We start from the raw sequence: 112,683 nt of genomic DNA, 5'->3' as shown, positions 1-112,683 counted from the left end.
CCAGTTCCACTCCAGCGGCAGGGCGCCGACCTGGTCCTCGCCTTCCAGCCAGTGGAACTGGTGGAGCTGGAGCCCCGAGGCCTCGTTGACGTACTGCGGCGTCAGCGCCCGGCAGCGGGCGTTGTTCAGCAGCATGACGCTGGACCAGTTCTTCTTGGCGTAGCGGGTCTGGACGTGATCCAGGAACTTCACCGTGTCGCGGGGCGCATAGTCGTGCTGGGCGACCATGACGGCGTAGCGGTCGTCGGCCAGGGCGAACAGTTCGGCGATGTCGGCGCGGGCCAGCATGTCGCAGTCCATGAACAGCGACCAGCCAGCGTAGCCGGACAGGTAGGGCGTCAGGAACCGCGAGAACGAGAATTCGGTGGACTGGGTCGCGGCCGCCTCGCGCGCGAAGACCCCCTTCAGGTTCGCCAGGTTGACGGGCGTGAACCGGACCGGCCGCGAGCTGCGCTCCAGGATGCTCTGGACCAGGACATGATAGGCCACGACCTCCTGGCGGTCGTAGCCGATGTAGACGTCGAGCACGCCGCCTTGCATGGGCTCAGGTGGCGCAGGCCGCGACGATCTCGGCGCGGAGTTCGGGGATGCCGTCGCCCTTCTCGGCCGAGGTGGCCAGCACCCGCGGAAAGGCCGCCGGGCGCTTGGCGATCTTGCGGAGCGTCTCGGCGGCGGTTTGGGCCACGTCGCGCGGCTTCAGCTTGTCGGCCTTGGTCAGCACGATCTGGTAGGAGACGGCGGCCAGGTCGAAGGCCTCCATGGCCTCGAGGTCCACGTCCTTCAGGCCGTGCCGGCTGTCGATCAGCAGATAGGCGCGCTTCAGGTTCGGCCGGCCACGAAGGTACGCACGGCCCAGGTTCTGGAACTTGTTCTTCTCGCCCCGGCTGACCTTGGCGAAGCCGTAGCCCGGCAGGTCGACCAGCCGCAGCGTCTCGTCGGCCACGAAGAAGTTGATCTCGCGCGTGCGGCCGGGCGCGGTGGAGGCGCGCGCCAGGTGGTTGCGACCGGTGACCGCGTTGATCAGCGACGACTTGCCCACATTGGACCGGCCGGCGAAGGCCACCTCCGGCAGGTCGGCCGGCGGCAGGCCCTCCATGGCCACGGCGCCCATCATGAAGGTGACCGGATGGGCGAAGAAGACCCGGGCCGCCTCCAGCGCTTCGGCGTCGAAGGGGCTGGAGGAGGGCTCGCTCATCCCGCCGCCTTGGCCTTGCCGGTGATCTTGCCGATCAGCTTGTCGATCGGGTTGTCCACCTTGAAACGCCGCATGATCACGTACTGCTGGATGGCCGTCAGGATGTTCGACCACGTGTAGTAGACCAGCAGGCCGATCGCGAACTGCGCCATGATGAAGGTGAACAGCAGCGGCATGAGCTGGAAGATCCGCTGCTGCATCGGGTCGGGCGCCGGGGGGCTCATGGAGGTGGTGAGCCAGGTGGTCGCGCCGTAGAGGATCGGCAGGATGCCGATGTGCAGGCTGGTGGCCAGGATGGCGCCGATGAAGGGCGCCGAGCCCGGATCCCACGGGATCGCCCCGAACAGGTTCCAGATCGTGGTCGGGTCGCGCGCCGACAGGTCCTTGATGTAGCCCACGAACGGCGCGTGGCGCATGTCGATGGCCAGCTGCAGCACCTTGAACAGGGCGAAGAACACCGGGATCTGCAGGAAGATCGGCAGGCAGCCCGCCAGCGGGTTGACCTTCTCGCGCTGGTAGAGGGCCAGAAGCTCCTGCTGCTGCTTGGCGGGGTCGTCCTTGTACTTCTTGCGCAGCTCCTCCATCGCCGGCTGCACCTTCTTCATCTTCGTCATCGACTCGTACTGCTTGTTGGCGAGCGGGAAGAAGATGAGGCGCACGACGACGGTGAGCATCAGGATGGCGACGCCGAAGTTGCCGACGTGCTTGTAGATGTAGGCCAGGAAGTCCGAGACCGGCCGGGTCAGGAACCACAGCATGCCCCAGTCGATGGCCTCGTCCAGGTGGGCGATGCCCAGCTTGGTCTCGTAGTCTTTCAGCATCGGCGCCTGCTTGGCGCCGGCGAAGACGTGCATGGTGTGGGTGATCTGCCGGCCGGCCCCGATGGATTTGGCCTGGCCCACGTAGTTGGCGTCCAGCAGGTTCAGGCCGGGCGCCTTGGTCAGGCGGTACTGGCCCTGGATCTGCTCGTTCTGGGCCGGGATGACCGCGGCCAGCCAGTAGTGGTCGGTGATGCCGATCCAGCCGCCCGTGGCGGTGTAGGTCGGGCTGGTGCCGTCCTTCTGCCACTTGGCGTACTTCAGCGGCCGGCGCTTCTCGATCCAGCCCATGCCGCCTTCATGCACCACGCCGTTCTTGCCCAGCGTCGGGGGAACACCCTGGCGCTGGATCGAGCCGAAGGGGGCCAGCGTCACCGGCTGACCGCCGGTGTTGGCGACGGTGTCGACCACCGTGAACATGTACTTGTCGTCGACCGAGATCACCCGGGTGAAGGTGAGGCCCTGGCCGCTGGCGTAGGTCAGGGTCACCGGCTGGCCGGGCGCGAGGACGGAGCCCTGGGCCAGGGTCCAGACGGTCTGCGGGCCGGGCAGTCCGGCGATGTTCGCGCCGGTCCAGCCCACGTCGGCGAACCAGGCGTACTGGGTGCCCTCGGGGCGCAGCAGTTCGACGGCGGGCGAGTTCTTGTCCAGCGTCTCGCGGTACTTCACGAGATAGAGGTCGTCGATCCGGGCGCCCTTCAGCGACAGCGAACCCTTCAGCGCCGGCGTGGCGATCGGCACCCGTGGCGTGGCGGCCACCGCGGCGTCGCGGGTCACGGCCTGCGGCACGGAGGGCGCGGCGGGGCCATTGACCGTGGCGGTCGCAGCGGCGGGCGCCTGGCGGGCGCGCTCCTCCGCCTGGCGCTTGGCCTGCGGGTCGATCACGAACACCTGGTAGACCAGGAGCAGGAGGGCCGCGCACACGAAGAAGATGATCGTGTTGCGGGTGTTGTCGTCTCTCATGAGCGGGACGCGGGTTTCCGTCGAGGAGGAGAAGGGGCGGGGCCGTCTAGACTTGGGGGGCCGCGCCGTCGGCGGCGAGCCTTATCAGCGCGCTTTTCACATCGTCAAGCAAACGGGCCCAGGGGCGCTTTAGCACGCCCCCGCGGGCGATGATCACATAGTCGACGCCGGGGCTGGCGAATTCGGGCAGGATCGCCCGGGCGGCCTCGCGCATCCGGCGCTTGGCCCGGTTGCGCTGCACGGCGCCGCCGATGCGCTTGGTGGCGGTGAAGCCGACGCGCACCAAGGGCGTCTCGTCGCCGCGGGGCCTGGCCTGAACGACGACGGCCCCCTTCGCGCACGAGGGGGCCTGGGCGCAGGCGAGGAACTCGCTGCGCTTGGTCAATTTCTGGATGAGCGGGGCGGCGTCCGTCACGCGGACACCTCGGGCTAGCCTGAGGCTAGGCGCTCAGGCGCTTGCGGCCCTTGGCGCGGCGGCGCGCCAGGATCTTCTGACCGTTCTTCGTGGACATGCGAAGGCGGAAGCCGTGACGGCGCGCGCGCACGAGGCGGGACGGTTGGAAAGTGCGCTTCACGACGAAAGCTCCGGGGTCGAAAATCGAGCGGCGGTGGATAGTGGATGGGCGGCGGGCTGTCAACCACCGGTCCCAAAAGGGATTTCAGGCGAGAGCCTCCGGCGCCAGGCCAGCCAACCGGCGGGCGTGCATGCGCCGATAGAGGTCCTCCACGGCTCGGGCAAGTTTGGGCGTGTCGAAAAGGGGCGCCGTGTCGCGGGCCTCGGCCGTGCGGGCGCGCAAGCCGGCGAGCCGGTCCGGGTCGTGGGCGAGAGCGATGGCCAGGGCCTCGAACCGGGCCGGGCTGGTGGTGACCAGTTCGGCGAGGCCGCAGGCGAGGAGCAGGCTGGCGGCGACCCGCGCGGCGAAGGTCTCGCCGGCCAGGGTGACCAGCGGCAGGCCGGCCCACAGGGCGTCGCTGGCGGTGGTGTGGGCGTTGTAGGGCCAGCTGTCGAGGAAGAGGTCGGCGTGGGTCAGGCGCTCCAGATGCTGGGCCTGGCCCACCTTGCCGGCGAAGATCAACCGCGCGGCGTCGACGCCCCGCGCGGCGGCCGCGGCGCGCAGGTTGGCGGCGGCGGCCGGCTCGTCCTCAAGCAGCCAGAGCACCGCGCCGGGGACGGCGTCAAGGATACGCATCCAGGTCGAGAACGCGGCCGGCGTGACCTTGTAGAGGGCGTTGAAGCTGCAGAAGACGAAGCGGTCGTCCGGCAGGCCGTGGTCGGCGCGGCTCGTGGTGGGGCCGAGCTCTCGCGTGCGGTCGTTGGGCTGGTAGCTGTGGGGCAGCCAGGCGACGGCCTCGGAGAAATCGCCCCGGCGGTCCGGCGGGATCACCGTCCGGTCGGCGATCACATAGTCCATGAACGGCGCCCCAGTGGTCATCGGGAAGCCCAGCCAGCTCACCTGCACCGGCGCGGGGCGCTCGGCGAAAATCTCGGGGCGGGAATCGGTGGTGAAGCCCTTCAGGTCGACGGCGATGTCGATGCCGAGGCCGCGCGCGAGGTCGCGGACCTGGGACGGTGCCATCCGGCTGACGTCGTAGAACCGCTCGAACGCGCCCTTCAGGCGCCGGCGCATGGGGCCGTCGCTGGCCGGGCCATAGGAGAAGGCGGTGACCTCGAAGGCCCTGCGGTCGTGCAGTTCGAAGAACTCCGCCATCAGGTAGGCGGTGGCGTGCTCGTGGAGGTCGGCGGAGAAGTAGCCGACCCGAAGGCGAGGTCCGGGCGCCGGAGCCGGCGGGGGCAAAGGCGCGGCGGGCGCGAGGCCCGCGGCGTAGAGTTCGGCGCAGCGGCGCTGGCGGGCGGCGGAGATCGGCAGGGCGGCGAGCGGGAAGGGCGCGGCGGCGAGCTGACCCGCGTCGATCCGCGTCTCCAGGTCGGCGACTGCGTCGTCGAAGCCGTCCCAGGCGCAGACCTTCATCTTGGCGTGCAGGCGATAGCCGGCCAGCAGGGGATAGCCTGGGGCGAACGAGAAGGCCACGTCGTAGGCTGTGGCTGCCTCGGCCCACCGGCCGACGCTGGCCAGGGCGTGGCCGAGCCCGGCGCGGGCGTCGGGTGAAGCGGGGTCGAGGGCTGTGGCCGTTTCGTAGGCGGAGAGCGCCTCGCGTCGACGGCCGAGGTAGAGCAGGCTGCGGGCGCGGTTGAAGGCGGCGGGGAAATAGCCGGGCGCGACAGCCAGCGCCTGCTCGTAGATGGCCAGGGCCTCGCCCAGCCGTCCCTGCTTGGAGAGCGCATTCCCTCGCGCGTTGAGCGCGGCGAGGTCCTCGTCGGTCACGGAGGCTCAGTCCGCCAGCGTCATCACCACCGGGCCGTTCCGCGTGGCGACCAGGGTATGCTCGTATTGCACCGTGGGCTCGCCGCCCGGCGGCCGCAGGGTCCAGCCGTCGCCGATCTCCTCGACCCAGTCCGCGCCCAGGGACAGAAACGGCTCCAGGGTGAAGACCAGACCCTCGGTGATCCGGCGGCGCTCTCGCGGTTCGTGCCACGTCGGGATTTCGGTGGGGTCCTCGTGCAGGGAGGCGCCGACGCCGTGGCTGGCGAGGTTCTGGACGAGGCTGTAGCCGTTCCGGCGCGCGAAGGCCTCGATCTGGCGGCCGGGCTCGCCCAGCCCGACGCCGGGGCGCACGGCCCGGATGCCGGTCCACAGCGCCCGGCGGCCGTCGCGGCACAGGCGCTCGACCCGCTTGGTCACCGGCGGCACCGCGAAGCTCGCGCCCGTGTCGCCGAAGAAGCCGTCCAGCTCGGCCGAGACGTCGATGTTGATCAGGTCGCCGGCCTTCACCTGGCGGTCGTCCGGGATGCCGTGGGCCACGTCGGGGCCGACCGAGATGCAGGTGGCGCCCGGGAAGTTGTAGGTCAGCTCCGGCGCGGACTTGGCGCCCTCGGTCTCCAGGACCCGGCGGCCGATCTGGTCCAGCTCGCGGGTGGTGATCCCCGGCTCCAGCGCCTCGCCCATGATCTTCAGCGTCCGCGCCACCAGGCGGCCGGCGGCCCTGAGCTTTTCGAGTTCTTCTTCGCTGCCGATGGTCATGCGGGCTCCTACAAATCCGGCCGGATGATGGTCTTGCCCACCACCTTGCGCTGGGCCAGCGTCTCGAAGGCGTCGCGCCAGGCCTCCAGGGGGTATTCGGCGTCGACGCGGGGCTTCACCAGGCCGTCCTCGGCCAGCTTCCAGATCGCCTCGTTGTTCTCGCGGCCCTTCTCGGGGAACTGGCGGCCGTACTCTCCGGCGCGGACGCCGTGGACGGAGAACCCCTTGATGAGGGCGATGTTCACCGGCAGCACGGGCAGGCGGCCCGAGGTGAAGCCGATGGAGAGGATGCGGCCGCCGAAGGCGATGCAGCGGATCGACTCGTCGAAGACGTCGCCGCCCACGGGGTCGTAGATCACGTCGGCGCCCCGGCCGCCGGTCAGTTCCTTCACCCGTTCGCGGAAGCCCTGGGTGACGTTGACGACGGCGTCGACGTCATACTCACGCTGGATCACCGCCAGCTTCTCGTCGGAGGCCGAGGCGGCGATGACCTTGCAGCCCAGGATCTTGGCGTAGTCGACGGCGGCCAGGCCCACTCCACCCGCCGCGCCATGCACCAGCACCCACTCGCCGGGCTGGGCGTCGGCGGCGCGCTTCAGGGCGACGTAGGCGGTGAGGTAGGCCACCGGATAGCCCGCGGCCTGGGCGAAGCTCAGCCGGTCGGGCTTCCTGCGCAGGGCAGAGGCCGGCAGGATGGCGTACTCCGCGAAGCCGCCCCGGCCGCCGGAGACCACGGGGTCGCCGACCGCGAAGCCGGTGACGCCGCCGCCCAGCTTGTCGACTTCGCCGGCCAGTTCCAGCCCGCCCACGAAGGGCAGGGCCGGCTTGTGCTGGTGCTCGCCGCGGGTCTGCATCAGGTCGGGGAAGTTGACGGCGGCGGCGCGGACCTTGATCCGCACCTCGCCCGGGCCAGGCTCCGGCGTCGGGAGGTCCTTGACGACGCAGCCTGCGTAGTCCGGGAGCAGTTGCTCCACCACCAGGGCTCTCATCAGGCGACGCGCTCCTCGTAGAGCCCCCGCACCAGGCCGGCGATCTCCCGGCAGGCGGCGTCGGCCTGGGGAATCGCGCCGGTGAAGGCCGCGAAGGCGTGGGAGAGGCTATCGTAGCAACGGTACCGCACGGTCACGCCAGCGGCGTTGAGCGCCCGGGCGTAGGCCTCGCCCTGGTCCACCAGTGGGTCGAAGCCGGCGGTGGCGATGACGGCGGGCGCCAGGCCGGCGACATCCTTCTCCCGCAGCGGCGACAGGCGCGCGCCGGCCGGGTCGTCGTCGGGGCCCAGGTAGTGGCCCATGAACCAGTCCATCATCCCGCGGGTGAGGGGGAACGCGTCGGCGTAGGTGGTCATGGACGCGGTCTCGGAGGCCACGTCCGTGCAGGGGTAGACGAGCAGTTGCAGCGCCGGCTGGGGCTCGCCCGACCGCTTCAGGTCCTGGCAGAGGACGGCCGCGAAATTGCCGCCCATGGAATCGCCGCCGATGGCGACGCCGCTGGCGCCGTAGCCGGCGGCACGGTCGCGGGCCCATCGATAGGCGGCCAGCATGTCGTCCAAGCCGGCGGGGAACCGGTGCTCGGGCGCCAGCCTGTAGTCCACGGACAGCACCGGCGCGCGGGTGATGCGCGCCAGCAGGGCGCAGAAGCAGTGGCTGGTCTCCAGCCCGCCGATCACGCCGCCGCCCATGTGGGCCCAGACCATCAGCGGCGCGGCCGCATCCTGGCCGTCGGGACGGTACAGCCGCGCCGGGACCTCGCCGGCCGCGCCGGGGACGCTGATCGGTTCCCAGCGGACGCCAGGCTCCAGGTCGCCGCTGAGGGCGCGCAGAGCCTCGGTCTCGCCGCGACGGGCCTCTTCGGGCGTCAGGCTCTCCATGGCCGGACCCTTGCGGGCCTGGACGGCCAGGAACTGCAGGCGGGGATCGAGGGTCCGGCCGCCCTTGTAGACCACGCCGCCGCCGGCCATCAGGCGCAGGATCGGCGCAGGCAGGGACAGGAGCGTGCGGGCGATGAGGCGCTGCGCGGCGGCAGACGCCATCAGCAGGTCGCCCCGGGCAGCCCCTTCAGACCGTTCAGGATCATCTCGGAGGCGAAATCGGCGGCCTTCGCCGTGTCGATCGGCCGGCGCATCAGCATCTTGTCGCAGACCTCGCGGGCGATGCCGATGCAGGCGGCGGCCATGTATTCAGTGTCGGAGACCGGGCCGCGGCCCTCGTTGATGGCGCTCTCGATGGCGTCCTTCACCTCCGCGAACACGGCGGCCATCTCAGGGGTCTCGCCATGCACGTGGGGCTGCATCTCGCCGGCCGGCCGGCGGGCGGCCCACGAGATGTGCTCGTCGGCCATGAATTCGAAATAGGCCCGGATCGCGTCGCGCACGAAGCTGTCGAGCGGACCGCCGCTGCCGCGCAGGCTCTTCAGGATCGGGGCGAAACGGCGCGCGCCATCGTCGGCGAGGGCGGCGAACACCTCCTCCTTCGAGCGGTAGTAGTTGTAGAAGGTGCCGGCCGCGAGGCCGGTGCGGCGGATGATGTCGCGCACCGTGGCCGCCTCGTAGCCCAGCTCGCCGAACACCTCGCGCGCCGCGTCCAGGATCGCCTGGCGGTTCTGGACCTTGGTCTGCTCCCGCTTGCCGACGGGAAGATAAGCGACCTGCGACATGCGAACCCCAACGCCCCCGGAAAACTTGACGGGTGTCATATTAGAGTCGCCGGGCGTTTACGCAAACGGAAAGGGCCGGCGCAGGTATGGTCCCCTGCGCCGGCCCCGCTACCGAGGCGGGTATGGTCCCCCGCCGCGATCTCGTCGAGCGGTCAGAACTCGGTCCAGTCGTCCGCGGCCTCCGCCATTTCGGGCGCAACAGCCAGCGCCGTAGCGCCGGCGGTGCGGAAGGTCCTGGCGCGGGTTTCGGCGCGCGGAGCCGGGGCCGGGGCGTAGGCGGCGGGGGCCTGGGCTGCGCCCTGGTCGACCTTGAACCGCGACACCAGGCCGAACAGCTCTTCGGTCTGGTCGGCCAGCATCCGGCTGGCGGCGGTGGTCTCTTCCACCATCGCCGCGTTCTGCTGGGTCACCTGGTCCATCTGGTTCACCGCGGTGTTCACCTCGGCGATGCCTGTGGCCTCTTCCTTGGCCGACATGGCGATCTCGCCGACCAGCTTCGAGATCTCGTCGACGTGGGCGACGATGCGGTGCAGGGCCTGACCGGTCTCGCCGACCAGGCTGACGCCCTCCGCCACCTGGCTGGTGGAGGTGGAGATCAGGCTCTTGATCTGCTTGGCCGATTCCGCGGAGCGCTGGGCCAGCGCCCGAACTTCGGAGGCCACCACGGCGAAGCCCTTGCCCGCGTCGCCGGCCCGGGCCGCCTCGACGCCGGCGTTCAGCGCCAGCAGGTTGGTCTGGAAGGCGATCTCGTCGACCACGCCGATGATCTGGCTGATCTCGCGGGCTGAGCGTTCGATCTCGGTCATCGAGGCCACGGCCTTGCTGACCACCTCGCCGGAGCGCTCGGCCTCGGTCTTGGCGGCGGCCACGGCCTCGCGGCTTTGGGCTGCGCCCTCGGCCGAACGCTGCACGGTGGCGGTGATCTCATCCAGCGCCGCGGCGGTCTCTTCCAGGGTCGCGGCCTGGCGCTCGGTGCGTTGCGACAGGTTGTCGGCGCCCTGGGCGATCTCGCCGCCGCCGGAGCGGATGGCGGAGGTCGAGACGGCGATGGCCGACAGGGCCTTCTCCAGCTTGACCACGGCGTCGTTGAAGTCGTTTCGGAGCTTCTCGTAGGCGCCCGGGAAGCCTTGGTTCAGGCGGACCGTCAGGTCGCCCGCGGCCAGGCGCTCGAGCCCGCCGGCCAGCGAGTCCACCACGCGGCCCTGTTCCTCGGCCTCGGCCTCGGCGGCGGCGGCGGTCTCGCGGCGGTTGGCCTCGGTGGCGGCGCGTTCGTCCTCCTGTTCCTTGCGCAGGCGGTCGAGGTTGAGCTGGTTGTCGCGGAAGACCGTGAGCGAGTTCACGATGGCGCCCAGCTCGTCCTTGCGTTGCAGCTTGTCGAGGTCGACCTCGTTGTCGCCGCGTGACAGCCGCTCGGTGGCGCCGGCGATGCGTTGCACGGCCCGGCGCATGTTCAGCACGAGGAAGACCGCGACCGCGCCGGTGATCAGCAGGGTGGCCAGCGAGGCGGCGATCGTCACGGTCTGGGCGGCCTTGGCCCGGTCGGCCGAAGCGGCGGCCTGGCGGTTGGTCTCGGCCTGGGTGGCCTCGACGATGGCCTCCAGGTTGGAGCTCATCTTCGCGTACTGATCCTCGAAGGGCGCGGCGAAGCCGGCGGCGGAGGCGAAGTCGGCGGAGGTCATCGCGATGATGATGTCCAGCGCCTCGCGGGTTTCCTTCAGGTCCTTGAGCAGCTTGTCGTACTGCGGGCGCCGGGCGGCCGGGGCCTTGGCCCGCACGGCGGCGACGTCCTTGGAGATCGCGTCGACCTTCGCCAACAGGGCCTTGCCCTGGTCGCCGATCTTCTCGGGCTCGATCTGGGCGGCCTGGTGGGTGAGCAGGAGGTAGAGGTCGCCGTGAACCCCCGTGATCTGCTCCGAGATGTCCTGCATGCGCAGGGTGTTGGGCATGTCGGTGTGGACCACGCGGTCCAACTCGCCCATTTGGTTCCGTTGCAGCGCGACGGCGCCTGCGGCCAGCATGGCCAGCATCACCAGAGCGAGCGCGGGCGCGAAGCCCACCTTTACCATCAACGGCAGATCATCGAGCCGAAAGCGCTTCATGGGTGTTCTCCCCGCGTGTCCACTTCGCCTTGGGGCACACCCCGCCAGCCTGGCTATGCTGAACGGAACTCCCTAACCGATTCTCACTTTTCCCATTTTGTTGAGAAATTTAGGGTTCGTTCACCGCCGGCGGGTATTCCCCTCAACATCGTTTCTCAACAGGAGGTGGGGATGCAGAAGGCTGTCTCTCTTTTCGGTGGTATTGCTCTGAGCTTTGCTCTGGTTGGCGCGTCTAGTGCTGCGTCTTTCCAGGAAAGCATGGCCAAGTGCCTGACCAAGAACGCCAACACGCGCGACGCCGCGACGGTGATGCTTCAGTGCACGGCCAATGGCGGCAAGCTGGCGGGCTGCTCCGTCCTGTCGGACAGCGCTCCCGGCAAGGGCTTCGACAAGGCCGCCCTGTGCGTGGCCGAGGCCATGCCCATGGGTGACAAGTCGGGCGACGTGAAGATCCCGATGCGCTTCCCCGGCGGCGCGTAAGCAACGCGTCTAGCGAAGACTACGGAACACCCAAAGACGCCCCTCCCCCGGGGCGTCTTTTTCATGGGGGCTTCAGACCGTGCGCTGGGCGCGGTCCTTCTCGTTCGAAGCCTTGATCGAGTTGCGCGCCGCCTCCCACTCGGCGTCGCCCCAGGCCGCCAGCCGCGAGAAGCCGCCGCCGCCCTGCAGGTGGGACCCGCCGTCGATGGCGATGGTCTGGCCGTTCACATAGGCCGACCCCGGATCCAGCAGATAGACGGCCAGGTTGGCCAGTTCCCGCATCTCGCCGTTGCGGCCGAGCGGGATGGTCGGGTCGGCCTTCTCGCCGCCGCCCACGGCGCTGGACGGATTGAGCCGCGCCCAGGCGCCCTCGGTCGGGAAGGGGCCGGGCGCGATGGCGTTCAGGCGGATGCCGCGCCCGCCCCATTCCACCGCCAGCGACTGGGTCATCACGTTCAGGCCGGCCTTGGACATGGCCGACGGCACCGTGAACGGCCCGCCGTGCCAGACCCAGGTGGTCAGGATCGAGACCACCGAGGCGTGCTTGCCCTCGGCCAGCCAGCGCTTGCCCGCGTCCAAGGTCACGAAAAACGAGCCCCGGAACACGATGTTGGCGATGGCGTCGAAGCCCTTGGGCGACAGGTCCTCCGTGCGGCTGATGAAATTGCCGGCCGCATTGTTGACCAGGCCGGTCAGGGCCCCGCCGGCCCACACCTCGTCCATGGCGTCGTGGATCGCCTCGGGGACCCGGATGTCGCAGGCCATGCCGACGCAGCGGCCGCCAGCGACGTGCCCCTGGCCGTCGGTCAGTTCCTTGGCCGTGGCTTCGATCACGCTGCCGCGCCGGCCCCAGATATAGACCTCGGCCCCCAGCATCACGCAGGCCTCGGCCATCACCTTGCCCAGTCCCGTGCCGCCGCCGGTGATCAGGATCCGCTGGCCCTTCATCAGGCCGGGCCGGAACATCAGGTCGTCCATCGCGAGATCGCTCATCGGGGTCCCTTTCCTCTTCGACGCCATCTGCGGTTTCGTGACGCAGGGCCAGTCAAGCCCCGGCCGCCCGCCGAGGGGAATCGCCGACCGGCCGGCCGCGCCTCTCGGAATGCCGGAAAACCTTAACCTAATCGAAGGGCTGGGCTCGTGAACTGCCCAACTGAAGATTGGCCATGGTGAAGATGAAGGATTCCGGGTTGTGACCGCCGTCGCCTGCCTCCGCGTGGACATCTCCGCCCATAGCGGGATCATGCCGCAGGCTGCGCTGGAACAACTCGTCCACAAGTTCGCCAGCGCCTACCTGGAAACCCGCTGGAGCTGGCCGCGCCGGTTCGCGCCGCTCACCGAGGTCAGTTTCCTGCTCACCGACCCGAGGTCCGACGAACTGGACCTGGCCGAGCTGCGCCGGCTGTCCGACGAACTGCAGCGGCACCTGTTCGGAACGGCCGACGACGGCGAGGTCGCGCTGCTGGTCTTCGAAGGCTCCCATTCGGCGGTGACGGCGTTCGCCTCCTTGGACGCCCGGCAGATCGTCGAGGCGGTCGCCGACCCGTCGAGACTTCCCCCCGGCGGCCGGTTGACCCGCATCCTGCCGGAAAGCCGCGGCGGGGGTGAGCCGCAGGCCCCGGAGCCCGTCGCCAAGGACGGACCCGACTGGACCTCCGCGCCGCCATCCCTGAAGCGGCAGCTCCTGGAGCCGCCGCCACCGCCGCCGCCCGCCTGGGAAGGCGTGCAGGGCGTCTATTTCATCCCCCGCGGCGTCTTCTACGGCGACGTGGTGATGTACATCCCCCAGAACGCCAAGACCCATGTCTGCGTGGTCGACGGGGTCGATCACATGCCCAAGGAGGCCAGCGGCTTCGACGCGGGCTGCGTCGGCATCGCCGCGCGGCTGCTCTCCGAGCGGCCGAAGGGTTCGCTGATCTTCGTGCCGATCTGTTTCACCAGCCTCGCGCGGCCCTCGCAGCGGGACGCCTACATGGCCCTGCTGGCGGACCTGCCCACCGATCGGCGAAGCGAACTGGCCGCCACCATCTACGACGTGCCGCGCGATCCCGCCTACACGGGACTACGCCAGGCGAAAGCGCTGCTCGAGCCGCATTTCGGGGCGATCGATCTTCGGGTCACCGACCCTGGCTTCGAGATCGAGAAGCTGGCGCTGGAGGCCGTGAACAGCGTGACGCTGGTGCTTCCGGAAGGCGACAACCTGATGCGGCTGTCGGCCTTGCGCCGCTTCGCCGAGCGCCTCGTCCACTACAAGCAGCGGCGCATCTGGCCGGGCGTCACCAACGTCCGCCGCCGCGCGGAGGTGGAAGCGGCCACGCGGCTGCGGATTCCCTTCATCACCGGCCCCGGGGTCTGCACGCCGGTGCCCTCGCCGGTCGGCGGGCGGAGCCTGCCTCCGGAGAAGCTGCCGATGTCCCTGTCCGACTGGATGGACGTCCGCGACCGGTCGCTGGCGTCTTAGAGCGCTTTCCGGCGAAGTGGATACCGGTTCGCCGCCAGAAAACGCGCCAAATCAAAGACCTGGATCGCAGCTCCGATTCAATCGGAGCTGCGATCCAGAGCCCGCTCAGGCGGGGATCTCGAAGTCCGGATCCACCCGCTTGATGAACTCCATCGCCGCCGCCGGCGCGCGGACCTTCCCCTCGTGGATGACGAAGGCGTAGACGTCGCGCGGGGTCTCGGGCAGGCCGGTGCGGTCGACGGGCTTGAAGTCGCCGGGGATGTCGCCCGCCGCATAGTCCTTGAACCGGCCGGCCCAGAGATCCAGGTCCTTGGGCGCATAGCCGGTCTCGATCCGGTCGTCCGCCGAGATCAGCCGCAGGTAGACCAGGTCCGCGGTCACGTCCGGGATCAGCGGATAGTTCTCGTTCTCCGAGACGCAGATGGCGACGCCCCGGTCGCGGCAGAGGCCCACGAACTTCGGGTCCGCGAAGGTGCCATTGCGCACCTCGATGACGTGCTGGAGCTTCCCGCCGTTCAGCCTGTCCGGCAGCAGGTCGAAGAAGCCCGCGAAATCGTCGTAGTCGAACTTCTTGGTGGCCATGAACTGCCACAGGATCGGTCCCAGGCGGTCGCCCAGCTCGTCCATGCCCTGGCCCATGAACATCTCGATCGAGGGCTTGGCGTCGGTCAGCTTCTTGCGGTTCACGCAGAACCGCGAAGCCTTCACCGCGAACTTGAACCCTTCGGGAGTCGACTCCCGCCACTTGGCCCAGCTGTCCGGCTTGAAGCTGGAGTAGTAGGTGCCGTTGATCTCGATCGCCGTGAGGCGGCGGCTGGCGTACTCCAGCTCCTTCTTCTGCGAGAGGCCCGCCGGGTAGAACACGCCCCGCCAGGGCTCGAACGTCCAGCCGCCGATGCCGCAGCGGATCTTTCCGGATTGGGCCATGCGGGCCTCCCTCGTCGTGCCGCGCCTTAGGTAGCGGCGTGCGCTGAAGTTCTCAAGATGTTCCGCGCGGGCGAGGCGCGGGCCCAGCGCCGCGCCCGCCGCCTACTTCCTTTTCGCCTTGGTCTTGTCGCGCTCGGCCTTGAACTCCGCGCCCGTCTTCCACTCCGGCCAGTTGCGGCTGTTCGCCAGGTGCTGGCCCAGTTCGAACAGCAGGGTTCCGTCGGCCTGGAAGCCCTTCGGGTCCCAGTTCGGGTCGAACTCGTCGGCGGGCTGGTGGTACTGGTTGGCGGTGTAGGCCGTGCGCTTGGCGATCCCCGCCGCCTTGCCGCCTTCGACCAGGTCCTGGCCGCCGCCGAAGCTGATGGCCGGCACGCCGACCTTGGCGAAGGGGAAGTGGTCCGAGCGGAAGAAGCTGCCCGCCTCCGGCCGCGGGTCGGGGCTGTAGTAGCGGTCGTGCGCCTTGCCCACCGTGATCAACTCGTCCTGCAGGGTCAGCGGGGCGTCGCCCGAGGTGGTGAAGTCCTTGGCCAGGCCGTTCGGGCCCACGCCGTCCATGTTGATCACGCCCACCGTGGTGGCCAGCGGGTAGAGCGGCGCCGAGGCGTAGTACTCCGAGCCCAGCAGGCCCTTCTCCTCGGCCGTCACGGACATGAAGACCACCGTGCGGTCCGGCCTCGGCCCCTTGGCGAAGGTGCGGCCCAGTTCGAGCAGCATCGCCGTGCCCGAGGCGTTGTCGAGCGCGCCATTGTAGATCTTGTCGCCCTTGGCGTCGGGCAGGCCCACGCCCAGGTGGTCCCAGTGGGCGGTGTAGAAGACACGCTCGTCGGGGTGCTTCGCGCCCGGGATCGCGCCGACGACATTGTGCGAGACCACCTTCTCGGCGTCGACCGCGTAGTCGGTCGAGAAGGTCACGCCCTTCAGCTCCACCGGCTTGAACGCCCGGGTCTGGGCCTGCTTCTTGAGTGCGTCGAAGTCGAGGCCGGCGGCCTTCAGCATCGCCACGGCGCTGTCCTTCTGGACCCAGCCTTCCAGCGGTGCGTGGTCGGTCCTGGGATCCTTGCGGATCACGTCGAAGATCTCGTTGGTGTTGGAGTTCTTGACCGTGGCCCAGCCGTAGGAGGCCGGTGCGGTCTCGTGGATCACCAGGAAGCCGATCGCGCCCTGGCGGGCCGCCTCCTCGAACTTGTAGGTCCAGCGGCCGTAGTAGGTCATCGCCTTGCCGCCGAAGTCGCCCTCGCCCGTTTCGAAGTCGGGGTCGTTGACCAGGACCAGGGCCACCTTGCCCTTCAGGTCCACGCCCTTGAAGTCGTCCCACCTGCGCTCCGGCGCCTTGACGCCATAGCCGACGAACACGACCGGGGCGTCCTTCACGGTCAGGTGGTCGCCGATCATGGTGGCGCGGATGGCGATGTCCTCGCCCTGCGTCCAGGTCTTGGTCTCGCCGCCCAGGGTGACGCTGACGTTGACCGGGCCCTTGGTGGCCGAACGGACCAGCGGCACGTCCTGGGTCCAGGCGCGCGCGCCGTCCTTCTGCAGGTCCCCGGCCGGTCGCAGGCCGGCGTTCTGCATCTGCTCGATCAGGTAGGCGACGGTCTTCTTCTCGCCCTCGCTGGCCGGCGCGCGGCCCTCGTATTCGTCGGACGACAGCACCTTGATGTCGGTCATGATCCGGCCGACGTCGAGTGTCGGGGAGGCGGCCATGGCCGCGCTGGAGAACAGGGCCGAAAGGGCCACGCTGAGGAGAAGCTTTTGCATCAACGCACTCGACTGGGGGCGAAAAGTTGCGCGACCCTAGAGTGCTGCCGGGCGATCGGCTAGGCCCCGCCGGCGCGGGCCTGAATCAGAGCTCCGATTCCGTCCAGCACCACGCCCAGGCCGAACTTGAACCGCCACATGGGGTCGGCGACGAGCGCCTTGTCGGCCCTGCGCCACGCGTCGCCCAGGCGCAGGACGTGCGGGAACTTCGCAGCGTCGAGTTGGGCGGTGAGGGCGGGTTCGGCCATGGCGAACCACTGCTCGTCGGTCATGCCGCTGACCCGCTCGGCCTCCCGCGCCTCGCGGGCCTCCAGGAGGGCGCCGACCAGGAAGCTGTGCAGGACGTCGATCACCAGGTCCTTGGTCAGGTCGTCGAGGCCGGTCGCGTCCAGGTTCCGGAGCGCCACCTCGTGCCGCGCGATCAGGTTCGGCCCCAGCGGCGGGCGATGCAGCGCCAGGTCCAGCATCCAGGGATGGCGTTCGGTCAGCCGCCAGCGTTCGCAGGCGATGTGGGTGAGCGCCTCGCGCCAGCCGCGGCCCTCCGGCGGGGCATCGCCGACCTCGCCCAGAATCCGATCGAACATCAGCCCGACCAGCTCGGCCTTGGAGGGTACATAGGTGTAGATCGACATCGGCGAGACGCCGAGCTCCTGGGCGATGCGGCGCACGGAAATGGCCTGCAGCCCCTCGGCGTCGGCCACGGCGACGGCGGCCTCCACGACCTGACCGGCGGAATAGCGCGGCTTGGGGCCCCGTCGGCCGGGCTCGGTGACGCCCCACAGCAGGTCGATGCTGCGCTGTGGGTCTCCCCCGCCTGCGAATTCCCGCGTCATTGTCCCAGCCACATTACAGATAAAACACTTTACATCATACAGAGTTTAAGTCAGACGGCTTTCCGCACGGTGGCCGCAAGAGTCGCTGGCGGAGGCGATGTCGGGAAATATGGGGCCCTGCGCAGCGATTGCGCCGGGGATGCAAGTCCTGTTCAACAACGCCGGTTCCAAGAGCCTGACGACGATGTTCCGCCGCACCGGCCCTTACGCTGTCCTGTCCGCGATCGCGGTCGCGCTCACGGCCTGCGCCACGCCGCGCAAGGCGGACGTGAGCCTGCCCGCCGCCTACGAGGCGCCCGCCGGCGTCCCGGCCGGCGCGATCGCGCTCGACACCTGGTGGACCGCCTATGGCGATCCCGAACTGTCGTCGCTGATCGAACAGGCGCTGCTCCGAAATCCTGACGTTCGCACGGCCCGTTCCCGCCTCGACGAGGTGAAGGCTCAGCGGACCGGCGCGATCCTGCAATACCTTCCGCAGGGCGATGCAACGGCCCAGGGCCGGCGCACCGACACCGAGCAGATCGGCGGCTCGGCCGCCAGCATTCCGGGCTTTTCCACCAGCGGCGTGTCGCGCCAGTACACCGCCGGCTTCGACGTGAGCTGGGAACTGGACCCATGGGGCCGCGCCCTGTTCGCCTACCGGTCCGCCAACGCCGAGGTCGACCGGGTCCGCTACGCCTACGAGACCGCCCGCGCCCAGATCGCGGCGGACACCGCCGACGCCTGGTTCCAGGCCCGCGGCCTGGCGATCCAGCTCGCCGACGCCCGCGAGACCGCGCGGATCCAGCAGGACCTCTACGACGTCGCCGCCAAGCGCGCCGCCAACGGCCTGGCCGCCACCACCGAGCCCGACCGCATCGCCGGCGACCTGGCCCAGGCCCAGGCCCAGATCGCCGGGCTGGAGGCCCAGCTCCAGGTCCAGAAGCGCGCGATCCTGATCCTCGCCGGCCGGATGGTGGAGCCGACCGCCAACATCGACACCCCGCCGGAAGTGGGCCAGGCGCCGGCCGTGCCCGCCGCCCTGCCCAGCGACCTGCTGCAGCGCCGGCCCGACGTGCGCGGCGCCCAGGCGGCGGTCCGCTCGGCCGCCGGGCAGCAGCGGCTGGCGCAGCTCGCCTTCTTCCCGACCTTCACCTTCAGTCCCGGCCTCGGCTGGTCGCGCATCGAGCAGCCGGGCTTCTCGACCGAGACCTCGAACTGGTCGATCGGCGGTTCGATCATGCAGCCGGTGCTGTCGATCCCGCGGCTGCTGTCCGAGCTGAAGGTCCAGAACGCCCGCACCGAACAGGCCGTCACCGCCTATGAGAAGACCGTCCAGACGGCCTTCCAGGAAGCCGAGGGCGCGCTGGTGAACCTGGAGGCCGACCGCAAGCGGGTGGCCCTGCTGGCCGACGGCGAGGCCCGCGCGGCCAAGGCCTACCAGGCCGCCCGCACGGGATACGCCCGCGGCCTCACCGACCTTTCCTCCACCCTCTCGGCCGAACAGTCCTGGCGCGCCGTCCGCACCCAGCTGACGTCGGCCCAGGTCCAGGCGCTCCGCCGCTCCGTCCAGGCCTACAAGGCCGTGGGCGGCGGCTGGCCTGTCCAGGCCTACGCCGCCAAATGAGACGACGCATGAAGCTCGCGAAAGTCCTCCTGCCCCTGGCCGCCGTGCTGGCCCTCGCCGCGTGCAAGAAGCCGCCGGAGAAGGTCTCCGAGAAGGACCAGGCCCGCGCCGTGCGCGTGGTCCGCGTGGAGTCGCGCCCCATCGTCGGCGCGCTCGCCGCCTCCGGGAACCTGCTGCCGCGCGAAGAGGCTGCGGTCCTGCCCGAAGTGACCGGCTACCGGGTTTCCCGCGTGCTGGCGGACGTGGGCGACTATGTCCGCGCCGGCCAAGTCCTGGTCCAGCTCGACCCCGCCCTGCTCGAGGCGCAGATCGCCGCGTCCCAGGCCCAGGCCGCCCAGGCCAACGACCAGGCCCAGCGCGTGGCCGATCTCGACGGCCAGGGCGTGCTGAGCCAGGAACAGATCGCCCAGCGGCGGTTCCAGGCCCAGGCGGCCAACGCCAACCTGCGCAACCTGCAGACCCAGCGCCGCAAGCTGTCGGTCACCGCCCCGGTGTCGGGCCTGATCCTCGAAAAGACCGTGCGGCCCGGCGACCTGTCGGCCGGCGGAACCACGCCCTGGTTCCGCATGGCGCGCGACGGCCAGGTCGAGCTCTCCGCCGAGCTGGGCGAAGCCGACCTGGCGCGGGTCCGGATCGGCCAGACCGCGACGGTCGTCCTGCCGGGCGGCGGCGTGGCGCAGGGCCGGGTCCGCCTGATCAGCCCGCAGATCGACCCCAATACGAAGCTGGGCCAGGTGCGCGTCCTGTTGCCGGTGCGCTCCGACATCCGCGCCGGCGGCTTCGCCCGCGCCATGTTCTCCGACGCGGCCGGCCAGGCGCTGGCGGTCCCCGAGACCGCGATCCGCTACGACGCCGACGGCGCCAGCGTCATGACCGTCGCCGACAACAACCGCGTGAAGCGCGTGGCGGTGCAGACCGGCCCGCGCGGCGGCGGCTATGTCCAGCTCGTCCGCGGCCCGGCCCCGGGCACGCGCGTCGTCCAGAACGCCGCGGCCTTCCTGCTCGACAACGACCTGGTCCGCCCGACCGAAGGCGCCGCGCCGGCGCCGGCGGCGGCCCCGGCGAAGAAGCAGTAGGATCATGAGCCAGCCCCACGATTCCCACGGCGGGCTCAGGATCTCGGCCTGGGCGATCAAGAACCCGGTGCCGGTCAGCGTGCTGTTCATCGGCCTCGTGCTGGCGGGCGTGATCGCCTACTTCGGCCTGGCGGTGAAGAACTTCCCGGACGTGACGTTTCCGGCCGTGTCGATCACGGTGACGCAGAGCGGCGCGGCCCCCGGCGAGATCGAGACCCAGATCACCCGCCAGGTGGAGGACGCCGTGTCCTCCATCCCCAATGTCCGCAACATCCAGTCGACCGTCACCCAGGGCGTCTCGAGCACGATGATCGAGCTGGAGATCGGCGAGGATCTCCAGAAGAAGACCGACGAGGTCCAGACCCGGATCGATCAGATCCGGCCGAACCTGCCGCGCGAGATCGACGAGCCGTTGGTCCAGCGGGTGGACTTCGACAGCCTGCCGATCACCACCTTCGCGGTGGAGGCGCCGGCGATGTCCGACGTCGAGCTGTCCTGGTTCATCGACGACACCATGTCGCGCGCGCTGCAGGCGGTGAAGGGCGTGGCCCAGATCCGCCGCGTCGGCGGCGTGACCCGCGAGATCAACGTCGTGGTCGATCCCGACAAGCTGGCCGCCCGCGGCCTGACGGCCTCGCAGATCAACAACGCCCTGCGCGCCGCCGACCTGGACGTGCCGGGCGGCCGGGTCGAAGTGGGGGGGCGCGAGCAGACCGTGCGGGTCCTGGGCGCCGCCACCACCCTGGCGCAGCTCCGCGAGATGACCATCCCCACCGGCGCCGGCGGCTACGTGAAGCTGACCGACGTGGCCGAGGTGGGCGACGGCGCCGGCGAGGTCCGCGGCTTCGCCCGCCTGAACGGCCGCCCGGTGGTGGGCTTCCAGGTCATGAAGACCCGCGCCGCCTCGGACATCGCCGTCGAGGACGCCGTCCTGGCCAAGCTGGCCGCCGTCGAGAAGGAACGGCCGGGGGTGAAGTTCACCCGGATCTTCACCACGGTGCAGGAGACCCGCGACAGCTTCCGCGCCACCCAGCACGTGCTGCTGGAAGGGATGCTGCTGGCCGCCTTCGTGGTCTGGCTGTTCCTGCGCGACTGGCGGGCGACCATGGTCACCGCCTTCGCCATGCCCGTGTCGCTGATCCCGACCTTCTTCGTCATCAACATGCTCGGCTTCTCGCTGAACGTGGTGACGCTGCTGGGCCTGACCCTGGTCATCGGCATCCTGGTCGACGACGCCATCGTCGAGATCGAGAATATCGAAAAGCGGGTGAAGGCCGGGATGCGGCCCTACGAGGCGGCCATGCAGGGCGCGGACGCCATCGGCTTGGCCGTGGTCGCCACCACGGCGGCCATCGTGGTGGTGTTCGCCCCGGTCTCGTTCATGACCGGCATGGTCGGCCAGTTCTTCCGCGAGTTCGGCCTGACCGTCTGCGTGGCGGTGCTGTTCTCGCTGCTGGTGGCGCGCCTGCTGACGCCGTTGATGGCGGCCTATCTGCTGAAGCCCAGCAGCCACCCCGAAGTCCGCAAGCCGATGCCCGGCTTCTACCGCCGGGCGCTGCAATGGGCGCTGGACCATCGCATCGTCGCCTCCTTCGCGGGCCTGGTGGCCTTCATCGCCTCCTGCACGATCGTCTTCTTCCTGCCGTCCGGCTTCCAGCCGGCCGGCGATCCGGACTACCTGTTCATCAGCGTCCAGGGCCCGCCCGGCGCCACGGCCAAGGACATGGAGGACACGGTCCAGCGGGTGACGCGGGCGGTGAAGACCGACCCCTCGGTCACCGACGTCTTCGTCGAGGTCGGCTCGTCCGGCCCCTCCAATCCGTTCGCCGGCGGCGGTGGGGGCAGCGACCTGCGCTCGGCCAGCCTGAACGTCCTGCTCGATCCCAAGCGCCACTCCAGCGGCGATGAGATCCGCGCGGCGCTGCGGCCCAAGCTGCGCGAGATCCCCGACGCCCGGGTCAACTTCCTCGATTTCCAGGGGTCCGCCGGCTACCAGCAGATCCTGACCAGCGAGGACCCGGCCAAGCTGCTGGCCGCCTCGACCGAGCTGGAACGCCAGATGCGCACGCTGGACGTCCTGGCCGAGCCGCGCCCCTCGGTGCCGCCCACCGGGCCCGAACTGGTGATCCGGCCGCGCTACGCCGAAGCCGCGCGGCTGGGCGTCTCCGCCGACGTCATCGCCCAGGCGGCCCGCGTGGCCACGGTCGGGGACATCGACGCCAACGTCGCCAAGCTGACCGCCGGCGAGCGCCGCATTCCGATCCGCATCCGCCTGCCGGCCGATGCGCGCGCCGACCTCGAGCGGATCAAGTCGCTTCGCCTGCCCACGGCCAGCGGCGGGACCACGACCCTCGAGACCGTGGCCGACGTGGCGTTCCAGGCCGGCCCCGCGCGGATCGAACGTCTCAACCGCCAGCGCCAGCAGACGGTTCAGGCCGAACTGAACGGCGTGGAACTCGGCCAGGCGGGGGAGGCGGTGAAGAAGCTGCCGATCATGCAGAAGCTGCCCGAGGGCGTGAGGCCGGCCGAGACCGGCCAGCAGGAAGCCTTCACTGAGATGATGCAGTCGTTCGCGGTCGCGCTGTTCGCGGGCATCGCGCTGATCTTCGGCGTGCTGGTGCTGCTGTTCCGCTCGTTCTTCAAGCCGATCGTCATCCTGGCGGCGCTGCCGCTGGCGATCGGCGGCGCGTTCCTGGGGCTCCTGGTCTTCAATCTGTCCCTCTCGATCCCCTCGCTCATCGGCCTGCTGATGCTGATGGGCCTGGCGGCGAAGAACTCGATCCTGCTGGTCGAGTACGCCATCGAGCGCGAGCGCGAGGGCATGACCCAGCGCGAGGCGCTGATCGAAGCCTGCCGCGAGCGGGCGCGGCCCATCATCATGACCAGCGTGGCCATGGCGGCGGGAATGCTGCCCACTGCCTTCGCCCTGGAGAAGGGCTCGGAGTTCCGACAGCCGATGGCCGTGGCGGTGATCGGCGGCCTGATCACCTCGACGATCCTGTCGCTGGTGCTGGTCCCGGTGGTCTACGAGTTCGTGGATGACTTCGAGAACTGGCTGAAGCCCCGGCTGGCCCGCCTCGTCACGCCCCGTGAAGCGCCTCGCCAGCCCCTGCCGGAAGATCGTCTCTAGCCCGTCTTGGGACTCGCCGGCGGCTGCGCCGACGCCCGCAGGATGAAGGCGATGATCACCGCGACGGCTTCGTAGAGCTGCGCCGGGATGTGCTCGTCCAGTTCGATGGTCGACAGAGCCTCGGCGAGCGCAGGGTTCTCCTGCACCGGTACGCCATGCGCGCGGGCGGTGTCGACGATGCGTTGGCCCAGCTCGCCGCGGCCGACCGCGACCACCTTCGGCGCGCTGGGGGCGTCGTAGCGCAGGGCGACGGCCAGCCTGGGCTTCGCGGCCTTCGGGGTTTCGGGCGCGCTCACGACCTGCGGTCCACGAGCCGGCCCGGCGGCGGTTCGGACGGCCGCGGCGATCCCGTGCGGAAGACCACGTCGCCGGCCAGGACGCCGGCCAGTTCGCCGCCGCGGCTGCGCAGCCGCTCCAGGCTCCCAGGCTCTTCGGCCCACAGCGTCACCGCGGTCCGCTCGCCGTCCATCCGCAGGCTGACGTGGACCGGGCCCAGCGGCGGGATGTCGAGGGAGAAGCGGGCCTGCCAGGCGGCCGGGCCGTCGGGGTCCGCGCCTCGTGTGTCCTCGCGGTCGATGGCGAACTGGGCGACCGCCGGCCCCTGCGGCGTGGCCAGGGGAAGCTCGAACATCCAGTGGGCGCCGGGGCCGTCCGGCAGGGACGCGAGCTGGTGCAGGGTCTGGCGGGCCAGGGCCTGCTCCACATCGCCGCGAAGGTGATGGACGAGGACGGCGGGCTCGGCGTCGGCGTCGAGGGTCGCGGCGGCGGGGGCCTGGCCCGAGAGCGCGCCGCCGGGGGTGGGCGGCGGCGGGCCGGGCCGTTGCGGCCGGTTCGCGGCGCGCGGCGTGGTGGGGGCCAGGACCTGCTGCAGGGTCAGCAGGGCGGCCTTCAGGTCCATGGGCGCCGGCTCGCCGCTGGCCAGGCGCGCCTCCCGGAACAGGCCTGAACGCGAGACGGCCTGTTTCAGGGTCTCGGCGGTAATGGGCGCGTCGGTCGGCGTCTGCAACGCCAGCACCTGGCCGATCGCCGCCTTCACGGCGGCGGGCACGGCTGGCGAGCCCAGCGCCCGTTCCAGGTTGGCGAGGACGGGCGCGAGGCTGGCCTGCCGACCGGCGGCCTCCGACCGCGCCGCGACGACGGCGGCGGCAGGGGCCGGCGCCTCCAGGCCCTGGGCCTCCGCCAGGACCGCGGCCACGGCCGCCGCCAGGCCCGGGCGCGTCTCGACGGCCGGGGCGCCGGGCGGGAGGCTGGCGCGGATAGGGTCCATCCCGCCCTCTTAAGCCGGGCGGGTGAAGTCGGGCTTAAGCCCTAGAGCTCGCCCCGCAGCACCTTGGCGAACTGCTCGGGGTCGACGTTGCCGCCCGAGAGCACCAGGCCGATGGCGCCGGCCCCGTAGGTCTTGACCTTGCCGGCTAGCAGGGCGGCCAGCCCAGCCGAGCCGCCCGGCTCGACCACCAGTTTCAGGACCGAGAAGGCGTAGCGCATCGCCTCGGCCACCTCGGCGTCGCTGACCACGGCCATGTCGGCCACCGTCTTCTGAAGGATCGGGAAGGTCAGCTCGCCCGGGCAGGGTGACTCCAGGGCGTCGCAGAGGGTGCGGTGCGTCGGCGTCATCGGCCGCCGCTCGCCGGCCTGCAGCGACCTCAGTGTGTCGTCGTAGCCATCGGGTTCGACCCCGACCATGGCGGTGGTCGGCGACAGCGCCTTCACGGCGGTGGCGACCCCGGCCAGCAGACCGCCACCGCTGCACGGCACGACCACCGCGCCCAGCTCCGCGCCGCGGGCTCGCGCCTGCTGCATCAGCTCCAGGCCGGCGGTGCCCTGGCCGGCGATGATGTGCGGATCGTCGAAGGCTGGGACCACGATCGAACCGCGCTCGGCCGCGATGGCGGCGGCGATCTTCTCACGGCTCTCGGTCAGGCGGTCGTAGAACCTCACCTCCGCGCCATAGCCGGCGGTGGCTTCGGCCTTCACCTTGGGCGCATCGGCCGGCATCACGATCAGGGCCGGGATGCCCAGCAGCTTGGCCGCCAGCGCCACGCCCTGGGCGTGGTTGCCGGACGAGAAGGCGACGACTCCGCGCGTCTTCTCGTCGTCGCTGAGCTGGACCAGGCGGTTGTAGGCGCCGCGGAACTTGAAGGCGCCCACCCGCTGCAGGGTCTCGGGCTTGATCAGCACGCGCAGGCCCAGGCGCTCGTTCAGCGCAGGGCTTTCGATCAGCGGGGTCTCGACGGCGACGCCCTTGATGCGGGCGGCGGCGGCCTCGATGTCGGCCAGGGACACGGCCAGGTCGGAACTCATTTCGCGAACACCATGCTGTCGTCGGCGAAGGCCTTGAATTCGAGCGCGTTGCCCGAGGGGTCGAGGAAGAACATCGTCGCCTGCTCGCCAGGCTGGCCCTTGAAACGGATGTTGGGCTCGATGACGAACTTGACGCCGGCCGCCTTGAGCCGCTCCGCCAGAGCCTCCCACTGCGGCAGGGTGAGGATGGCGCCGAAATGGCGGACCGGCACGTCGTGGCCGTCGACCGGATTGGTCGCGCCGCGGGACGTCTCACCCGGCGACAGGTGGGTCACGATCTGGTGGCCATAGAAATCGAAGTCGACCCATTCGGGGCTCGACCGTCCCTCCGGGCAGCCCAACAACTCCCCATAGAACGCACGGGCCTCCGCCAGGTCGCGGACCGGGAAGGCGAGATGGAAGCGCGGAATGTCCATGTTTCGGCTGATAGCGCGCAGGCCCCTTGAGGGCGAGGGCCAGTTCGTCTAGACCGGCGCCGCAAATTGATCTCGCGTCCCCGCCGAGCACCTGTCGAAGGGCCGGGACGTTTCTCCGGGCAGGTCGGGAGATCGTATCCAGATGGCCAATGTCACCGTGATCGGCGCCCAGTGGGGCGACGAGGGCAAGGGCAAGCTTGTGGACTGGCTGTCCAACCGCGCCGACGTGGTGGTGCGCTTCCAGGGCGGCCACAACGCGGGCCACACGCTGGTCGTCGGCGACCAGACCTACAAGCTGTCGCTGCTCCCCTCGGGCGTGGTCCAGGGCAAGCTGTCGATCATCGGCAACGGCGTCGTCGTCGATCCCTGGCATCTGCTGAAGGAGATCGAGACCCTGGGCGGCCAGGGGGTGGCGATCACGCCGGACCTGCTGGTCCTGGCCGACAACGCCTGCCTGATCCTGCCCATCCACCGCGACCTGGACCAGGCGCGCGAGGCCGCCGCGACCAACAAGATCGGCACCACCGGCCGCGGCATCGGCCCGGCCTACGAGGACAAGGTGGGCCGTAGAGCCATCCGCGTCGCCGACCTGGCCGACCGCGAGGCGCTGGAGGCCAAGATCGACCGGCTGCTGGCCCACCACGGCCCGCTGCGCCGCGGCCTGGGCCTGCCCGACGTGGACCCCGCCGCCCTCCTGGCGGAGCTGGAAGGCATGGCGCCCAAGATCCTGCCCTTCGCCCAGCCGGCCTGGCTGCTGTTGGACGGCCTCGTGAAGTCGGGCAAGCGGGTGTTGTTCGAAGGGGCCCAGGGAGCCCTGCTCGACGTGGACCACGGCACCTATCCCTATGTGACCTCGTCCAACACGGTGGCCGGCCAGGCGGCCGCGGGCTCGGGCCTCGGCCCCAAGGGCCCGGGCTATGTGCTGGGCATCGTCAAGGCCTACACCACCCGCGTCGGCGGCGGCCCGTTCCCCACCGAGCTCAGCGACGAGGTGGGCCAGCACCTGGGCACGGTGGGCCGCGAGTTCGGCACCGTCACCGGCCGGTCGCGCCGCTGCGGCTGGTTTGACGCCGCCCTGGTGCGCCAGTCCGTGGCCCTGAGCGGCATCAGCGGCATCGCGCTCACTAAGCTGGACGTGCTGGACAGCCTGCCGACCTTGAAGATCTGCACCGGCTATCGGCTGAACGGCGTCGACGTCGGCTACCTGCCGGCCGGCCTCAAGGCGCAGAGCCAGCTCGAGCCGGTCTACGAGGAGATGGAAGGCTGGAGCGAGACCACCCAGGGCGCCCGCTCCTGGAAGGACCTGCCCGCCAGCGCGGTGAAGTATGTCCGCCGCATCGAGGAACTGATCGGCGCGCCCGTGGCCCTGCTGTCGACCAGCCCGCAGCGCGACGACACCATCCTGATGCGCGACCCCTTCCACGATTGACGCTTCGACGATTCGCGCACCATCGCATCAAGCGATCCTTTACCGGTGCCCGATATGTTGGCCGTCGAAGTGCGTGGGAGCTAACCCTTGTTCGACGGCGATAAGCGCATCATCGACAAGATGCAGCCGAAACTGAAGCGGATCCTGATCGCGGATCCGCAGCCGGCCAGCGCGCGCCTGTTCAGCGAGCTGATGCGCGACATCGCGCACAGCCACGTCTGGGTGGCCGGCAACACCGAGCGCGCCCTGAGGATCGCGGAGACCTGCGACCCGCAGATTATCGTGGTCGAGCTGGGCGACGAGCGCGTCGACGGCCTGGGGTTCACCCGCAAGCTTCGCCGCTCCACCTGGACCTGCCGCAAGGCGCCGGTCATCACCATCACCGGCTCGGCCACCGCCGGCATGATCCTGGCCGCCCGCGACGCCGGGGTGCATGAGTTCCTGCGCAAGCCCTACAGCATGAAGGACCTGCTGCGCCGGCTGGAGGCCGTGACGCTCAGGGACCGCGATTGGGTGGAGGGCGTGGGCTACATCGGCCCCGACCGCCGCCGTTTCAACTCGGGCGACTACGCCGGCCCGCTCAAACGCCGCACAGACGGCTCGGAAACGCCCTACCAACAGAAGATCAACCAGGCGCTGAAGATCGTCCGCGCCGCCGTGGCCGCCTCGGAGACCGACCCCCAGCAGGCCATGCGCGCCATGCTGGCCCAGGCGACGACACTGCAGTCGGTCGCGACGGACTTCAAGATGACGCTGGCCGCCTCGGAGTTCTACCGCCACCTGACCAAGTCGGTGAACGCCGCCGGCGGGTTCACACGAGAGGACGCCGAACGCTGGGCCGCGCCCATGCTGGCCTTCCTGCCCAAGGACGCCGACGACGACCGCAAGTCCGAGGCCGCCTAGGGTTTTCGGGGCTTCAGGATGTCCAGCGGTGTGCCGGCCGCCGGATCGAACGCCCGCCAGTCCACCCCCAGCGCGGCGAGCCCCGTGGCCGCGATCTGGCTGGACGAGGCGCAGCCTTCCGGCTGTGCGCCCTTCGCCACGTCCGGTCCCAGCGCGCCGATCCACACCTGATCCGACTCCGCGAAGGGCTTGCCGTGGTGGCGCCAGGCCTGCTTGCCGTTGGTCCCGCGGCCATGGTCGGTGGTGACGATGAGCGTGGTCCGGCCCGCATAGGCCGGATCGGCCTGCAGCGCCTTCCAGAGTTCGCCCACGAACCGGTCCGCCCGCTGCGCGGCCCACAGCACCTGGTCGTAGCGACCCTCGTGGGCGAAGTCGTCGGTCTCGCCATAGGCCACGTACAGCACCCTGGGCTTGCGGCGCTTCAGCAGCTCCAGGGCATAGGCCTGGGTGAAGGTGTCCAGCCGCACCTCCGGCCAGATCCGCGCCGAGCCCGCCTGCAATCGGGCGATCGCCGCCTCGGCCGGGGTCCGCGTCGGCGCGTCCTCCCACCCGGCGTTCACCGGCAGGCCGCTCCCGGGCGCGCCCAGGATGTCGCGGAACGTCCGCCAGGACCCCACGGCCTCCACCCGCCCCGCGAATCCCGGCTGGCGGTTCAGCCACGCCAGGAAGCTCACGTTCGCGTTCGGGCCATGGGTGTTCGACTTGATCGCCGGATCCGGCTTGCCGGTCAGGATCTCGTTGTAGCCGGGGTACGAGAACCACATGGCGTTGCCGACCGCCGCGCACGACCCGTGGTCGCGGTCCCCGATCAGCACGCCCTCTCTCGCCACGACCTCGTTCAGGAACGGCATGAGCGCCCGCGCCCGGTCGGCCGGCTCGACGAACGCCCTGCGGATCGCCTGGCGCTGGTCGGCGGCGACGGCGGCGGGGTCCGCGGCCCGCTCCGGATCGGCGCCCCGGAACAGCTCGGTCCAGTGCAGGCCGTCCAGGGTGACCAGCACCAGCCGGCGGCCCCTGTCGGCGGCCTGGGCGGGCGCCGTCAGCAGCACGGCCAGGAGCAGGGCGGTGAGGAATCTCGCGATCATCGCCCCACCGTGGACCGTTCACGGCCTAGGTGGAAGTCGCGCCTAGTTGGCGGTCCAGTTCGGCTGGCCGATGGCGTCGGTGCGGCAGGGGCGGCCATGCAGGCAGACCTCGCGGAACTGGTAGAGCCAGGCCGCCGTGGGCGGGTTGATCCAGCCGCCGCGTGCGTACATCCGCAGGATCGGCGGGCCGCCGTCCGGGTGTGGTTCGGCCCGCGGGGCTTTCGGGTGATCCAGGTCGGCCAGCGGCACGAACCAGGCGGCATGCACCTCCTGGGGATCGGGCGTGAGCCTCAGCGGCTCGGGCGTCCAGAACACCACCGGCGTCACCACATGGCCGCCCAGGGTGACGAAGTCGTCCAGCAGCCCCAGGGCGGCCTCGCGGTCCAGCGCCACCCCCAGCTCCTCGTGCGTCTCGCGCCGCGCGGCGTCGACGGCGTCCTCGCCGGGCTCAAGGTTGCCGCCGGGCAGGGCGTAGTTGCCGGCGCCCCGGCGCATGTGCAGGGCGCGCCGCGTCAGCAGGTAGGCGGGGCCCTTCTTCGTCGGCGAGAGCACGATGGCCACTGCGGCGCGGCGGCGCTCGCCCGTCTCCAGGGCGACGCGCTCGAACCCCGCGAGATGGCCTTCGATCCTGGCGCGGAGGGCTTCCATGCGGCCAGTGTAGCGCGGCGCCCCCGCGTCAAGGCCAGCGCCGCTAGGGGGCCGCCAGGACCGAGCACTGGCGGGTTGCGAAGGCCTTCGGCGCCTGGGTCTCGCCCTCGGGCACGTGGCGCCGGAAGGTGAAGGACGCCAGCAGCGGCGTCTCCTCGTCCGAGAAAATGTCCCTGGGCTTGGCGCGCAGCTCGATCACGACGTCGATGTCGCCGGGCGGGCTGAGGGTGGAGCCGAAGCCCCAGGGCTTGTCGGGCGTCTTCGGCCGCAGGAAGAAGGTCCCGCTGCTGGGGGAATGGGCCTTCATGCCCTCGCTGCTCAGCCCCTCGCCCTTGATCTTGTAGTAGAATTCGATCTCGTCGTCGGCCTCGAGCCACAGCGCCAGCTCGTGGTAGTCGTCCTCGCCCACGGTCTCGTCCATCCAGGCGCAGACCTGCGCCGCGTGCGTCGGCGCCGCCGTCACGAAGAGCGCGAGGCTGGCCAGCCCGCCTTGCAACCACCGGATCATCGCGCGTCCCTCCCGCCCCGCAGCCTATGATGTTTGGCGTTCGGCGGCGATCGGAGTCATCCTGAACGCCGATAAGGGACCCGCGCGGCGGCAGACGCGGGCCTGCCTCGGGAGGAACGAAGATGGCGGACGGCGCGGCCAACCTGCGAAGCCTGGCGTATTCCACGCCGCTGGAAGACCTCAATCCGGGCGATCCGGACCTGTTCCTGAACGACGCCTTCTGGCCCTACTTCGAGCGGTTGCGGCGCGAGGCGCCGGTGCATTGGTGCAGGGACAGCGAGTTCGGTCCGTACTGGTCCGTCACCCGCTACCAGGACATCATGGCGGTGGACACCAACCACGCCGTCTTCTCGTCCGAGGCGGCCCTGGGCGGCATCACCATCCGCGACGCGCGGCCCGACCTGCGCCGCCCCAGTTTCATCGCCATGGACCCGCCCAGGCACGACGTGCAGCGCAAGACGGTCAGTCCGATCGTGGCGCCGCAGAACCTGGCCCTGATGGAGCCGATCATCCGCGAGCGCGCGGGACGGATCCTGGACGAGCTTCCGCGCGGCGAGACCTTCGACTGGGTCGACCGGGTCTCCATCGAGCTGACGACGCAGATGCTCGCCACCCTGTTCGACTTTCCGTTCGAGGAGCGGCGGCGGCTGACGCGCTGGTCGGACGTCGCCACCACCCTGCCGATGGCGGGCGGGCTCTGCGAGACCGAGGAGGCGCGCCAAGCCGAGTTGATGGAGTGCCTGGCCTATTTCACTCGGCTCTGGAACGAACGGGTCAACGAACCCCCGCGCGGCGACCTGGTCTCCATGCTCGCCCACGGCGAGGCCACGCGCGACATGACCCCCGACGAATACCTGGGGAACATCATCCTGCTGATCGTCGGCGGCAACGACACGACCCGCAACTCGATCAGCGGCGGCCTCTACGCGCTCAACAAGTTCCCGGACCAGTACGACAAGCTGCGCGCCAACCCCGCCCTGATCGCCAGCATGGTCCCCGAGATCATCCGCTGGCAGACCCCGCTGGCCCACATGCGCCGCACCGCGCTGGAAGACACCGAGATCGCCGGCCAGCCTATCGCCAAGGGCGACAAGGTGGTCATGTGGTACGTCAGCGGCAACCGCGACGAGACGGCCATCGAGGACCCCGAGGCCTTCATCATCGACCGCGAGCGGCCTCGCCAGCACCTGTCCTTCGGCTTCGGCATCCACCGCTGCGTCGGCAACCGCCTGGCCGAGCTCCAGCTCAAGATCGTCTGGGAGGAGATCCTGAAGCGCTTCCGGCACATCAAGGTGGTAGCCGAGCCGAGGCGGGTCAGGTCCAGCTTCGTGAAGGGGTACGAGACCTTGCCGGTGCGGATCGTAGACTAGGGCGCGCTCATAATCTCAGCCAGAATCCGCCTTTGGGGCGGGAGCCAATACCTGGATTCGCCCCTCGTCGGACGTCGCCAGGGTCCGACTAGGTCCGCGGGCTGGTTCTGCCACCAATCCAGGAAAGGCGTGTTGCGATGAGTGAACTGATCATCTGGACCTACGACTGGGTGCCTGAAGGCCCTCGTGGTTTTGTGCGCGATTTAAGGTTGAGATGGGCGTGCGAGGAAGCTGATCTCGACTACGAAGTTCGGACGATCCCATTCGATGGTCGCGAGACCAATCATCTTGAGCGCCAGCCATTTGGCCAGGTTCCGTTCCTGAACGACGGGGAGTTGGAGATATTCGAAAGCGGTGCGGGGCTGCTGCACCTGGCCCGCAAAAGCGACAAGCTGATGCCGCGCGATCCGGTCGGAGAAGCGGAAACGCTCCAGTGGACCATAGCGGCGCTCAACTCCATGGAGATGGTCACCGTCCCGTGGTGGTTCCTCAACATCTGTGGCGATGAGAACAATGGCCTTACCGGATGGATGGGCCAGCGCCTCGACCACATCGAACAGATACTGAGCGAGCGGGAATGGCTCGCGGCCGAGCGCTTCACCGTCGCAGACCTGCTGATGGCGGATGTGCTGCGGGTTCCGAAGGTCCGCGCTTTCGGCGACAGGCCGGTGACCGAGGCTTATGTCGCCCGCGCCACCGATCGCCCCTCATTCAAGAAGGCCCAAGCCGGCCAGATCGCTCTCTTCGAGGCGGCCGACGTGAAGCGAACAGGATAAGGGCCAGACGAGCGAACATCTTAGTCCGGCGCCTGCGCATTCGCCTTCACTTCCCCGCCCGGTTCGGAAATGCTGCCGGCCGCTAACGAGTCGAGGGACGAGCAATGAAGACGCGGGCCGCCGTGGCGTTCGAGGCCAAGAAGCCGCTGGAGATCGTGGAGCTGGACCTGGAGGGGCCGCGCGCCGGCGAGGTGCTGGTGGAGATCAAGGCGACAGGGATCTGCCACACCGACGCCTACACCCTGGACGGCCTGGACTCGGAGGGCCTGTTTCCCTCGATCCTGGGTCACGAGGGCGCGGGCGTGGTGGTCGAGGTGGGGCCGGGCGTGACCTCGGTGGCCGTCGGCGACCACGTGATCCCGCTCTACACGCCGGAATGCCGGCAGTGCAAAAGCTGCCTCAGCCGCAAGACCAACCTCTGCACGGCGATCCGCGCCACGCAGGGCAAGGGCCTGATGCCGGACGGCACCAGCCGGTTCTCCTACAAGGGCCAGACGGTCTTCCACTACATGGGCTGCTCGACCTTCTCGAACTACACGGTGCTGCCCGAGATCGCGGTGGCGAAGATCCGCAAGGACGCGCCGTTTGAGAGCGCCTGCTACGTGGGCTGCGGTGTCACCACCGGCGTCGGCGCGGTGGTCAACACCGCCGACGTGGAGGCCGGCGCCAACTGCGTGGTCTTCGGCCTGGGCGGCATCGGCCTCAACGTCATCCAGGGCCTGAAGATGGTGGGGGCCGGCATGATCGTCGGCGTGGACCTCAATCCCGCCCGCGAGGAATGGGGACGCCGCTTCGGGATGACCCATTTCGTCAATCCGACGACGGTCTCCGGCGATCTGGTGGCCCACCTCGTTGATCTGACGGATGGCGGGGCCGACTACACCTTCGACGCCACGGGCAACACCACCGTCATGCGCCAGGCCCTGGAGGCCTGCCACCGCGGCTGGGGCGAGAGCATCATCATCGGCGTGGCCGAGGCCGGCAAGGAGATCGCAACCCGGCCGTTCCAGCTGGTCACCGGCCGCGTCTGGAAGGGTACGGCCTTCGGCGGCGCACGCGGCCGCACCGACACGCCAAGGATCGTGGACTGGTACATGGACGGCAAGATCGAGATCGACCCCATGATCACCCACAAACTGCCGCTGGACCGCATCAACGAAGCCTTCGACCTCATGCATGCGGGGACAAGCATTCGGACCGTGGTCGTGTACTGAGACTTATCCTGCCCGCGCAGCGGGCGCCGTCCTTGCGGGTCAATCTTGGATTGTCACATCGGGCGGTGCGGGTATGGTTGAGGTCGTTGTGCGTGTGGGGGGCGCAAGCCCGTGCGAGTTCCAGCCTGGATTCCGTCCGCGGCCTGGCGGGCGCAGTTGTGGACCTTCCTGTCGGCCGTCGGGCTGGGCGGGCTGGTCGTCCTGTCGAGGCTGACGCTGCAGGAGACCCTCGGCGCCAACGCCCCGTTCCTGCTGGCCTGGCCGGGAATCATCCTGGCGGCGTTCGTGGGAGGCTTCTGGCCGGCCGTCGTCGTCACGACGCTCAGCATCGCCGTCGCGCAGTGGGTCCTCCTCGACGGCGGCGCCGGGACGCTGGGACCGGGCGCGATCGCCATCTTTGCCGCCTTCGGCCTGGTGTTCGCCTTCGCCGGCGGCATGCGCAAGCGGGGGATCCGGCGGGCGAGGGCCTATGCCGAGCGGCTGGCCGAACTCCAGGCCCAGATGGTCCAGGTGTCGCGCCTCAACGCCATGGGAGAGATGGCGGGCTCGCTGGCGCACGAGCTGAACCAGCCCCTTACCGCCATCGCCAATTACCTGAACGCCGCCGAGCAGTTGCTGGCCCGCGAGGAGGTCCCGGCGGTTCGGGTAGGCGAACTGGTGCGCAAGGCCGGCGACCAGGCCGTCCGCGCCGGCCAGATCGTGGGCCGCGTGCGCGCCAGCGTCGACCGGGGCGAGATCGCGATCGCCCAGGAGTCGGCGTCCGGAATGGTGCAGGAGGCCGTCGAGGTCGCGCTCGGCGGCCAGGGGCGCGACGGCGTCGTCGTGCGCTACGACTTCGACCGGGGCGCCGACCGGGTCATGGCCGATCGGATCCAGGTGCAGCAGGTGGTCCTGAACCTGGTGCGCAACGCCGTGGAAGCGATGGCCGGCCGTCCGCGCCGCGAGCTGCGCCTCGGCAGCCGGGCGATCGAGCCGGGCGTCCTGCAGGTCCATGTCGCCGACACCGGCCCGGGGATCTCGCCCCAGGTCGCCGACCGCCTCTTCCAGCCCTTCGTGAGCGGCAAGCCCGACGGAATGGGGGTGGGTCTGTCGATTTCGCGCAATATCATCGAGGCGCACGGGGGACGGATGTGGGCGGAAGCCAACGATGACGGCGGCGCCACCTTCCACTTCACCCTGAAGCGCAGCGGGGGAGGAGAACTGCAAGGATGAGCCTGGGGGGGAATGTCCATGTCATCGACGATGACGACGCGGTGCGGGATTCGCTGGCGACGCTGCTCGACGCGTCCGGCTTCTCGGTGATCACCTACGCCTCGGCGACAGCGTTCCTGGAAGGCCTGGACAAGGCCCCCAGCGGATGCGTCGTCACCGACGTGCAGATGCCGGTGATCACCGGCCTGGAGCTTTTGCGCCGGCTGAGCGACCGGTTGCCCCAGTTCCCGGTCATCGTGCTCACCGGCGAGGCCGACGTGCCGATGGCGGTTGAGGCGCTGAAGAACGGGGCTCTCGACCTGATCGAGAAGCCCTATTCGGCCGCGACCATCGTGGCGGCCGTGCGCCAGGCCCTGACCCAGCTCGAGGCCCACAGCAGCCGGAACAGCCAGCGCAGCGAGAACGCCGAGCGCATCGCCGCGCTTTCGGCCCGCGAACGCGAGGTGCTGGAGGGCGTGCTCAAGGGCGAGTCCAACAAGGAGATCGCCCGCGACCTGGGCATTAGCCCGCGCACGGTGGAAGCCTACCGGGCCAACCTGATGATGAAGATGGGCGCCGAGAGCTTGTCGGAACTGGTGCGCATGGCCATCGAGGCCCGTCGGGAGGACTAGGTTGGCGGTCGGTCCGCGAGGGTGGTCCGGATGGTCTCCACGAAGGCGTCGGGATCGAAGGGCTTCTCGATCAGCGCGCGCGCGCCCTGGGCCATCGCCTCCTCGGCCAGCGTCCGGCCGCTGCGCGCCGTCACCACCAGCACCGGCACGTCCAGGTGCCGCGCCTTGAACGCCCGCAGCAACTGCAGGCCGTTCATTTCCGGCATCTGCACGTCGGTGATGACGCAGCCTTCGATCCCGCCCTCGGCGTGGTCGAGGAACGCCTGCGCGGTCGCATAGGTCGCGACGTCGAAGCCCCGCGTTTCCAGCAGGATCGCCAGGGAATCGCGGACGGCGTCGTCGTCGTCGATGATATGCACGAGCAGGGGGGGCGCCATGGGCGTCGCAGTACTGGCTTTGGGCTGAGTGAACGCCGATCAGGCGAGAGCCGGATAGTGGCCAGAAACCGCGAACGCCGAAATCCCGGACAGTCACCTACGGTAAAATACGGTAGTGGGCGGCGGACGCGCCGCTAGACGTCCTCGACGATCATCCGCGCGGCCTTTTCGGCAATCATCATCGTGGGCGAATTGGTGTTGCCCGAGGTGATCGTGGGCATCACCGAGGCGTCGGCGATCCAAAGGCCCGCCACGCCGCGCACCCGCAGGCGCGCATCGACCACGGCCGTCGGGTCCGAGGCCACGCCCATCTTCGCGGTGCCGGCCGGGTGGAAGATGGTCGTGCCGAGCTTGCGGGCCGAGGCCAGGATCTCGTCGTCCGACGTGGCTGCCGCGCTGGGCGCCCGCTCCCGCGCGCCATAGCGTTGCAGCGGCGCCTGCGCCGCGATCCGCCGCACCAGCCGAAGTGAATCGACGGCCACCCGCTGGTCGTCCGCCGTGTCGAGGTAGTTGGGCTGGATCGACGGGGCCTGGCGCGAGTCGGGGCTCTTCGCGTGGACGCCGCCCCGGCTGGTCGGGCGAAGGTTGCAGACGCTGATGGTGATCGCCGGGAAGCCGTGCAGCGGGTCGCCGAACTTCTCCAGCGACAGCGGCTGGACGTGGAACTGCAGGTTCGGCGTCGCATAGTCCGGCGACGACCGGGCGAAGGCGCCCATCTGCGACGGCGCCATCGACATCGGGCCCTTGCGGAACGCGGCGTACTCCAGGGCCATCAGCGGCCGGCGCCACCAGGATTTGTACATCGCGTTCATGGTCGGGACGCCGGCGACCTCGTAGATCGGCCGGATCTGCAGGTGGTCCTGCAGGTTTTCGCCGACGCCCGGCAGGTGGCGCACGGTCTCAAGCCCCAGCGCCGACAGCCGCGCGCCGTCGCCCACGCCGGACAGCTCCAGCAGCTGCGGCGTGCCCACGGCGCCCGCGGCCAGCACCACGCCGCCGGCGGTGCGCGTCTCGAACACCTCGCCGCCCCGGCTCCAGCGCACGCCCACCGCCCGGCCGTCCTCGATCAGGATCCGCTCCACGTGGGCGGCGGTCTCTAGGCGCAGGTTGGCGCGGCGAAGCGCCGGCTTCAGGAAGCCCGCGGCCGCGCTCCACCGGCGGCCGGCCTTCTGGTTCACCTGGAAGTAGCCGCTGCCGGCGTTGTCGCCGGTGTTGAAGTCCACGACCCGGGCCACCCCGGCGATCTCGGCGGCCTCGGCGAAGGCGTCCAGGACCCGCCAGCGCATGCGCGGATGCTCCACCCGCCAGGCGCCGCCCTGGCGGTGCAGGTCGTTGGGCGGGGCGATGTGGTCTTCCTGGTCCAGGAACAGGGGCAGCACGTCGTCCCAGCCCCAGCCGGCCAGCCCCATCTGGCGCCAGCCGTCGTAGTCCGCCGCCTGGCCGCGCATGTAGATCATGGCGTTGATCGCCGAGCTGCCCCCGATCACCTTGCCGCGCGGGTAGCGCAGGCTGCGGCCGTCCAGGCCCGGGATCGGATCGGTCTCGAACATCCAGTCGGCGCGCGGATTGCCGATCGAGAACAGGTAGCCGACGGGGATATGGAACCAGATCCAGTCGTCCTTGCCGCCCGCCTCCAGCAGCAGCACCCGCCGGGCCGGGTCCGCCGACAGCCGGTCCGCCAGCACGCAGCCGGCCGATCCGGCGCCCACGACGATGATATCCGCGTCAGGGGAGGAAACGGGGCTGGCCAGGGTTCGGGTCCTCGGAACTGGCGCGATCGGCGCGCGTGGAGGCTTCTAACCGAGCCTGTGGCCGGCGCGCCACTGGCGGAGCGGCGTCGCGACCCCATCTAGGGCCTCCGGAGAGTTCTCTAAGTGTCTGCCGCCGAAGTCATTCCCTTTGCCCGGTCGGCGTCTGCGTTGCGCGACGCCCAGGGCGACAACCCCATCCTCACCGTCCGCGCCGGATCCGTCCGTGTCAGGCATCAGGCCGCCGTGTCGTTCGACCTGTCGTACGCCGGCGACCGGCCGATGCTGCTCTACGTCTTCCAGGCCCCGCGCTCGGTCGCCGAGCAAGGCTGCCGGCCGGGCGCGTTCGCGCTGCTGAAGCCAGGCGCCTCGCTGGAGATCCATCATCCGGAGCCCATGGAGGTGCTTGCCGTCGCCTATGATGGCGACCGCGACGTGATGCTGAGGGACCTGGAGGACGTTCCGCGCGGCGCCACGGATCCCGGCGTGCGCCTGCTGGCCCAGGAAATCCGCCGTGTCCTGCGCGACGAGGACGCGGCCGATCCTCGCTACGTCGAGGCCTTGGCGGAGAGCCTGCTGGTGCGCGCCGCCACCGTCGCCGCCTCGCCGCAGCTCGCCGCCGCGACGACCGCGCTGACGCCGCACAAGCTGCGCCGCCTCACCGCATTCATCGACGCCAACCTCGACCGGCCGCTGCAGGTGGCCGAACTGGCGGCCGAGGTCGGCCTGAGCCGCGCCCATTTCACCCGGGCGTTCCAGAGCGCGGTGGGCCTGTCCCCACACCGCTTCGTCCTTTCCCGCCGATTGGAAGAGGTGCGCGCGGCGCTGGAGCGGACCAGCCACGACCTCTCGACGCTGGCCGCCCGCTACGGCTTTTCCAGCCATGCGCATATGTCGTCCGCGTTCCGCGCCGCCTTCGGAGCGACCCCCTCGAGCTACCGCCGGGCGCTGGCCTCCTGAACGAAAACACGCCCGAGGCCGTGGGCCGCGGGCGTGTCCTCATGGAAGGTCCGGCGCCTCGCCCCAGGTGGGGGAGCGGGGCAAGGCGCCGGAGTGGGCCTCCAGCAGGGGGAGTGCTAGAGGCCGAGCTTGTAGCGGAAGCCGACCGTCACCGCGTTGGTGTGGTAGTCGCCGTCGAAGCGGCTCGGGCCCGCGCCTGCCTTCACGTCGGTAACGGCCAGGTAGCGATAGGCGACTTCGCCGGTCAGGCGGTCGTTGAACGGGTGGGCCACGCCCGCCTTGAACTGGTAGGCGAAGCCGGTGTCGTCGTCGCCGCGCGACTTGACCTGGGCCAGGCCCACGCCGGCCCCGACGAAGGGCTGGAACTGCCCGCCGCGGTTGAAGTCATAATAGCCGTTGACGAAGCCGCCGAGGGCCGAGGTCTTGCCGGGCGTAGCGCCCTTGTTGTCGGCCGACAGGTAGGCCAGCTCGGTTTCGGCGCGGAAGTTGTTGCCGAACTCGCGGCCGACCGCACCGCTCACGGCCCAGCCGGTGTCGCCCTTGCGGTCGGGAGTGGCGTCGAGGCGGCTTTCAAAAGACGCGCCGGCGTTCCCCTGGACGTACCAGTTGGCGTCCTGAGCGGACGCCGCGCCGGCGGCGAAGGTGGTCGCGGCGGCCACAGCCGCCAGAGTGAGAGACTTCATCTAGTTTTCTCCTTCCCCGGTTTGCCCGGGCTTCAATGAGAAGGAGTTGGGGCCGCACCCGGCCGTTCGCTTCCACCTGTGGCGCGGACTTTCAAAGCTGTGCGGAAAACCACCGCGGCGAGACGACCGGTCGCGTGAACCCAAACCCGGGTGAAAGCGCTTGGCTAATTCCCCATCTTTCGCCATGCCGCAGGGAACGAGCGCGCGCGCAGCGCGCGACAGCAGGAGGAGGGAGAGGTTGGCGCCGTCTGGGCCGTCGAAGAAACCCGCGGAAGACGGCCCGCTGATCCGCGCGTTCTTCGAGAAGCGCGAGAACCTGCTGTTGTTCCTGGCTGCCAGGACACGTTGCATGGCGACCGCCGAGGACCTGGTCCAGGACCTCTACCTCAAGCTTGCGGCCCTGAACGACGGGGCGGTCGACGTGCGGGCGCCCAGCGCCCTTCTCTATCGAATGGCTGCGAACCTGCTGGTCGATCACGTCCGGAGCACCCAGCGCTCCTCGCAGCGCAACAACCAGTGGCGGCGCGAGACCCGCTCGGCGATCGGCGGAGAGGATATCGTCGACGAACCGGCCGCCGACGAGGTGGTCGTCGCCAAGCAGCGGGTTCGCCAGCTGGCCGAGGCCGTGGCGGCGCTCCCGCCACAGATGGGCCGGGCGTTCCGGCTCCACAAGCTGGAAGGCCTCAGCCAGGCCCAGACCGCCCAGGCCATGGGGGTCTCCGTCAAGATGGTCGAGCAGCACATCCAGGCCGCCATCCGGAACCTGTCGCAAAGGTTGCGGGCATGACCGGATCGGAATTTTTCGCCCCACCTAGGGGTTCGGCTCCGCGGCGCCGTCTCATGAGCTGTCCAGCGCGGCCCGCGCGGACCGGGCAGGCGAGCCGATGACCAGCATGGCGACGGACGAGGATGGGGTGATGGCCGCCGCCAGCGCCTGGCTCGCGCGCCTCCAGCGCGACGACGTCACCGAGCGTGACGGCCTCGACTTCGAGGCGTGGCTTGCCGCCGCGCCCGCGAACCGGAGCGCCTATCAGCGGACGCTCGCCCTCTGGCATGAATTCGAAACCTGCGCCGACGGCGTGCTGGCGGAACTGGCGGTCGATGCGCGTCGCCCGGCGTCTCGGCGCGCGCCGACGCGGCGTTGGCTGGTGGCGGGCGGAGCTTCGGCCATGGCGGCGGGGCTCGCGGTCGCGGTCCTGCCTTCGCTTCTCGCCCCGCCCGAGCCGGCGACCTACGCCACGGGCAAGGGGCAGCATCGGAAGGTGACGCTGCCGGACGGGTCCGTCGTCGACCTCAACGCCGAGACGCGGCTGAGCGTGAGCTTCAGCCGGTCGGCGCGCCGGGTCGAGCTGGCCGACGGCCAAGCCATTTTCGACGTCACGCACGATGAGCGCCGCCCGTTCACCGTCGAGGCGTCCGGCCGAATCGTTCGCGTCGTCGGCACCCAGTTCGACGTCCGCAGCCGGCAGGGGGATCTCCGGGTCACCGTCGCCCATGGCAAGGTCCAGGTGCGGCCCTCCGCCACAGCCGCCTCCGGCCGGACTTTCCTTCTGACCCCGGGCCAGCGGCTGGAGATCGGCCGCACGGGCGTCGAGACGTTGCAGACCGTCGACCCGCAGGAAGCGCTCGACTGGCGGACCGGCCGCCTGGTCTATCGCGCCGAGCCGCTCGCCAACGTCGTCGCCGACCTGAACCGCCAGTTCGTCGAACAGATCGAGATCTCCGACCCCGCCTTGGGCGAGATGCCGATCACCGGCGTGATCGTTCTCGACGATCAGGCCGCAGTCATGGCGCGCCTGAGCTTGATGCTGCCTATAAGATCGGTACCTTCGCAGCGGGGGCTGCTGCTTCTCCGGAAGTAAGGTCGAAGTCTAAGGCGGAGCTGACTATCCTCGGACGTTGGGAACTGGCGATCGCTCTCACATCCGTGATGGCGGCGATCGGGATTGGCGACTCCGCCGAGGCTGCGTCCGCACGGATCCGGTTCCAGGTCGAGCCCCAGCCCTATCCCGAGGCCCTGCTCGACCTTGCCCAGCAGGCCAATGTCACCCTGATCGGCGCGGCGGCCTGCAGCGGATATGCGCACAAGGGGTTCAAGGGGACCGCGGCGCTGGAGCAGGCGTTGGGTCAGCTGCTCGCCGACGCGCCTTGCACGTGGCGGGTGATCGCGCCGGGCGCGGTCGAGGTGTCGCCACGGGCGCGCGTCGAGACGCCGCGGCCTCCGCCGCCGGTGACCGTCTCGGAGCTGCTGGTCACCGCCACGAAGCGGGTGCGCAATCCGCGGGAGCTGGCGGTCGCGGTCACGTCGATCCCGCGGGGCAGCATCGAGGCCACCGGGGCGACGGACGGGGGCGAGGCCGCGGGCCAGTTCGCCGGCGTCCTGGCCACGAACCTGGGGCCCGGCCGCAACAAGCTGCTGCTGCGGGGACTGTCGGACGGCGCCTATTCCGGCCGGACCCGCTCGACGGTCGCCACCTACCTCGACGACATCCCGGTCAACTACAACGCGCCGGACCCCGACCTGAGGCTCGTCGACGTGGAGCGGGTGGAAGTCGCGCGCGGGCCCCAGGGGGCGCTCTTCGGCGCGGGTTCGCTCAGCGGCGTCTATCGTATCGTCACGCGCAAGCCGGACCTGGAGCAGTTCTCGGCCGAGATCCGCGCTTCGGGCGCGATCACCAAGGGCGGCGCCCCCAGCGGCGCGGTCGAGGGCCATGTGAACGTCCCGCTGCTGCCCTACGAACTGGGCTTGCGACTGTCGGGCTACGAAGAGGTCCAGGGCGGCTACCTCGACGACATCGTCCAGGACCGCAGCAACGTCGACCGGACGGAGCGGCGCGGCGGGCGGCTGATCCTCACCTACGAACCCAGCGAGGCCTGGTCGGTCAACCTGACGCTGGCGGGCCAGCACCTGCGGTCCGACGACACCCACTACACGGCGCCCGGCCTCGGCCTGAAGCGGGCGGTCCGCATCGCCGAGCCGCATGTGAACGACATCGAGCTGGCCACGGCCACGATCCGGCGGTCCTGGGGATGGGGCGAGCTCACCTCGTCCACCGGCTATGTCCGGCACCGCTACGGCAGCGTCTACGACTCGACCGACGAGGTTTACCGCTACACCGCCTTCGCCGAGCGGGCGGCCTACGCCGAGCGCACCCGCACGAACCTGATCGTCCAGGATCTGTTCCTGACCTCGCGGGGCGCCGGGCCCATCGAATGGCTGGCCGGCCTCTACGGGTCATACACGACGGTGAAGTCGCCGACCGAGTTCCTGGCGCAGGTGCCGTTCGCCGCGCCCCTCGTCCACGTCTATGGCGACGACCGGCGGGACTATGTGCGCGAGGCCGCCGCCTACGGCGAGGCGTCGTACGAGTTCGCGCCCGGCTGGACCGTGGCCGCGGGCGGCCGGGTCTTCACGATCCATACCCGGACGAAGTCCGACGTCGTCTCGGAGAATTTCAAGCCCCGCAGCCTGGACCGCACCACCCGCTTCACCGGCTTCTCGCCCAAGCTGTCCGTGCAGTGGGAGTTCGCCCCGGGCGACCTGCTCTATGCCGTGGTCTCGGAAGGCTATCGCTCCGGGGGCGTCAACACCGGCGGCGCCATAGAGTTGTCCGCGATCCGCCAGACCTTTTCGCCGGATCGCCTGGTCAATTACGAGCTCGGCCTGAAGATGGCGCGGCTGTCGAACCGGCTGTCGCTGAATTCGGCGCTATTCTACGACGTCTGGGACGACATCCAGACCGACCAGTTCCGCCCGTCCGGCATCGCCTACACCACCAACGCCGGCGACGCCCGGGTGCTGGGGCTCGAGACCGAGCTGGCGTTCCGCGCGGGGAACGGGCTGTCGGCCCAGTTGAACGGGCGCCTGTCCCAGACGAGGACCTCGGGCGTGAATCCGGACTTCAGGCCCAACCTGGTGGACGGCCTGCCGGGCGCGCCGGCGATCTCGGGCGGCGGGGTGCTCAGCTACGAGCGCGAGATCTTCCAGGACTGGACGCTGCGGCTGGTCGGCCAGGCGACCTACGTCGGCAAGTCCCGGGTCACCTTCGACGCCGCCCAGCCCAAGATGGGCGGATACGCACGCACCAAGCTCTCCGCGGAGCTGGTCGGGACCGCGGGGGGCTTGCCCGTCGGACTGCAGGTCTATGTGTTGAACCCGCTGGACTCTTTCAGCGACACCTTCGCGTTCGGGAATCCGTTCAGTCGGAGCAAGGGACGTCAGATCACGCCGCAGCGACCGGTGACGGTCGGGATGACGCTGTCCGCCGCATTATAATTTTCCGCCCGACCTAGGGATGGCGCCGACCCGTGACGTCTCCCCCGCGACCCTCAGGTTTCTGGAGAAGCCCGGGTCGGAAAATCGCGCCCTTGACCCGGCGCAGGTCAGAAGCAGCGCGCGTTCCGAGCCCACGGTCGCGCTGCGGACGGCTGAGCGCGGCCCCGGCGAAGGAGAGCGTCCGGGGTCGCGCCTCTCCGTGTTTTCGCAGGTGCGAAAACGCGATTTGGCCGAAATCCCTGAAGATGTTAACCTGCTGGGGTCGATCGCGGCCGGCTCGGGCTGCGCGAGGCGCGCGGCGGTTCTCCAGTTCCCGTCGCGAGCACGAGACAACGCCCCGGCCTGAGGACGTCACACCTCGGTCGGGGCTTCTTGTTTCCGCCTCAGGCCCTCACGAATTCCAGCATCAGGTTGTTCGCGGCCTAAGCGAGGACCCGGCTGAGGAACGCCCCGCCGAGTCGAAGGCCCGGCTCGTCGATGCTGTGCCCAAGACCCGGCGAGACATGCGCGGCGACCTCGAAGCCCAGCGGTTCCAGGGCCGCCCTGGCTTGGCCCAGCGCGGCGACCGGCACGGTGGGATCGGCGTCCCCGTGGACCAGCAGCACCGGCGGCCTGGAGCGCAGTTCGGTGGCCAGGGCCTGCGGGTCCGCCAGCATCCCGGAATAGCCGACGATGCCCGCAAGCCGCTCGCGCCGGGGGCCGACGTGCAGCGCCACCATGGTCCCCTGGCTGAAGCCGACCAGGGCGAGCCGGTCCTCGGCCAGGCCATGGGCCGCGAGCTGGGCGTCGATATAGGCGTTCAGCGCGGCCGCCGGTTCGCGGACGCCCGCCGCCCGGGCCTCCGGGCTGAAGCTGGTCAGCGGCCACCATTGCCGCCCGCCAGGTACGCCGGGGCAGGGCTGTGGGGCGTCGGGCGACAGGAAGATCGTCTCGGGCAGGGCGTCGCGCCAATAGGGGACCAGGCCGATCAGGTCGTCGCCGTTCGAACCATAGCCGTGCAGCAGGATCACCATCGACCGCGGCGCGCGGCCCGAGGCGGGCGGCGCGTGGGGGCCGTGGAGCATTGGGGTTTCCATCCCGCCGGAGGTGGCCGCGGGGGCGCGCGCGGTCAAGCCGCGATCTGCGTTGTCTCCGGCGGGCGGGATGACCTCAGGCTCGCGCCGCTTGCAGCGGGCCAATTGACAAGCATGACGGGTTGCGCGGCTAATGCGGTCAAGTTGCCGGGTGATCGAACGACCACCAAGAGCGGCTGGCGGAGGAACCCCATGAGCAGGATTCGCCTCTTTCTCGCGGCCGCGACGATCACCGGCCTCGCGGCCACAGGCGCCCATGGCCAGGCCGTGACGGTTCTCGGCGGGGGCATGGCGCGGCTCTGCTCGTACGCCGCCCTGGCCGGTGATTTCGACGTCTCGGCCGAGGGCAACTGCACCTCGGCCCTGACCACCGAAGTCCTGAGCCCGCTCGACCGGGCCGGCACGTTCGTGAACCGCGGGGTCATGAAGTTGCGGCGCAAGGACTTCGCAGGCGCCAGGGCCGACTTCGACAGCGCGCTGCAGGCGAAGCCGGACATGGGCGAGGCCTTCCTGAACCGGGGCGCGGCGGCCCTGGGCGCCCGCCGCTTCGCCGACAGCCTTTCCGATCTCAGCCGCGCCATCGAGCTTGGCGTCCAGGAGCCCGAGAAGGCCTTCTACAACCGCGCCTTGGCCTACGAGAAGCTGGGCCAGCGGCAGGCGGCGTTCCTGGACTACACCAAGGCCATCGAGCTCAAGCCCGAGTGGGAGCAGCCCCGCACCGAACTCGCCCGACTGACCCAGCATACGCCCTAGCGAGGCGCCAGTGTGCGGCCGGTGGAGCCTGTGGCCGCCCATGAACTCAAGGCGCGAGGTGCGCGGACGATGAGCTTCGCCCTCCGGCGGGTCACCGAAGGTCCGGTTCGTGCGCTGATCCAACGCCCGGGATCGACCCGTCCGAGACCTTCAGCGAGTCCGCCTTCGGCCTCCGGTCGCCAAAGGGGCGTCGCTAGGCCGCCGCCTTCTTCCGCTTCGGTACCAGGTGCAGGATCCCCACGATCACGCCGCCCAGGATCAGGCCCACGACCGCCGAGCCCACCGCGAAGGCGAGCCAGCCGGTCACAGGGCCAACCCCCGGGAAGGCGCCGGCCCAATGGGAGAAGCCTTCGACGAGGCCGGGAACGACGGGCACGTGGTAGTGCTCCATGCCGTGGACGATGATGCCGCCGCCGACCCATAGCATGGCGGCCGTGCCGACCTTGGTGAGCAGGTCCAGGATGACCGGCATGGCCTTGACCAGGCCGCGGCCCAGGGCCTGGGCGCCGGGGTTGCGGCGCTGGGACAGGTGCAGGCCGATGTCGTCCATCTTCACGATCAGGGCGACGACGCCGTAGACGCCGGCGGTGATGCCCAGGCTGACGACCGCGAGGGCCGCGGCCTGTAGCGCCAGGGGCTGGTTGGTGACGTCGTTGAGGGCGATGGCCATGATCTCGGCCGAGAGGATCATGTCGGTGCGGATGGCTCCGCCGACCTTCTGCTTCTCCAGCTCCTCGGAGCTGAGCGCCAGCTCGTCGATCTCGTCGGCGGTGTCGTGGTGGGCGAGCGCCTCGATGATCTTCTCGGCGGCCTCGTAGCAGAGGAAGCAGGCCCCCAGCATCAGCAGCGGCGTCACCGCCCAGGGGGCGAAGGCGCTGAGCAGCAGGGCGCCCGGCAGCAGGAACAGGAACTTGTTGCGCAGCGACCCCAGCGCGATCTTGAAGACGATCGGCAGTTCGCGGTCCGGCGTGAAGCCCACCGCGTAGCCGGGCGTCACCGCCGCGTCGTCGATCACCACGCCGGCCGCCTTCACCCCCGCCTTGCTGGCCGCCGCGCCGACGTCGTCCAGCGAGGTCGCTGCGATCTTGGCGATGGCCGCGACATCGTCCAGCAGCGCGACTAGGCCGGAAGCCATGGGCAGGGGTCCTTCGGTGACGGGTCCGGGATGGGTAGGGGCTGGCGCGGGCCGCGTAAAGCGCGAGGCGCTGTGCAGCGGCCACGAAGTTGGCTAGGCCTCGTGACCGCAACCTGGAGTGAACGCATGCGTCTGTCCCGTCGTGACTTTGGCCTGGGCCTGGCCGGCGCCGCCGTGGCCTCGAGCGCCCTTGGGGCCACCCTCGACGCCGGCCTCACCGCCTATCTCGACGCCCAGTTCGAGGAAGAGCTGAAGATGAACCCCGAGCGGCTGACCCGTCTGGGCCGCAAGGAGCTCTACGACCAGCTCGCCGACCGCAGCGAGGCCGCCGCCACCCGCGCCATCGAATGGCGCCGCCGGAGCGTGGCGGGGATGAAGGCGAAGTTCGATCCCGCCGGGCTGGGCGAGGACGCCCGCACCTCCTACGACATGTGGGCGCTGGAGCTGGAGCGGGCCGAGGCCGCCTACAAATGGCGCGGCCACGAATATGTCTTCGCCCGCGGCGGCCCGCACACCGGCCTGCCCAACTTCCTGATCAACCAGCACCGCGTCGATACGCCCGAGGACATGGAAGCCTACATCGCCCGGGTCGCCGCCATCGGCCCGGCCCTGGACCAGACGCTGGAGCGCGCCAAGGCCTCGGCCGCCGCCGGGGTGCGCATGCCGCGCTTCGCCTATGACCAGTCGCTGGAGGAGGTGCGGCGCATCACCACCGGCGCGCCGTTCGACGGAGGCGACAAGGACTCGGCCCTGTTCGCCGACGCCACGGCCAAGCTCCGCAAGCTGCGCGGCGCGGAGGCGATCGACCAGGCCGAGGAGGGCCGGATGCTGGGCGCCGTCTCGGCCGCCATGACCGGCCAGATGAAGCCGGCCTACGACCGGCTGACGGCCTGGCTGACCGCCGACCGCGCCAACGTCGCGGCCGATCCGAAGGGGGGCGGGTCGCTGCCGGACGGGCAAGCCTATTACGCGGCCATGCTGCGCGACGAGACAACCACCGACATGACCGCCGACCAGATCCACGAGCTGGGCCTGAGCGAGGTGAAGCGGATCCGCGGCGAGATGGAGACGCTCAAGGCCAAGATCGGCTTCGCCGGCTCGCTGGAAGAGTTCTTCGTCTTCATGCGCACCGACAAGCGGTTCTTCCTGCCCAACGACGATGCGGGCCGAGCGGAGTACCTGAAGCTGGCCGAGGGCTACCTGGCCGGCATGAAGGCCAGGCTGCCCACCGTGTTCGGCCGCCTGCCGAAATCGGACCTGGTCGTGAAGCGGGTGGAGAGCTTCCGCGAGGAGCCGGGCGGCGCGGCGCACTATTCTTCCGGCGCCCCTGACGGCTCCCGGCCGGGCGTCTTCTACGTCCACCTGGCCGACACGGCGGCGACGCCGACCTTCGAGCTGGAGGGCACCGCCTACCACGAGGGCTGGCCGGGGCATCACATGCAGATCTCGCTGGCCCAGGAGATGACCGGCCTGCCGAAGTTCCGCGGCCAGTACAACTATGGGGCCTATGTCGAGGGCTGGGGGCTCTATTCCGAGCTGCTGGCCAAGGAGATGGGCTTCTACGTCGACCCCTACAGCGACTTCGGCCGGCTGGGCCGGGAGATCTGGCGCGGCATCCGGCTGGTGGTCGACTCCGGCATCCACGCCAAGGGCTGGAGCGAGGCCCAGGCGCTGGACTACTACCGCGCCAACTCCCCGCAGCCCGAGGGCAAGATCCGCTCCGAGATCCGCCGCTACTTCGTCACCCCCGGCCAGGCCACGTCCTACAAGGTCGGCATGGTCAAGATCCTGGCGCTCAGGGCCCAGGCGAAGACGGCGCTGGGGCCGCGCTTCGACATCCGCGCCTTCAACGACCTGGTCGTGGGGGCCGGGGCCCTGCCGCTGCCCGTGCTGGAGACCCGCGTGACCCGCTGGATCGCGGCGCGGCGGAAGGCCTGAGGGCGGTCGAGGCGCACTCTGCGGTCCGCTATCGGCTCGGCGCGCGCCGCAGGCGCCGCGGTGAAGCTGTCGGCGCTGGCGGGCCATCTCGCGGCGGCTGCCAGCATCTCCGTCAGGGCAGGGCGCGGTAGGTGAGGTTGCGGAAGCGGGCGTCGCCGCGCCCGGCCGCGAACAGGCCGGGGCGGAGCGCCATGAAGCCGCCGCGGACGTTGTGGTGATAGCCGGAGACTTCCATCTGCCGGTCGAACTTGGTCCAGGTCCGGCCGTCGGGGCTGGTGTGGAAGGTGACGATGTGCCGGTCGTTGCGCAGGCGGACGCGCATCTTCCGCCCGTTCGGATTGGCGGGCCGGCCGCGCTCCATGCCGTACTGGTGGGTGACGAAGCGCTCGCCGTCGAACGAGAGCCCGCAGTAGAGCTGCTTGTCGTAGAACAGCAGGATCCCGGCCGAGCCGTCGGCGGGCGCCTCGATGTCCACCTCGATCTCATAGGCCTGGTCGCCGGCGATGAAGGTCAGGGGCGGGGAGTCCTTCGGCGCGGTTCCACGTGCGGCGAGCACCAAGCCGCTGTCGTAGCGGAGGCGGTCGGCCTCGCCGGCGGCCGGGTCGGCGAAGGCCCATTGCACGCCCATCTTCGACGCCGAGAAGTCGTCGGAGAGCGCCAGGCCGTGGGGGCCGGCCTGGCCGCCGCGCGGCTTGCGCAGGGGCCGCGAGAGGTCGCCGCCCGTGGCCTTGAACCAGCCGTCGGCCGTCCAGGCGATCGGGTCCAGCAGGCACTGCCGGCCCAGGGTCCAGAAGCCGTTCTCGTAGCCGTGGTACATCATCCACCAGTCGCCAGCCGGGCCCTCGACCAGGGTGGCGTGGCCGCGCGACCACCACTTCTCGTCGCGCGAGGTGGTCCGGACGACGGGGTTGGCGGGGCAGTGCTCCCAGGGCCCGTGGATCGAGCGGGAGCGGGCAACAATGACCATGTGGCCGGTGGGCGGCCCCGCCGTGCCGCCGACGGCGGTGATCAGGTAGAACCAGTCGCCGCGGCGGGTGATCTTCGGGCCCTCGGGCGCGAAGCCCTCCACGTCCCACTCTACCGGATAGCGCCAGGGATCGTAGACGTGCTCCACCGGCCCGTCGGTGGCCATGCCGTCGTCGGTGAGCCGCACGCGGTCGCCGCCCGACAGGAACAGGTAGCGCTTGCCGTCCTCGCCCACCGCATGGCCTGGGTCGATGTGGTCGGGCAGCTTCAGGTCGACGGGCTCGCTCCACGGCCCGCGGATGTCGTCGGCCCAGATCACATAGGTCGACCGGCGGTCCGGGAAGCGGGCGGGGATGTAGATGTAGTAGCGGCCGGCGTGCTTGATCAGCTCGCAGGCCCAGACCGAGCCGATCGGCGTCTTGAGCGCGGCGGTGATCGGCGCCCAGTTCACCAGGTCGCGCGAGTGCCAGATCACCACGCCGGGATAGGCCTCGAACGACGAGAAGGTCATGTAGTAGTCCGCCCCGTCCTTCAGGATGGTCGGGTCGGGATGGTCGCCGGCCAGGATGGGATTCAGGAACGTCCCGTCACCGCGGTCCGCCTTGCGCTGGCCCTCGAGGCCGGGCTTCCAGGACAAGGAAGCGGCGACCGCGGGTGTCGCCGCGGCCGCCGAAAGTGCGCCGATCGTCCATCGGCGGGTGGGGACTCGCATGTTCGGAACTCTCGGAGTTGGAGCGGCGATCCGGCCGGGCGGTCGATGAGGGCGCCGACAGCCGGGGATCGACGGTCAGCGGCCCAACATTCATTTCGTCCTCCCGGTTGCGGGCTCTTATGGGCCCGCTTCGCCCCTGAGGAGCGTTTGCTAGCGCTACCATTTTCCGCAATGACACCGGTGTCAAGAGGCGGCGCCCTCGTGGCGCGGCCGGACCATGGAGCCCTCGTCACGTGGAACCGAGCGCCCGAGGGGGTCGAACGAAAAAGGCGGCCGGGTCGCCCCGGCCGCCTCGTTGGTTTCAGTCCGGTCCGGCGCGGATCAGGCGTCGACCAGGTTCCGTTCCATCGCCGCGGCCCGCATGGACTTCTGCAGCTTCTCGAAGGCGCGGACCTCGATCTGGCGGACCCGCTCGCGGCTGACGCCGTATTCCGAGGCGAGCTCTTCCAGGGTGGTTGGTTCATCCTTCAGCCGGCGCTGGGTCAGGATGTGGCGCTCGCGGTCGGTGAGCTCGGTCATCGCCGCCTCGAGCAGGCTCATGCGCAGGTTCATCTCCTGGCTGTCGGCCACGACCGTTTCCTGGGAGGGCGTGTCGTTGTCGACCAGCCAGTCCTGCCACTCGCTCTCCGAGTCGGCGCGCATCGGCGAGTTCAGCGAGGCGTCGCCGCCGCTGAGGCGCCGGTTCATCGACACCACTTCCTCGTCCAGCACGCCCAGCTTGGTGGCGATCTGGCTGACCTGGTCCGGACGCAGGTCGCCTTCCTGCAGCGCGGCGATCTCGGACTTGGCCTTGCGCAGGTTGAAGAACAGCTTCTTCTGCGCGGCGGTCGTGCCCATCTTCACCAGCGACCAGGACCGCAGGATGTATTCCTGGATCGAGGCCCGGATCCACCACATGGCGTACGTCGCCAGGCGGAAGCCCTTGTCCGGGTCGAACTTCTTGACGGCCTGCATCAGGCCGACATTGCCCTCGGAGATCACTTCCCCGATCGGCAGGCCATAGCCCCGGTAGCCCATGGCGATCTTCGCCACGAGGCGCAGGTGGCTGGTCACCATCTGGTGGGCGGCCTCACTGTCGCCGTGCTCCTGCCAGCGCTTGGCCAGCATGAATTCGGTGTCCTTGGGCAGCATCGGAAACTTGCGGATTTCCGACAGGTAACGGCTGAGGCCGCCTTCCGGCGACATCACGGCGATCGCGTTCGCGGCCATGGTCTATCCCCTTATACTCTCCGGGACTTCGAGCGCCGCGCTGCCCAGTTCTTCAAGCAAGAACCTGCGCGCTTCGACCTTCGTCGCCCCCTCATGACCCTAGATAGGTATGCGTTGGGCGCGGCGGAAGGCCGCTGGGAGGGCGACCCGAATGTCCGACTTCTCTAGTGGGTCTTTCTAAGCGCCGACCGTGGCGCCAACAAGGCGATCTTTCTTACATCTCGTACAGGAAATCTCTCATACCAAAGGGTGCGACGGGCGTTGTCGGAACGCGTCTTGCCCATTCGTCCTCGGGCTGAACCTTCAAGTTCGAAAGGATGTTCCGATGCCCAAACTCGCTCCCTGCCTCTGGTTCGATCGCGACGCCGAAGCGGCCGCGAACTTCTATTGCGCCATCTTCCCCAACTCGAAGGTGGGGGCCATCGCCCGGTATCCGGAAGGCTTTCCGGGCGACCGGGCCGGAGAGGTGATGACCGTGGAGTTCGAGCTGGACGGCAAGCCGTTCACCGGCCTGAACGGCGGCCCGGACTTCAAGTTCTCCGAGGCCGTTTCCTTCCAGATCGACGTCCAGGACCAGGCCGAGCTGGACCGGTATTGGGACGCCCTGCTGGCGGACGGGGGCGCGGAGAGCGTGTGCGGCTGGCTGAAGGACCGCTTCGGCCTGTCGTGGCAGGTCGTACCCACGCAGCTGGGGAAACTGATGGCCAGCCCCGACCGCGAAGCCGCCGGTCGCGTGGCGGCGGCGATGATGAAGATGGTCAAGCTGGACATCGCCAAGCTGGAAGCGGCGGCGAAGGGTTGATCCCATGACGCGCTCTTGGGGGTGTTACAGGCGGCCCAACAGTTGCTCCAGCCGCGCCATGTCCTCGGGCAACGGGCTTTCGAAGCGCATCGTCTCGCCGGTGATCGGGTGGACGAAGCCCAGCACCGCGGCGTGCAGCGCCTGGCGCTTCAGGCCTGCCGCGGCGATGGCGTCCTTCACCGGCTGGGCGGGGGAGCCGGAGCCATAGGTCGGGTCGCCCAGGCAGGGCGATCCCTTGCTGGCCAGGTGGACGCGGATCTGGTGCGTGCGGCCGGTCTCAAGCCGGCAGGCGACGCGGGCGGCCAGCGGCCTCTCCACCGGGCCGAAGGTTCTGACCACGGTGTAGTGGGTGACGGCGTGGCGGCCGCCGGTCTTCACAAGGGCCATCTTCTTGCGGTCGCTGGTCGAGCGCGCAATGGCGCCCTCGATGGTCCCCCGGATCGGCGACGGCGCGCCGCGGGTCAGCGCCACATAGACCCGGTCGATGTCGTGGGCGGCGAACAGCGCCGAGAGGCCCTGGTGGGCGGCGTCGGTCTTGGCGACCACCACCACGCCGGAGGTGTCCTTGTCGATCCGGTGGACGATCCCGGGGCGCGCGACCCCGCCGATCCCGGACAGGCTGTCGCCGCAATGGTGCAGCAGGGCGTTGACGAGGGTGCCGCTCTCGCTGCCGGGCGCGGGGTGCATGGCGACCCCCGGCGGCTTGTCGATGACGATCAGGTGCGCGTCCTCGAACAGCACCACGAGGGGGATGTCCTCCGGCTGTGGCTCGGCGGCGACGGGGGGCGGGATCTCCACCCGATAGTCGCCGGCCACCGCCCTGGCCGAGCCGTCGGCGACGGCCGTCCCGTCGCGGCTGACGCGGCCCTCGGCGATCAGCGCCTGCAGGCGGGCGCGGCTGAACTCCGGCAGGGCGGCGGCCAGCGCCTTGTCCACCCGTCCCCCGGCCTCCAGCGCCACGACGCGCAGGCCGAAGAGATCCTCGGCCCCTTCGGCTTCCAGGTCCTCGGGTTCGGAGGTCATCAGGCCGGCGCGGCCATGACGCCGCCCGCCAGGCTGTTGGCCAGGGTGGACATCAGCAGCAGCTCGCCGCCGTTCGCCGCGGCGGCGGGGCCCATGTCGCGCACCAGATGGGCGCGGATCTCGGAGCTGATCTCCTCCGGGTCCGGAAAGGGCTTGCGGGTCTTGAGCTCCTCGAAGGTCCCGTCGTCGGCCGCGCGGTCGCCGGTGAGGTCGCCGAGGCGTTCGAAGACGACGGGCGTGGCGATGGGCGTGCGGTTGGAGTCCATCAGGGTGGTGAGGCAAAGCCCGTCCAGCCGCGTCGCCCGCGGCAAGGCCACCGTGTTCAGGATCATCATGATGGGCGTGTGCCCCCACGAGTCCAGCACCACGGCGAACAACTTGCCCTCGGCCGGCAGCAGCCAGCCGTCGCACAGCAGGCCCGCGCAGCCGCCGCGGAACTCCATCAGCCCGTTGGTGCTGCGGCGGATCAGGCCGTAGAGGCAGATGAACCGCGCCGGCTTGCCGGGCACCGGCTGGATCGACCGCCAGAAGCCTTCATAGGGCGTCGTGCGCTGGGGATTGGTCTGCCTCGCGCTCTCCAGGACCGGTGCGAACAGCGAGTCGAGCACACTGCCGGGCGGGGCGGCTACCGTTCCCGCCGGCTCGACCCCGAACAATGCCGCCAGGGCCGGGAGGTCGCGGTCCCAGTCCAACAGGGTGAAGCCCGGCTGGCGCGACGCGATCAGGGCCGTGAGGCTCTCAAGGTTCAGCGACGAAGGTGTGGCCGCGCCGGAGGCCCAGCGGCTCACCACCGATTTGTTGACCCCGAGCGCCGCGGCGAGGCGCCCGCGGCTCATGGAAAGCGACTTCAGGGCGAGGTCGAGCTTGTCGGCGAACGGGGTCACGGGCACGCGGGAATGATTTCATAGACGGTCGGAAAAGCAACGTCGCGAGCAACCGTTGCTCACGCCGAGGGCGATTGAAGCAACTCCCGGTGGCGCCGGCTCGCCCTTAAACGACCCGCCGACGTCAACGAGGCCTGGCCCCCGCCGGGCCCGACGAGGAAAACCGCTATGAAAAACATGACCTTCGCCCTCGCCATCGCGGCGCTGGGCTCCGCCGCCCTGCTGACCGCGACGCCGGCCGCCGCCGGCCCTGAGGACGGCTGCCCCGTCGGGCGCTGCGCCTTCAACGGCATCAACTTGAACGGCGTCATGCTCAACGGGCCCGTGCTGCAGGGCATCAACCTGAACGGCATGCGCATGAATGGGGTCCTGCTCAACGGGCCCGTACTGCAGGGCGTCACCCTCAACGGCATGCGCATGAATGGCGTCGCCGAAAAGGCGATCCAGCCCTCTGTCGTCGCTTGCGAGGGCAAGGCCAACCTTCCCTGCAAGCCCGGCGTGATCGCGATCACCCTGCCGTCCGGCCAGCGTCTGACGGTCGACTAGACACCGCGGGACGTCTCCCGCCCCCCCGCGGGCGGCGTCCTCGCCGAATGGAGCTCCCGATGCGCTTCGCCCTGCTCGCCCTCTTCGCCTGCCTGGCCGCGACCACGGCGCGGGCGGCCGCCTTCGGAGTGGACGGCACGAGCTTCGTCGTCGAGGCCGGGCCGGGCCAACGCCTGACTTCCAGGGACCTGGTTGGCGCGACGTTCGAGATCGCCGACGGCGCGGGCGGCGTGACCAAGGTGAGGATCGACGCGGTCGCGGTGGCGGAGGAACGCCCTGGCGTCCTGCTGCACAGCTTCAGCCTCATCGACGCCGCCACCGGCGCCGTCACGCCCCTGTGCGACCCGGACGCCTACGGCCGCCGCGCCGGCTTCCCTGTCCGGGGCCGCTGGGACGGGCGTCGCTTCGTCGCCGACGACGGCGTCTGGTTCCTGACCTGCACCTCGGGTTCGCAGGGCAAGTGCGTGCTGTGGGGCTACGATCCCTGGGGCCACACCCATGACGGCCGGCCGCTCGCCGACTTCTACCAGGCCTGCCAGCAGATGGTCCGGGCGGACTATGAGGGGAAGGGCGAGCCCCACACCCGCAACGGCACCCTGATCGATATCGCCGACGTGGCCCGGCTCCAGATCCACGCTACGCTGGGAGACCCGGCGTTCGGCTTCGAGGCGGGGTGGGGCGTGGACGGCGCGGTCTGCGTCGCGCGCACCCGCATTCCGGAGCTGCTGACCCGCGAGGCCCTGGTCGCCGCCGCGCCGCGCCTGGGCGGGTCCTGCGATGAAGCCGTCGCCCGCGCCCGCGGCGCGCTGCTGTTCACCCGCATCGGAGCGCGCTAGAGGCCCTGCCGCCCCGTGGCCTCTTCCTCGTGCCCGGTGATCGAGCCGTCCTTGAACAGATATTCGGTGAGTTGTTCGTTCACCTCGGCGTCGTTGCGCCGCATCCACTCCAGCACCATGGCCGCGTGCTCCAGCTCCTCGCGGGCGTTGTGCAGCAGGATCTTCTTCAGCTCGGGATCGGCCGTGTCGTCGGCGCGCTGGCGATACCAGTCCACGGCCTCGAACTCCTCCATCAGCGACGTGATCGCATAGTGCATGTCGAGCGTCTTGCGGCTCAGTTTGTCGCGCGCGACGTGGAGGACTTCGCTGGACATCGGGTGTCATGCTCCTGTGGTATGAATTCGTCATATCGGGGCCGGAAAGCGGGGAGTGACGACGATGAGGATCGACCGGCGCAAAGCCTTGGCCCTGCTCGGCCTTGGAGCGGCAACGCCCGCCGCGGCGCAAGGCTCCGCCGCCGCCTCGACGGTGGCGTTCCGGCACGGCGTGGCCTCGGGGGATCCGAAGCAGGACCGGGTGGTTCTCTGGACCCGGATCACGCCGGAGACGCCCGGCGCCGACATCGCCTACACGTGGAAGCTCAACCCCATCGACCGGCGGGCCGGCGGCGCCAAGAGCGGGTCGGGGACCACCGGGCCGGCGCGCGACTACACGGTCAAGGTCGACGCCACCGGCCTGGACGCGGGCCGGGCCTACACCTTCCAGTTCGAGGCCGCCGGCGTAACCTCGCCCCTGGGCCGCACCCGCACCCTGCCGGCCGGGCCGGTCAAGGACGTGGTGCTCGCCGTGGCGTCCTGCACCCTCTATCCGAACGGCTATTTCAACGCCTACCAGGCCATCGCGGACTTGCCCCGGGTGGACGCTGTCCTGCACCTGGGCGACTACATCTACGAGTACGGCGGGCCGGAGAGCTACGGCATGGACAGCGCCGTCGCCGCCGAGCGGCCGCACGACCCGCCGCGCGAGATCCTGAGCCTCGACGACTACCGCCGCCGCCACGCCCAGTACAAGGCCGACCCCCAGCTCCAGGCGGCCCACGCCAAGGCGCCGTGGATCGTCGTCTGGGACGACCACGAGACCGCCAACGACAGCTACATGTCCGGCGCCCAGAACCATACTCCGGCCACCGAGGGCGACTGGACCACCCGCAAGGCCGCGGCGCTGAAGGCCTATTTCGAGTGGATGCCGATCCGCGAGCCGGCGACCGGCGGCGCCCTGGCCGACGCGGCCATGCGCAGCTTCGACTTCGGCGATCTGGCCAGCCTGATCATGGTCGAGACCCGGCTCACCGCCCGCGACAGCCAGGTGACGCTCGATGGCGACGCCCCGGAAGTGGACGGCAAGCGCGACCTCACCAAGCTGCGCGCGAAGCTGGCCGACCCGAAGCGCCGGATGATGAGCGAGAAGCAGGAGGCCTGGATCGGCGCCGAGCTGGCCCGTTCGGTGAAGGCCGGCCACGCCTGGCAGGTGATCGGCAACGAGGTGGTGATGGCCCACGTGATGCCCTCCACGCCCAAGAAGGACCTGACGCCCGAGCAGTATGCCGCGATCCCCGAGGAGTCGAAGAAGCGGGTGGCCCGCTACGAGGCCTTCGCCGAGCTCGGCCTACCCGCGGGGCTGGACATGTGGGACGGCTATCCCGCCGACCGCGAGCGGCTCTACGACCAGTTCAAGAAGGCCGGCGCCCGGCCCATCGTGGTCAGCGGCGACAGCCACTCGTTCTGGGCCAACGAACTGCACGACGCGTCCGGCAAGCGCGTCGCCTGCGAGTTCGGGACCACGGGCATCACCAGCCCCGGCGCGGGCGAGATCAGCCCTGGCGTAAACGCCGGCGACCTGATCGCCAAGGCGAACAAGGAAGTGATCTTCAACGACCAGGTCTCGAAGGGCTTCGTCCTGCTGACTCTCACCCGCGACCAGGCCAAGGGCGAGATGGTGGCCGTCTCCACCATCGTCGCCAAGGACTTCACCACCAAGGTGGTGAAGGCGTTCGTCGCCGCGCCGGAAGGCGACGGCGTATCGGAGCTGCGCGAAGGCTAGGCCTGCGACCGAGGCTGGGCGACGGGCGGCGCCTCCGCCTCCCAGGCGGCGGCCATGTCCAGCGCTTCGCCGACCCCGCCGATCAGGGCGGCCGCGGTGACCGGCTTGGCGATGTGCAGGTCGGCGCCGGCGGCGAAGGCGTCCGTGCGGTGCTGGGACATGGCGTTGGCGCTGAGCATCACGATCGGGGTGCGCGCGCGGCCGTGGGGGCGCTCTTCGTCGCGGCGAATGGCGCGGGTCGCGGCGAGGCCGTCCATGACGGGCATCTGCATGTCCATCAGCACCAGGTCGAACGCGCCGCTCCGCATGGCCTCGACCGCCTGGGCGCCGTTCTCCACGATGGTGATCTCCGCGCCGTAGGGGGCGAGGATCAGTTCGACCACCTTCTGGTTGGTGGGATGGTCCTCGGCCAGCAGGATCCGCACGGGGGAGTCGCGGTCGCCCCCGGGCTGGCCGCCCCCGAACAACGGCTCCGGCCCGGCGCAGGTCGGACCCGCATCGTAGGCCGCCAGGGACCCCTCGCGCACCAGCGGGATCGCGACCCGGAACAGGCTGCCGCCGGACAGCGCCGATTCCGCGGTGATCTCGCCGCCCATCATCTCCACCAGGGACTTGCAGATCGACAGGCCGAGGCCCGTCCCGCCGAACCGGCGGGTGATCGTCGTGTCGGCCTGGCTGAACCGCTGGAAGATGCCCTCGCCAGCCGTGGCGTCGAATCCCACGCCCGTGTCGGCGACCTCGACGATCAACCGGCATGGCAGGCCGGGCGTTTCGGGATCCTCGACCTCGATCTCCAGTCGGACCTCGCCCTCGGCGGTGAACTTCACGGCATTGGAGAGCAGGTTGCCCAGCACCTGCCTGATGCGGGTGCTGTCGCCGTGGAACTCCCCGCGCGCGCCTTCGCCGTAGCTGGCCTTGAAGGAGAGGTTCTTCTCCTGGGCGCGAAGCTGGTGCAGGTCGGCCAGGCTGCCCAGCTCGTCGCGCAGGTCGAAGACCCGGTGCTCGATCTCCAGCCGTCCGGCCTCGATCTTCGAGACATCCAGGATGTCGGACACCAGCCGCTCCAGGGTCACGCCCGAGCGCTGGATCAGGGACACCATCTCGCGCTGGGCCGGCGTCAGCCCGGTCCGCTGGAGCGCGTCGACCACGCCGATCACGCCGTTCAGGGGCGTGCGGATCTCGTGGCTCATATTGGCCAGGAAGTCGCTCTTGGCCTGGTTGGCCGCGTCGGCCGCCTGCTGGGCGGCGCGCATCTCCGCCTCGAGGGCCAGGCGGTCGGTGACGTCGCGGGCGGCGCCGAACACAAGGTCGCCGACCCGGCGCGCGCGCCACTCCAGGTGCCGGTAGCTGCCGTCCCTGTGCCGGTAGCGGTTCACGAAGCCCATGACCTCGTCCTCGACGCGCATGCGGTGCATGTGTCCCTGCGTGTCGGCGATGTCGTCGGGATGGACCAGCGGCAGCATGGGCGCGCCTTCCAGTTCCGCGATCGAATACCCCAGGGTGGTCGCCCAGGCCTGGTTCACCTTCAGGAACCGGAAGTCCTTGTCGCGGATGCAGAGCAGGTCCAGCGAGACCTCGAAGAAGGTCGTCAGGTCGCGGGTGGTCTCGGTCTCGACCCGGATGGCCTGCAGGGCGCGGGCCTCGCTGCGCGCCCGCTTTTCCTGGTCCCGCTGACGTTCGATGGCGATCGCCGCCAGTTCGGCCGCAGCCTCGATGAAGGCGATGTCTTCCGGGCCGGGGACGCTGACCTGGCGATGGTAGATGCCGAACGTGCCCAGAACCTCGCCGCCGCTCCCTTGGATCGGCTGGGACCAGCAGGCCCGCAGGCCGGCCCGGGCTGCCAGGTCCTTGAAGTCCGCCCACAGGGGATGGGTCTGGATGTCCTCGACGATCACCCGCGTGTTGTGGAACGCCGCCGTACCGCAGGACCCGACGTCAGGTCCGATCGCCACGCCCTCGATCGCGGCGTTGTAGTCGTCGGGCAGGCTGGAGGCGGAGCCGAGGGTCAGACGCTGTCCGCTGTCGTCGACCAGGAGAATGCTGCACATCGCGCCCGGCGCCTCGGCCTCGACCGAGAGCGCGACGGCGTCCAACACCTCGGCGAGCGGGTTGCCGGTCGCCATGAGGGTCATGATGCGGCGGAACGCCGAATGGGTGGACGTTCGGCTCATGGACGCGAGCGGCTCCGGATCAAGGTCTCGACAGCCGAGCTAGGCATCGCAAGCTGGCGATCGGGTTAAGCGTCCGGCGGAACGCCTGCGACAAATCGCGGCGCCGGCCGCGGGTCATTGCCGGCGCATGTCCTAACGCCCGGCAAACACGCCCTTCAGCCGCCGTTCAGGCGGGCTCCGCCACCTTTGGGGCCTGACCTTTTCCATGGAGGCGCGTCATGGCCACTGGAACTCCCGAGCACCGTCCCGCCGTCTGGGCGCGGGCGCTCCTGATGGGCAGCATCGCCTTCGCGAGCGCCTCGGCGGCGCTGCTGGCCTGGTTCTGAGCGCTGATCGACATCAGCCTTCGGGCTTCCGGTCGGCCGTCCACTGTCCGATGCGGAAGATGACGAACTCGGCGGGACGGATCGGGGCGACGCCGACCAGGCAGACGAGGCGGCCGTTGTCGAGGTCGCCCTGGGTCATGGTGGTTCGGTCGCAGCGGACGAAGAACGCATCGTCCTCGGTGGCGCCCATGAGCGCCCCGCCCAGCCACTGCGCGGTTAGGAACAGGTGGATGGCATCCCGTACCCGCGCCCAGAGCGTCTCGCCATTCGGCTCGAAGACCACCCACTGGGTTCCCCGATCGATCGACCGTTCGAGGTGGATGAAGAGGCGGCGGACGTTGACGTATTTCCACTCCGGGTCGGTGGAGAGCGTACGTGCGCCCCAGACCCGGACGCCGCGGCCGGCCAGTCGCCGGATCACGTTCACGCGGGCGGCGTTCAGGGGCTCCTGCTGGGCGGCGGAGAGGTTGGCGGCCAGGCCTGTGACGCCGCGGACGACCTCGTTGGCCGGCGCCTTGAAGACGCCGCGCTCGACATCGACCCGAGCGTAGACGCCCAGCACGTGACCGCCCGGCGGGATCAGTCGCCGGGCGCCGCTCCCAGGGTCCGTGACTTCGATCCAGGGATAGTAGCAGGCGGCGTAACTGGTATCCGCCGGGCCGACCGGTTGGGCGTCGGCCGCTGGAGTGTCGAGCACCGCGAACCGGCGTGCGCGCTCGCAATGGGCGATCAGGCGCGGGACCAGATCCGGGACGGCGTGGGCGTCCGGCGCATAGACGAGGGAGACCTCCGCGTGCGCCTCCAGCTCGAGGGCCGTGAGCCCTGTGGGCGGATCCCCGCCGCGCGACACGCCTTCGAAATCCGCTGCCACCGGCGCCCCGGTCACAGCGGGAACGATGCGGGCGATGACCGCGCGCTTGCCGCCGTTCTCGAAGAAGCCCGCGACCGCGTGGCCCATGTAGCCCGCGTCCGCGAAGGCGCCTCCGAACAGCCGCCGGTATTCGGTGAAGCTGGTGATCAGCGTGGGCGTCGTCGGGCCGCGCTCGGTTTCGCCCAGGAAGGCCGTGGTGGCGGTCGGGACGCTCTCGATCGGCGCGGGGCCGCGCCCGACCTCTTCGACATAGACCCCGGGCGCGAGATACTCAGGCATGGCGAGGTCCTCGTCGGCGACACCGACACTGGGCGCGCAGACGGGCCGGAGTCCAGTCGCAGAGCGACGGAACCCCACGGATCAGCATTTCACGAAATGGAGGCGGCGCCGCGGCCGCGCCCGACGTCGCGCCGCCTCTACCCCAGGACAGTATCGACTTCGACGTCCGCGACGGCAGTGGCGGAGGCGTGGATCGAGGTCACTGGGGCGGCTCCGGCCGCAAGGCCTGTGCCAAAACGACACGATCGAGGTTACGCCACCGTCTTCGCGGCCGCCCAGACCGCGCGGACGTCGGGCCCGATGTCGACGCCACCTTGCTGGAGGCTCCAGAAGCGGACCAGGTCGGGCAGGGGCACGTCGGCCAGGCGGCCGGCGTAGCCCGTGGGGGTCTTGTAGAAGTGGGCCGCGCCGGCTTCGGGGAACCTGAGCTGGAGCAGGGTGCAGTACCAGCGGGCGATGTCCGGCTGGTCGAACTCGAGCCGGGGATGGCGGGCGTAGAGCTCGCGCCCGGCGCTCAGCACGCCGGCCGGCGGCAGCCGGACGAGCCGCTCCAGGCCGGCGGGGAGATCGAGCCGGATCTGGGTCTTCACGACGACGGTGTTGAGTAGGAAAAGCATACGCACCCTGCCTGGACCGGCGCCCCTTCAACTTCGCCGGCAGGGGAGGCATTTCAGCCCAGCTTGGGTTAGCGGTCCGTTGCCCGCGGAGGCGGCGGGCGGCTCAATCCACAACTTTATGGGCGACGTTCCAACGCCAGGCGCACCCCGAAGGCCAGGAAGACGCCGCCGGTCACGCGGTCCAGCCAGCGGACCACGGCGGCGCGCTGCAGGATTCCGGCGATCGGCCGCGTGCCGGCGATCAGGACCGCCGACCAGCAGCTCCCCAGCAGGACATGGATCACCGCCAGCAGGAAGATGAACGGCGCCGCCTGGACGCCGGCCGGCAGGAACTGGGGAAGGAACGAGACGTAGAACACGCCCACCTTGGGGTTCAGCAGGTTGGTGAGGAAGCCGCGGCGCATCCAGGTGAGGTCGCCGCCGTCCTGCCTTGCGCCGACCGCCACGTCGAAACGGTCGCGGGGCTTGAGGATCAGGTTGACGCCCAGCCAGACCAGATAGGCCGCGCCGACCCACTTCAGCACCGTGAAGGCGACGGCGGAGGCGGCCAGCAGTGCGCCCAGGCCCAGCGCGACGGCCGCGCCCCAGACCAGGCAGCCGAGGTTGATGCCCAGGGCCGCGAAGGCCGCCCGCTTGGAGCCCTCGACGGCGGCTGTGCGCAGGACCAGCGCGGTGTCCAGCCCCGGCGTCACGGTCAGGAGGCCGGCGGCGACCACATAGGCCAAGAGCGCCTGGACGATGGTCACGGCCGCTTCACCAGCTTGCCGCCCTCGATCACGCGGTAGAAGCACGATCGCTGGCCGGTGTGGCAGGCGCCGCCGTCGCCCTGGGGCCAGACCTTGAGCCAGACGGCGTCCTGGTCGCAGTCGATGCGCAGCTCCTCGACCACCTGGACCTGGCCGCTGGTCGCGCCCTTGTGCCAGAGCTCATTGCGGGACCGGCTGAAGTAGTGGGCCTCGCCGGTGGACATGGTCTTGTCCAGAGCCTGGGCGTTCATCCACGCCAGCATCAGCACCTCGCCGGTCTCGGCGTGGGTGGCGACCGCGGCGATAAGGCCGGCGGCGTCGTAGCGCGGGGTGAGCGCGAGGCCGTTTTCGAGGATGTCGTTGGGGGAAGAGGCCATACACAACTCCGCGCGGTGCTACCGGTTCACGAAGTCCAGGAAGCGCTGGCGCAGCGTGGGGTCGGTCTTGAAGACGCCGGTGAACTGGGTGGTGATGGTCGACACGTGGCGGTGGTGGACGCCGCGGGTGGTCATGCACTGGTGCGCCGCGTCGATCAGGACCGCCACGCCGGCGGGGCGCAGGCTGTCGGTGATGGCGTCGGCGATCTGCTGGGTCATGGTCTCCTGGGTCTGGAGCCGGCGGGCGAAGATCTCGACCACCTTGGCCAGCTTGGAGATGCCCACCACCCGGTTCGTCGGCATGTAGGCCACATAGGCCTTGCCCAGGAACGGGGCCATGTGGTGCTCGCAGTGGCTCTCGACCTCGATGTCGCGGAGCATGACGATGTCGTCGTAGCCCTGGACGTCCTCGAAGGTGCGCGACAGCTCCTTGGCCGGGTCGAGGTTGTAGCCCTCGAACCATTCGCCGTAGGCGTCGACCACCCGCTTGGGGGTGTCGATCACGCCTTCGCGGCGCGGGTCGTCGCCGGCCCAGGCGATCAGGGTGCGCACCGCTTCCATCGCTTCTTCGCGGGTCGGGCGCTTGAAGGGCTCAAGGTTTCCATCGTCGGACCCGATGAGGGTTCGGTCGCGGGAAATAGCGTCCATGAGGCTGAATTTCTTCCCAGGGCTGAGTTGCGCCGGAACGAGGGTTCCGGAAATGACGCGTGCCACCCTTTCACGACGGACGTGGGCGCATGGCCTCTTGTCCGGGCGATCTGTATATGGGGCGATCACCCACCCCCGCAACTGTCCGCAGCGTAAACCCTGACTATGACCCTGAGCCTCTACGACACCATGAGCCGCGCGAAGCGGCCCTTCACCCCGAAGGATCCGTCGCGGGTGACGCTCTATGTGTGCGGGCCGACGGTCTACAACTTCGCGCACATCGGGAATTTCCGGCCCGTGGTCGTGTTCGACCTGCTGTTCCGCGTGCTGCGCGACCTCTACGGCGAGGCGGCGGTGAAATACGCCGCCAACGTCACCGATGTGGACGACAAGATCAACAGGAAGGCCGCCGAGGAAGGCGTGCCGATCGCCACGATCACCAACCGCTACCTCGACGCCTACAACGCCGACGCCAGGGCGCTGGGCGCCCTGCCGCCCACGTTCCAGCCGCGCGTGACCGAGACCATGGACGCCATCGTCAAGATGATCGGCGACCTGGTCGGCCAGAACGCCGCCTATGCGGCCGAGGGCCACGTGCTCTTCGACACCCAGGCGTTCCCCGACTACGGCAAGCTGTCGGGCCGGCCGATGGACGAGATGATCGCCGGCGCCCGCGTCGACGTCGCCCCCTATAAGCGCCACCCCGCCGACTTCGTGCTGTGGAAGCCGTCCAAGGAGAACGAGCCGGAATGGCCGAGCCCCTGGGGCCCCGGCCGGCCGGGGTGGCACATCGAATGCACCGCCATGATCGAGGAGGCGCTGGGCCTGCCGATCGACATCCACGGCGGCGGCATCGACCTGGTCTTCCCGCACCACGAGAACGAGCTGGCCCAGGGGGTCTGCGCCGGCCACGGCCACGAGTACGCCCATGTCTGGATGCATAACGGCTTCCTGAACATGGGCGAGGAGAAGATGTCCAAGAGCGTCGGCAACGTCGCCCTGGCCCACGACCTGCTCAAGCTCTACCCGGGCGAGGCGATCCGCTGGGCGCTGCTCAGCGGCCACTACCGGCAGCCGCTGGAGTGGAACGACACCCTGATCGAGCAGGCCAAGAGCGCGCTGGACCGGCTCTACCGGGTGCTGGACGACGCGGACCGCTTCCTGGCGGGCGAGGCGCCGGCGGGCGGGTACGACAGCCCGGCGGCCGAGGCCGACTACGCGGCGGTGCAGGCCGCGCTGCACGACGACCTCAACACCCCGACCGCCTTCGCCGCCCTGTTCCAGCTGGCCGACAAGGTGCGGGCCGCGGTGATGGCCAAGGACGCGCGCACGGTGTCCAGCGGCCGGGACCTGCTCAAGGAGGCGGGCGGCCTGATGGGCTTCCTCGGCGCCGATCCGCAGGCCTGGTTCCAGAGCGGGGCCGACGACGACCTGAAGGGCAAGGTCGAGGCCCTGATCGCCGAACGCCAGACCGCGCGGGCGACCAAGAACTGGCCCGAGGCCGACCGCATCCGCGCCGAGCTCGCCGCGCTGAACGTCGAAGTGATGGATGGTCCCAACGGCGCCACCTGGCGCATCAAGGAGCAAGCCTGATGCCCTTCAAGTCCGAGCCCGACCTGCTGGCGGGCCCTTTTGGAAGACGCGGATCGATGGGTCCGAAGACCATGTCGCTGCAGACCGAGGGCAAGCCGCCGCCGCCCAAGGGGCCGACCGGCTACCGCGTCGAGGATCGCATCGGGATCCAGGCGCCGCCCGAGGTGATCTGGGAGGTCGTCCATGACCTGTCGCTCTGGCGTGAGTGGAACCCGACCTATCCGCGCGCGGAAGGTGAGGTGCGGATCGGCAATATGCTGACCCTGGACCTGGCGCTGCCCGGCCAGTCCACCCAGGAGATCAAGGCGCGGATCCTGGACTGGGTGCCGAACGAACAGCTCCATTGGGAGCTGAAGATGATGGGCGGGCTGATCAGGACCCTGCGCTACATCGAGATCGCGCCGCTGGCGGAGACGGGCTGCGTGGTCGACAACGGCGAGCTGTTCGGCGGTCTGATGGGCCCCTCCCTGGGCAAGCGCATGCGCGGCCCGGTGCGCCGCGGCTTCCTGGCGATGAACGAGGCGCTGAAGATCCGCGCCGAGGCGCTCTGGGCCGAACGGCGCGCCTAAGCCGCCTCCACCACCTGCATGCGCACCGACAGCGGCGCCTGGATCATGCAGATGAGGCCGCCGGGCGCGAAGTCGAGGGTGACGTCGCCGTCGACCTCGGAGGCGACGCCGCGCTCCAGCAGGCGCGAGCCGAAGCCGCGCTTGCCGGGCTCGGGCACCGGCGGGCCTCCGCTCTCGTGCCAGATGAAGTTGAGCACGGTCTCCGTGGTGGTCACGGCGATGTCGACCCGGCCGCCGCCGCTCCAGGCCCCGTGCTTCAGCGCATTGGTGGCGAGTTCGTGCAGCGCCATGCCCAGGCTGACCGCAAGATTGGCGTCGAGCTGCACGTCGGGGCCGGCGTAGGCATAGGCCTGGCCATAGGGTTTCAGCGCCTCGTCAACGAGTTCGCGCAGCGAGGCGCCCTCCCACTCGTGCCGAACCAGCAGGTTGTGGGTGGCCGACAGGGCCATCAGCCGGTCGAGGAACAGATGGCGGGCCTCGGCCATGCCCTTGGCGTCGCTCAGCGTCTGGACGGCCACCGACTGGACCGACGCCAGGGTGTTCTTCACCCGGTGGTTCAGCTCGTCCAGGAGCAGCTTCTGGCGCGCCTCGTGCTCGCGCATCTCGACCATGGTGGCCATGGCGGCGCGCAGGTCGACGAGAGCGGCGTCGCGTTCGGCCAGGCTGGCCTGCAGCGCCGCCGTGGAGGGCAGGGCGATGGCCTTGGGCAGGAGCGGCCAGAGCGCCACTGCGGTGACCACCGAGACCGCGGCGGTGGCGGCTTTGATCAGCGCCTCGATCCCGTAGACCGGGACCCACAGCGTCAGGATCATCATGAAGTGGGTGACGCCGCACAGCAGGATGAACGCCACGAACATCCAGACGGCCCAGCTGAAGCGCACGTCGCGGCGGCGGGAGAGGAACACCCCCAGCGCCAGTGGGATCGAGAAGTAGGCGAGGCCGATCAGGAGGTCGGAGATCGCGTGGGTCCAGATCAGCTCAGGCCGCCAGAGCAGGCAGATGCCGTGCGGATTGAGCGCGTTGGTCTCGAAGAAGTAGCGGATCGACTCTGAAAAGCCCGCCATCACACGTCCCCCGACGGTTGCGATTCGAGTGTTCACTACCCGACAGACAAGGGGAAGGGCGAACTGGGTAGTCGGCGGCTTGCGGTGTCGGGCCGCTTCGCCATGGTGATCGCCGACAACCAGTAAGGGGCCGTGCGGATGGCGGGCAGGATCGGGCGGACGGTGGCGGACTCGGTTCCAGATTGGCCGGAGCCGCCGAAGGCGCCGAAGGGCGCGCCGAACATCCTGGTGGTGCTGTTCGACGATGTCGGGTTCTCGGACTTCGGCTGCTACGGATCGCCGATCAGGACGCCCACCATCGACCGGCTGGCGGCCGAGGGGCTGCGCTATGCCGGCTTCCACACCACGGCCATGTGCTCGACCACGCGGGCGGCGCTGCTCACCGGGCGTAACCACCACTCGGTGGGCGTGGGTTGCCTCGCCAACTTCGACAGCGGCTATCCGGGCTATCGCGGCAAGATCGCCAAGGAGGCCGGCACGCTCCCGGAGATGCTGCGCCCGCACGGCTATCGGAACTACATGCTGGGCAAGTGGCATGTGACCAACCTGACCGAGACCGGGCCGTCGGGGCCGTTCGACGGCTGGCCGTTGGGCCGCGGGTTCGACCGGTTCTACGGGTTCATGGACGCCGAGACGGACCAGTACGCCCCGGAGCTGGTGCGGGATAATACGCCGATCACCCCGCCGGGGACCTACGCCACCGGCTACCACCTGACCGAGGACCTGACGGACCAGGCGATCCGCTACATCGCCGACCACGCAGCCGATGCGCCCGAGACGCCCTGGTTGTTGTGGTTCGCGCCGGGGGCCTGCCACGCGCCGCACCAGGCGCCCGCCGACCTGATCCGGAGCTACGACCCCGTGTTCGAGCACGGCTGGGACGTGGAGCGCGAGCAGCGGCTGGCGCGGCAGAAGGCCATGGGGATCGTGCCGCCGGACACGAGGCTGCCGCCTCGAAATGATGGCATCCGGGCCTGGGACAGCTATTCCGACGACGAACGGCGCGTGTTCACCCGCCTGCAGAGCGCGTTCGCGGCCATGCTGGACCACACCGACCGGCAACTGGCGCGATTGGTGGATTTCCTCGAAACAGCCGGCCTCCGCGACGACACCCTGATTCTGGTCCTGTCCGACAACGGGGCCAGCCAGGAGGGCGGGCCGCTGGGGTTCGTCAACGCCATGGGGCCGTTCAACTTCCGGGGCGAGCCCATGGAGGAGAAGCTGTCCCGGATCGACGACATCGGCGGGCCGGACACCCATTCCAACTTCCCGCAGGGCTGGGCCATGGCGTCGAACACGCCGTTGCGCCGCTACAAGCAGAACACCCATGGCGGCGGCATCCGCGACCCGCTGGTGATCTCCTGGCCGAACCGCCTGGCGGCCCGGGGCGAGGTGCGGCCCCACTTCGCCCACGCCTGCGACCTGGTCCCGACATTGCTGGACCTGATCGGCATAGAGCCGCCGGCGATCGTGAACGGGGTGTCGCAGATGCCCCTGGAGGGCGAGAGCTTCGCGGCCAGCCTGACCGATCCGGCGGCTCCGCCACGCAGCAAGGCCCAGTATTTCGAGATGTTCGGCCACCGGGGCCTTTGGAAGGAGGGGTGGAAGGCCGTGGCGTTCCACCCGCCCGGCCTGCCCTTCGACGACGACAAGTGGGAGCTGTTCCACCTGGAGGACGACTTCTCCGAGACGGACGACCTGGCTGGGAAGGCGCCGGAGAAGCTCGCGGCCCTGGTCGCGGAGTGGTGGGCGGCGGCCGAGGCCCACAAGGTGCTGCCGTTGGATGACCGCTTCGGCCCCCGCTTCGCCGAGAACTCGGCCCGCTTCCACGGCGCGCGGCGCAGGTTCGTGTTCCACGCCGGCATGGGCCACCTGCCCACCGACGTGGCGCCCGACGTCAGGGCGCGAACCTACCGCATTGAGGCGGACGTGCGGCTGAAGGGCGGGGACGAGGGCGTGCTGCTGGCGCACGGCGACGCCACCAGCGGCTACAGCCTCTACCTCAAGGACGGCCGGCTGCATCACACCCTGAACATCGGCGGCCAGAAGACGACGGTGAGCTCGGACCGGGCCGTCCCGGCCGCCGCCACCCGGCTGGGCGTCGTCTCCCGGGCCACCGGCGAGGGCCTGAACCGCACCTTCACCCTGACGGTCGACGGCGAACCGGCGGGCGAGGGCCTGGCGACGACGGGGTTCGTGACCCTGATCTCGTGGTCGGGCCTGGACATCGGCCTGGACCGCGGCAGCCCGGTGGCGGACTACGCCGCCCCGTTTTCGTTCACCGGCACCCTGCGCAAGGTTACGGTTGTCATGGACGCCGACCAGACGCTTGACGGCGACGCCGTCGGGGAAGCCGAAATGGCGCGCCAGTAGCCGGAGCTTTCCATGGACCCGTCCCGCCGCGCCCTCCTCGCCGCCGGGATCGCCGCGCCCGCGACGCCGGCGCTCGCCGAAGCACGGGCGGGGGACGATGCGCCCACGAACGAAGCCTATTGGGCCAAGGTGGCCGCGCTGTTCGACGCGCCGCCGCCAGGCGTGATCCAGCTCGAGAACGGCCAGTTCGGGGCTATGGCCCGCTCGACGCGGGCGGCTTTCGAGCGGCACACCGCGCGGGTCAACCGCGAGACGACGCTCTACACGCGCGGGCCGGTGAACGGCGACCTGCGGAACGTGCGGGCGCGGGCCGCCGCGCTGCTGGGCGTCGACCCCGGCGAGATCGCCTTCACCCGCGGCGGCACGGAATCGATGCTGACCCTGATCGGCGGCTACAACCGGCTGAAGCCGGGGGACGCGGTGCTCTACGCCGACCTCGACTACGACAGCATGCAGGTGGGCATGGAGTCGCTGGCCAGGGTCCGCGGCGTCCGGGTGGTGAAGATCGACCTGCCGGAACCGGCGACGCGGCAGAACCTGGTCGACGCCTATGACGCGGCCCTGAAGGCCAATCCGGACGTGCGGCTGGTGCTGCTGACCCACCTCTCCCACCGCACCGGACTGATCCCGCCGGTGAAGGAGATCACGGCTCTGGCCGGGTTCCACGGCGCGGACGTGCTGCTGGATTGCGGCCATGCGTTGGGCCAGACCGAGTTCTCGCTCAAGGAGATGGGCGTCGAGTTCGCGGGCCTGAACCTGCACAAATGGATCGGCGCGCCGCTGGGGGTCGGGCTGGTCTACGTCCGCCGGCATCGCATCGGCGACATCGACGTCTCGATCCTGGAGGGTCCCAGCGACCGGATCGACGCACGGGTTCATACGGGCACGGTGAACTACGCCTCGGTGCTGTCGGTGGCCGACGCCCTCGACGTCCATGAAGCGATCGGGCCGGCGGCCAAGGCGCGGCGGCTCTCGTACCTGCGCGATCGCTGGGCCGAGGCGGTGCGCGGCGTGCCCGGCGTCGAGGTGCTGACGCCGAACGATCCGGCGCTGCACGCGGGCATCACCTCGTTCCGCCTGGCGGGCCAGACCACGCCCGCCCAGAACACGGCCCTGCGGAAGGCGCTGTTCGACCGCTACAGGATCTTCACCGTCGAACGCATGGGCCCGGCCAAGGGCGCCTGCGTGCGCGTCACGCCCTCCTTCGTGAACAACGCCGGCCACATCGACGCGCTCACGGCGGCGCTGAAGGACATGGCCAAGGCTTAGGCCGAACGGCCTTCTCCCCTGCGGAGAAGGCTCAGCCTTGCGCTTCTCGCGCATCGGGAAGAAGATGACGCCGGCGTCATTTTCAAGAGGCGGGCTCGCCGCTCCAGTACGAGGAAACAGGCCATGACCGAGCGTCCGATCCCATCGCTGTTCGAGCTGACGCCGCTCAACGAGACCTATCGGGTCGATCCGCACGGCCTGCTGGACGATTTGCGCGCCCGCTGTCCGGCGCATAGGGACGCGGTGTCGGGCAGCCTGGTGCTGAGCCGCTACGCCGACGTCCGCGCCGTGGTGAACAACCGCGAGCTCTGGCGCGACCCGATTCGGGCCGAGGACGGCGCGCACCTCCAGCGGCGCCTGCTGGCCGACTACGACCCCAGCCGGCCGCGCACCAGCCAGACCAGCATCCTGATGCTGGACGATCCCGACCACGCCCGCGTCCGGCAGCCGCTGGCCCAGGCGCTCTACGCCCGGGTGGCGAAGTTCAAGCCCGAGGTGGAGCGGATCGTCGGCGAGACCCTCGACCGCCTGGAGGGCGAGCGCACGTTCGACCTGATGGACCGCTTCTGCGTGCCGATCCCGATCGACGTGATCGCCTCGATCCTGGGGGTCGACCATGACCGCCTGGCGGAGTTCCGGGAATGGTCGGAAGGCATCATCCAGGGCCTGAATCCGCTCCGCACGCCGGAGCAGACCGTTGCGATGGAGACGGCCGACGCCGCGCTGAGGGCCTATTTCGCCGAGGCCATCGTCGCGCGCAGGACCCGCCCCGGGGACGACCTGATCACCGACATGGTCCGGCTGCAGACCGAGGGCGCGGACCTCAGCGACGACGAACTGCGGATCAACCTGACCGCCTTGCTGGTGGGCGGCAACCTGACCACCACCGACCTGATCGGCAACGCCGTGCGCCTGCTGCTGCTCAATCCCGCGGAACTGGCCAAGCTGAAGGCCGATCCGGGGATCATCAATGCGGTGGTGGAGGAGGTGCTGCGCTACGAGCCGCCGGTGGACATCACGGGCCGGATCGCATCCGGCGACATGGAGGTGGGCGGTTGTCCGCTGCACGCCGGCCAAGCGATGACGGTATCGCTTCGCGCCGCCAACCGCGACCCGGAAGTCTACGACGACCCCCACGCCTTCGACGTCGGCCGCAAGCACAAGCCGCACGTGGCGTTCGGCGGCGGGGCGCACATCTGCATCGGCGCGCCGCTGGCCCGGCTGGAGGCGCAGGTGGCCCTCGTCCGTCTGTTCGAGCGGTTCCCCGGCCTGAAGCTGGCGGAGCCCGACGAGAACCCCACCTGGCGCACGCTGCCGTTCTTCCGCGGCATGGAGACGCTGCCGGTGGCGCCATAGCCGTTTGACAAGACCCCCCGCCATGACGACCTAGGGGGCATGATCGACGACCTCTATTCGGCCAGGCTCCTGCGGCTGGCGGCGGAGATGCCGCGGGCCGGGAGGCTGGCCCAGCCCGACGCCACCTCGGAGAAGGTCTCCAAGCTGTGCGGCAGCCGCGTCGTGGTGGACGTGAAGGTCGAGGATGGCCACGTGGCCGACTTCGCCCAGGACGTGAAGGCCTGCGCGCTCGGCCAGGCGGCGGCCTCGGTGCTGGGCGCGCACGTGATCGGCGCGAGCCTGCAGGAACTCGAATCCACCCGCGATGCTTTCCGCTCCATGCTGAAGGCGGGCGGACCTGCGCCGGAGGGCCGCTTCGGCGACCTGGCCCTGCTGGCCCCGGTGAAGGATTATCCCGCCCGCCACACCTCGACCCTGCTCGCCTTCGAGGCGGTGGCCGAGGCGGTGCGCCATGCGGTCGAGCGGAGAGCCTGATGCCGGACTTCATCTTCCTCCATCACGACGACGCCTCGGGCGACGGCGGCCTGGACTGGGACCCCTACCTGACGCGGCTGCGCGAGGCCGGGGTGTTCCAGGGCGGCAGCGCCATCGGCGAGGGCTCCTGCGTGAAGAAGTCGGGCGCCGCCCCGGAGCCCACCGCCCACATCTCCGGCTATGTGTGCGTGGTCGCCCGCGACTTCGAGCACGCCCGCAGCCTGCTGCCCGGCAACCCGGTCTTCGAAGCCGGCGGCACCGTCGAGATCCGCGAACTGCCGCGCGGAAGTTGATCGGGTCGTCACCGGCGCGTCAGCGCCGGAAGGATTTCGACCACGGACCCACACGGAAGAACACGGACAAGTCTGTGTGGGTCCGTGTGCGTCCGTGGTTCCAGGATGACAGCGCCTGCGGCGCGCACTGAGCCGGCAGCGGAGCGCGGCCCCCCATCCGACCGCCTCTCCGAGGTTCCGTTTTCCGCCGCCCTGTGATACTGGGCGCGCCTCGTTTTCACTTCGGTTCGCCATGCTTCGCCCGACGGACATTCCCGCCCGTTTCGCCCGGACCCCTCGGTCCGCGACGGCGGCGGCTGCGCGAACTACTCCCGCCGGCGCGGCTTGAACCTCTCGGGGCCTCGGCTTAAGCCACGGGGCCTGAACCACAAATCGCAGCCGGCATGAGCTTCTACGAGAGATGCGTCCGTGGGCTCCTACGCGCCTACAAGCTGACGCTTTCGCCGCTGATCGGGCGGCAGTGCCGGTTTGCCCCGACCTGTTCGGAGTACGCCGCTGAAGCCCTGATCGGCCACGGCCCCTGGCGGGGGAGCGTGCTCACCGTCAAGCGGCTGTGTCGATGTCATCCCTGGGGTGGCGCCGGATACGATCCGCCGCCGCCTCCGCGTTCCGGGGCCGAACCCTCGAAAGGGTCGCCCGGGGCGCACCGCTGGAAGTGTGAAACATGATCCACCTGATTTTCCCCGACGGCTCGAAACGTGAGTTCAAGGCCGGCGTGACGGGCCGCGAGGTCGCCGCCTCGATCGCCATGTCGCTGGCCAAGAAGGCCGTCCTGATCAAGCTGGACGGCGAGCTTCTCGACGTCGACCGGCCGCTGGAGCACAGCGGCAAGTTCGAGATCCTCACGCGCGAGAGCCCCGAGGCCCTGGAGACGATCCGCCACGACGTCAGCCACATCATGGCCGAGGCGGTCCAGGAGCTGTTCCCCGGCACGCAGGTCACGATCGGCCCGGCGATCGAGGACGGCTTCTACTACGACTTCGCCCGCGACGAGCCGTTCAGCCTGGACGACCTGGCCAAGATCGAAGAGCGCATGAAGCAGATCGTCGATCGCGACGAGCCGATCACGCGCGAGGTCTGGGACCGCGACGAGGCCATCTCGCACTTCCGCGAGATCGGCGAGGACTACAAGGCGCAGATCATCGAGGGCATCCCGGCCGGCGAGCAGGTCAGCGTCTATCGCCAGGGGAACTGGAAGGACCTGTGCCGCGGGCCGCACCTGCCGTCCACGAAGGCTGCGGGCAAGGCCTTCAAGCTGACGAAGCTGGCCGGCGCCTACTGGCGCGGCGACCACCGCAACCCGATGCTGCAGCGGATCTACGGCACGGCCTGGGCCAGCGAGGCCGACCTGGAGGCCTACATCCAGCGCCTCGAGGAGGCCGAGAAGCGCGACCATCGCAAGCTCGGCCGGGCCATGGACCTCTTCCACATGCAGGAAGAGGGCAAGGGCATGGTGTTCTGGCACGAGAAGGGCCTGATGCTATGGCGCACGATCGAGGCCTACGTTCGCCGCCGCATGGATGCGGCAGGCTACCAGGAGGTCCGTACGCCCCAGGTCCTGGACCGCGTCTTCTGGGAGAAGTCGGGCCACTGGGAAAAGTACCGGCCCAACATGTTCGTCTGCGAGACGGAGGAGGGCGAGGAGCTTTCCCTGAAGCCGATGAACTGCCCGGGCCACGTGCAGATCTTCAAGTTCGGCCAGAAGTCCTATCGCGACCTGCCGCTGCGCATGGCCGAGTTCGGGGCCTGTCACCGCTATGAGCCGTCGGGCGCCCTGCACGGGCTGATGCGGGTCCGCGCCTTCACGCAGGACGACGGGCACATCTTCTGCCGCGAGGACCAGATCGAGGAGGAGACGGCCCGGTTCATCGAGCTAGCCAACTCGATCCACGCCGACTTCGGCCTGGAACGCGACCATATCGCCCTGGCCACGCGTCCCGAGATCCGCGCCGGCTCGGACGAGTTCTGGGACAAGGCCGAGGCGCAGATGCTGTCGGCGGCGCGCAAGGCCGGCGTCGAGCCGGTGATCGCCGAGGGCGACGGCGCCTTCTACGCGCCCAAGCTGGACTGGGTGCTGAAGGACTCGATCGGCCGTCTGTGGACGTGCGGCACGATCCAGCTCGACTATGTGCTGCCCGAGCGGCTGGACGCGGAATACGTCGGCGAGGACGGCCAGAAGCACCGGCCGGTGATGCTGCACCGGGCGATCTGCGGCTCGCTGGAGCGTTTCATCGGCGTGCTGATCGAGAACTACGCCGGCGCGTTCCCGCTCTGGCTGTCGCCGGTGCAGGTGGTGGTGGCCACGATCACGTCCGACGCCGACGAGTTCGCGCTGAAGGCCGCCGCCGCGCTCCGGGCCCAGGGGCTGCGCGTGGAGACGGACCTGCGCAACGAGAAGATCAACTACAAGATCCGCGAGCACAGCCTGGCCAAGACGCCGGTCATCGCCGTCGTCGGGCGGCGTGAGGCCGAGGAAGGCAAGGTGGCCCTGCGACGCCTGGGTTCCGACGGCCAGCAGATCCTGACGCTGGCCGAGGCTGCGAACGTCCTTGCCACGGAAGCGACTCCGCCCGATCTTGCCCGGGCGGGGGACGACGGGAAGGCTGGCCGGGGGGCCGGCGGGTTGGAGGCTGGATGAACAGCATCGCCGCGCAGATCGTCGCCGACGCGCCTGCCTCGTCGCGGGAGTTCCTCCAGTCCCGCCGCAGCGTTTCGGTGGTGATGGTGGTCTATATGACCGGCGAGGCGCTGGAGCGGAGCCTCGCCTGCGTCCTGGCCGACCCGCTGGTCGATGAGCTGATCGTCGTCGACAACGGGTCCACCCCCGGTGAGGCCGAGCGCCTGCGCGCGCTGCGCGAGCGCGACGGCCGGGTGCGGCTGCTGACGGGCCACGGCAACGTCGGTTTCGCCCGCGGCGCCAACCTGGGCGCGGCCAAGGCCAAGGGCGACCTGCTGGTGTTCCTCAACCCCGACGCCTTCCTGCAGTCCGGCTGCGTCGCGGCCCTGGCGCGGGAGGTCGAGGATCGGCCGGGCCTGTGCATCGTGGGCGGCCGGGTGCTGAATTCCGACGGCACCGAGCAGCGCGGCGCGCGGCGCGGCGACATCACCCCGATGAGCGCGCTGATGTCCATGAGTGGCCTGGCCCGGCTGATCCCGGCGTGGGGCCGTTATGAAGTCCACTGGGAAGGCGACGCCCTGCCGGAGCAGGCGGTGACGGCGCCGACGATCTCCGGGGCCTGCTTCTGCATGCGCCGCGAGGACTTCGACCGGGTCGGCGGCTTCGACGAGGGCTATTTCCTGCACGTCGAGGATGTCGACCTGTGCTGGCGCGTGCGCCAGGCGGGCGGCGAGGTGCTGTTCCATCCCCGGGCCGAGGTGATCCACATCGGCGGCACCAGCCGGACCAGCCCGCTGAAGGTCGAGTTCCACAAGGGGGTCGGCCTAGCCCGCTACTTCCGCAAGCGGGCCGGGGGCGTGGGCCAGCAGGCGCTGGCCTGGGCGTTGTCGCCGCTGGTGATCGCCGCCGCCCTGGTGCGCCCGCTGGTGTGGCGCCTGACGGGCCGGACGGGCTAGCCCGACGCTCAGGCCGCCGCCCTTAGCACGGCCTCACGGGGCGACAGGCGGCCCTCCCACCCAGGCTTCGGGTCGGATGAATACGCCTGAAGAAGGGTGAATCGACTCGGGAAGCGGCCGAATCTCGTGACCCCAACGAGCCAAACCAACAGATTGCACGCAAGGCAGCGTAAACTTCGCCCTCAGAAGCGAAAGGGTGCGATATCCAGCAGAACCCTTCGCCCGAGCTCGGCTTGCAGGGTCGCCCGCCGTTGGGAATTGCGGCGCCGCGCGAGAGCCGGGACCGGTCCAGACGCCGGCTCGAGGAATTCCATTCAGCGAGCAAGTTGCTGTGGCCGCCCGCGGATGGCGCAGTTCCGGTTTCGGCGCCGTTTCACGTGCAGGGTCCCGAGCCTTCGAGGAGCCTGGGTTCTCCCGCGCCCTGGGCACGCCAGCCACCTCCAAGCCCGACCCTCGTGGGTGAAATCACCCGCCTCATCGATGGCGCAGCCCTTGCGGGCGCGGCTGTCGGGAAGGATCGGTCCCGACCCGGCCGGGTGGAACGCGCGCTCGCAGCGTTACGCCGGAGCAAGATCGGATCGCAGCTCCCGCCGATGCGTCCGGCGATACTCACTGGGCGAGACGCCCAACCAATCCTGGCAAACACGCCAGAGGCTGCGTCGCTCAGAGAGGCCGAGTTCCTCCGCCACATCGTCGAAGTCGATATCCGTGGCGAGCAGGGCGATCAACCGCTCGCGGCGCAGATCGCGCATGATCTCGCGAAAGCTCGTGCCCGCCTCGCGAAGACGCCTCTGCAGCGTCGCACTGCTCATGCCCATCGAAGGGGCGACCTCCTGGAGGCTCAGACCCTTGCTCGCCACGAGGCGTCGGACGCGCTCCACGACCGGCGCGTCGGCGACCTCCGCGTCATTCGCGGACGCAACGCAGAGCTCTTCGAAGGCATTGGTTTCGTGGCTCCAGTGCTGATACTTCCGCACGCCCAGGGGGAGGGCCATGTCCTCTCGGTCATAGACCATGGTGAAGCCTTGACCCTGCCGCATAGGGGACGCCACGCACAGGCCGGACAGAAGGCTTCCGTCCTGGTCTTCCAGCAATGACGACAAGCGCACCTGAACGGGCCGAAACTGCCGGCCCGTGAGCCAGATCAATACGCAATGAAACACGAGGGCGATGAGCTCGAGGTATCGCTCGAAGCGAGGCCCGATGTGGGCTTCGGGAGACGCCATATAGTTCAGATGCACGCCGTTGCGCCCGTACCCCACAGTGACCGCCACACCTGTTCGGGCAGCTTGAGCCAAGTCGCAGAAATGACGCAGGCCATCCCCGACCGTGTCCATCTGATTGACCCCGGAAAAGATCATCTGCCACGTCGATTTGGGCAGGATGCGCGGCGTGCAACCGTGCCCCTCGTCATCGGCAAGGTTGATGTTCTTCAGACAGAGCTGCCAGAAATCGCGTCGAGTGATGAATGCCGGCGGCCCAGCGGCGGGCGCGTCCAAAAGGCCCATCTCGACCAGCAGGCGGCGGGCGATCGCCGCGCCGAAGAAGTCCTCGACGCAGGCCATCGATATCGCCCCCGGCGGCCAGTCGTGCGGCCGGGGGGGCGGCGATGTCGCCGCCGTGGCGAGGCCCACGAGGCGCGCCCCTCCGTATTCGTGGGAAGGGTCGCCATCGAACATCGTCGCCACGAGGCTAGAAACGTCCGGTCGACCGGTGTCGCAGCCCATTGACGCGCCTCCCTGACGGTCTTCGCCGCCGTCCGATCAAACCATGCAACCCGTGCTGTACACTAATAGAACACAGCGGTCCGTAAAGCCGCAGCGGAGATGCTGAAAGGTCGCTTGGCGTACCGGCTTGTGTTCCGGTCGCCAAGGGCCCCGCGCGCACATCTCCACGCCCCTGGGCGCCTGGGCCGAGCAGGAAGTTGTACGCGGCCATAAAACGAGTTGCGCGGCCAAGGGTTGATTGCGCGGCGGCCTTGCAGCCAGCCGCCCAACTTGGACCGAAGGCCAGCTGAGCGGGGCGTGCTCGCCTACGCGTCCAGGACCGGATGGGTCCCGGCGCGGATCGAGGCGATCACGCCTTCGAAGTCGCGACGAGCGCCTGCCAGGTCCACCGTGCGCGCGCCCGTCGCCAGCATGCGTACGGACCGGCCGAAGAACTGCGCCATGAGCAGCAGGGCGTGGCGGCCGGACGCCCCGTCGCTCAGGATAGACAGGTATTCGGCGAAAGCCGCCTCAAATTGAAGGAAGGCGCTCGACACCCCTGCGCGATGCGCCGGCTTCCGCGCCGCGTTCAGCCACGCCGAGTAGCCTGCAAGGTCCGCGGCGCCGCATTCAAGGACACCGCGGATGTGGATGGCGGCCAGCAGGTCAGCCGCGAACGCAAGGCCGACCTTCTCCGCCGGGGGCGGCTCCATCATCGCGATGCTCCGGCCGACCATCCGGCGCGTGACCTCTTCGTTGGCGAGATCGAGGAGCGCTTCGAGGGTGGGGAAGTGATAGGCCGGCGCCGCATTGGTCAGCCTGGCGCGCTGGGCGATGGTGGTAAAGGACAGGCCCGCCGGGTCCCGCGTCTCGAGCGCCGTCACGGCGGCGTCGATGATCCGTCCGCGCGTCGCCCGCGATCTGCCGGCCGGACGATCGCTGTCGAACGAGCTCGGGGCGCGAGCGGGCAAAAGGCGCGCGGAAATGGCGGCGAGTGGGCGCCGCCCGTCCAGGAGGTCGTCCACCTCTTCGGCGGTGAGCTGCAACGAAACGGCGACGAACAGGAGGCCGACCACGGTGTCGATGGCTGGATTGACCAGCGCGTTGGGCTGCTCCGCGCCGAATTCGACCAACAACTCGCGCCAGACGGCCTGCAGGCGATCATACCAGGCCTGAGCCAGGGCCTGGCCGCGTGGATCGCGTGCGCAGTTCAGCATGATTTCCGACCAGGCGAGCGTATCGCGACCGTGGCGGCCTGTGGCGTTCTTCACGAGCTTCGCCACGAGTTCGGGCAGGTCGCGCACGACGGGCTCGCCCGCGCGATGGCGCCGCTTCGCCCGCTCGAAGGCCTCAACATAATCATCGAGCAGCCGCTTCTGCGCGTCTGCGATCATCTCGAACTTGCTGGCATAATAGTAGGTCGTCGACGCGAGCGAGACCCCGGCAGCGTCGGCGACCCGGCGATGCGTCACAGCGCCGGGTCCCTCGCTCGCCAGCAGGGACACCACGGCCTTTGCGATCCTGGCGACGGCGTCCCCCGGCTGGCCACGTGAGGGCAGGCGCCTCGCCCGGGCGCGCTCGACCTTGGTCGGCTTAGTTGCCGCCATCTTGTACCGATCCTCAAAAGCGCCAGGACGCCGCAATGGATCGTCAGATGAAACAGGTCAAGCAGGCAAGGCGTCAACGGCGCGTAGCCGGTCGCATCGCCCTGCCCACTCTCGAAGGGCGTGACGCAATCTGTGACCTTGAGATTGCGGCGCGGCGCCATGGCTGCGCCCGATAGGCAGGCGTACGCAGTGACAAAATAACGACATACATAGGGAGGGTGTCATGCCGCGCTCGGCTTGGCTCTTAGGTGCGTCGCTGGCCACGTTGTTGGCCGCCGGCGACGTTGCGGCTCAGGTCGCGGATGCGACGCCGCACGGCGGGGACCTCGAAGAGGTGGTGGTCACGGCCTCCCGCCGCTCGGAAGCGCTCCGAGACGTGCCCACCGCCGTTTCGGCTTACGGCGGGGATCGGCTGCGGGAGCAGCAGGTCAACTCCCTGACGGATGTCTCGACCATCAGTCCCAATATCCAGATTTCGAGCTTCGCGACGAACGCGAACATCGCCATCCGCGGGATCGGAAACTCGCAGGTCGGGGCGGGGGCCGACGCCGGCGTGGCGGTGCATGTCGATGGGGTCTACCTCGGCCAAGCCGGTCTCGCCGTCGCAACCTTCCTGGATATCGAGCGGGTGGAGGTGCTCCGTGGCCCGCAGGGCACCCTGTTCGGACGCAACGCCACGGGGGGCGCCGTCAACCTGATCCCGAAGACGCCGACCGCCGATTTCGAAGCCGGCCTCGACGCGTCGTTCGGGGTCGATCCCGCCATGATCCGTTCGTCCGGGTTCCTGAGCGGCCCCCTTACGAAGGATGGGGCGCTGCTCGGCCGTGTGGCGGTCATGCAGGATTGGAACAAGGGCTTCACGCGCAACCGGCATCCGGCGTTGCGACGCCCGAACGGGCCCAGCGCGGCGCTTCCTCGGCGTCTGGACAATCTGGACGCCAGCGCGATCCGCGCTCAACTCGAATGGCGGCCGACGGACACGTTCCGGGCGCGCCTCTCCGGGGAATATCAGCGAGAGAACGACAACGGCCCGGCGGCCTTCATCCTGGGCACGCCTGACCCCAACCAGCCGCTGCCCATCTTCATCCAGGGGCTGCCCACGGGCGACCCCGGCAAGCGGGTCGCCTACGCGGACGTCGGAAGCAAGGACCTCGACGCCGCGATGGTGAACCTGGTCACGGAGACGGACGTCGCGGGCGGATCGCTCAAGACCACGCTGTCCTACGCACACAGCTCGAACGAGACGCTCCAGGATGGCGATGGCGCGCCCTTCGACTTCACCCACACCGGGTACCGCGACGTCGCGACCCAGTATTTCGGGGAAGCGCTCTACGCCTCGGACCCTACCCGCCGCTTCACCTATGTGGTCGGGGCCAACTTCTTCGACGCACGGCAGACGCAGAACGTGTCGGTGCCGATCGCCGGGCTCGCCACAGGCCAGGATCTCAATGGCGATGGCGTGATCGAGACCCTGTTCAACGGCCGAGTGGTTCCGGTGGGCGATCTTCTACCGGTCGCCGTGAACCTCGGCGGTACGGTCAAGACCCGTTCCTACGCCGGGTTCGCCCATGCGCAGTATCAGATCGTCGCGCGGGCCAAGCTCTTTGCCGGCGGCCGCTACTCCCACGACGAAAAGAAGGTGGACGAGTACAACAACTTCGTCGGCGCCGACCTGCAGCAAAAGTCCTGGGGCAAGTTCACCTATGAGGTGGGTCTTTCCTACGAGTTCAGCGACCGTGTGACCGGCTACGTCAAATACGCCACGGGTTTCAAGAGTGGCGGCTACGGCGTGGGATCGCTGGGCGCTGCAGTCGATCCCGAGACCAACGCCAACTACGAGGCCGGGCTGAAGGGCTCCTATTTCGACGGACGCCTGCAGGCGAACCTTGCGGCCTTCCACATGAAGTATGACGACCTGCAGGTGAGCCAAGTCATCGGCGCGGCCTCGACGCTGTCGAACGCGGCCAAGGCGACCATCGATGGGGCGGAGGCCGAGTTTTCGATCCGGCCCGTCGAGAATCTCCGCATTGACCTCGCGGGCGCCTACACCGACGCGCGGTTCGACGAATTCATCACCCAGGACTCCGCACGACCTGCGCTCGGCGTGATGAATCTTGCCGGCAACCGCCTTCCCCAGGCCCCCAAATGGAGTGGGAGCCTCGGAGCCTACTACGACGTCGCGCTGAGCTCCGGCACGCTGACCGCAGGCGCGCGGTACGACTGGAAGTCGCGCATGTACTTCAGCGAGTTCAACACCGCGATCTCGTCTCAGAAGCCGGTCGGACGGCTCGACCTGTCGCTGGTCTACAAGTCCGAGGACGGCCGCTGGACGGGATCGGTGTTCGCCACCAACGCCACCGACGAGCAGATCAAGAACAATGTGCTGATCGTCTCCGCCGTCCTGGGCTCGCTCGCCGACGCAAATTACCGCCCGGGACGCCAGCTCGGCGTCTCGATCGGCTATCGCTTCCGGTAGGCCGCGTCGGTCACACCGATTTCACCGCAATCCAAAGAGAAGGACGAAGCCATGACCCGGCTGCTTGAGGATCCGCGCATCGACCCTCGGATCAAGAAGGTGTTTGGCCAATTCGCGCAGCCGGCGGCGACGGATCTCTCGAGCCGCGAGGAGGTGCTCGAGGTGATGGCCTCGCCGGACGCCCAGGCCGCGATGCAGGTCGAGGCGGCGCTGTTCCGCTCGACGGCGACGGAAGCAGCAGCGCCTTCGGACGGCATCGTCGTCGAGACCAAGACGTTCGCCTCGCAACCCGATGGCAACACGGTCAAGATCCAGTTCATTCGCCCGGAGGGCGATGCGATTCTTCCTTGCGTCTACTACACGCACGGCGGCGGCATGGCCTATCTTTCCGCCTTCGACGACAACTATCGCGCCTGGGGGCGCATTCTCGCTGCGCAGGGGGTCGCCGTGGCGATGGTGGACTTCCGAAACTGCATGCTGGCCTCCTCGGCCCCGGAGGTCGCGCCCTATCCCGCGGGTCTCAACGACTGCGCTTCGGGCCTGAGGTGGACGCACGCGAACGCGTCCGATCTGCGGATCGACCCGGATCGGATCGTGATCGCCGGCGATAGCGGAGGCGGCAATCTCGCGCTCGCCACCGCCATGAAACTGAATCGTGAGGGAGATGTCGGCCTTCTCAGTGGCGTTTACGCTCTATGTCCCTACATCGCCGGCCGGTGGCCGCATCCTGACCATCCCTCGTCCGTCCACAACGACGGCATCTTCATCAGTATCGCCAATAACCGGATCCCGCTCGCCTACGGCATCGACGCGCTGGAACGCGGCGACCCGCTTGCCTGGCCGTCGTTCGCCGGCGAGCCGGATCTCCGCGGGCTGCCGCAGACGGTAATCAGCGTAAACGAGTGCGACCCGTTGCTGGACGAGGGCGTGGCCTTCTATCGCAAGCTGTTGGCGGCCGGCGTTCCGGCGCGATGCCGCCAGGTGATGGGCACGATCCACGCGACGGAGATCTTCCCCGCCTGCGCGCCGGACATCAGCGCCAACACCGCCAATGACATCGCCTATCTCGCGCGAACGGGACGCTAGCTGCGTCGGCCTGGACGCTGTGCACCAGAACGCCGCGCCGGTATTGGCGCGCTTGGAGTCCTGCAACCCTGACCAACCAGTCGGGCACAACCGTACGCCGCCCACAAACTTTTCGCCCGCACAGCAACTGATGGTCGCCCGCCGAGCCCGGCTTCAGGGCGCGAGGATTCGCGATTGAAGGTGGCAAACGTACACGTGCCCGATTTCACGAACCGCGATGTGGTTGAGAAGGTGGCGCAGCCCTGACGTCCTTTGCGGGCCGGCTGGTTTGAGCTGCGGGCGATGGGCTACCTCAAGGGAGGTGGCCATGCGCCAACCAGACCTGTTCCGAGTCCCGAAGAAGTCCTGGAACGCAGGACGCATCATCGGCCCGAAGGCGCCGTTGAAGCCGAAGTACATCTGGGCAATCCGGCAGCAGCTAACGACCAGCGGCCGTCGCCGCGACCTGGCGATGTTCAACTGCGCGATCGACGCCAAGCTCCGAGCCTGCGATCTTGTGCGGCTGACCGTCAGCGACGTGGCGCCAGGCGGTGTCCACCGAGCGCGCTCGACGGTGATCCAGCAGAAGACGGGCCGGCCGGTCCCGTTCGAGATCACCGAACCGACGCGCGACGCGTTGGCCGCGTGGCTACGGGCGATTGACGCGGTCAGGGGTGGTCATCAGGCGCTTGACGACCGGATTGGCTTTGGCCCTGGCGGCGATCTCGCGATCGAGCACCAAGATCCTCGCCTGGATCGCCTGCAAGCTGTCGGCGATCATCGCCAGCACCGTCCGCGCCTCGCCCGGCAGCTCGGAGGCCGGGTCGGCGACCAGGTCGACCAGCTTGCTCACGTGCCCAGGACCCCGCCGCACGATGAAGCCAAATTCCGCCGGGTGGCCGCGCAGGGTGTTGATCAGCTGAGTGCGCTGGCGGACCAGTAGGTCGCGAGTGCGGAAGACCACGGCCGCGCCCTGCGCCTCGGCGCTCTTCGGCGTGACGAAGCGCATGGTCGGTCGTTGCGCCGCCTCGCAGATCGCCTCCGCATCGGCCATGTCGTTCTTCTGGCGCTTCACGAACGGCTTGACGTAGGCTGGTGGGATCAGCCGGGCCTCATGGCCCAGCGCGGCTGGTTCGCGAAAAGCGCCAGCAGCCGATCCCGTCTCATCGCCATGGCCTCCAAAGCCAACAACGACAACGGAATCACGCCACCAGGCGCCGATCAACAGCCGACTAAATCAACAGTATCGGCGCAAAGCCGTCCATCGAGCCTAGATGCGGACGGACTTGGAAAGCTCTCGTAGTAGACCGGGTAGCGACGACTAGATCGCCGCGAGGGTGCGTTCGATAAGCCAGTATGCCGAAAGCCCGCCGATCGCGTAGGCCGGGGCCAGGGCCGTCCAGCGGGGCAAAGTGCGGTGGCCGGCGGCGAGCAGGCGGCGGCCGGCGGCCATAACGAGGAACACGCCCGCGATGAAGGTCAGCTGGCCGATCTCGACGCCGAGGTTGAAGAGGAACAGCGCTTCGGGCGCGGCTCCCGCAGGCAGGCCGATATCGGCAAGGACACCCGCGAACGCCATGCCGTGCAGCAGGCCGAACGCGAAGGCGATAAGCCACGGCCGACGCTGCGCCAGGTCGCCGGCCGCCCGTCGCGACGGCGTCAGCTCGATGGCGACGAAGAGGATGCTGAGCGCCACCAGCGCCTCGATGGCCGCAGACGGGAAGCGGATGATCCCGAACGCCGCCAGCGCCAGGGTCAGGCTGTGTGCCACCGTGAAGCCGGTGACCGCCTTCACCAGCTTCCAGTTGGGGCCGATCAGCAGCAAGAGGCCGAGCACGAAGAGCAGATGGTCGACGCCGATGAGGATGTGCTCGACACCCAGGAGCAGGTAGGCGGGTACGGCGTGGCCGGTCGCCTTCGCCGAGCCGAGGGTCATGCGCGGCTCAGCCGGCTTCAGGACGTGGTCCGACGCCTCGCCATCGCGGTTCGTCACCCGCACGATGACGTCGGTGACGCTCTGCGAAAGTCCCTCGACCTCCAGCAGTTGGCCTTGGAGCGGCGGGCCGTCGAGGACGCGCCAGACGCGGGTGACGTAGCCTGGGGCGGCCTGCTCGACAGTGGCCGGCGTCTCCAGCGACCCACCTGAGAGGTGCGGCACAAGCCTGAGCGCCATGTCGCCGACCACAGGCCGTTTCCAGACCACCTCGTAGGCGCGGGGGCCGGTCTCGCGGATCTGCACGAGCGCCGGGCGCACCTCATGCGCCTGGGCAGGCGCGATCGCCGCGAACATTGCGACCAGCGCGAGCCAGAGCCTCAGGGCAAGCCTCATTTCGGCAGGCCGGCGATCTCGACCTTGTAGCGCTTGCGCAGGCTCGCCCGGAACGCACGGTTCTCGTCCTGGCGGCGTTCGGCGAGCCAAGCGCTGCGGACCTCGTCGCGAACCTCGGCCAGGGGCGGGATTACCGAGGGCAGCCGTCGCTCGACGCGGATCACGTGCAGACCGTAGGCGGACGGGACCGGCCCAATCCAGGCGCCCTCGGCGGCGCCGTGCACGGCGGCGGCGAACTGCGGGCCGTAGTCGCGATCGAGGTCGGCCTCTGCCACGTCGGCGTAGGTCAGCGGCAGAAGCGAGGGATCGCTGGCGGCGGTCTCGCCCGCCTTCAAGCGCGCCAGCGCGTTGGTCGCGGCGGCCTGCGGCGTCTCGCCGGTGCGGTCGCGGCTGAAGTAGACGTGGCGCAGGGCCACACGCCCGGGCGTCGCGTAGCGGCCGCGATGGGCGTCGTAGTAGGCCTGGAGGGCCTTCGCGTCCGGCTCCGGGATCGCCGCGATGTCCTCGCTGGCGAAGGCCATCTTCTGGGCCAACCGGCGGCGGACGATCATATCGTCCTTGTCGAGGCCCAGCCGGATCGCCTCGCGCGACAGCAGCTCCTCGTCTATCCGCTCCTGGATCAGGGCCGACAGCTCGGCGCGGGTCGGCGGCCGCTGGCTCTGCATCTCCCAGTAGGTGGCGAGTTGCTCGATGTCCTGCGCGTCGACGCGCACGACCGGGCGCTTGAGGTGGTTGGCGAAGACGATGCCGGCGAACAGCACCGCGCCCAGCGTCAGAAAGTGTACGAGCGGCTCCCGCGAGACGCGCGAGAGCCAGGACCAACCGCCTTCGCTCACGCCGTCGGCTCGAACCAGATGGGCGAGGACCAGGCGCGCTCCATGATCGTCGGCTGGAGCTTCGGATTGGGCGGCGTGCCGTTGCGCAGCGCGTCCCACGTCGACCAGCGGCACGACGGGTTCTCCAGCACGCGGACATAATAGAAGGCCCGCTGCCTCGGGTTGAACTCGGGGTCGCGCCAGACCGTGCGCAACTCCACGTCGCCCTTGAAGCGATCGGCCTCGCAGGTCTTAAGGTCCACCGTGGCGCCGTTGTCGCCGCAGCGGCCGTTCGCAGCGACCTTCAGGCCGTCGGAGCAGGCGACGTCGAAGACCTTCTCCTTGGCCTGGCCGTTCTCGATCCAGCCCTTCACGATCTGGGCGCGCTGGAGATAGCCGCCGCGCGGATCGCGCACCGCCCAGACGAGGAAGCGGGGCGTACGGCCCTTGGCGGACAGCAGGTCGCTGCCCATCGGCACGCCGTGGGCGTAGGCCTGCCGGACCGTGTCGGTACGTGTGAGCAGGTCCGCGGGGAAATCGTAGCCGGCGAAGAAGCGCACCTTGATGCGGGGACCCGACGTCGCGAAGGTCTCCTTGCGCCGCATGGCCGCGTAGATGGCGTCGCGGCTGTTCTCCTCGGCCCAGACGCCGGCCAGGCCCGAGGCGCCCCAGGCCTGGTAGCGCCCACCCGCGGCGGCGGCGTCCACGCCGTCCCAGCTCTTCTTGCCTTCCGGCGGCGTTGAGCCGCGCAACTCGGGCCGCGAGTCCGGGCGGCCGGTCTTGGAGAAGTAGTTGGGCTCCTCGACGCTGCCGGGCGCGGCGTTGTGGGTGTCGGACGAGCCGATGAAGCCCATCTTGAACGGGTTCGCGCCGACCTGCTCGCGATAGATGATCCCGTCCTCCAGGGCGCGGCGCACATAGCCGCCGGCGAACTTCGTGATCTTCGTCGGCGAGCCGATGTAGCTCTCCATGATCTCGAAGTTGGCCCATTCGTCGTTGGGCGACAGCGAAGGGTGGGTCTCGGACGTGCCCTTGATCTGGCTGATCTCGACGAGGGGCTCGTTACGGGCCCGAAGCTCGGCGTAGGTCTTGTCGATCGGCTTGCCGTTCATCCGCTGGGTGTCGAACATGATGCCGTCCGACCCGTTCGAATTGTGCGGGATCGCCAGCGCCTCGATCCCCTTGCCGCGCCAGCCGTCCATCGTGCGCCACAGGGTTTCCGGATCGCGGGACGCGTTGGCGGTGTAAGGCAGGTGCGCGACCTTCGCGCCCTTGAAGATCACGTTGCGGTGCAGGTTGCGGCCGTCGGGCGCGGAAGTGAACTCGTAGCCGACGAAGGTCGTGAAGCGCCCCGGCGCATTGTTGTGGTCGGCGGCCTCCTGAACCTCCCGCCAGGCGCGCGAGGCGACTTCCGGCGCGCTGAACTCGGCCGGCAGGCTGTTGTTGCGGAAGCCGGTCACCACCCGCGTGAAGGCGGCGTTGATCTCCTTGGGGTCGGTCGAGAACAGGCCCTGGGTGACCGGAAGCTTGGAGAGCGGGCTATGCGGGTCGTTGGCCTCGCGGATCGCGCCCATGAACTCGGAGTGGTCGGTGACGGCCGCGAAATCCAGCGGCCCGCCCTGCAGCCGGATGTCGAAACCCGCAGCATGGCCGATCGCCTCGCCCTTGGCGAACCGATAGGCGTCGTCCGGCGTCTTGCGGACGTTGAAGATGTAGGCGTCGAACGAGAGGTAGGTGTGGACGTGTAGGTCGCCGAAATAGGCGTTGCGGTCCGCGTTGTAGCCCGGCAGGCGCGTGGCGGACGCGGCCGCCGCAGCCTTTGGCGCGGGCCGGGCCGGCGCAGCGGCGGCCGATGCAGCGGTCTTCTGCTGTGCGACCTGCGCCCCGATGGCCGTGCCGCCAACCAGCACGCCCACGACGGCGGCCGGGATCACATAGCGGACGAGGTCCCTGCGCATCTTCATCGGCGTTCCCCCTTGGTCTCTTATAGCTCACCGATAGCCGGTTTGCGGTCCGCCAAGCCAGAAGCCTGAAGGCATGACAATATCGAACTCGGGCATGGGGCCGAACGGCCGCGCTCAATACTTCCATGGAGCGCCAGAATGGCGCCTGACGCGTACGTGCGCTTCGCCGCGGGCTGGTGACGCCGCCGACACGCGAAACCTTCGTGGAGAGCCTCGGCGAAGCGAACTGGGATGGCGTCGTCGACCGCGCGGAGCGCCGGGGATCCGGGCAATTTCGCGCGGATCGATCCCATACTCATGGCGACGTCTGGAAGTGAAAGTCACGGCCCACCTGGGCCACGCAATGGTCGTCCAACGGCTTGGCGGGGTCGGTCATGAACTGGCTGGCCAGGGCCTGACCGCAAGGCACGCCTGTGACGACGTGGCCGGCGCCGGGCATCACCACCAGGCGGGCGTTCTTCAGGTCGGGCAGCAGGCCTCGCGCCACCACCGGAGGTGTGACGGGGTCGTACTCGCCCACAAGGACCAGGACCGGCAGGTCGCTGACCACCGGCGCGTGCAGAGCCGGGGCGGCGGCGTCGACCCGCCAGGTCTGGCAGTCCTCGCGGCCATAGGAATATTTGAACGCGCCCAGGACATCGCGCGGCCAGTCGCTGACCGTGGCCTGTGGCGTGCCGCCCCAGCCCTGCTCGTCGTTGCACTGTACGGAGAGCTGCATGCCATGGGCGAAGCCGCCGGGCGGCGGCGGGCGGGACGAGGGGTCGCGGGGGCCGTCCAGCAGGGTGAAGTAGCCGGCGTAGTCGTCCTTGCTCAGGCTATCCAGGGCGGCGGGAATCCGGCGCAGCGCCTGATGGTCGTACATGGCGCTCTGCAGATGGCCCAGCACGAGACGGGCGCTGACCGTGGCGGTCTGGGGCGGCCCAGGCGTGCGGCGGCTGGTGAGCTGCGCCTGCACCGTATGGGCCGCCAGCCGGCTCAACGCGGCCACGACCCGCTGCTTGAGATCCGGATAGGCGCGGGCGCACTCGGCGTCGGCCGCGCAGCCAGCGATCAACCGGTCCAGCTGGTCGAAGAACAGGGTCGGCTTGGCGTCGAAGCCGTTGACGGTGGGCGGGTAGGGCGAGTCGAGGATCACCGCGCGCAGGCCCTCGGGCTTTAGCCGCATGATGTTCAGGCCCAGGCGGGTGCCGTAGGAGACGCCGAGCACGTTCCATTGCTTGTAGCCGAGCGCGCGGACCACCTCGATGACGTCGGCCGCGTTCTCGGCCGTGGAATAGGCGGAGAGGTCCGTCTCGCGGCCGTAGCGGTCCGCGCAGGCGGCGAGCACACGCTTGCGCTCGTCCGGCGACATGAAGCCATGGATGCGCTCGTCCACCTCCATGCCGTCACATACCAGGGCTGGACGCGACAGGCCGACGCCGCGCTGGTCCAGGAGGATGATGTCGCGATCCCGCAGGCCGCTGGAGCGGGAAAGCCCCTGGGCCTTGTCGGTGAGGATCTGGCCAGGGCCGCCGCCCAACAGCATCACCGGGTCGGCGTGCGCGGGCTGGCGGCTGGCCAGCAGCACTTGCACCGCGAGGGAGATCATACGGTCCGATCGGCCGTCCCGCCGTTCCGGGACGAGCACGACGCCGCACCGCATCGCCACGTCTTGCGCCGGCAGCAGGCAGGGGCCTTCGAGGAATCGGGCGGCGGGAGCGGGCCGGACCGTCGCCGGTCTAGCCGCTGCGGTCTGAACGTGCGCCGCCAAGATCGCGCCGAGCACGGCGCTCCACACAACACCGGATTTCATGGCCAATCCCCTCCGCAGCGCGGTCGGCAAGGCGCCGCGCCTTCACGGACTCTATGGCGCAGGGTCATCCATAAGTCGATCTATACTCGACTATCTCGCGCCATTTTTTAGCGCCTGGGATGGACAGTCCGGTCGCGGATATGGTCTGAGGCTCGCCATGATAGAGGATGAAGGCCACCCGCGGCTCGTGGCCGAGCGTGGCCTGTTGAGAGTCAAATCCCCCCGATACGCCCAGGCGCGCGGCGAGGCGCGGCGGCTCCTGCTTTACCGGACGGCGCTCAGGCTCCTCCGTGAGAAGCACGTGGAGGACATCACCTATCAGGAGATCGCGCGCGAAGCCGGCGTGCCGCTGGCCTCCTGCTATCACTTCTTCCCCGGCAAGATGGAGCTGATGGCGGCGTTGATCGACCACGTCGGGCCCTGGTTTCGGACCGTCACCGTCGCAGCCGTACTTAAGCCCGTGAAGTCCTGGATCGGGGTCGTCGACAACCTCATCATGGACATCACGACCAGCGGAAATTCAGATCTCGCCTTCGCGCAGTTGTTCACCTCGTGGAAGATCCCCAGGACTTCCTATCGGTTCCACGACTACGCGGCCCGCGAAATCGCAGGCCGGATTCTGGCCGGGATCGACCGTCAGTTTGTTCGGCCGAGGTTTGCGGACGAGTTGGAGGTGTTCACCTTCGCCATGCGGATCGTCAGCGCCGGCGTGGCGCCCTCCATGGAGATCCACGGCTCGGTCACCGACTTCGCGCGGGCCGAAGCGCAGCGCGCCACGACCAGCTACCTGCTCAACTTCTGCCCCCTCCTGCTCGATCGCCGTGAAGCTCCGATCGAGACCCCGGAACTGGCCTTGCCGGACCCCGGGCTCGAGGCGCTCTGGGCCCGCTGACGCGCCAGACTCTCGGCGCGCCGAGCCCAAGTGATAATATCGATATTGTATCGACTATTGTTCTTGCCTGTATCTGCCGATGAGGGAAAGCTCGCCTGCGGCGCGATCGCTGAATTTCAGGCGGCCGGCCACCGGAGGGACCACCATGGCGCAAGTGACGGACGACGAACTCTACCTGCCGGCCCACGAGCAGCTGGCCAGGATGCGCGCGGGCGCCTTCGGCCCGCGAGCGCTGACCGAGGCCTATCTCGCCCGCATCGAGGCGATCAACCCGACGGTCCGCGGCGTCGTCGCCACGATCGCGGACCGCACGCTCGCCGAGGCAGACCTGGCCGAGGCGGCCCTGAGGGACGGCGACCCCGCCCTGCTGCTCGGCCTGCCCGTCGGGCTGAAGGACATCATCGACACTGCAGCCATGCCCACCACCTACGGCTCGGTGGCCTTCCAGGATCACCGGCCCGACCGGGATGCGCCGGTGGTGCGGCGGTTGAAGGAGGCGGGCGCCCTGGTGTTCGCCAAGACCAACACCTTCGAGTTCGCGCTGAGCATGCCGAGCCCGCTGCACCGCGATGCGAAGAACCCCTGGAACCGCGGCCGCGTGGCCGGCGGCTCGAGCAACGGCTCAGCCACCGCGGTCGGCGCCGCGCTCTGCTCGCTCACCCTGGGCACCGACACCTCCGGTTCGATCCGCAACCCGTCGGCCTATTGCGGGATCGTTGGCCTGAAGACCACGCACGGGCGGGTGAGCACCGAGGGCGTCGGGGTGCTGGCCTCGTCGATGGACACCGTCGGCCCGATGACCCGCAGCGTCGTCGACGCGGCGCTCGCGCTGCAGGCGATCGCCGGCTTTGAGCCTTCGGACATGCAGTCGGCGGACGTCGCGGTCGGCGACTATCTGGGACAGCTGCACGCGGGCGTCGCCGGCCTTCGCATCGGCGTGCCGATAAACTTCTTTCCCGACCGTACCGCCCCCTACGCGAAGGCGGCATGGGAGTATGCGCGGGATCTGCTGCGGGCTTCGGGCGCCGAACTGGTGAGCGTCGAACTGCCATCCCTCGAAGACACCCGGACCGTCTGGAGCGGCCTGACCGCGCCCGAGTCCAGCGCCTGGCACGAAGCGTCGCTGACGGCGCGGCCCGACGACTACGGCCCGGTTCCGCGGGCCTTCTTCAGTTCGATGCGTGGAAGCTCCGGCGTGGACTACGTCCGCGCGCGTCAGCGCCGGCACAGCTACCGCCGCGCACTGCTGGACGCCATGGCCGGCCTCGACGCCATGATCACGCCGACCATGCCGACGACGGCCTTCAGCTTCGACGAGGCGAAGGCGCAGAGTGTCGACGCCAGCGTGGCGGCGCTGGACGTGGCCTTCGCGACGGTCGGGTTCACCCAGCCGTTCAACGTCTCCGGCCAGCCTGCGCTGACCGTCCCGGTGGCGGTCCATTCCGATGGCCTGCCGCTGTCGGTGCAGGTGGTCGGCCAACCGTTCGGCGAGGCGGCGATCCTGCGGATCGGCCGGGCCATCGAGACGCTGGTCGGCTTCGACTACCGCCCGCCGTCGTTCCGCGCGGGCGCCGCGTAGGCCCGCGCCGCGGGTTCGGCGGGCGAAAAAAAAGGGCGCATCCGATGGACGCGCCCTTCTTCGTGTCAGCCGGCCGTCCCGCTCAGAAGTGGAAGCCGACCTCTCCCCAGACGAACGCTGGCTCGGCGACCGCCACGAAGAACTGACCGGCGATGCTGGGGCTGCCGCTCTGGTTCAGCACGTAGCGCTGGTTGAGGACGTTGCGCCCGCGCACCGCTACATAGGCCCCGTTGTTGAAGGTGAACTGGGCCGACAGGTTCAGGTTGGTCTGCGGCTTGATGTCGTAGAGTTCGAAGGGCGAGTCCGAATTGACGTAGGGGCTGCGGTGCTGGATCTCGGCGCGAAGCAGGTAGGTCCCCAGTTCCGTCGTGCCCGTGTAGTTGCCGGCCACGCTGCCGGTCCTCTTGGGCGCGAAGGGCAGCGAGCGCCCGCTGAGATCCATGATCGCCGACTGCGTCGTGGAGATGCGGATCGAGGCGTTGGGGAACTTCTTGTAGTGGGCGTCTTCGTAGCCCGCGGACCCGTCGATCCAGAACGACCGGTTCACCTGCAGCTTGAAATCGGCCTCGACGCCACGCGAGACGGCGCTGGAGGCGTTGTTGATCACGTAGCCGAAGGTCGTGCCGGTGATGTTGACGTACTGCTGCCGCTGCAGGTCCTTGTACTCCTGGTCGAAGATCGCGACGTTGAGCATCAGGCGGCGGTCGAACATGAAGCTCTTCAGGCCCGCCTCATAGCTCGTGAGCTTCTCCGGCCGGTACTGGCAGAGGCTTGCGTTGACCGAGGTCGAGGCGCAGTAGGCCCCATTGTAGCCACCCGTCTGGAAGCCGGTCCCCACCGTCCCGTAGACCATGATCGACGGCGCGATGTCGTAGCTCAGGCTGACCGCCGGGGTGAACCGGGAGTCCTTGATGCTCGGAAGGGTGGTGAGCGGGCCCACCGGCGCGGCCGGCGAGGTGTAGTTCCTGGCCACGAAATTGTGGTCGTTGGCGGTGGTGTCGGAGTAGCGCCCGCCGAGCGTGAGCTTCCAGTCCGGCGCGAAGCGCCAGTTCACCGAGCCGAACACCGCCTTGCCGCGGCTCTCGAGGCGATCGTAGCGGGTCTGGGTGATGAAGCGGGTCAGGCCGCTGGAGACGCGCAGCGGCACCCCCGGCGAGGTCTCGAAGTCCGGGCCGAGCGAATAGGACATCGCATTGATCAGGGTGGACTTGTTGTAGAAGGCGCCGATCAGCCAGCTCAGCTTGTCGTCGCCGCCCAGCAGGCGGAATTCCTGGCTGATGGCGCGGTTCTTGACTGGCCCGAGGACGTTGAAAGCCTGCGCTGGCGTGTAGTCGCCGTCGAAGTCGAACATGTCGCTGCTCCATCGCTGCGCGGTGATCGACACGAGCTTGATGTTGTTCCCGAAGTCGTAATCCGCGCGCAGCTGGCCGCCATAGACCTTGCGCAGGTCGGTGCCTGGGAAGTTCTGGGTCGAGGGGCGCGAGCCGTGGGAATTGGTGGCAGGGTTGTAGAGGTAGTAGTCGTCGATGATCGGCTTGTCGCGCTGGTAGTCGCCCGAGAGCTGGATCGAAAGCTGTTCGGTCGGGGTGAACAGCAATGCGCCCCGTACGCCGCGCGAGTTGAGGGTCGGCAGCTCCTTGCCTTCCGCGTCGGTGTCGAAGCCGTCGCGCTTCATGACGAAGGCCGACGCCTTGAACGCCAGCAGATCCTTGGCCAGCGGGCCGGAGATGTAGCCGTGCGCCTCGCGCCGGTTGTCGCTCCCATAGGAAGCCTCGGCGTCGCCGGTCCAGGTGAAGGACGGCCGCTTGGTCACCGTGTTGACCGCGCCGGCCAGCGTATTGGCGCCGAAGGTCGTGCCCTGCGGCCCGCGCAGGATCTCGATGCGCTCGGCGTCGATGATCTGGACGTTCTGGGCCTGGGTGTTCGGGATCAGCACGTCGTCGACATAGACGCCGGTGCGGTTCTGGATGCCCCGGATCACCACCCCCTGGAACGAGCCCGGGCCGACGCCATTGGCCGTCATCACGTTGGCCGACGAGAAGCCGACGTCGGTGAAGGTGTGGGCGCCGCTCTGGCGTAGCTGAGCCTCGCCGATCACGGCGACGGATTGCGGCACCTTCTGCAGGGTCTCAGGACGCCGGGTCGCCGTGACGATCACCTCTTGCAGCTGGCCGGCCGCGTCGGCGTCGTCGGCCGCGTGGGCGATGGTCGGGCTGGCCAGGGCCAGGGCGGCGATAGAGCCGCTGGCGAATAGGCCGGTAAGCAGACTTCTCATTGTTTTCCCCTCTGAAGACGCACGCATTCGTCTTCACCAAAACACGATTAGATATCGAGTTTGTCAAGCGTGCGTCACACCAAAGCCGGCGCATCAGCGTGAAGCGTGTCGTGCCGAGCCCTGCAGCAGGCGCGAACTGACCGGTTCCTGGGCAAGGGGAGAATCGCGATCTCACGCCCAAGCGGCGGCGATCGGCGCGCCAGGCTGGGCGATTCCGCGCGCGGCGGGCTCCGCGTCGCTAGATGTGAAGAAACTCGAGCTACTATCGGTTAAGTAGTGGCGTCGGGTTGCAGGCCAAAGCTGCGGGTCACGATGGCGAGCATGGAGAAGTAGCCGACCGTCGTGGCGAGCTCGACGCGGCCGCGTTCCGAGAGCTCCACATAGGCCGGATCATCGAAGGGTGGGGGAGCGCCCGCCACCAGCGCGTCCACATAACGGATGACGAACGCCTCCGACGCCGCGAGGCCGGGGCCTGGCGGCTCCTGCTGGATCGCCGCGACAATGTCCGGTGCGAGGTCCAGCCGGGCCGCGACGCGCTCGTGCTGGCCGACCACGTACGGTGCGTTCAACCGATACCCGACGCGGATCGCCGCGATCTCGCGCAACCTCGGATCCAGCGTCATGCCGGACATCACCGCGGCGCCCAGGCCCGCCAGGCGGCCCCCCAATTGGGGCGCATGGGCCAGCAGGCGAAAGAGCGCGATCGCCGGCGTGCGGGCGAAAAACGCCGCCTGCTCCTCGTTGGCGCTTGCGGGGTCGACCAGCGGCACCAGGCCAATGGGCGACTTCATGCGGCGGCCGCCCGCGCCTTGAGCTGGACCTTGTCGATCTTGCCGTTCGCCAGCGTGGGCAGTTCCGGCACGATCTCGAAGACCTTGGGCACCTTGTAGTTGGCGATCTTGCTGCGGATGAAGGTGTCCAGTTCACGGGCGGTGAGATTGGATCCGCGCTGCAGCATGACGTAGGCGCGTCCGACTTCCGCATAGAGCGGGTCCTGCTGGGACACGACGGCGGCGTATTCCACCTCCGGGTGCTCCTCGATGGCCAGCTCCACCTCGCGAGGATAGACGTTGAATCCGCCCGACTTGAACATCTCGGATCGTCGGCCGACCAGGGAGATGTTCCCATCGGCGCGCCAGAAGCCGAGGTCTCCGGTGCGCAGCCAGCCATCGTCAGTGAAGGCTGCAGCCGTGGCCTCGGGGCGACGCCAATAGCCCAACATGTTGAAGTCGCCCTTGAACTGGATCTCGCCTGCCTCGCCCTCGCCGCAGATCGCGCCGGCGTCGTCGGCGATGCGGCAGGGGAATTCCGGCGGCGGCCGGCCGATGGAGCCGGCCAGGACGTCGATGTCGGTCTGGGGCTGGGTCCAGGTCACGTTCACCGTGGTTTCGGTCAGGCCGTAGACCAGGCCCAGACTGGGGCAGAGCAGGCGCAGGCGCTCGATGATCTCCCGCGGCATCGCCGCCCCGCCCCAGCCCATCGCCTTCACCGACGACAGGTCGAACTGGTCGAAGTCCGGCAAGTTGAGGGTCATCTGCACCATGGTCGGGATGCCGCCCCAGACGCTGCAGCGCTCCCGCTCGACAATGCGCAATTGCTCGCGGGGGTCGAACCGCTCGGTCAGGATGATCGTGCCGCCGCCGACCATCAGCGCGCAGCAGGTGTCGCCGGCGCAGGCCACGTGGTTGATCGGGAAGCTGCAGATGCCGGTGAGCGGCAGGGTGTCCGCCGGATAGCGGCGCGACTGGACGCGGTTTCCCTCCACCAGGCCGTAGTGGGACAGCACCGCGCCCTTGGGGCGCCCGGTGGTCCCGGAGGTGTAGACGATGAACGCCGGGTCGAGCGGTTGCACCGTCGCGGCGGCCGAGGCCACCTCGGAGGCTGGGACGCTTTCGCCCCGCTGCAGGAAGGCCGCCCAGGCGATCGCGCCGGGGCCGGACGCGCCGATGCAGACCACCTCCCGGACCGAAGCGGTCTCGGCCGCCAGGGTCCGCAGGTCGTCGCGGTAATCGCGACCCTCGAAGTCGGAGATGCCGATGAGCAGGGCCGGCTCGGCGTCGTTCACCACATAGCGCAGCTCGTCCAGCTGGTTGCGCGTGCCCAGGCCGAGCCAGATGCCACCGATGGCCGTGGTCGCCAGGAACACGAGCCAGAACTCCAGTCGGCAGGTGGCCAGCATCGCCACGCGGTCGCCGGGCTTCACGCCTGCAGCGAGCAGGGCGCGGGCGACCTGCTCCACCTCCCCGACCAGGGCCCCGTAGGTGAGCCGTTCGTCTTGGAACACCACAGCTTCGGCGTCCGGCTTCTCGGCGGCGACCGCGTTCAGGCAGCCGAAGAGGGTGCTAGGGTGGAGGGTGCTCATTGCGCCCCTCCGCGACGGAAGCCGTCGAGCGCCACGTCGGGCGCCGGCAGCAGGGTCATGGAAAGCCAGCGGGCCACCAGCGCGGGGCGTTCGACGCCTTCGATCTCGACGACGACGTCGGAGGCGGTCAGGAGGCGGTCCGGACCCTTCTGCACGACGGACGCCAGGGCCGGATGCGCGCGCCCACGCGAACGGGCTCGATGAAGCGCAGGCGCTCGCAGCCGTAGTTGATGCCGATCCGCTGTTCGTGGGGCACGCCGTAGTCGCCGCCCGGCTTCGCGCCGGCCAGCTCGTGGAAGAAGCTGGTGAGCATGGACAGCGTCCAGTACCCGAAGGCGATTGGGGTTCCGAAGGGGCTGTGCGTCACGGCCCATGCCGGGTCTACGTGCATCGGATCGGGGTCGTAGGTGCAGGCGCCGAAGGCCGAGATGTCGCTCTGCAGGACGTCGCGCCAAGCCGTGGGGCCGACCTCCTGTCCTAGGCGCTGTTGAGTTTGCGCCAACAGTTCATCGATACGCATCGTTGGGAAAGCCACCCGTTCTGAGATTCGCGCCGCGTCGCGCAGCGCACCCTGGAGCGAGTGATCTTGCGTCCCCGCGCGGGGCTAAGGCAAGGCCAATATTCGATACACTATCGAGATTATTTCTTGGAAGCGCTGGCCGATGGCTCCGCGTCGGGGCCTTGCGGCCAGACCTGACGGCTCCACAGGGAGCCCGGTTCTTCCGGCGGCAGCAGCAGTTCGGGGGAGTCCAGCGGTGTTGTCCGCACGTCGAGCACGGGGGGCAGGAAATTCAGCAGGTAGCTTCGGGTCGCCCGCTGGGACTCCTGGCGCGCGAAATCGGTGACCGCGCCGTTGATCTCCATCGAGGCGCTCGATCCCGCATTGGCGACGCGCACGGCGAAGGTGAACACGTCCAGCTCGTTGGCGAACGGCGAGCGCATGAACTGGCGGTCGATGCCGGCCAGCAGCCGTTGGGCGATCTCCTGGGCGGCGTGGTCATGGAACCGGTAGGTGGTTCTGGGGATCTTCCACGAGCTGAACAGCTGGGCGAAGGCCAGGTCCGCGTTGCGGTTGAGGGTCAGGTCAGTGATCAGGTTGTCGACGATGTCCATCCAGGACGCCGCCGGCTTAAGGACCGCGCCGATCGTCACAACCTTGAACCAGGGTCCGACGTAGTCGATCAGCGCCGCCAGCAGCTCCATCTTGCCGGGGAAGAAGTGATAGCAGGATGCCAGCGGCACGCCGGCTTCGCGGGAGATCTCCTGATAGGTGATGTCCTCCACGAACTTCTCGCGGAGCAGCCGCAGCGTGGTCTCATAGAGCAGGGCGCGCCGAGCCTCGCCGCGCGCCTGGACATATCGGACGGGATTGGTCTTCAGGGCTCGCCGCTCGGGCGCCAACCTGGGTTGAGGGAGCGGGTCAGCCATGCGCGAGTCAGAGCACGTCCGAGCCGCGGCTGTCCAGCGACTTGGCCGCGCCCGGCGCCGCGGAAGTCGAGTAGGCGTCGGCTAAGTGGCGCCGGTCGGCGTCCGCCGAGTCGTCGACATGCGGGAGTGATCGCGGAAGCGTGGTCTTGACGACGCGCATAACTCGATACTTTATCGAATTATTCTGTGCTGCCGGTCTCCGGCGGTGGCGCGTTCCAGGGAGACCGCCGTTGCTGGACAAGTCCGCCAAGAGCCCGCCGCTCGGACGGCGCCTGCTCCTCGGCTACTCCCTCGGCTCCCTGGGGACGGGGGTCTATTCCACCGTGCCCGGCGTGCTGCTGCTCTACTACATGACCGACTTTCTGGGCGTGGCCTCGGCCCTGGGGGCCATCGTGCTGTTCTTCCCCAAGATCTGGGGGATCCTCACCGATCCGCTGATCGGGCGGTTGTCGGACCGGACGCGCGGTCGGTTCGGCCGGCGGCGGCCCTGGCTGCTGGCGGGCGCGATCGGCGTCGGGCTGTCGTTCATCCTGTTGTTCCGCGCGCCGGTGTCGGCGGATCCGATGGTCGGGTTCTGGTACGTCCTGGTGCTCTACGGCGTCAGCGCGGCGGCCTATTCCCTGTTCGCCGTCCCCTACATCGCCATGCCGGCCGAGATGAGCGAAGACCCCGCCGAACGCAGCCGCGTCATGGCCTGGCGGATGACCTTCGTCATGGCGGGCGTGATGGTGGGCGCCGGCTTTGCGCCGATCCTGGTGTCGCGGTTCGGTGGCGGTCACGCCGGATTCGGCGCCATGTCGCTGATCGTCGGCGCTTTCTGCGCGGCGGCGATGTTCGCGACGTTTCTGGCCACGCGCAACGCGCCCAGCCGTGTGGCGGCGATCCACGATGCGTCTTTCGGAGCCGAACTGCTGAGCGTGTGGGGCGACAGGCTGTTTCGCGCCCTGATGCTGGCTTACCTGCTGCAGGCGGTGGCGGCGGCTATCGGGTCGGCGCTCCTGCCCTACACCGTCACCCGCATTCTCAACCGCGACCCGGCGATGATCGGCACCATGGGCGTGGCGACGCTTTGCGCGGGCATGCTGGCGATGCCGCTCTGGCACCACCTCTCCGTGCAGTTTGGCAAGCGCGCGGTCTTCGCGGGCGCCGCGATCTGGAAGGCTTTTGTCGTGATGCTGTGGATATTCGCGGGACCGGGCCTTCCCATCTGGGCCGCCCATCTGCTGGCGGTGGGCGCCGGCATCGGCTTCGCCGGCCTGCAGCTGATCCCCTTCTCCATGGTCACGGACGTCATCCACCATGACGCGCGGCGCAACGGGCGGGCCCGCGAGGGCGTGTACACCGGCGTCTGGACGTCCTGCGAGAAGGCGGGGCTGGCTATCGGGCCATTGTTCGCCGCGGCGGTGCTGGCGCTGGGCGGCTACGTGGCCTCCAAGAACGGTGCGATGACGCCGCAGGCGCCCACGGCGCTGCTGGCGATCCGCCTCGGGATCTCGGTGCTGCCGGCCGCTTTGCTCCTGCTCAGTTTAGCGGCCATGCGCCGCTTCGACTTGGTGGAGGGTGACGTCGGCGACCTGGGGTCTCAGGAAGGCGCGGAACCGCAGCGCGGGTAGGCTGCGGCCCACCCGAAAACCCTACACATGCACCGGTTTGAGCCTTTGCGGCGCCCGCCTCGGCTGCTCCCACGCTTGCTGGGTCTATAAATACTCGATACACAATCGACTTTATGTCGGGGCGGCGCGTGCAACCAGATCAATCAGAGCATCCCGGGCGGGAGCGATCCTGGTTCCTTGGCCACCCGACCGGCCTTCCGGTGATCGTCGCCCTCAAGGCCTGGGAGCTCTTCAGCTACCAGGGCATGCGCGCCTTCCTGGTCTTCTACCTGATCGCCGCCTTCGGCCTGTCCGATGCCCGTGCCGCGATGCTGTTCGGTAGTTACGCGGCGCTGGTGCTGGCGACCTCGGTGCTGGGCGGGGCGTTGTCCGACCGCTGGCTCGGGCAGCGCGAGCCCACCTTCGCCGGCGCGTTGATGATCATGGGCGGCCACGCCACCCTGGCGGCCCAGCACCTGCTTGTCGCCACAGGCTGGCTGCAGGGCGAGGCGATCTTCCAGGTCTTCTGCCTGGGCCTCGGCCTGATCGCCGTGGGCACCGGCCTGCTCAAGCCCAACGTCCTCAACCTTATCGGGGGCCTCTACCGCCGCGACGACCCGAAACGCGAGGACGGCTTCTACATCTACTATCTGGGCGTCAACGTCGGCAGCTTCCTGGCTCCCCTGGTCTGCGGTCGGCTGGCCCAGGACTACGGCTGGGGCTGGGGGTTCGGAGCCGCCGCGATCGGCATGGCGGCCGGGCTCTGCGTACTGCTCGCCGGACGCCGGCATCTGGTGCGCGCCGACGGACAGTCGACCGGCCGTGGGCCGGGCGATCGCCCGCCGCGCATCCGGATCTATGGCGGCGTGGGCGTGACCGTGCTGCTGGCCTCGTTCCTGATCCAGCACGGGCTGGTGCTGGGCGCCCTGCTGGCCGCGACCCTGGCTGCCGGCTGCGGCTACCTGCTCGTGGTCGCCGCCCGCGACCGGTCGGGCGAAGACCGCCGCGCCGTGCTGCGCCTCATGGCGGTGCTTCCCGTGCCGCTCTGCTTCGTGATGGTGTTCGAGCAGTTCTCGCTGGCCATCAACCTCTTCGTCGACCGCCTGGTGGACAAGCAGGTGCTGGGCTTCCACGTGGCGGCGCCGCAACTGCTGTCGCTCAATTCCTTCTTCGTCTTGCTGTTGCTGCCGTTGCTCGGCCTGGGCTGGACGCGCCTGCGGGCCCACGGCGCCGAGCCGGCCATCCCGGTGAAATTCACCATCGGCTTCGGCCTCATGGGCGCGGGCTTCTGGCTGCTGGCCGGGGCGATCATGCTACAGCCGGCCGGCGCGGCGATCTCGATGAGCTGGGTCGTCGGAGCCTATCTGCTGATCACCCTGGGCGAGCTGATGATCGCGCCTCTGACCTATACCCTGGTCGGCCGCGCGGTCCCCGCCCGTCTGGAAGGTGTGGCCATGGGCCTGCTGCTGTTGAGCTTCGCCCTCGGCAACCTGTGCGCCGGGTTGCTGGCCACCCTGGCCGCCGTGCCCCGCGACGCATCCCTGGACATGATGTCCGGCATCTACGGGCGCCACTTTATCGTAGTCGGCGGCGTGGCGCTCGCCGCCGGCCTGTGCGCTCTGGCCCTGCGGATGATCGTGTCGCCGGCCCAATCCGACAGTAAGGAAACATCGCGATGACCGGCCTGGCCGAATGTTCCACCCCGTCCCTGGTCCTCGATCGGGACCGGCTGGTCCGAAACGCGGGCGCGATGGTGGCTCGCTGCCATGCGCGCGGTGTCCGGCTTCGTCCGCACATGAAGACGCTCAAGAGCGCCGACGCGGCGCGGCTGGCGGTCGACCCGACCCACGGCGGCATCGCGGTCGCCACGCTCAAGGAGGCGGAGTACTTCGCCGCCCACGGCTTTTCCGACATCCAGTTGGCGGTGTGCCTGAGCCCTGACAAACTGGCCCGGGCGGCGGCGATCGCGACCGTCGCTCCCCTGTTCGGCTTCTTCATCGACAGCGTCGACATGGCCAGGTCGGTCGCGGAACGGGTCCGGCGCGACGGCGGGACCTTCCGCGTCTGGCTCGAGGTGGACTGCGGCGAGCACCGCACGGGCTTCGACCCCGATGGGCCGGACCTGCTGGACGCCGCCCAGGAACTGCAGGCGATCGCGGGGGTGACGCTTGTCGGGATCGCCTGTCACGCGGGGCATGCTTACGCGGCCCGCACCGCCGCCGAGATCGCGGCGATCGCCGAGGAGGAGCGGCGAGTGGTGGCCGTCGCCGCCGATCGCCTGCGCGCGGCAGGGCTGGGGCCGTTGGCGACCAGCGTGGGCTCCACGCCCACCGCCGTGCATGGCGGCTCGGCGGGCGGGCTCAGCGAGATCCGCGCCGGCGTCTACATGGCCGGAGATCTGTTCCAGGTGGATATCGGCTCGCAGCCGCGCGACAGCCTGGCGGTGACCGTGCTGGCCAGCGTCATCAGCCACAACCGGGCTCGCAACCAGATCGTCATCGACGCGGGGGGGTTGGCGCTCTCGAAGGACCGCAGCACCGCGGGCCGGGGCGACGGCGATTTCGGCTACGGCCTGGTGCTGGACATCGCCGGCGCGGCCCGGTTCGACCATCTGTGCGTCGTCGACGTCCATCAGGAGCATGGCGAGATCCGCTCGGACCGGCCCCTGCCGTTCGAGGCCCTGCCGATCGGGGCGAAGGTGCGCATCGCCCCGAACCACGTCTGCATGACCGCGGCCATGTACGACGAATACCTGGTGGTCGAGGGCGGCGAAGTGGTGGCGCGGTGGCGGCGGACCAACGGCTGGTGACGCCGCTCAGGTCAGCGCGTCCAGGAACCGCTGCTCGAGGCCCAGGCCGGCGCGCAGGGTGTCCAGCGGCTTGAAGCCGTGGGCCTCGCCCGCGAACAGATGGACGTCGCAGCGCCCGCCAGCTTCGGTGATCCGGCGCGCCAGCTCAAGGATTGCTCGGGCGGATTGACCTTGTCGTCGGCGTCTTGCAGCAGCAGGACCGGCGCGCTGATCTGCGCCGCGTGGGTGATCGGCGACCGCGCGGCGAACACCGGATCGGCGAGGTCGGATGCGCCCACCAGGGTCTTGAGGTAGCCCGACTCGAACTTGTGCGTGGCCTCGCCCAGCTGGCGCAGGTCGCTCACGCCGTAGTAGGAGATCGCGGCGGCGAAAGCCCGGCTCGCGGGCGATGACGTTCAGGGCCGTGAAGCCGCCGGCGCTGGCGCCGCGCAAGACGATCCGGCCTCGATCCGCCAGGTCCAGCGCCTGCAGGCTCCGCTCCATGGGCGCAGCGCCGCAGGGGCCCTTCAGGCGCTGCCGGGCGAGACTCTTGGGGCCGCCATGCAGGTTGAGGGCGGTCAGCCCTCTGCGGACCGCCGCGGGCGCCCGGAACAGGAAGGCGTCTATGTCTGTCCCGTCGTCGGTCCCCTGCGCGATCAGGGCGAAGGCTCCCGATGGGGCCGATGTCAGATCGATCACCTCGCAGGCGTCGGCGGCGAGGATGTCGAGCGACGGCGGGGTGGCGTGGGGCGGTGTCGACGTCATAACACGATACGGTGGCGGGTTATTTTCTCCATGCATCAAGGTTTAAGTCGAAATTGCGCGGAATATGGCGTAATCTCGACTTAGATAATCAATGTAAATTCGAGTATGAAGTTCGATGAGATTCGTGAGTGAGGCGACGGCCAGGAGCCTGGTGACGATCCGAGACGCCATCGATGTCGTGGAAGGCGTGTTCCTCGCGCTGCATCGCCAGCAGGCTGAGGTGTTCCCCGTGGTGCTGGGCCATGGCTCGGATCCTGGCTCGCGGTTCAGCATGAAGAGCGGCTTGATCCGCGACCAGGGTCTCGTGGGGCTGAAGGTCGGAACCTACTGGCCGGGAAATCGCAGCCGGGGGCTGGAAAGCCACGGCTCCACGACCTTCTTCCTGGACGACGCCACCGGCGCGCCGCGGGCGCTGGTTTCCGCCTCGCATCTGACCGCCCTGCGCACGGCCGCCGCCGACGGGGTGGCGATCAAGCATCTGGCGAGGCCCGGCGTCATGACGCTGGGCGTGGTCGGCGCCGGCCACCAGGCGTGGTTCGACGTGCTGGCGGCTATGGAGGTGCGCCCGGTCGAACGGCTGCTGGTCTGGAGCCGCACGCCGGCCAACGCCGAGCGGTTCGCGCAGCGGGCGTGCGACGAACTGGAGCTGGACGCGCGTGCCGGCGACTTGCAGGCGGTGGTGGAGGCCGCCGACGTCCTGCTGACGGTGACCGCCGCGTCCGAGCCGCTGGTGCGCCGCGCATGGGTCCGGCCCGGCGCGCACATCTCGGCGATGGGCGCCGACGCCCGGGGCAAGCACGAGCTGGATCCGGAACTGGTCGGCCAGGCGGTGCTGTTCGCCGACGTGGTGGAGCAAGCCTTGAGCATCGGCGAATACGAGGCGGCCTTCGAGGCCGGCCTGATCCAGGCGGGTTCGGTCACCCCGCTGGGAGCCGTCGTTGCCGGTGTCCGGCCGGGGCGGACGTCGCCGGAGGACATCACCATCTTCGACAGTTCCGGGATCGCCCTGCAGGACCTCGCCATCGGGGCTTTCGCGCTTGCGGCGGCCGAGCGCGCCGGCCAGGCCGTCGATGTCTAGGGTGGTGCGCTGGCGCGCTCTCCTGGTCGGGCTGGCGACGATCTTCGAATCGGCGGCGGCCGGCGCCCAACCTGCGCCGCCGCTGGCGGACACGCTGCGCCGCGACGTGCCGCGGATGCTCGCGGAGTATCACGTGCCGGGCGCCGCCATTGTCATCCTGAAGCGGGGCGCGGCGCCGCAAAGCCTGGCGTTCGGCGTGCGCGACGCGGCCACCGGCGCACCGGTCGACGGCCGCACCGTCTTCCTGGTCGGCTCGATCTCCAAGCTGGTGACGGCGGTTGGCGCGCTGCGGCTGGTGGACGAAGGCGCCATCGGCTTCGACGCTCCGGTGAGCGGCTATCTGCGCCGCTGGACTCTGCCGCCGGCGGCCTATGCGCTGGACCGGGTCACCGCCCGGACCCTGCTCAGCCACACCGCCGGCCTTTCCGTGCGCGGCTACTTCCCTGGCAGTCGCTATCCCGGGCCGGTCCCCGACATCCTCGACTCCATGAGCGGCAAGCTGGGCGCGGCCCAGGCGGTCCGGGTCGTCGCGCCGCCGGGCCTGGCCTTCAGCTATTCGGGCGGCGGCTATTCGGTCCTGCAGGTCGCGCTGGAGGACCGCACGGGGACGGCGTTTCAACCGCTAATGCAGCGGCTGGTGTTCGACCCGCTGAAGCTCGGCCGGACGAGCTTCGCCTACGACGCCATTCTGCAGGACGACGTCGCGCGCCCGCACGACCTGGCCGGCCACGCAATGCCGCCGCGCGTGCTGCCCAACCTCGCCGCGGCGGGTCTTAGCACCACGGCCGACGACCTTGCCGCCATCCTGGTGGCCGCTTTCGATCCGGCCCAAGGGCGCGCCGGCCTGCTGTCGCCCGCGGCCTCCGCCCTGCTCGCCACGCCGATGGCGCCGCCCGACGTCTCGCTCGGCCGGCCCAGCGTCACCCAGACCATGCTGGCCCCGGAGACGCTGCCCGACCCGTCCGCCATCCGCTATGGCCCCGGGGCGGCCGTGACCATTCGCGGCGACGGCCGCCGCATCGTCGGGCACAGCGGCAGCAACGCCGGCTGGAAGGCCAACGCCCAGTACGTTGCGAAGACCGGCGATGGCATCGTGGTGCTGACCAACGGTGAGAACGGCAACGGCGTCATCCTGGGGGCCATCTGCGAGTGGCGACGTGCCCTGGACGCCGCTTCGGGCGCGGCGACGCCCCGGTGTCCGAGGTATGCGGCCGGATACATCGGCGCGGCCTTCACCCGCGACGGTGAGGCCGGCGCCCTACGAGCGCTCCGTCAGGTCGCGGCGGCGCGAGAGGATTGGTACTTCAGCGACCACACCGCCGACGATGTGGCAGGCACGCTGCAGACCTTCGCGGGCCTGGCCGTCGCGCCGCAGGCCGACGTCCGGAGGGCCGGCGCCGCGCTGATCGCCGCCAATGCCGAGCTGTTCCCCGCCTCGGCCTTCGCCCAGGCGCGCCTAGCGGTGGAACTGGCCCGGGGCGGGCGCAAGGTCGAGGCTGCGTCGGCGCTCGCGCGGGCGCAGGGCCTGGGCGGCAAGGACGGCGAGGTCGCACAGCTGATCGATACCGCCGGGAGCCTGCTTGCGACGCAGGCCGGACGTCAGGAAGGAAATCCATGAAACGACTGTGGCTGCGGATCTGCGTCGGCCTGGCGTTGGCGATGTCGGCCGCCGTGGCGCGGGCCGACGACTTCGCGACCAAGCTGGCGGCGTTCCAGGCGGCGCTGGAAACCTCGCGCCAGGAGATCGGTTTTCCCGGCGCGACGGCGGGCTTCGTGCTGCCTGACGGGCGCAGCGGGATGGTGGCCGTGGGCGTCTCCGATAAGGCCACCGGGCGGCCGATGACCCCGCAGGACCGCATGATGTCCGGCAGCACGGGCAAGACCTATGTGTCGGCGACCGCGCTCGCGCTCGCCCGGCAGGGCCGCCTGGACCTCGACGCCCCCATCACCCGCTACCTCGGCCATCCGGACTGGATGACCGGCCTGCCCAACATGGACCGCATCACCATGCGCCAGTTGCTGGGCCACACCTCAGGCCTGCGCGACCACGTCAACTCGCCTACGTTCGGGCTGACGTTGATGAAACTCGCCCAGAGCGACCCGGAAAAAGCGCTCACCGCCCAGCAATGCATCGGCTTCCTGAAGGGGCAGACGGCGCTGTTCGAGCCGGGGCATGGCTACGCCTACAGCGATACCGGATACCTGATCGCCGGTTTGGTGATCGAGGCCGCGGCGAAGCAGCCGTTCTACGACCTGGCGCGCCGCCTCTTCTGGGACCCGCTCGGCCTCACCCTGACAGCGCCGGCCGACCAGCGCCGCATCCCCGGCCTGACGCAGGGCTACCCAGTCTGGCCGAGTGGCGCGCCCCTGCCGGACACCATCGCGGTTGCGCCGGGCCGACTGCGCTGGAATCCGGCCTCGGAGTGGACCGGCGGCGGGGTGGTCACCAACGCCCATGACGCGGCGCGCTGGGCGGCGGCCCTCTACGGCGGTAAGGCGATGCTGGGCGACTATCTGCCGGAAATGCTGCGTGGCGTGCCGATACGCGAGGGATCGCCGAAGACCTATGGCCTGGGCGTGTCGACCGCGCCGACGCCCTACGGAACGCTCTACGGGCACAGCGGCTACTACCCTGGCTACCGGTCGGATCTGGCCTATTTTCCAGACCTGAAGATCGCCGTGGCCTTCCAGATCAACACCGAAACGGGGGTGCGCGAGGCCGCCGTGCTGGACGCCATACGCAACCGTCTTGTGGCCGCCCTGGTCGGCCCGCCGGCCAAGCCTTGAAGACCGGCTAGCCGGTCCGTCCCGGCCCGTACTGCGGTTCAGCCGCACGTTGCGCATGGCGAAGCGGGAATGGACGGGAGCGACGCCGGGCAGACGGGTGAGGATGTCCGCTGTCCGGCCAGATGCCGATGTCCGCTTCTCTAATCGGACATGGGGTCAAGCTCCTGATGGCTTGATGGCCGGTGGGTCGTTCACGCGGGTCACGCTTCTCTTCGCAGTCTGGTGGTCCCTGTTGAGCGGGGCCGCTGCGCGCATGCATGGGATCAGGGTCTGGAGAGACTCGCTGTTGGGCGCACTCAAGGTGCAGCAGACATTCTCGGCTTCATCCATCCCGTCGTCCGCGTGGGACGATCCGGCCGAGGATCGTACGAGCTGAGCGGGTCAGGTCATGCCGCAGCCTCCGATCCTCGCCGGAAGTCGGCGCCGTCGACCCACATGCGATGCAGGACGACAGCGATCTTGCGGGCCACCGCGACGACGGCGCGCCGGCGGCGGCCCTTGGTCTTCATCAGTCGTACGCCCCAGGCCTTCAGGCTGGACCAGGCGATGGAGCGCATGAGCATGGCGTTGGCGGCCGCGTAGAGGGTGGCCCGGACGCCGGCGTCGCCGGCGTGGGAGATCCGGTCAGGGTTGTCCTTCTCGCCGGACTGGAAGCGCTTGGGCGTCAGGCCGAAGTGGGCGCCGACGGTGCGCGAGCTCTTGAAGCGGGCAGGGTCTTGGTATTGCGGGTGGGCGCTCAGCCGTCTTAGCGCCGTCTTTCGAAGACGGGGAAGGCGCGGACCGCCTTCCGCCGACCTCGCAAGTTACTGCTCTAGGGGAAGAAGTGGCGCGCCCGGAACGATTCGAACGTCCGACCCTCAGATTCGTAGAAGCTCCCGAACGGTACAGCCTGAAACACCGTGAACACTGAATCTTCCAAACAATACAAACTCTTGTGAGTTGCAGGAGGCTTCGTCCATTTGCACAGTTCCACGTCGATTTTCAAGGTTTTGTGACCTGACAGTGTGCCGCGAGGCGTCAGGTCACAAATCGAGACGGGAGCCCAGGACGTGCCAAAACTGCCTTCCCAGAACCTGACCGCGGCCTTCTGCCGGAGTGCGCGGCCGCGCACTCGGGAGACCGCGAAGGGAACAGTGTCCGTCCAGACGGAGTATCGCGACTTCGATGTCCGCGGCTTAGCCCTGCGGGTGTCGCCCAGCGGGCGCAAGTCGTGGACCTATCGCTATCGAGATCGCATCACGGGCGCCCAGAGCCGTATCCACATCGGCCTCTTCGATCCGACGACCGACACGGAGCCCGACGACGAAGGGATCTGCGCCCTCACCTTGCACGGGGCCAGAGTCGCCGCCCGGAAACTCCGGGCCCAGATCGACGCCGGCCGAAATCCGGCCGTCGAACGGCGTCGTGTTCGAGAGACGGCCCGCTCCCAACCGATCAAATCGATGAAGGACCTCGCCCAGGTCTACTTCGCCGCCTGCGAGTCTGGAACGCACCGAAGCGGCCGAGGCCGGAAGAAGGCGCCCAGCACCCTTGCTGCTGAACGGTGGCTCTGGGCCAAGCACCTAGAGCCGCGATTGAGATCTGACCTGGTGGAGCACGTGACGCGCAGCCGCGTTCGCCTGCTCCTGCGCGAGATCTTCGAGGCGTCCGGCGGGCAAGCCAACCGGGCGCGCGCCCTCCTCTCGCAGATGTTCAACTTCGCGATCGGCGAGGAGCGGCTCGTCCTGAACCCAGTCACGCATGTGGCTCGGGTGTCCGAGGTTTCGGCGAGGACCCGAACACTGACCAACGACGAGATGAAGGCCTTCTGGGCCGCGCTGCAGAATAGCGATGCGCTGGTCATCCGCGACAAGAAGGCTGGTGACAAGGTGCTGGTCAGCCGATCCGTTCGCATCGCCATCGCGTTGGCCCTGTTCACCTTGCAGCGTCGTGGCGAGATCGCCGGGATGCACAGGGACGAGCTCGACCTTGAGCGCAAGACCTGGCTGATCCCCGCCGAGCGCACGAAGGGCCGCTCGGAGCACCTCGTGCCGCTATCTGACCAAGCCGTGGTGCTGATCAAGGAAGCGCTGCAGTTGCAGGACGCGCGGCGCAAGGGCGCGAGCGGGTTCGTCTTCCCTTCGCCCCACACGAACGACGCCGCCATCGAAGCCGCGGCGCTCAGCCACGCCATGGCCGACCTCACCGCAGCGCTCGACCTCGACGACGTCCGGCTTCACGATCTGCGGCGGACCGGCGCGACCGGGATCGCGGCCCTGGGCGTGCCGCCCTACATCGTCTCCAAGGTGCTGGCGCATAAGGACGGCGGCGGCGGGGCTGCCGTCACGGCGCGCCACTACAATCTCTACGCCTACGCCGCGGAGAAGCGGGACGCCTTGGATCGCTGGTCCGCACACTTGGAGACGTTGTTCCCGCCTTGCCGTGGCAGTGCGAAGCCCTCAACAGGAACAGGCGTATCTCGCGGGTCGGAACCGGCCGCCACGCCCCTTTCGGGGGCCGTCGATTTCTCTTGGATCGAGCTCGTGGCTCCGGAGGCGCTACCGCAGCAACGGGCAACCTCGGAGCCGCTCTGGACGGACCTGGTGGAGGCTTGAGAGGCAGCAATCCGCGAGGCGGGCTCCCTAGGCGGAAAGCCGCATACGGGCTTCCATGTTTGCTTTCGCATAGGGGCAGAAGTCGAAGATCGCATAGCTCGCGCGGGGGAAGCACGCACGCCGCCGCTGCCGACGCCATGCATCTGAGGGCAGCGTGGAAATACGCCGGGTCACGATTCCCCGAAGACCCCGTGCTGCACATGCTCCAGGCCACGGGCGTAGCGGCGGGTGACGGAGAGCTCGGCGAGGAGGCCAAGCACGTGGCCGTCGGCGCACGCAGCTCCCGCGCGCGCCGGGACGTTTCGAACGCCAGGAAGATCCACAGGCTTCCGACGATGGCCGCGCTCCAGTAGACGCTGACGCTGGCGATCGCGCCTGGGTCGGCGCACACTCTTGGCCATTCAGGCCGGAGACGATGATGCAAATCACCTGGCAGGGCTGGGCGATCCTCTCCGCAGCCTTCGCCGCCGCCACCGCCATCCTGGCGAAGGTCGGCGTGGACAGCCTGCCCCCCGCCTTCGCCACCGTGGTGAGGACCGCGGTGATCCTGGTGATCGTGGTCGGGGTCTGGCTTGCCCAGGGCGCCGCCGTGGGCGCTGGATCACCCCCGCCGCGGATCGTGGGCGCGCTCGTCGCCTCCGGCGCGGCCACCGGCTTGTCTTGGCTCTGCTACTTCCAGGCCCTCAAACTGGGGGAGGCGTCAAGGGTCGCTCCCCTGGACAAGCTTAGCGTGGTTCTGGTGGTGGTCTTCGCGGCCGTGTTCCTGGGGGAACGGCTCGACGTTCGAGGCTGGACCGGGGTCGCGTTGATCGCGGCGGGCGCCCTCCTCGTTGCGACCCGGCGGTGAGTTGGCGGACGCCCGCGGTTTGGGCGACTGCGGACCTGTGCTCCCTGGGGCCGCCACCGCTCATGCTCGCTCCCCGGGAGGGGGTAGCCGCCCGTCAGTGGGCTTGAGCCTGTCGCCGGTCCACGCTCTCGACGTCGCCGGCTCGTAGCGCTGACTCGCTCGCCGCCATGTACCCGCGTGTGATCGGCAGGGCGTCGATGCGACGCGCAAGCTGGATTTGGAACACCACGACGCCTTCGCAGCGGAAGGCCGTCTCCGACATCGACAGGTAGTACTCCCAAAGGCGGCAGAAGCGTTCGTCGTAGAGCGCAGCAGCGCTCGCGCGTCGCGCCATGAAGGCTTCACGCCACGCCCGGAGCGTCTCTGCGTAGTGCAGGCGCAGCACCTCGATGTCGGTGACCATGAGCCCGGCCCGCTCGATGGCCGGTAAGATCTCCGACAGCGCCGGCAGGTGACCGCCGGGGAACACATGCTTGGTGATCCAGGGGTTGGTCAGGCTGGGCGCGTCGGAGACTCCGATGGTGTGGAGGAGCATCACGCCATCGCTGGCCAGACGGTTGCGGCATGTGCGGAAGAAGTCGTCGTAGCCGGCCCGACCCACGTGCTCGAACATCCCGACGGAAACGATCCTGTCGAAGGTCCCGTCCACGTCGCGGAAGTCGCGAAGCGCTACCTCCACCCGGCCGGTCAGCCGGCGGGCCAGGATGCGGTCCCGGGCGCGGGCGATCTGCTCATCCGACAGCGTGACGCCGAGGACCGCGCCCGCGCCGGCCACCTGCGCCAGGTAGCAGGCGAGCCCGCCCCAGCCGCAGCCGATGTCGAGCACCCGCTCGCCGCCCGTCAGTGAGAGCTTCCCGGCGACGTGGCGCATCTTGGCCCTTTGCGCTTCGGCCAACGACATGCCTGGGTTCTCGAAATAGGCGCAAGAATACTGCCACTCGGGATCGAGGAAGAGCGCGTAGAGGCGGTCGTCCAGGTCGTAGTGGTGGGCCACGTTCCGTCGCGCGCGCTGGCGGTTGTTGCCGCCGGTCCATCGCCGCCACCCGGTCCGCAGGCGGTCCAGGGCCGCCGCGCTTGAGGAGGGATCTGTCTCAGCGGAGTGGCGCATGACAAGGTGGAGGAAGTCGTAGATCGTCCCCCCTTCGACCACCAGGCGGCCGTCGGTGAACAACTCCCCCGTCTGGAGGTCCGGGTCGAGCAGGAGCGCCCAGGGAGCCCAGCGGTCGGTGAAGCGGATGGCCACCCGCCTGCCGGTCCCGTCGCCCAGTTCGATCTGCCGTCCCCCGGCAAACCGGAGCGTCAGCGAGCCGGTCCGGACCAGGGGCTCCAGCGCCCGCTGCAGGAGCGAGACGATCGCCATGGTCAACCGCCCGCCTTCGGGATGGCCGTCCGGTAGACCGAACGGCCGTTGAAGTCGCGGAACTCCAGCCGCAGCGTCTGGTCCTCCATGGCGAAGACCGCAAAGCCGGGCCGCGACAGCCGGAAGCGCGTGCCCTCGATATCCCCGGCCGGTCCCGCCGAGGCTCCGGACCCCGCGCAAATGTGGGCCACGCCCCCGATCTGGATGTGCTGCAGGGCATGGTCGTGGCCGCAGAGATAGGCCTGCACGCCGTGGGTCGCGAACATCGGATCGAGGCGGCGGGCCAACTCGACCGAGCCGCCATGGCGGCCGCCCGAGTAGAGGGGATGGTGGCCCACGACGATCTTCCAGTCGGCGTGAGATCGCTGCAGCGACCGCCGCAGCCAGGCCATCTGGGGACCAGGTCTCGGAACCCGAATGCGCCCACGCATCAAGCGCATCGCGGCCTCGCCGTAATCCCCGACCATCGGGGTG

Annotated in this window: 99 protein-coding genes and 3 pseudogenes (2 of these 102 running past the window's edge); 46 read left to right on the top strand and 56 right to left on the bottom strand. The window is 69.4% G+C overall.

Features of this window, described 5'->3' with window-relative positions:
* The 11 genes from EPO51_RS26040 to EPO51_RS25990 form a co-directional block, all read right to left on the bottom strand.
* On the bottom strand, positions 1–528 hold the 5' portion of the coding sequence (locus tag EPO51_RS26040; RefSeq protein ID WP_293356833.1) for a glycosyltransferase family protein. The gene continues 180 nt to the left of window position 1, outside the view; only the first 528 of its 708 coding nucleotides appear in the window; it begins with the start codon at positions 526–528; its stop codon lies off the left edge, out of view.
* 16 nt (positions 529–544) lie between these two features.
* Positions 545–1,195, bottom strand: coding sequence for a ribosome biogenesis GTP-binding protein YihA/YsxC (gene yihA, locus EPO51_RS26035; protein ID WP_293356831.1), 651 nt, complete (start codon positions 1,193–1,195; stop codon positions 545–547).
* A complete protein-coding gene (gene yidC / locus EPO51_RS26030; protein ID WP_293356829.1) occupies positions 1,192–2,976 on the bottom strand; it encodes a membrane protein insertase YidC in 1,785 nt (594 codons plus the stop codon). Before yidC ends, yihA begins: the two co-directional genes overlap by 4 nt.
* 46 nt (positions 2,977–3,022) lie before the next feature.
* Positions 3,023–3,391 (bottom strand): ribonuclease P protein component, encoded by a 369-nt coding sequence (gene rnpA / locus EPO51_RS26025; protein ID WP_293356827.1) that lies wholly within the window; start codon positions 3,389–3,391, stop codon positions 3,023–3,025.
* A 25-nt stretch (positions 3,392–3,416) separates the two neighbouring features.
* Positions 3,417–3,551: a 50S ribosomal protein L34 gene (gene rpmH, locus EPO51_RS26020; protein WP_068877158.1), complete on the bottom strand. Its 135-nt coding sequence runs from the start codon at positions 3,549–3,551 to the stop codon at positions 3,417–3,419.
* 84 nt (positions 3,552–3,635) lie between these two features.
* Positions 3,636–5,300: an O-linked N-acetylglucosamine transferase, SPINDLY family protein gene (locus EPO51_RS26015; RefSeq protein WP_293356819.1), complete on the bottom strand. Its 1,665-nt coding sequence runs from the start codon at positions 5,298–5,300 to the stop codon at positions 3,636–3,638.
* A 6-nt stretch (positions 5,301–5,306) separates the two neighbouring features.
* A complete protein-coding gene (gene map, locus EPO51_RS26010) occupies positions 5,307–6,056 on the bottom strand; it encodes a type I methionyl aminopeptidase (RefSeq protein ID WP_293356817.1) in 750 nt (249 codons plus the stop codon).
* A gap of 8 nt (positions 6,057–6,064) precedes the next feature.
* Positions 6,065–7,045, bottom strand: a complete 981-nt coding sequence (locus EPO51_RS26005) for an NADPH:quinone oxidoreductase family protein (RefSeq protein ID WP_293356815.1) — start codon at positions 7,043–7,045, stop codon at positions 6,065–6,067.
* Positions 7,045–8,085, bottom strand: coding sequence for an alpha/beta hydrolase (locus EPO51_RS26000; RefSeq protein ID WP_293356813.1), 1,041 nt, complete (start codon positions 8,083–8,085; stop codon positions 7,045–7,047). The genes EPO51_RS26005 and EPO51_RS26000 overlap by 1 nt, the downstream gene beginning before the upstream one ends.
* Complete coding sequence (locus EPO51_RS25995; protein ID WP_293356811.1) at positions 8,085–8,708, bottom strand: TetR/AcrR family transcriptional regulator; 624 nt, start codon at positions 8,706–8,708, stop codon at positions 8,085–8,087. Before EPO51_RS25995 ends, EPO51_RS26000 begins: the two co-directional genes overlap by 1 nt.
* 152 nt (positions 8,709–8,860) lie before the next feature.
* Positions 8,861–10,807, bottom strand: a complete 1,947-nt coding sequence (locus EPO51_RS25990; RefSeq protein ID WP_293356809.1) for a methyl-accepting chemotaxis protein — start codon at positions 10,805–10,807, stop codon at positions 8,861–8,863.
* A gap of 258 nt (positions 10,808–11,065) precedes the next feature.
* Here EPO51_RS25990 and EPO51_RS25985 point away from each other — a divergent pair, with 258 nt between their 5' ends.
* The gene (locus tag EPO51_RS25985; RefSeq protein ID WP_293356807.1) at positions 11,066–11,287 is read left to right on the top strand and encodes a hypothetical protein; all 222 of its coding nucleotides are present in this window, start codon (positions 11,066–11,068) and stop codon (positions 11,285–11,287) included.
* 72 nt (positions 11,288–11,359) lie between these two features.
* On the opposite strand, the gene EPO51_RS25980 is transcribed toward EPO51_RS25985, so the two are convergent.
* Complete coding sequence (locus EPO51_RS25980) at positions 11,360–12,280, bottom strand: SDR family oxidoreductase (protein ID WP_293356805.1); 921 nt, start codon at positions 12,278–12,280, stop codon at positions 11,360–11,362.
* Positions 12,281–12,479: 199 nt separating this feature from the next.
* Between EPO51_RS25980 and EPO51_RS25975 the strand changes: the two genes are divergently transcribed.
* Complete coding sequence (locus EPO51_RS25975) at positions 12,480–13,748, top strand: hypothetical protein (protein ID WP_293356803.1); 1,269 nt, start codon at positions 12,480–12,482, stop codon at positions 13,746–13,748.
* Positions 13,749–13,853: 105 nt separating this feature from the next.
* Here the strand turns inward: EPO51_RS25975 and EPO51_RS25970 are convergent, their stop codons facing one another.
* From EPO51_RS25970 to EPO51_RS25960, 3 genes are all read right to left on the bottom strand, one after another.
* Complete coding sequence (locus EPO51_RS25970) at positions 13,854–14,675, bottom strand: DUF72 domain-containing protein (protein ID WP_293356801.1); 822 nt, start codon at positions 14,673–14,675, stop codon at positions 13,854–13,856.
* A gap of 102 nt (positions 14,676–14,777) precedes the next feature.
* Positions 14,778–16,430 (bottom strand): M28 family metallopeptidase, encoded by a 1,653-nt coding sequence (locus EPO51_RS25965; RefSeq protein ID WP_293356799.1) that lies wholly within the window; start codon positions 16,428–16,430, stop codon positions 14,778–14,780.
* A gap of 59 nt (positions 16,431–16,489) precedes the next feature.
* Positions 16,490–17,263 carry a TetR/AcrR family transcriptional regulator gene (locus tag EPO51_RS25960; protein WP_293356797.1) on the bottom strand — a complete coding sequence of 258 codons (774 nt, stop codon included), beginning with the start codon at positions 17,261–17,263 and terminating at the stop codon, positions 16,490–16,492.
* Positions 17,264–17,402: 139 nt separating this feature from the next.
* On the opposite strand from EPO51_RS25960, the gene EPO51_RS25955 reads away from it, so the two are divergent.
* The 3 genes from EPO51_RS25955 to EPO51_RS25945 are packed head-to-tail and all read left to right on the top strand — an operon-like array spanning position 17,403 to position 23,075.
* Complete coding sequence (locus EPO51_RS25955) at positions 17,403–18,869, top strand: efflux transporter outer membrane subunit (protein WP_293356795.1); 1,467 nt, start codon at positions 17,403–17,405, stop codon at positions 18,867–18,869.
* Positions 18,870–18,877: 8 nt separating this feature from the next.
* Positions 18,878–19,945 carry an efflux RND transporter periplasmic adaptor subunit gene (locus EPO51_RS25950; protein ID WP_293356793.1) on the top strand — a complete coding sequence of 356 codons (1,068 nt, stop codon included), beginning with the start codon at positions 18,878–18,880 and terminating at the stop codon, positions 19,943–19,945.
* 4 nt (positions 19,946–19,949) lie between these two features.
* Positions 19,950–23,075 (top strand): efflux RND transporter permease subunit, encoded by a 3,126-nt coding sequence (locus tag EPO51_RS25945; protein ID WP_293356791.1) that lies wholly within the window; start codon positions 19,950–19,952, stop codon positions 23,073–23,075.
* Here EPO51_RS25945 and EPO51_RS25940 read toward each other — a convergent pair.
* The 4 genes from EPO51_RS25940 to EPO51_RS25925 are packed head-to-tail and all read right to left on the bottom strand — an operon-like array spanning position 23,072 to position 25,792.
* On the bottom strand, positions 23,072–23,371 hold the full coding sequence (locus tag EPO51_RS25940) for an EscU/YscU/HrcU family type III secretion system export apparatus switch protein (protein WP_293356789.1): 300 nt from the start codon (positions 23,369–23,371) through the stop codon (positions 23,072–23,074). The genes EPO51_RS25945 and EPO51_RS25940 overlap by 4 nt on opposite strands.
* Positions 23,368–24,342, bottom strand: coding sequence for a flagellar hook-length control protein FliK (gene fliK, locus EPO51_RS25935; protein ID WP_293356787.1), 975 nt, complete (start codon positions 24,340–24,342; stop codon positions 23,368–23,370). The genes EPO51_RS25940 and fliK overlap by 4 nt, the downstream gene beginning before the upstream one ends.
* Positions 24,343–24,383: 41 nt before the next feature.
* Complete coding sequence (locus tag EPO51_RS25930; protein WP_293356785.1) at positions 24,384–25,376, bottom strand: threonine ammonia-lyase; 993 nt, start codon at positions 25,374–25,376, stop codon at positions 24,384–24,386.
* A complete protein-coding gene (locus EPO51_RS25925) occupies positions 25,373–25,792 on the bottom strand; it encodes a VOC family protein (RefSeq protein ID WP_293356783.1) in 420 nt (139 codons plus the stop codon). The genes EPO51_RS25930 and EPO51_RS25925 overlap by 4 nt, the downstream gene beginning before the upstream one ends.
* Positions 25,793–25,934: 142 nt before the next feature.
* Between EPO51_RS25925 and EPO51_RS25920 the strand changes: the two genes are divergently transcribed.
* Positions 25,935–27,221 carry an adenylosuccinate synthase gene (locus EPO51_RS25920; protein ID WP_293356781.1) on the top strand — a complete coding sequence of 429 codons (1,287 nt, stop codon included), beginning with the start codon at positions 25,935–25,937 and terminating at the stop codon, positions 27,219–27,221.
* 87 nt (positions 27,222–27,308) lie between these two features.
* On the top strand, positions 27,309–28,124 hold the full coding sequence (locus tag EPO51_RS25915) for a response regulator (protein ID WP_293356779.1): 816 nt from the start codon (positions 27,309–27,311) through the stop codon (positions 28,122–28,124).
* On the opposite strand, the gene EPO51_RS25910 is transcribed toward EPO51_RS25915, so the two are convergent.
* The 3 genes from EPO51_RS25910 to EPO51_RS25900 are packed head-to-tail and all read right to left on the bottom strand — an operon-like array spanning position 28,121 to position 30,365.
* The gene (locus tag EPO51_RS25910) at positions 28,121–29,209 is read right to left on the bottom strand and encodes an alkaline phosphatase family protein (protein ID WP_293356777.1); all 1,089 of its coding nucleotides are present in this window, start codon (positions 29,207–29,209) and stop codon (positions 28,121–28,123) included. The genes EPO51_RS25915 and EPO51_RS25910 overlap by 4 nt on opposite strands.
* A gap of 42 nt (positions 29,210–29,251) precedes the next feature.
* Positions 29,252–29,857, bottom strand: a complete 606-nt coding sequence (locus EPO51_RS25905) for an NUDIX hydrolase (protein ID WP_293356775.1) — start codon at positions 29,855–29,857, stop codon at positions 29,252–29,254.
* Between the two features lie 43 nt (positions 29,858–29,900).
* Positions 29,901–30,365: a hypothetical protein gene (locus tag EPO51_RS25900; protein ID WP_293356773.1), complete on the bottom strand. Its 465-nt coding sequence runs from the start codon at positions 30,363–30,365 to the stop codon at positions 29,901–29,903.
* Between the two features lie 122 nt (positions 30,366–30,487).
* Here EPO51_RS25900 and EPO51_RS25895 point away from each other — a divergent pair, with 122 nt between their 5' ends.
* The 5 genes from EPO51_RS25895 to fixJ all read left to right on the top strand — a co-directional run bounded on the left by EPO51_RS25895 (position 30,488) and on the right by fixJ (position 35,548).
* On the top strand, positions 30,488–31,735 hold the full coding sequence (locus EPO51_RS25895) for a cytochrome P450 (protein ID WP_293356771.1): 1,248 nt from the start codon (positions 30,488–30,490) through the stop codon (positions 31,733–31,735).
* A 137-nt stretch (positions 31,736–31,872) separates the two neighbouring features.
* Positions 31,873–32,511, top strand: a complete 639-nt coding sequence (locus EPO51_RS25890) for a glutathione S-transferase family protein (RefSeq protein WP_293356769.1) — start codon at positions 31,873–31,875, stop codon at positions 32,509–32,511.
* A 104-nt stretch (positions 32,512–32,615) separates the two neighbouring features.
* A complete protein-coding gene (locus EPO51_RS25885; protein WP_293356767.1) occupies positions 32,616–33,725 on the top strand; it encodes an S-(hydroxymethyl)glutathione dehydrogenase/class III alcohol dehydrogenase in 1,110 nt (369 codons plus the stop codon).
* A gap of 111 nt (positions 33,726–33,836) precedes the next feature.
* Positions 33,837–34,937 carry a sensor histidine kinase gene (locus EPO51_RS25880; RefSeq protein ID WP_293356765.1) on the top strand — a complete coding sequence of 367 codons (1,101 nt, stop codon included), beginning with the start codon at positions 33,837–33,839 and terminating at the stop codon, positions 34,935–34,937.
* Positions 34,934–35,548: a response regulator FixJ gene (gene fixJ, locus EPO51_RS25875; protein ID WP_293356763.1), complete on the top strand. Its 615-nt coding sequence runs from the start codon at positions 34,934–34,936 to the stop codon at positions 35,546–35,548. Before EPO51_RS25880 ends, fixJ begins: the two co-directional genes overlap by 4 nt.
* Here the strand turns inward: fixJ and EPO51_RS25870 are convergent.
* Entirely contained in the window at positions 35,545–35,925 is a 381-nt protein-coding gene (locus EPO51_RS25870) for a response regulator transcription factor (RefSeq protein WP_293356761.1), read from the bottom strand. The genes fixJ and EPO51_RS25870 overlap by 4 nt on opposite strands.
* A gap of 134 nt (positions 35,926–36,059) precedes the next feature.
* The gene (locus tag EPO51_RS25865) at positions 36,060–37,634 is read right to left on the bottom strand and encodes a GMC family oxidoreductase (RefSeq protein ID WP_293356759.1); all 1,575 of its coding nucleotides are present in this window, start codon (positions 37,632–37,634) and stop codon (positions 36,060–36,062) included.
* A 210-nt stretch (positions 37,635–37,844) separates the two neighbouring features.
* Between EPO51_RS25865 and EPO51_RS25860 the strand changes: the two genes are divergently transcribed.
* Positions 37,845–38,633, top strand: coding sequence for a helix-turn-helix domain-containing protein (locus EPO51_RS25860; RefSeq protein WP_293356757.1), 789 nt, complete (start codon positions 37,845–37,847; stop codon positions 38,631–38,633).
* Positions 38,634–38,749: 116 nt separating this feature from the next.
* On the opposite strand, the gene EPO51_RS25855 is transcribed toward EPO51_RS25860, so the two are convergent.
* A complete protein-coding gene (locus tag EPO51_RS25855) occupies positions 38,750–39,316 on the bottom strand; it encodes an outer membrane protein (RefSeq protein ID WP_293356755.1) in 567 nt (188 codons plus the stop codon).
* A 238-nt stretch (positions 39,317–39,554) separates the two neighbouring features.
* On the opposite strand from EPO51_RS25855, the gene EPO51_RS25850 reads away from it, so the two are divergent.
* The 3 genes from EPO51_RS25850 (at position 39,555) to EPO51_RS25840 (ending at position 43,592) form a co-directional block, all read left to right on the top strand.
* Positions 39,555–40,103 (top strand): RNA polymerase sigma factor, encoded by a 549-nt coding sequence (locus EPO51_RS25850; RefSeq protein WP_293356753.1) that lies wholly within the window; start codon positions 39,555–39,557, stop codon positions 40,101–40,103.
* A gap of 130 nt (positions 40,104–40,233) precedes the next feature.
* Positions 40,234–41,178, top strand: a complete 945-nt coding sequence (locus EPO51_RS25845; protein WP_293356751.1) for a FecR family protein — start codon at positions 40,234–40,236, stop codon at positions 41,176–41,178.
* A gap of 68 nt (positions 41,179–41,246) precedes the next feature.
* Positions 41,247–43,592, top strand: coding sequence for a TonB-dependent receptor (locus EPO51_RS25840; protein WP_293357021.1), 2,346 nt, complete (start codon positions 41,247–41,249; stop codon positions 43,590–43,592).
* Positions 43,593–44,014: 422 nt separating this feature from the next.
* On the opposite strand, the gene EPO51_RS25835 is transcribed toward EPO51_RS25840, so the two are convergent.
* Positions 44,015–44,656 carry an alpha/beta hydrolase gene (locus EPO51_RS25835; protein WP_293356749.1) on the bottom strand — a complete coding sequence of 214 codons (642 nt, stop codon included), beginning with the start codon at positions 44,654–44,656 and terminating at the stop codon, positions 44,015–44,017.
* Between the two features lie 201 nt (positions 44,657–44,857).
* On the opposite strand from EPO51_RS25835, the gene EPO51_RS25830 reads away from it, so the two are divergent.
* Positions 44,858–45,418 (top strand): tetratricopeptide repeat protein, encoded by a 561-nt coding sequence (locus tag EPO51_RS25830; protein WP_293356747.1) that lies wholly within the window; start codon positions 44,858–44,860, stop codon positions 45,416–45,418.
* Between the two features lie 193 nt (positions 45,419–45,611).
* On the opposite strand, the gene EPO51_RS25825 is transcribed toward EPO51_RS25830, so the two are convergent.
* The gene (locus tag EPO51_RS25825; RefSeq protein ID WP_293356745.1) at positions 45,612–46,553 is read right to left on the bottom strand and encodes a DUF808 domain-containing protein; all 942 of its coding nucleotides are present in this window, start codon (positions 46,551–46,553) and stop codon (positions 45,612–45,614) included.
* 126 nt (positions 46,554–46,679) lie between these two features.
* Here EPO51_RS25825 and EPO51_RS25820 point away from each other — a divergent pair, with 126 nt between their 5' ends.
* Positions 46,680–48,491 carry a DUF885 domain-containing protein gene (locus EPO51_RS25820; RefSeq protein ID WP_293356743.1) on the top strand — a complete coding sequence of 604 codons (1,812 nt, stop codon included), beginning with the start codon at positions 46,680–46,682 and terminating at the stop codon, positions 48,489–48,491.
* A 112-nt stretch (positions 48,492–48,603) separates the two neighbouring features.
* Here EPO51_RS25820 and EPO51_RS25815 read toward each other — a convergent pair whose 3' ends face one another.
* Positions 48,604–50,169, bottom strand: coding sequence for a family 43 glycosylhydrolase (locus tag EPO51_RS25815; RefSeq protein ID WP_293356741.1), 1,566 nt, complete (start codon positions 50,167–50,169; stop codon positions 48,604–48,606).
* 321 nt (positions 50,170–50,490) lie between these two features.
* The gene (rpoH, locus tag EPO51_RS25810) at positions 50,491–51,378 is read right to left on the bottom strand and encodes an RNA polymerase sigma factor RpoH (RefSeq protein ID WP_293356739.1); all 888 of its coding nucleotides are present in this window, start codon (positions 51,376–51,378) and stop codon (positions 50,491–50,493) included.
* 325 nt (positions 51,379–51,703) lie between these two features.
* Between rpoH and EPO51_RS25805 the strand changes: the two genes are divergently transcribed.
* Positions 51,704–52,180 (top strand): VOC family protein, encoded by a 477-nt coding sequence (locus EPO51_RS25805; protein ID WP_293356737.1) that lies wholly within the window; start codon positions 51,704–51,706, stop codon positions 52,178–52,180.
* Positions 52,181–52,204: 24 nt separating this feature from the next.
* On the opposite strand, the gene EPO51_RS25800 is transcribed toward EPO51_RS25805, so the two are convergent.
* Positions 52,205–53,203, bottom strand: coding sequence for an RluA family pseudouridine synthase (locus tag EPO51_RS25800; protein WP_293356735.1), 999 nt, complete (start codon positions 53,201–53,203; stop codon positions 52,205–52,207).
* Positions 53,203–54,093, bottom strand: coding sequence for a helix-turn-helix domain-containing protein (locus EPO51_RS25795; protein WP_293356733.1), 891 nt, complete (start codon positions 54,091–54,093; stop codon positions 53,203–53,205). The genes EPO51_RS25800 and EPO51_RS25795 overlap by 1 nt, the downstream gene beginning before the upstream one ends.
* Before the next feature lie 162 nt (positions 54,094–54,255).
* Here EPO51_RS25795 and EPO51_RS25790 point away from each other — a divergent pair, with 162 nt between their 5' ends.
* Both EPO51_RS25790 and EPO51_RS25785 read left to right on the top strand, forming a co-directional pair.
* Positions 54,256–54,633 (top strand): pentapeptide repeat-containing protein, encoded by a 378-nt coding sequence (locus EPO51_RS25790; protein WP_293356731.1) that lies wholly within the window; start codon positions 54,256–54,258, stop codon positions 54,631–54,633.
* A gap of 59 nt (positions 54,634–54,692) precedes the next feature.
* Positions 54,693–55,469 carry an ADYC domain-containing protein gene (locus tag EPO51_RS25785; protein ID WP_293356729.1) on the top strand — a complete coding sequence of 259 codons (777 nt, stop codon included), beginning with the start codon at positions 54,693–54,695 and terminating at the stop codon, positions 55,467–55,469.
* On the opposite strand, the gene EPO51_RS25780 is transcribed toward EPO51_RS25785, so the two are convergent.
* On the bottom strand, positions 55,466–55,783 hold the full coding sequence (locus EPO51_RS25780; protein WP_293356727.1) for a ferritin family protein: 318 nt from the start codon (positions 55,781–55,783) through the stop codon (positions 55,466–55,468). The two genes, EPO51_RS25785 and EPO51_RS25780, sit on opposite strands and share 4 nt — an antisense overlap.
* 64 nt (positions 55,784–55,847) lie before the next feature.
* Between EPO51_RS25780 and EPO51_RS25775 the strand changes: the two genes are divergently transcribed.
* Entirely contained in the window at positions 55,848–57,509 is a 1,662-nt protein-coding gene (locus EPO51_RS25775) for an alkaline phosphatase D family protein (RefSeq protein WP_293356725.1), read from the top strand.
* On the opposite strand, the gene EPO51_RS25770 is transcribed toward EPO51_RS25775, so the two are convergent.
* The 6 genes from EPO51_RS25770 to folE form a co-directional block, all read right to left on the bottom strand.
* Positions 57,506–59,680, bottom strand: a complete 2,175-nt coding sequence (locus EPO51_RS25770; RefSeq protein ID WP_293356723.1) for an ATP-binding protein — start codon at positions 59,678–59,680, stop codon at positions 57,506–57,508. The genes EPO51_RS25775 and EPO51_RS25770 overlap by 4 nt on opposite strands.
* Before the next feature lie 339 nt (positions 59,681–60,019).
* Entirely contained in the window at positions 60,020–61,156 is a 1,137-nt protein-coding gene (locus tag EPO51_RS25765) for a phage tail sheath family protein (protein WP_293356721.1), read from the bottom strand.
* Between the two features lie 251 nt (positions 61,157–61,407).
* Positions 61,408–61,773, bottom strand: coding sequence for a hypothetical protein (locus EPO51_RS25760; protein WP_293356719.1), 366 nt, complete (start codon positions 61,771–61,773; stop codon positions 61,408–61,410).
* Between the two features lie 116 nt (positions 61,774–61,889).
* Complete coding sequence (locus tag EPO51_RS25755; RefSeq protein ID WP_293356717.1) at positions 61,890–62,519, bottom strand: LysE family translocator; 630 nt, start codon at positions 62,517–62,519, stop codon at positions 61,890–61,892.
* Entirely contained in the window at positions 62,516–62,896 is a 381-nt protein-coding gene (gene hisI / locus EPO51_RS25750) for a phosphoribosyl-AMP cyclohydrolase (protein WP_293356715.1), read from the bottom strand. Before hisI ends, EPO51_RS25755 begins: the two co-directional genes overlap by 4 nt.
* A gap of 18 nt (positions 62,897–62,914) precedes the next feature.
* On the bottom strand, positions 62,915–63,544 hold the full coding sequence (gene folE, locus EPO51_RS25745; RefSeq protein ID WP_293356713.1) for a GTP cyclohydrolase I FolE: 630 nt from the start codon (positions 63,542–63,544) through the stop codon (positions 62,915–62,917).
* A 165-nt stretch (positions 63,545–63,709) separates the two neighbouring features.
* On the opposite strand from folE, the gene cysS reads away from it, so the two are divergent.
* Both cysS and EPO51_RS25735 read left to right on the top strand, forming a co-directional pair.
* A complete protein-coding gene (gene cysS, locus EPO51_RS25740; RefSeq protein WP_293356711.1) occupies positions 63,710–65,137 on the top strand; it encodes a cysteine--tRNA ligase in 1,428 nt (475 codons plus the stop codon).
* Positions 65,137–65,706: an SRPBCC domain-containing protein gene (locus tag EPO51_RS25735; RefSeq protein WP_293356709.1), complete on the top strand. Its 570-nt coding sequence runs from the start codon at positions 65,137–65,139 to the stop codon at positions 65,704–65,706. Before cysS ends, EPO51_RS25735 begins: the two co-directional genes overlap by 1 nt.
* Here the strand turns inward: EPO51_RS25735 and EPO51_RS25730 are convergent.
* A complete protein-coding gene (locus EPO51_RS25730) occupies positions 65,703–66,770 on the bottom strand; it encodes a sensor histidine kinase (protein WP_293356707.1) in 1,068 nt (355 codons plus the stop codon). The two genes, EPO51_RS25735 and EPO51_RS25730, sit on opposite strands and share 4 nt — an antisense overlap.
* Positions 66,771–66,908: 138 nt before the next feature.
* Here EPO51_RS25730 and EPO51_RS25725 point away from each other — a divergent pair, with 138 nt between their 5' ends.
* From EPO51_RS25725 to EPO51_RS25690, 8 genes are all read left to right on the top strand, one after another.
* Positions 66,909–69,143, top strand: coding sequence for an arylsulfatase (locus EPO51_RS25725; protein ID WP_293356705.1), 2,235 nt, complete (start codon positions 66,909–66,911; stop codon positions 69,141–69,143).
* A 12-nt stretch (positions 69,144–69,155) separates the two neighbouring features.
* A complete protein-coding gene (locus EPO51_RS25720; protein ID WP_293356703.1) occupies positions 69,156–70,412 on the top strand; it encodes an aminotransferase class V-fold PLP-dependent enzyme in 1,257 nt (418 codons plus the stop codon).
* A gap of 123 nt (positions 70,413–70,535) precedes the next feature.
* Positions 70,536–71,768 carry a cytochrome P450 gene (locus EPO51_RS25715; RefSeq protein ID WP_293356701.1) on the top strand — a complete coding sequence of 411 codons (1,233 nt, stop codon included), beginning with the start codon at positions 70,536–70,538 and terminating at the stop codon, positions 71,766–71,768.
* Between the two features lie 39 nt (positions 71,769–71,807).
* A complete protein-coding gene (locus EPO51_RS25710) occupies positions 71,808–72,242 on the top strand; it encodes an iron-sulfur cluster assembly scaffold protein (RefSeq protein WP_293356699.1) in 435 nt (144 codons plus the stop codon).
* Positions 72,242–72,535 (top strand): YciI family protein, encoded by a 294-nt coding sequence (locus EPO51_RS25705; protein ID WP_293356697.1) that lies wholly within the window; start codon positions 72,242–72,244, stop codon positions 72,533–72,535. The genes EPO51_RS25710 and EPO51_RS25705 overlap by 1 nt, the downstream gene beginning before the upstream one ends.
* A 383-nt stretch (positions 72,536–72,918) precedes the next feature.
* On the top strand, positions 72,919–73,203 hold the full coding sequence (gene yidD, locus EPO51_RS25700; protein ID WP_293356695.1) for a membrane protein insertion efficiency factor YidD: 285 nt from the start codon (positions 72,919–72,921) through the stop codon (positions 73,201–73,203).
* Positions 73,200–75,173, top strand: coding sequence for a threonine--tRNA ligase (gene thrS / locus EPO51_RS25695; RefSeq protein ID WP_293356693.1), 1,974 nt, complete (start codon positions 73,200–73,202; stop codon positions 75,171–75,173). The genes yidD and thrS overlap by 4 nt, the downstream gene beginning before the upstream one ends.
* Positions 75,170–76,108, top strand: a complete 939-nt coding sequence (locus tag EPO51_RS25690; protein WP_293356691.1) for a glycosyltransferase family 2 protein — start codon at positions 75,170–75,172, stop codon at positions 76,106–76,108. The genes thrS and EPO51_RS25690 overlap by 4 nt, the downstream gene beginning before the upstream one ends.
* Positions 76,109–76,665: 557 nt before the next feature.
* On the opposite strand, the gene EPO51_RS25685 is transcribed toward EPO51_RS25690, so the two are convergent.
* Entirely contained in the window at positions 76,666–77,835 is a 1,170-nt protein-coding gene (locus EPO51_RS25685) for a helix-turn-helix transcriptional regulator (protein ID WP_293356689.1), read from the bottom strand.
* 305 nt (positions 77,836–78,140) lie between these two features.
* Positions 78,141–79,322, bottom strand: a complete 1,182-nt coding sequence (locus EPO51_RS25680) for a TetR/AcrR family transcriptional regulator (protein WP_293356687.1) — start codon at positions 79,320–79,322, stop codon at positions 78,141–78,143.
* Between the two features lie 322 nt (positions 79,323–79,644).
* Between EPO51_RS25680 and EPO51_RS25675 the strand changes: the two genes are divergently transcribed.
* From EPO51_RS25675 to EPO51_RS25665, 3 genes and pseudogenes are all read left to right on the top strand, one after another.
* Entirely contained in the window at positions 79,645–81,897 is a 2,253-nt protein-coding gene (locus EPO51_RS25675) for a TonB-dependent receptor (protein WP_293356685.1), read from the top strand.
* Between the two features lie 51 nt (positions 81,898–81,948).
* Positions 81,949–82,983, top strand: a complete 1,035-nt coding sequence (locus EPO51_RS25670; protein ID WP_293356683.1) for an alpha/beta hydrolase fold domain-containing protein — start codon at positions 81,949–81,951, stop codon at positions 82,981–82,983.
* A 307-nt stretch (positions 82,984–83,290) separates the two neighbouring features.
* A pseudogene (locus tag EPO51_RS25665) lies at positions 83,291–83,617 on the top strand (site-specific integrase); the annotation flags it as partial.
* Positions 83,618–83,632: 15 nt separating this feature from the next.
* Here the strand turns inward: EPO51_RS25665 and EPO51_RS28195 are convergent.
* The 5 genes and pseudogenes from EPO51_RS28195 to EPO51_RS25640 form a co-directional block, all read right to left on the bottom strand.
* Positions 83,633–84,100, bottom strand: a pseudogene (locus EPO51_RS28195) (IS110 family transposase); the annotation flags it as partial.
* 183 nt (positions 84,101–84,283) lie between these two features.
* Positions 84,284–85,291 (bottom strand): HupE/UreJ family protein, encoded by a 1,008-nt coding sequence (locus tag EPO51_RS25655; RefSeq protein ID WP_293356681.1) that lies wholly within the window; start codon positions 85,289–85,291, stop codon positions 84,284–84,286.
* A complete protein-coding gene (locus EPO51_RS25650; protein WP_293356679.1) occupies positions 85,288–86,127 on the bottom strand; it encodes a peptidylprolyl isomerase in 840 nt (279 codons plus the stop codon). The genes EPO51_RS25655 and EPO51_RS25650 overlap by 4 nt, the downstream gene beginning before the upstream one ends.
* Complete coding sequence (locus EPO51_RS25645; RefSeq protein WP_293356677.1) at positions 86,124–88,070, bottom strand: DUF3604 domain-containing protein; 1,947 nt, start codon at positions 88,068–88,070, stop codon at positions 86,124–86,126. Before EPO51_RS25645 ends, EPO51_RS25650 begins: the two co-directional genes overlap by 4 nt.
* Before the next feature lie 295 nt (positions 88,071–88,365).
* Entirely contained in the window at positions 88,366–89,862 is a 1,497-nt protein-coding gene (locus EPO51_RS25640; protein WP_293356675.1) for an alpha/beta fold hydrolase, read from the bottom strand.
* Positions 89,863–90,019: 157 nt separating this feature from the next.
* Between EPO51_RS25640 and EPO51_RS25635 the strand changes: the two genes are divergently transcribed.
* Together EPO51_RS25635 and EPO51_RS25630 are read left to right on the top strand one after the other, a co-directional pair.
* Positions 90,020–90,754: a TetR/AcrR family transcriptional regulator gene (locus EPO51_RS25635; RefSeq protein ID WP_293356673.1), complete on the top strand. Its 735-nt coding sequence runs from the start codon at positions 90,020–90,022 to the stop codon at positions 90,752–90,754.
* Positions 90,755–90,899: 145 nt separating this feature from the next.
* On the top strand, positions 90,900–92,333 hold the full coding sequence (locus EPO51_RS25630) for an amidase (RefSeq protein WP_293356671.1): 1,434 nt from the start codon (positions 90,900–90,902) through the stop codon (positions 92,331–92,333).
* A gap of 82 nt (positions 92,334–92,415) precedes the next feature.
* On the opposite strand, the gene EPO51_RS25625 is transcribed toward EPO51_RS25630, so the two are convergent.
* From EPO51_RS25625 to EPO51_RS25600, 6 genes are all read right to left on the bottom strand, one after another.
* Complete coding sequence (locus tag EPO51_RS25625; protein ID WP_293356669.1) at positions 92,416–94,608, bottom strand: TonB-dependent receptor; 2,193 nt, start codon at positions 94,606–94,608, stop codon at positions 92,416–92,418.
* Positions 94,609–94,877: 269 nt separating this feature from the next.
* Positions 94,878–95,399 (bottom strand): carboxymuconolactone decarboxylase family protein, encoded by a 522-nt coding sequence (locus tag EPO51_RS25620; RefSeq protein ID WP_293356667.1) that lies wholly within the window; start codon positions 95,397–95,399, stop codon positions 94,878–94,880.
* Positions 95,396–96,970 carry a class I adenylate-forming enzyme family protein gene (locus EPO51_RS25615; RefSeq protein ID WP_293356665.1) on the bottom strand — a complete coding sequence of 525 codons (1,575 nt, stop codon included), beginning with the start codon at positions 96,968–96,970 and terminating at the stop codon, positions 95,396–95,398. The genes EPO51_RS25620 and EPO51_RS25615 overlap by 4 nt, the downstream gene beginning before the upstream one ends.
* Positions 96,967–97,125, bottom strand: coding sequence for a hotdog family protein (locus EPO51_RS25610; protein WP_293356663.1), 159 nt, complete (start codon positions 97,123–97,125; stop codon positions 96,967–96,969). The genes EPO51_RS25615 and EPO51_RS25610 overlap by 4 nt, the downstream gene beginning before the upstream one ends.
* A complete protein-coding gene (locus EPO51_RS25605; RefSeq protein ID WP_293356661.1) occupies positions 97,098–97,490 on the bottom strand; it encodes a MaoC/PaaZ C-terminal domain-containing protein in 393 nt (130 codons plus the stop codon). Before EPO51_RS25605 ends, EPO51_RS25610 begins: the two co-directional genes overlap by 28 nt.
* A gap of 119 nt (positions 97,491–97,609) precedes the next feature.
* Complete coding sequence (locus EPO51_RS25600; RefSeq protein WP_293356659.1) at positions 97,610–98,398, bottom strand: TetR/AcrR family transcriptional regulator; 789 nt, start codon at positions 98,396–98,398, stop codon at positions 97,610–97,612.
* A 230-nt stretch (positions 98,399–98,628) separates the two neighbouring features.
* Between EPO51_RS25600 and EPO51_RS25595 the strand changes: the two genes are divergently transcribed.
* From EPO51_RS25595 to EPO51_RS25585, 3 genes are all read left to right on the top strand, one after another.
* Positions 98,629–100,011 carry an MFS transporter gene (locus EPO51_RS25595; protein ID WP_293356657.1) on the top strand — a complete coding sequence of 461 codons (1,383 nt, stop codon included), beginning with the start codon at positions 98,629–98,631 and terminating at the stop codon, positions 100,009–100,011.
* Between the two features lie 113 nt (positions 100,012–100,124).
* Positions 100,125–101,669, top strand: a complete 1,545-nt coding sequence (locus EPO51_RS25590; RefSeq protein ID WP_293356655.1) for a peptide MFS transporter — start codon at positions 100,125–100,127, stop codon at positions 101,667–101,669.
* Positions 101,666–102,799, top strand: coding sequence for an alanine racemase (locus EPO51_RS25585; protein WP_293356653.1), 1,134 nt, complete (start codon positions 101,666–101,668; stop codon positions 102,797–102,799). The genes EPO51_RS25590 and EPO51_RS25585 overlap by 4 nt, the downstream gene beginning before the upstream one ends.
* Before the next feature lie 11 nt (positions 102,800–102,810).
* Here EPO51_RS25585 and EPO51_RS25580 read toward each other — a convergent pair.
* Positions 102,811–103,167 (bottom strand): annotated as a pseudogene (locus EPO51_RS25580) (alpha/beta hydrolase family protein); the annotation flags it as partial.
* A 491-nt stretch (positions 103,168–103,658) separates the two neighbouring features.
* Between EPO51_RS25580 and EPO51_RS25575 the strand changes: the two are divergent.
* From EPO51_RS25575 to EPO51_RS25565, 3 genes are read left to right on the top strand one after another with little or no spacing between them, the layout of a single operon-like run.
* Entirely contained in the window at positions 103,659–104,621 is a 963-nt protein-coding gene (locus EPO51_RS25575) for an ornithine cyclodeaminase family protein (RefSeq protein WP_293356651.1), read from the top strand.
* Complete coding sequence (locus tag EPO51_RS25570) at positions 104,614–106,239, top strand: serine hydrolase domain-containing protein (RefSeq protein ID WP_293356649.1); 1,626 nt, start codon at positions 104,614–104,616, stop codon at positions 106,237–106,239. The genes EPO51_RS25575 and EPO51_RS25570 overlap by 8 nt, the downstream gene beginning before the upstream one ends.
* A complete protein-coding gene (locus tag EPO51_RS25565) occupies positions 106,236–107,408 on the top strand; it encodes a serine hydrolase domain-containing protein (RefSeq protein ID WP_293356647.1) in 1,173 nt (390 codons plus the stop codon). Before EPO51_RS25570 ends, EPO51_RS25565 begins: the two co-directional genes overlap by 4 nt.
* Positions 107,409–107,794: 386 nt before the next feature.
* Here EPO51_RS25565 and EPO51_RS25560 read toward each other — a convergent pair whose 3' ends face one another.
* A complete protein-coding gene (locus tag EPO51_RS25560; RefSeq protein ID WP_465246642.1) occupies positions 107,795–108,148 on the bottom strand; it encodes a transposase in 354 nt (117 codons plus the stop codon).
* A gap of 264 nt (positions 108,149–108,412) precedes the next feature.
* Here EPO51_RS25560 and EPO51_RS25555 point away from each other — a divergent pair, with 264 nt between their 5' ends.
* From EPO51_RS25555 to EPO51_RS25545, 3 genes are all read left to right on the top strand, one after another.
* Positions 108,413–110,002, top strand: coding sequence for a tyrosine-type recombinase/integrase (locus tag EPO51_RS25555; RefSeq protein ID WP_363201421.1), 1,590 nt, complete (start codon positions 108,413–108,415; stop codon positions 110,000–110,002).
* 191 nt (positions 110,003–110,193) lie between these two features.
* A complete protein-coding gene (locus tag EPO51_RS25550) occupies positions 110,194–110,355 on the top strand; it encodes a hypothetical protein (protein ID WP_293356643.1) in 162 nt (53 codons plus the stop codon).
* A 65-nt stretch (positions 110,356–110,420) separates the two neighbouring features.
* The gene (locus EPO51_RS25545) at positions 110,421–110,849 is read left to right on the top strand and encodes an EamA family transporter (RefSeq protein WP_293356641.1); all 429 of its coding nucleotides are present in this window, start codon (positions 110,421–110,423) and stop codon (positions 110,847–110,849) included.
* Between the two features lie 94 nt (positions 110,850–110,943).
* Here the strand turns inward: EPO51_RS25545 and EPO51_RS25540 are convergent, their stop codons facing one another.
* Together EPO51_RS25540 and EPO51_RS25535 are read right to left on the bottom strand one after the other, a co-directional pair.
* A complete protein-coding gene (locus EPO51_RS25540) occupies positions 110,944–112,209 on the bottom strand; it encodes an SAM-dependent methyltransferase (RefSeq protein ID WP_293356639.1) in 1,266 nt (421 codons plus the stop codon).
* Positions 112,210–112,211: 2 nt separating this feature from the next.
* Positions 112,212–112,683 carry the 3' end of a purple acid phosphatase family protein gene (locus EPO51_RS25535; RefSeq protein ID WP_293356637.1) on the bottom strand. The gene runs 485 nt beyond the window's last position, so 472 of the gene's 957 nt are visible here — the last part of the coding sequence; the start codon falls outside the window, past its right edge — the gene reads right to left on this strand; the stop codon is at positions 112,212–112,214.

This window comes from Phenylobacterium sp. (genome assembly GCF_004297125.1).
GTDB lineage: Bacteria > Pseudomonadota > Alphaproteobacteria > Caulobacterales > Caulobacteraceae > Phenylobacterium.
The sequence above is the reverse complement of the archived record's forward strand: the minus strand, read 5'-3'. Positions and strand labels throughout refer to the sequence as shown.

Excerpts from the sequence above, each read along its gene's own strand:
- EPO51_RS25930 (WP_293356785.1), bottom strand. The coding sequence starts at position 25,376 with ATGAGTTCCGACCTGGCCGTGTCCCTGGCCGACATCGAGGCCGCCGCC.
- EPO51_RS25920 (WP_293356781.1), top strand. The coding sequence starts at position 25,935 with ATGGCCAATGTCACCGTGATCGGCGCCCAGTGGGGCGACGAGGGCAAG.
- EPO51_RS25945 (WP_293356791.1), top strand. The coding sequence starts at position 19,950 with ATGAGCCAGCCCCACGATTCCCACGGCGGGCTCAGGATCTCGGCCTGG.
- EPO51_RS25970 (WP_293356801.1), bottom strand. The coding sequence starts at position 14,675 with ATGGCCCAATCCGGAAAGATCCGCTGCGGCATCGGCGGCTGGACGTTC.
- EPO51_RS25615 (WP_293356665.1), bottom strand. The coding sequence starts at position 96,970 with ATGAGCACCCTCCACCCTAGCACCCTCTTCGGCTGCCTGAACGCGGTC.
- EPO51_RS25790 (WP_293356731.1), top strand. The coding sequence starts at position 54,256 with ATGAAAAACATGACCTTCGCCCTCGCCATCGCGGCGCTGGGCTCCGCC.
- EPO51_RS25540 (WP_293356639.1), bottom strand. The coding sequence starts at position 112,209 with ATGGCGATCGTCTCGCTCCTGCAGCGGGCGCTGGAGCCCCTGGTCCGG.
- EPO51_RS25635 (WP_293356673.1), top strand. The coding sequence starts at position 90,020 with ATGATAGAGGATGAAGGCCACCCGCGGCTCGTGGCCGAGCGTGGCCTG.
- fixJ (WP_293356763.1), top strand. The coding sequence starts at position 34,934 with ATGAGCCTGGGGGGGAATGTCCATGTCATCGACGATGACGACGCGGTG.
- EPO51_RS25605 (WP_293356661.1), bottom strand. The coding sequence starts at position 97,490 with ATGCGTATCGATGAACTGTTGGCGCAAACTCAACAGCGCCTAGGACAG.
- EPO51_RS25765 (WP_293356721.1), bottom strand. The coding sequence starts at position 61,156 with ATGCCTGAGTATCTCGCGCCCGGGGTCTATGTCGAAGAGGTCGGGCGC.
- EPO51_RS25780 (WP_293356727.1), bottom strand. The coding sequence starts at position 55,783 with ATGTCCAGCGAAGTCCTCCACGTCGCGCGCGACAAACTGAGCCGCAAG.
- EPO51_RS25675 (WP_293356685.1), top strand. The coding sequence starts at position 79,645 with ATGCCGCGCTCGGCTTGGCTCTTAGGTGCGTCGCTGGCCACGTTGTTG.
- EPO51_RS25600 (WP_293356659.1), bottom strand. The coding sequence starts at position 98,398 with ATGGCTGACCCGCTCCCTCAACCCAGGTTGGCGCCCGAGCGGCGAGCC.
- yihA (WP_293356831.1), bottom strand. The coding sequence starts at position 1,195 with ATGAGCGAGCCCTCCTCCAGCCCCTTCGACGCCGAAGCGCTGGAGGCG.
- EPO51_RS25950 (WP_293356793.1), top strand. The coding sequence starts at position 18,878 with ATGAAGCTCGCGAAAGTCCTCCTGCCCCTGGCCGCCGTGCTGGCCCTC.
- EPO51_RS25825 (WP_293356745.1), bottom strand. The coding sequence starts at position 46,553 with ATGGCTTCCGGCCTAGTCGCGCTGCTGGACGATGTCGCGGCCATCGCC.
- EPO51_RS25910 (WP_293356777.1), bottom strand. The coding sequence starts at position 29,209 with ATGATCGCGAGATTCCTCACCGCCCTGCTCCTGGCCGTGCTGCTGACG.
- fliK (WP_293356787.1), bottom strand. The coding sequence starts at position 24,342 with ATGGACCCTATCCGCGCCAGCCTCCCGCCCGGCGCCCCGGCCGTCGAG.
- EPO51_RS25715 (WP_293356701.1), top strand. The coding sequence starts at position 70,536 with ATGACCGAGCGTCCGATCCCATCGCTGTTCGAGCTGACGCCGCTCAAC.
- EPO51_RS25570 (WP_293356649.1), top strand. The coding sequence starts at position 104,614 with ATGTCTAGGGTGGTGCGCTGGCGCGCTCTCCTGGTCGGGCTGGCGACG.
- EPO51_RS25690 (WP_293356691.1), top strand. The coding sequence starts at position 75,170 with ATGAACAGCATCGCCGCGCAGATCGTCGCCGACGCGCCTGCCTCGTCG.
- EPO51_RS25840 (WP_293357021.1), top strand. The coding sequence starts at position 41,247 with ATGGCGGCGATCGGGATTGGCGACTCCGCCGAGGCTGCGTCCGCACGG.
- EPO51_RS25720 (WP_293356703.1), top strand. The coding sequence starts at position 69,156 with ATGGACCCGTCCCGCCGCGCCCTCCTCGCCGCCGGGATCGCCGCGCCC.
- EPO51_RS25585 (WP_293356653.1), top strand. The coding sequence starts at position 101,666 with ATGACCGGCCTGGCCGAATGTTCCACCCCGTCCCTGGTCCTCGATCGG.
- EPO51_RS25575 (WP_293356651.1), top strand. The coding sequence starts at position 103,659 with ATGAGATTCGTGAGTGAGGCGACGGCCAGGAGCCTGGTGACGATCCGA.
- EPO51_RS25625 (WP_293356669.1), bottom strand. The coding sequence starts at position 94,608 with ATGAGAAGTCTGCTTACCGGCCTATTCGCCAGCGGCTCTATCGCCGCC.
- EPO51_RS25835 (WP_293356749.1), bottom strand. The coding sequence starts at position 44,656 with ATGCTCCACGGCCCCCACGCGCCGCCCGCCTCGGGCCGCGCGCCGCGG.
- EPO51_RS25670 (WP_293356683.1), top strand. The coding sequence starts at position 81,949 with ATGACCCGGCTGCTTGAGGATCCGCGCATCGACCCTCGGATCAAGAAG.
- EPO51_RS25800 (WP_293356735.1), bottom strand. The coding sequence starts at position 53,203 with ATGACCTCCGAACCCGAGGACCTGGAAGCCGAAGGGGCCGAGGATCTC.
- EPO51_RS25730 (WP_293356707.1), bottom strand. The coding sequence starts at position 66,770 with ATGGCGGGCTTTTCAGAGTCGATCCGCTACTTCTTCGAGACCAACGCG.
- EPO51_RS25735 (WP_293356709.1), top strand. The coding sequence starts at position 65,137 with ATGCCCTTCAAGTCCGAGCCCGACCTGCTGGCGGGCCCTTTTGGAAGA.
- EPO51_RS25900 (WP_293356773.1), bottom strand. The coding sequence starts at position 30,365 with ATGATCCGGTGGTTGCAAGGCGGGCTGGCCAGCCTCGCGCTCTTCGTG.
- EPO51_RS25985 (WP_293356807.1), top strand. The coding sequence starts at position 11,066 with ATGGCCAAGTGCCTGACCAAGAACGCCAACACGCGCGACGCCGCGACG.
- EPO51_RS25655 (WP_293356681.1), bottom strand. The coding sequence starts at position 85,291 with ATGAGGCTTGCCCTGAGGCTCTGGCTCGCGCTGGTCGCAATGTTCGCG.
- EPO51_RS25775 (WP_293356725.1), top strand. The coding sequence starts at position 55,848 with ATGAGGATCGACCGGCGCAAAGCCTTGGCCCTGCTCGGCCTTGGAGCG.
- yidD (WP_293356695.1), top strand. The coding sequence starts at position 72,919 with ATGAGCTTCTACGAGAGATGCGTCCGTGGGCTCCTACGCGCCTACAAG.
- EPO51_RS25815 (WP_293356741.1), bottom strand. The coding sequence starts at position 50,169 with ATGCGAGTCCCCACCCGCCGATGGACGATCGGCGCACTTTCGGCGGCC.
- EPO51_RS25645 (WP_293356677.1), bottom strand. The coding sequence starts at position 88,070 with ATGAAGATGCGCAGGGACCTCGTCCGCTATGTGATCCCGGCCGCCGTC.
- rpoH (WP_293356739.1), bottom strand. The coding sequence starts at position 51,378 with ATGGCCGCGAACGCGATCGCCGTGATGTCGCCGGAAGGCGGCCTCAGC.
- EPO51_RS25760 (WP_293356719.1), bottom strand. The coding sequence starts at position 61,773 with ATGCTTTTCCTACTCAACACCGTCGTCGTGAAGACCCAGATCCGGCTC.
- folE (WP_293356713.1), bottom strand. The coding sequence starts at position 63,544 with ATGGACGCTATTTCCCGCGACCGAACCCTCATCGGGTCCGACGATGGA.
- EPO51_RS25980 (WP_293356805.1), bottom strand. The coding sequence starts at position 12,280 with ATGAGCGATCTCGCGATGGACGACCTGATGTTCCGGCCCGGCCTGATG.
- EPO51_RS25785 (WP_293356729.1), top strand. The coding sequence starts at position 54,693 with ATGCGCTTCGCCCTGCTCGCCCTCTTCGCCTGCCTGGCCGCGACCACG.
- EPO51_RS25620 (WP_293356667.1), bottom strand. The coding sequence starts at position 95,399 with ATGAAGTCGCCCATTGGCCTGGTGCCGCTGGTCGACCCCGCAAGCGCC.
- EPO51_RS25990 (WP_293356809.1), bottom strand. The coding sequence starts at position 10,807 with ATGAAGCGCTTTCGGCTCGATGATCTGCCGTTGATGGTAAAGGTGGGC.
- EPO51_RS25925 (WP_293356783.1), bottom strand. The coding sequence starts at position 25,792 with ATGGACATTCCGCGCTTCCATCTCGCCTTCCCGGTCCGCGACCTGGCG.
- EPO51_RS25590 (WP_293356655.1), top strand. The coding sequence starts at position 100,125 with ATGTCGGGGCGGCGCGTGCAACCAGATCAATCAGAGCATCCCGGGCGG.
- EPO51_RS25965 (WP_293356799.1), bottom strand. The coding sequence starts at position 16,430 with ATGCAAAAGCTTCTCCTCAGCGTGGCCCTTTCGGCCCTGTTCTCCAGC.
- EPO51_RS25545 (WP_293356641.1), top strand. The coding sequence starts at position 110,421 with ATGCAAATCACCTGGCAGGGCTGGGCGATCCTCTCCGCAGCCTTCGCC.
- EPO51_RS25710 (WP_293356699.1), top strand. The coding sequence starts at position 71,808 with ATGATCGACGACCTCTATTCGGCCAGGCTCCTGCGGCTGGCGGCGGAG.
- EPO51_RS25705 (WP_293356697.1), top strand. The coding sequence starts at position 72,242 with ATGCCGGACTTCATCTTCCTCCATCACGACGACGCCTCGGGCGACGGC.
- EPO51_RS25820 (WP_293356743.1), top strand. The coding sequence starts at position 46,680 with ATGCGTCTGTCCCGTCGTGACTTTGGCCTGGGCCTGGCCGGCGCCGCC.
- EPO51_RS25890 (WP_293356769.1), top strand. The coding sequence starts at position 31,873 with ATGAGTGAACTGATCATCTGGACCTACGACTGGGTGCCTGAAGGCCCT.
- thrS (WP_293356693.1), top strand. The coding sequence starts at position 73,200 with ATGATCCACCTGATTTTCCCCGACGGCTCGAAACGTGAGTTCAAGGCC.
- EPO51_RS25895 (WP_293356771.1), top strand. The coding sequence starts at position 30,488 with ATGGCGGACGGCGCGGCCAACCTGCGAAGCCTGGCGTATTCCACGCCG.
- EPO51_RS25830 (WP_293356747.1), top strand. The coding sequence starts at position 44,858 with ATGAGCAGGATTCGCCTCTTTCTCGCGGCCGCGACGATCACCGGCCTC.
- EPO51_RS25845 (WP_293356751.1), top strand. The coding sequence starts at position 40,234 with ATGGCCGCCGCCAGCGCCTGGCTCGCGCGCCTCCAGCGCGACGACGTC.
- cysS (WP_293356711.1), top strand. The coding sequence starts at position 63,710 with ATGACCCTGAGCCTCTACGACACCATGAGCCGCGCGAAGCGGCCCTTC.
- EPO51_RS26000 (WP_293356813.1), bottom strand. The coding sequence starts at position 8,085 with ATGGCGTCTGCCGCCGCGCAGCGCCTCATCGCCCGCACGCTCCTGTCC.
- EPO51_RS25905 (WP_293356775.1), bottom strand. The coding sequence starts at position 29,857 with ATGGAAGCCCTCCGCGCCAGGATCGAAGGCCATCTCGCGGGGTTCGAG.
- EPO51_RS25955 (WP_293356795.1), top strand. The coding sequence starts at position 17,403 with ATGCAAGTCCTGTTCAACAACGCCGGTTCCAAGAGCCTGACGACGATG.
- EPO51_RS25640 (WP_293356675.1), bottom strand. The coding sequence starts at position 89,862 with ATGAAATCCGGTGTTGTGTGGAGCGCCGTGCTCGGCGCGATCTTGGCG.
- EPO51_RS26005 (WP_293356815.1), bottom strand. The coding sequence starts at position 7,045 with ATGAGAGCCCTGGTGGTGGAGCAACTGCTCCCGGACTACGCAGGCTGC.
- EPO51_RS25995 (WP_293356811.1), bottom strand. The coding sequence starts at position 8,708 with ATGTCGCAGGTCGCTTATCTTCCCGTCGGCAAGCGGGAGCAGACCAAG.
- EPO51_RS25960 (WP_293356797.1), bottom strand. The coding sequence starts at position 17,263 with ATGACGCGGGAATTCGCAGGCGGGGGAGACCCACAGCGCAGCATCGAC.
- EPO51_RS25870 (WP_293356761.1), bottom strand. The coding sequence starts at position 35,925 with ATGGCGCCCCCCCTGCTCGTGCATATCATCGACGACGACGACGCCGTC.
- hisI (WP_293356715.1), bottom strand. The coding sequence starts at position 62,896 with ATGGCCTCTTCCCCCAACGACATCCTCGAAAACGGCCTCGCGCTCACC.
- EPO51_RS25855 (WP_293356755.1), bottom strand. The coding sequence starts at position 39,316 with ATGAAGTCTCTCACTCTGGCGGCTGTGGCCGCCGCGACCACCTTCGCC.
- EPO51_RS25770 (WP_293356723.1), bottom strand. The coding sequence starts at position 59,680 with ATGAGCCGAACGTCCACCCATTCGGCGTTCCGCCGCATCATGACCCTC.
- EPO51_RS25685 (WP_293356689.1), bottom strand. The coding sequence starts at position 77,835 with ATGGGCTGCGACACCGGTCGACCGGACGTTTCTAGCCTCGTGGCGACG.
- EPO51_RS25565 (WP_293356647.1), top strand. The coding sequence starts at position 106,236 with ATGAAACGACTGTGGCTGCGGATCTGCGTCGGCCTGGCGTTGGCGATG.
- yidC (WP_293356829.1), bottom strand. The coding sequence starts at position 2,976 with ATGAGAGACGACAACACCCGCAACACGATCATCTTCTTCGTGTGCGCG.
- EPO51_RS25630 (WP_293356671.1), top strand. The coding sequence starts at position 90,900 with ATGGCGCAAGTGACGGACGACGAACTCTACCTGCCGGCCCACGAGCAG.
- EPO51_RS25885 (WP_293356767.1), top strand. The coding sequence starts at position 32,616 with ATGAAGACGCGGGCCGCCGTGGCGTTCGAGGCCAAGAAGCCGCTGGAG.
- map (WP_293356817.1), bottom strand. The coding sequence starts at position 6,056 with ATGACCATCGGCAGCGAAGAAGAACTCGAAAAGCTCAGGGCCGCCGGC.
- EPO51_RS25805 (WP_293356737.1), top strand. The coding sequence starts at position 51,704 with ATGCCCAAACTCGCTCCCTGCCTCTGGTTCGATCGCGACGCCGAAGCG.
- EPO51_RS25725 (WP_293356705.1), top strand. The coding sequence starts at position 66,909 with ATGGCGGGCAGGATCGGGCGGACGGTGGCGGACTCGGTTCCAGATTGG.